This is a genomic window from Streptomyces sp. NPDC050535 (assembly GCF_044457665.1).
Lineage (GTDB): Bacteria > Actinomycetota > Actinomycetes > Streptomycetales > Streptomycetaceae > Streptomyces.
Genome location: NZ_JBITHE010000011.1, coordinates 56,456 through 171,288 on the forward strand (window position 1 = coordinate 56,456; position 114,833 = coordinate 171,288).

Annotated in this window: 97 protein-coding genes, 1 other RNA gene, 5 pseudogenes and 1 riboswitch (1 of these 104 cut by a window edge); of the genes and pseudogenes, 59 read left to right on the plus strand and 44 right to left on the minus strand. The window is 71.3% G+C overall.

Annotated features, from left to right (window positions below; translation table 11 throughout):
• The 5 genes from ACIBLC_RS24145 to ACIBLC_RS24165 form a co-directional block, all read left to right on the plus strand.
• Positions 1-371, plus strand: the 3' portion of a protein-coding gene (locus tag ACIBLC_RS24145) for a steroid 3-ketoacyl-CoA thiolase (protein WP_399213238.1). 799 nt of this gene lie to the left of the window's left edge; the window shows 371 of its 1,170 coding nt (coding positions 800-1,170); the start codon falls outside the window, past its left edge; the stop codon is at positions 369-371.
• A gap of 208 nt (positions 372-579) precedes the next feature.
• A complete protein-coding gene (locus ACIBLC_RS24150; protein WP_399213239.1) occupies positions 580-4,281 on the plus strand; it encodes a LamG-like jellyroll fold domain-containing protein in 3,702 nt (1,233 codons plus the stop codon).
• 85 nt (positions 4,282-4,366) lie between these two features.
• Positions 4,367-10,906 carry an RHS repeat domain-containing protein gene (locus tag ACIBLC_RS24155; RefSeq protein WP_399213240.1) on the plus strand — a complete coding sequence of 2,180 codons (6,540 nt, stop codon included), beginning with the start codon at positions 4,367-4,369 and terminating at the stop codon, positions 10,904-10,906.
• Between the two features lie 21 nt (positions 10,907-10,927).
• The gene (locus tag ACIBLC_RS24160) at positions 10,928-11,566 is read left to right on the plus strand and encodes a hypothetical protein (protein ID WP_399213241.1); all 639 of its coding nucleotides are present in this window, start codon (positions 10,928-10,930) and stop codon (positions 11,564-11,566) included.
• A gap of 16 nt (positions 11,567-11,582) precedes the next feature.
• The gene (locus ACIBLC_RS24165) at positions 11,583-12,083 is read left to right on the plus strand and encodes a hypothetical protein (RefSeq protein ID WP_399213242.1); all 501 of its coding nucleotides are present in this window, start codon (positions 11,583-11,585) and stop codon (positions 12,081-12,083) included.
• Positions 12,084-12,095: 12 nt separating this feature from the next.
• On the opposite strand, the gene ACIBLC_RS24170 is transcribed toward ACIBLC_RS24165, so the two are convergent.
• Positions 12,096-12,689 (minus strand): TetR/AcrR family transcriptional regulator, encoded by a 594-nt coding sequence (locus ACIBLC_RS24170; protein ID WP_399213243.1) that lies wholly within the window; start codon positions 12,687-12,689, stop codon positions 12,096-12,098.
• A 221-nt stretch (positions 12,690-12,910) separates the two neighbouring features.
• Here ACIBLC_RS24170 and ACIBLC_RS24175 point away from each other — a divergent pair, with 221 nt between their 5' ends.
• Complete coding sequence (locus tag ACIBLC_RS24175) at positions 12,911-13,786, plus strand: LLM class flavin-dependent oxidoreductase (RefSeq protein ID WP_399213244.1); 876 nt, start codon at positions 12,911-12,913, stop codon at positions 13,784-13,786.
• Positions 13,787-13,801: 15 nt separating this feature from the next.
• On the opposite strand, the gene ACIBLC_RS24180 is transcribed toward ACIBLC_RS24175, so the two are convergent.
• The 8 genes from ACIBLC_RS24180 to ACIBLC_RS24215 all read right to left on the minus strand — a co-directional run bounded on the left by ACIBLC_RS24180 (position 13,802) and on the right by ACIBLC_RS24215 (position 22,112).
• Positions 13,802-14,494 (minus strand): YoaK family protein, encoded by a 693-nt coding sequence (locus tag ACIBLC_RS24180; RefSeq protein ID WP_399213245.1) that lies wholly within the window; start codon positions 14,492-14,494, stop codon positions 13,802-13,804.
• Positions 14,495-14,749: 255 nt separating this feature from the next.
• The gene (locus ACIBLC_RS24185; RefSeq protein WP_399213246.1) at positions 14,750-15,298 is read right to left on the minus strand and encodes a YciI family protein; all 549 of its coding nucleotides are present in this window, start codon (positions 15,296-15,298) and stop codon (positions 14,750-14,752) included.
• Between the two features lie 142 nt (positions 15,299-15,440).
• Positions 15,441-15,854 carry a transglycosylase SLT domain-containing protein gene (locus ACIBLC_RS24190; protein ID WP_399213247.1) on the minus strand — a complete coding sequence of 138 codons (414 nt, stop codon included), beginning with the start codon at positions 15,852-15,854 and terminating at the stop codon, positions 15,441-15,443.
• Between the two features lie 377 nt (positions 15,855-16,231).
• The gene (locus ACIBLC_RS24195; RefSeq protein ID WP_399213248.1) at positions 16,232-17,059 is read right to left on the minus strand and encodes an ECF transporter S component; all 828 of its coding nucleotides are present in this window, start codon (positions 17,057-17,059) and stop codon (positions 16,232-16,234) included.
• The gene (locus ACIBLC_RS24200; protein WP_399213249.1) at positions 17,056-18,855 is read right to left on the minus strand and encodes an ABC transporter ATP-binding protein; all 1,800 of its coding nucleotides are present in this window, start codon (positions 18,853-18,855) and stop codon (positions 17,056-17,058) included. The genes ACIBLC_RS24195 and ACIBLC_RS24200 overlap by 4 nt, the downstream gene beginning before the upstream one ends.
• Complete coding sequence (locus ACIBLC_RS24205; protein WP_399213250.1) at positions 18,852-20,174, minus strand: energy-coupling factor transporter transmembrane component T; 1,323 nt, start codon at positions 20,172-20,174, stop codon at positions 18,852-18,854. Before ACIBLC_RS24205 ends, ACIBLC_RS24200 begins: the two co-directional genes overlap by 4 nt.
• 52 nt (positions 20,175-20,226) lie before the next feature.
• Complete coding sequence (locus ACIBLC_RS24210) at positions 20,227-20,883, minus strand: SCO2322 family protein (protein ID WP_399213251.1); 657 nt, start codon at positions 20,881-20,883, stop codon at positions 20,227-20,229.
• On the minus strand, positions 20,880-22,112 hold the full coding sequence (locus tag ACIBLC_RS24215; protein WP_399213425.1) for a prenyltransferase/squalene oxidase repeat-containing protein: 1,233 nt from the start codon (positions 22,110-22,112) through the stop codon (positions 20,880-20,882). Before ACIBLC_RS24215 ends, ACIBLC_RS24210 begins: the two co-directional genes overlap by 4 nt.
• Before the next feature lie 354 nt (positions 22,113-22,466).
• Positions 22,467-22,540: riboswitch (cobalamin riboswitch) on the minus strand.
• Positions 22,541-22,627: 87 nt separating this feature from the next.
• On the opposite strand from ACIBLC_RS24215, the gene ACIBLC_RS24220 reads away from it, so the two are divergent.
• Positions 22,628-23,302 carry an aminoglycoside phosphotransferase family protein gene (locus ACIBLC_RS24220; protein WP_399213252.1) on the plus strand — a complete coding sequence of 225 codons (675 nt, stop codon included), beginning with the start codon at positions 22,628-22,630 and terminating at the stop codon, positions 23,300-23,302.
• On the opposite strand, the gene ACIBLC_RS24225 is transcribed toward ACIBLC_RS24220, so the two are convergent.
• Complete coding sequence (locus tag ACIBLC_RS24225) at positions 23,283-24,344, minus strand: PP2C family protein-serine/threonine phosphatase (protein ID WP_399213253.1); 1,062 nt, start codon at positions 24,342-24,344, stop codon at positions 23,283-23,285. The genes ACIBLC_RS24220 and ACIBLC_RS24225 overlap by 20 nt on opposite strands.
• A 340-nt stretch (positions 24,345-24,684) precedes the next feature.
• Here ACIBLC_RS24225 and ACIBLC_RS24230 point away from each other — a divergent pair, with 340 nt between their 5' ends.
• Positions 24,685-27,405, plus strand: coding sequence for an NB-ARC domain-containing protein (locus ACIBLC_RS24230; protein ID WP_399213254.1), 2,721 nt, complete (start codon positions 24,685-24,687; stop codon positions 27,403-27,405).
• A 91-nt stretch (positions 27,406-27,496) separates the two neighbouring features.
• On the opposite strand, the gene ACIBLC_RS24235 is transcribed toward ACIBLC_RS24230, so the two are convergent.
• The gene (locus ACIBLC_RS24235) at positions 27,497-28,522 is read right to left on the minus strand and encodes an MBL fold metallo-hydrolase (RefSeq protein WP_399213255.1); all 1,026 of its coding nucleotides are present in this window, start codon (positions 28,520-28,522) and stop codon (positions 27,497-27,499) included.
• A 182-nt stretch (positions 28,523-28,704) separates the two neighbouring features.
• On the opposite strand from ACIBLC_RS24235, the gene ACIBLC_RS24240 reads away from it, so the two are divergent.
• Positions 28,705-30,162, plus strand: coding sequence for an aldehyde dehydrogenase (locus ACIBLC_RS24240; RefSeq protein WP_399213256.1), 1,458 nt, complete (start codon positions 28,705-28,707; stop codon positions 30,160-30,162).
• Positions 30,163-30,164: 2 nt separating this feature from the next.
• Positions 30,165-30,398 (plus strand): ferredoxin, encoded by a 234-nt coding sequence (locus tag ACIBLC_RS24245; RefSeq protein ID WP_399213257.1) that lies wholly within the window; start codon positions 30,165-30,167, stop codon positions 30,396-30,398.
• Between the two features lie 17 nt (positions 30,399-30,415).
• Here ACIBLC_RS24245 and ACIBLC_RS24250 read toward each other — a convergent pair whose 3' ends face one another.
• A complete protein-coding gene (locus ACIBLC_RS24250; RefSeq protein ID WP_399213258.1) occupies positions 30,416-31,108 on the minus strand; it encodes a TetR family transcriptional regulator in 693 nt (230 codons plus the stop codon).
• Positions 31,109-31,358: 250 nt separating this feature from the next.
• Here ACIBLC_RS24250 and ACIBLC_RS24255 point away from each other — a divergent pair, with 250 nt between their 5' ends.
• Genes ACIBLC_RS24255 through ACIBLC_RS24265 form a run of 3 tightly spaced genes read left to right on the plus strand, consistent with a single transcriptional unit; the run spans position 31,359 to position 34,728 of the window.
• Positions 31,359-32,867 (plus strand): glycosyltransferase family 4 protein, encoded by a 1,509-nt coding sequence (locus ACIBLC_RS24255; RefSeq protein WP_399213259.1) that lies wholly within the window; start codon positions 31,359-31,361, stop codon positions 32,865-32,867.
• Entirely contained in the window at positions 32,861-33,661 is an 801-nt protein-coding gene (locus ACIBLC_RS24260; protein WP_399213260.1) for a class I SAM-dependent methyltransferase, read from the plus strand. Before ACIBLC_RS24255 ends, ACIBLC_RS24260 begins: the two co-directional genes overlap by 7 nt.
• Positions 33,658-34,728, plus strand: coding sequence for a prenyltransferase/squalene oxidase repeat-containing protein (locus tag ACIBLC_RS24265; RefSeq protein ID WP_399213261.1), 1,071 nt, complete (start codon positions 33,658-33,660; stop codon positions 34,726-34,728). Before ACIBLC_RS24260 ends, ACIBLC_RS24265 begins: the two co-directional genes overlap by 4 nt.
• A gap of 46 nt (positions 34,729-34,774) precedes the next feature.
• On the opposite strand, the gene ACIBLC_RS24270 is transcribed toward ACIBLC_RS24265, so the two are convergent.
• Positions 34,775-35,068, minus strand: coding sequence for a hypothetical protein (locus ACIBLC_RS24270; RefSeq protein WP_399213262.1), 294 nt, complete (start codon positions 35,066-35,068; stop codon positions 34,775-34,777).
• Positions 35,069-35,207: 139 nt separating this feature from the next.
• On the opposite strand from ACIBLC_RS24270, the gene ACIBLC_RS24275 reads away from it, so the two are divergent.
• The 4 genes from ACIBLC_RS24275 to ACIBLC_RS24290 all read left to right on the plus strand — a co-directional run bounded on the left by ACIBLC_RS24275 (position 35,208) and on the right by ACIBLC_RS24290 (position 39,487).
• A complete protein-coding gene (locus ACIBLC_RS24275) occupies positions 35,208-35,765 on the plus strand; it encodes a hypothetical protein (RefSeq protein ID WP_399213263.1) in 558 nt (185 codons plus the stop codon).
• Positions 35,766-35,893: 128 nt separating this feature from the next.
• The gene (locus ACIBLC_RS24280) at positions 35,894-37,153 is read left to right on the plus strand and encodes a hypothetical protein (protein WP_399213264.1); all 1,260 of its coding nucleotides are present in this window, start codon (positions 35,894-35,896) and stop codon (positions 37,151-37,153) included.
• Positions 37,150-38,730 (plus strand): VWA domain-containing protein, encoded by a 1,581-nt coding sequence (locus ACIBLC_RS24285; RefSeq protein WP_399213265.1) that lies wholly within the window; start codon positions 37,150-37,152, stop codon positions 38,728-38,730. Before ACIBLC_RS24280 ends, ACIBLC_RS24285 begins: the two co-directional genes overlap by 4 nt.
• Entirely contained in the window at positions 38,717-39,487 is a 771-nt protein-coding gene (locus ACIBLC_RS24290; RefSeq protein ID WP_399213266.1) for a hypothetical protein, read from the plus strand. The genes ACIBLC_RS24285 and ACIBLC_RS24290 overlap by 14 nt, the downstream gene beginning before the upstream one ends.
• A 91-nt stretch (positions 39,488-39,578) precedes the next feature.
• Here the strand turns inward: ACIBLC_RS24290 and ACIBLC_RS24295 are convergent, their stop codons facing one another.
• The 8 genes from ACIBLC_RS24295 to ACIBLC_RS24330 all read right to left on the minus strand — a co-directional run bounded on the left by ACIBLC_RS24295 (position 39,579) and on the right by ACIBLC_RS24330 (position 47,428).
• Positions 39,579-40,589, minus strand: a complete 1,011-nt coding sequence (locus ACIBLC_RS24295; protein ID WP_399213267.1) for an LLM class F420-dependent oxidoreductase — start codon at positions 40,587-40,589, stop codon at positions 39,579-39,581.
• A gap of 116 nt (positions 40,590-40,705) precedes the next feature.
• Complete coding sequence (locus ACIBLC_RS24300) at positions 40,706-41,539, minus strand: hypothetical protein (RefSeq protein ID WP_399213268.1); 834 nt, start codon at positions 41,537-41,539, stop codon at positions 40,706-40,708.
• Positions 41,540-41,700: 161 nt separating this feature from the next.
• The gene (locus ACIBLC_RS24305) at positions 41,701-42,666 is read right to left on the minus strand and encodes an N-acetylmuramoyl-L-alanine amidase (protein ID WP_399213269.1); all 966 of its coding nucleotides are present in this window, start codon (positions 42,664-42,666) and stop codon (positions 41,701-41,703) included.
• 84 nt (positions 42,667-42,750) lie between these two features.
• The gene (locus ACIBLC_RS24310) at positions 42,751-43,389 is read right to left on the minus strand and encodes a LysE family translocator (protein WP_399213270.1); all 639 of its coding nucleotides are present in this window, start codon (positions 43,387-43,389) and stop codon (positions 42,751-42,753) included.
• 172 nt (positions 43,390-43,561) lie between these two features.
• Positions 43,562-44,212 (minus strand): class I SAM-dependent methyltransferase, encoded by a 651-nt coding sequence (locus ACIBLC_RS24315; protein WP_399213271.1) that lies wholly within the window; start codon positions 44,210-44,212, stop codon positions 43,562-43,564.
• A 94-nt stretch (positions 44,213-44,306) separates the two neighbouring features.
• Positions 44,307-46,046: an MFS transporter gene (locus ACIBLC_RS24320; RefSeq protein ID WP_399213272.1), complete on the minus strand. Its 1,740-nt coding sequence runs from the start codon at positions 46,044-46,046 to the stop codon at positions 44,307-44,309.
• 213 nt (positions 46,047-46,259) lie between these two features.
• A complete protein-coding gene (locus ACIBLC_RS24325) occupies positions 46,260-46,892 on the minus strand; it encodes a response regulator (RefSeq protein ID WP_399213426.1) in 633 nt (210 codons plus the stop codon).
• 5 nt (positions 46,893-46,897) lie between these two features.
• Positions 46,898-47,428, minus strand: a complete 531-nt coding sequence (locus tag ACIBLC_RS24330; protein ID WP_399213273.1) for a MarR family winged helix-turn-helix transcriptional regulator — start codon at positions 47,426-47,428, stop codon at positions 46,898-46,900.
• 242 nt (positions 47,429-47,670) lie between these two features.
• On the opposite strand from ACIBLC_RS24330, the gene ACIBLC_RS24335 reads away from it, so the two are divergent.
• A complete protein-coding gene (locus tag ACIBLC_RS24335) occupies positions 47,671-48,636 on the plus strand; it encodes a zinc-binding alcohol dehydrogenase family protein (RefSeq protein ID WP_399213274.1) in 966 nt (321 codons plus the stop codon).
• A gap of 124 nt (positions 48,637-48,760) precedes the next feature.
• Here ACIBLC_RS24335 and ACIBLC_RS24340 read toward each other — a convergent pair whose 3' ends face one another.
• Complete coding sequence (locus ACIBLC_RS24340) at positions 48,761-50,029, minus strand: sensor histidine kinase (protein ID WP_399213427.1); 1,269 nt, start codon at positions 50,027-50,029, stop codon at positions 48,761-48,763.
• 432 nt (positions 50,030-50,461) lie between these two features.
• Here ACIBLC_RS24340 and ACIBLC_RS24345 point away from each other — a divergent pair, with 432 nt between their 5' ends.
• The 3 genes from ACIBLC_RS24345 to ACIBLC_RS24355 all read left to right on the plus strand — a co-directional run bounded on the left by ACIBLC_RS24345 (position 50,462) and on the right by ACIBLC_RS24355 (position 53,452).
• Entirely contained in the window at positions 50,462-51,337 is an 876-nt protein-coding gene (locus ACIBLC_RS24345; protein WP_399213275.1) for a MaoC/PaaZ C-terminal domain-containing protein, read from the plus strand.
• 34 nt (positions 51,338-51,371) lie between these two features.
• A complete protein-coding gene (locus ACIBLC_RS24350) occupies positions 51,372-52,448 on the plus strand; it encodes a Zn-dependent alcohol dehydrogenase (RefSeq protein ID WP_399213276.1) in 1,077 nt (358 codons plus the stop codon).
• A 65-nt stretch (positions 52,449-52,513) separates the two neighbouring features.
• A complete protein-coding gene (locus tag ACIBLC_RS24355) occupies positions 52,514-53,452 on the plus strand; it encodes a 3-oxoacyl-ACP reductase (protein ID WP_399213277.1) in 939 nt (312 codons plus the stop codon).
• Positions 53,453-53,541: 89 nt separating this feature from the next.
• On the opposite strand, the gene ACIBLC_RS24360 is transcribed toward ACIBLC_RS24355, so the two are convergent.
• Together ACIBLC_RS24360 and ACIBLC_RS24365 are read right to left on the minus strand one after the other, a co-directional pair.
• Positions 53,542-53,691 carry a hypothetical protein gene (locus tag ACIBLC_RS24360; protein ID WP_399213278.1) on the minus strand — a complete coding sequence of 50 codons (150 nt, stop codon included), beginning with the start codon at positions 53,689-53,691 and terminating at the stop codon, positions 53,542-53,544.
• Between the two features lie 46 nt (positions 53,692-53,737).
• On the minus strand, positions 53,738-55,228 hold the full coding sequence (locus ACIBLC_RS24365) for a hypothetical protein (RefSeq protein WP_399213279.1): 1,491 nt from the start codon (positions 55,226-55,228) through the stop codon (positions 53,738-53,740).
• A gap of 243 nt (positions 55,229-55,471) precedes the next feature.
• Between ACIBLC_RS24365 and ACIBLC_RS24370 the strand changes: the two genes are divergently transcribed.
• From ACIBLC_RS24370 to ACIBLC_RS24380, 3 genes are read left to right on the plus strand one after another with little or no spacing between them, the layout of a single operon-like run.
• Positions 55,472-56,323 carry a Nif3-like dinuclear metal center hexameric protein gene (locus ACIBLC_RS24370; protein WP_399213280.1) on the plus strand — a complete coding sequence of 284 codons (852 nt, stop codon included), beginning with the start codon at positions 55,472-55,474 and terminating at the stop codon, positions 56,321-56,323.
• Positions 56,320-57,063, plus strand: coding sequence for a zinc ribbon domain-containing protein (locus ACIBLC_RS24375; RefSeq protein WP_399213428.1), 744 nt, complete (start codon positions 56,320-56,322; stop codon positions 57,061-57,063). Before ACIBLC_RS24370 ends, ACIBLC_RS24375 begins: the two co-directional genes overlap by 4 nt.
• A 12-nt stretch (positions 57,064-57,075) precedes the next feature.
• Positions 57,076-58,653: a histidine phosphatase family protein gene (locus ACIBLC_RS24380; protein WP_399213281.1), complete on the plus strand. Its 1,578-nt coding sequence runs from the start codon at positions 57,076-57,078 to the stop codon at positions 58,651-58,653.
• A gap of 12 nt (positions 58,654-58,665) precedes the next feature.
• Here the strand turns inward: ACIBLC_RS24380 and eda are convergent, their stop codons facing one another.
• Together eda and yaaA are read right to left on the minus strand one after the other, a co-directional pair.
• A complete protein-coding gene (eda, locus tag ACIBLC_RS24385; RefSeq protein WP_399213282.1) occupies positions 58,666-59,310 on the minus strand; it encodes a bifunctional 4-hydroxy-2-oxoglutarate aldolase/2-dehydro-3-deoxy-phosphogluconate aldolase in 645 nt (214 codons plus the stop codon).
• A gap of 75 nt (positions 59,311-59,385) precedes the next feature.
• Positions 59,386-60,186 carry a peroxide stress protein YaaA gene (gene yaaA, locus ACIBLC_RS24390; protein ID WP_399213283.1) on the minus strand — a complete coding sequence of 267 codons (801 nt, stop codon included), beginning with the start codon at positions 60,184-60,186 and terminating at the stop codon, positions 59,386-59,388.
• Positions 60,187-60,284: 98 nt separating this feature from the next.
• Between yaaA and ACIBLC_RS24395 the strand changes: the two genes are divergently transcribed.
• Positions 60,285-61,718, plus strand: a complete 1,434-nt coding sequence (locus ACIBLC_RS24395; protein ID WP_399213284.1) for an RNB domain-containing ribonuclease — start codon at positions 60,285-60,287, stop codon at positions 61,716-61,718.
• Here ACIBLC_RS24395 and ACIBLC_RS24400 read toward each other — a convergent pair.
• Both ACIBLC_RS24400 and ACIBLC_RS24405 read right to left on the minus strand, forming a co-directional pair.
• Entirely contained in the window at positions 61,669-62,301 is a 633-nt protein-coding gene (locus tag ACIBLC_RS24400; RefSeq protein WP_399213285.1) for a hypothetical protein, read from the minus strand. The genes ACIBLC_RS24395 and ACIBLC_RS24400 overlap by 50 nt on opposite strands.
• A complete protein-coding gene (locus ACIBLC_RS24405; RefSeq protein ID WP_399213286.1) occupies positions 62,298-63,062 on the minus strand; it encodes a MerR family transcriptional regulator in 765 nt (254 codons plus the stop codon). The genes ACIBLC_RS24400 and ACIBLC_RS24405 overlap by 4 nt, the downstream gene beginning before the upstream one ends.
• A gap of 131 nt (positions 63,063-63,193) precedes the next feature.
• Here ACIBLC_RS24405 and ACIBLC_RS24410 point away from each other — a divergent pair, with 131 nt between their 5' ends.
• From ACIBLC_RS24410 to ACIBLC_RS24430, 5 genes and pseudogenes are all read left to right on the plus strand, one after another.
• Positions 63,194-64,015 carry an AraC family transcriptional regulator gene (locus ACIBLC_RS24410; protein ID WP_399213287.1) on the plus strand — a complete coding sequence of 274 codons (822 nt, stop codon included), beginning with the start codon at positions 63,194-63,196 and terminating at the stop codon, positions 64,013-64,015.
• A gap of 127 nt (positions 64,016-64,142) precedes the next feature.
• A pseudogene (locus ACIBLC_RS24415) lies at positions 64,143-64,859 on the plus strand (DMT family transporter); the annotation flags it as partial.
• A 118-nt stretch (positions 64,860-64,977) separates the two neighbouring features.
• Positions 64,978-65,382, plus strand: an RNA gene (gene rnpB, locus ACIBLC_RS24420) — RNase P RNA component class A.
• A 593-nt stretch (positions 65,383-65,975) separates the two neighbouring features.
• The gene (locus ACIBLC_RS24425; protein WP_399213288.1) at positions 65,976-67,886 is read left to right on the plus strand and encodes a DNA/RNA helicase domain-containing protein; all 1,911 of its coding nucleotides are present in this window, start codon (positions 65,976-65,978) and stop codon (positions 67,884-67,886) included.
• Between the two features lie 288 nt (positions 67,887-68,174).
• Positions 68,175-70,178, plus strand: coding sequence for a DUF2075 domain-containing protein (locus ACIBLC_RS24430; protein WP_399213289.1), 2,004 nt, complete (start codon positions 68,175-68,177; stop codon positions 70,176-70,178).
• A gap of 52 nt (positions 70,179-70,230) precedes the next feature.
• Here ACIBLC_RS24430 and ACIBLC_RS24435 read toward each other — a convergent pair whose 3' ends face one another.
• Positions 70,231-70,452, minus strand: coding sequence for a DUF6408 family protein (locus ACIBLC_RS24435; protein WP_399213290.1), 222 nt, complete (start codon positions 70,450-70,452; stop codon positions 70,231-70,233).
• A gap of 230 nt (positions 70,453-70,682) precedes the next feature.
• Between ACIBLC_RS24435 and ACIBLC_RS24440 the strand changes: the two are divergent.
• Both ACIBLC_RS24440 and ACIBLC_RS24445 read left to right on the plus strand, forming a co-directional pair.
• A pseudogene (locus ACIBLC_RS24440) lies at positions 70,683-70,878 on the plus strand (hypothetical protein); the annotation flags it as partial.
• A pseudogene (locus tag ACIBLC_RS24445) lies at positions 70,867-71,097 on the plus strand (hypothetical protein); the annotation flags it as partial. The pseudogenes ACIBLC_RS24440 and ACIBLC_RS24445, both read left to right, overlap by 12 nt.
• Positions 71,098-71,577: 480 nt before the next feature.
• Here the strand turns inward: ACIBLC_RS24445 and ACIBLC_RS24450 are convergent.
• Positions 71,578-71,703 carry a hypothetical protein gene (locus ACIBLC_RS24450; protein WP_399213291.1) on the minus strand — a complete coding sequence of 42 codons (126 nt, stop codon included), beginning with the start codon at positions 71,701-71,703 and terminating at the stop codon, positions 71,578-71,580.
• Between the two features lie 689 nt (positions 71,704-72,392).
• Here ACIBLC_RS24450 and ACIBLC_RS24455 point away from each other — a divergent pair.
• From ACIBLC_RS24455 to ACIBLC_RS24515, 13 genes are all read left to right on the plus strand, one after another.
• Positions 72,393-73,088, plus strand: coding sequence for an NPCBM/NEW2 domain-containing protein (locus ACIBLC_RS24455; RefSeq protein ID WP_399213292.1), 696 nt, complete (start codon positions 72,393-72,395; stop codon positions 73,086-73,088).
• Positions 73,089-73,168: 80 nt separating this feature from the next.
• A complete protein-coding gene (locus ACIBLC_RS24460) occupies positions 73,169-73,732 on the plus strand; it encodes a hypothetical protein (RefSeq protein ID WP_399213429.1) in 564 nt (187 codons plus the stop codon).
• Between the two features lie 8 nt (positions 73,733-73,740).
• A complete protein-coding gene (locus ACIBLC_RS24465; protein WP_399213293.1) occupies positions 73,741-75,414 on the plus strand; it encodes a hypothetical protein in 1,674 nt (557 codons plus the stop codon).
• 174 nt (positions 75,415-75,588) lie between these two features.
• A complete protein-coding gene (locus ACIBLC_RS24470) occupies positions 75,589-75,771 on the plus strand; it encodes a hypothetical protein (protein ID WP_399213294.1) in 183 nt (60 codons plus the stop codon).
• A gap of 80 nt (positions 75,772-75,851) precedes the next feature.
• Positions 75,852-76,484, plus strand: a complete 633-nt coding sequence (locus ACIBLC_RS24475; protein WP_399213295.1) for a GPP34 family phosphoprotein — start codon at positions 75,852-75,854, stop codon at positions 76,482-76,484.
• 393 nt (positions 76,485-76,877) lie between these two features.
• A complete protein-coding gene (locus ACIBLC_RS24480; RefSeq protein ID WP_399213296.1) occupies positions 76,878-78,887 on the plus strand; it encodes a hypothetical protein in 2,010 nt (669 codons plus the stop codon).
• 129 nt (positions 78,888-79,016) lie between these two features.
• Positions 79,017-80,687, plus strand: coding sequence for a GT4 family glycosyltransferase PelF (gene pelF, locus ACIBLC_RS24485; RefSeq protein WP_399213297.1), 1,671 nt, complete (start codon positions 79,017-79,019; stop codon positions 80,685-80,687).
• A complete protein-coding gene (locus tag ACIBLC_RS24490; RefSeq protein WP_399213298.1) occupies positions 80,684-82,231 on the plus strand; it encodes a hypothetical protein in 1,548 nt (515 codons plus the stop codon). The genes pelF and ACIBLC_RS24490 overlap by 4 nt, the downstream gene beginning before the upstream one ends.
• Before the next feature lie 49 nt (positions 82,232-82,280).
• Positions 82,281-83,306, plus strand: coding sequence for an SDR family NAD(P)-dependent oxidoreductase (locus ACIBLC_RS24495; RefSeq protein ID WP_399213299.1), 1,026 nt, complete (start codon positions 82,281-82,283; stop codon positions 83,304-83,306).
• Positions 83,307-83,428: 122 nt separating this feature from the next.
• Positions 83,429-84,142 carry an NDP-sugar synthase gene (locus ACIBLC_RS24500; protein ID WP_399213300.1) on the plus strand — a complete coding sequence of 238 codons (714 nt, stop codon included), beginning with the start codon at positions 83,429-83,431 and terminating at the stop codon, positions 84,140-84,142.
• 9 nt (positions 84,143-84,151) lie between these two features.
• Positions 84,152-85,066, plus strand: a complete 915-nt coding sequence (locus ACIBLC_RS24505; RefSeq protein ID WP_399213301.1) for an NAD-dependent epimerase/dehydratase family protein — start codon at positions 84,152-84,154, stop codon at positions 85,064-85,066.
• The gene (locus ACIBLC_RS24510) at positions 85,063-85,758 is read left to right on the plus strand and encodes a spherulation-specific family 4 protein (protein ID WP_399213302.1); all 696 of its coding nucleotides are present in this window, start codon (positions 85,063-85,065) and stop codon (positions 85,756-85,758) included. The genes ACIBLC_RS24505 and ACIBLC_RS24510 overlap by 4 nt, the downstream gene beginning before the upstream one ends.
• Positions 85,759-85,799: 41 nt before the next feature.
• Positions 85,800-86,552, plus strand: a complete 753-nt coding sequence (locus ACIBLC_RS24515; protein ID WP_399213303.1) for an endo alpha-1,4 polygalactosaminidase — start codon at positions 85,800-85,802, stop codon at positions 86,550-86,552.
• Positions 86,553-86,590: 38 nt separating this feature from the next.
• Here the strand turns inward: ACIBLC_RS24515 and ACIBLC_RS24520 are convergent, their stop codons facing one another.
• Together ACIBLC_RS24520 and ACIBLC_RS24525 are read right to left on the minus strand one after the other, a co-directional pair.
• Positions 86,591-86,944 (minus strand): MazG-like family protein, encoded by a 354-nt coding sequence (locus tag ACIBLC_RS24520; RefSeq protein ID WP_399213304.1) that lies wholly within the window; start codon positions 86,942-86,944, stop codon positions 86,591-86,593.
• A gap of 38 nt (positions 86,945-86,982) precedes the next feature.
• Positions 86,983-87,529, minus strand: a pseudogene (locus ACIBLC_RS24525) (DoxX family protein).
• 161 nt (positions 87,530-87,690) lie between these two features.
• Here ACIBLC_RS24525 and ACIBLC_RS24530 point away from each other — a divergent pair.
• On the plus strand, positions 87,691-88,017 hold the full coding sequence (locus tag ACIBLC_RS24530) for a nuclear transport factor 2 family protein (RefSeq protein ID WP_399213305.1): 327 nt from the start codon (positions 87,691-87,693) through the stop codon (positions 88,015-88,017).
• A 67-nt stretch (positions 88,018-88,084) separates the two neighbouring features.
• Positions 88,085-89,089, plus strand: a complete 1,005-nt coding sequence (locus ACIBLC_RS24535; protein WP_399213306.1) for an aldo/keto reductase — start codon at positions 88,085-88,087, stop codon at positions 89,087-89,089.
• A gap of 25 nt (positions 89,090-89,114) precedes the next feature.
• Here ACIBLC_RS24535 and ACIBLC_RS24540 read toward each other — a convergent pair whose 3' ends face one another.
• Both ACIBLC_RS24540 and ACIBLC_RS24545 read right to left on the minus strand, forming a co-directional pair.
• Positions 89,115-89,840, minus strand: coding sequence for an ABC transporter ATP-binding protein (locus ACIBLC_RS24540; RefSeq protein ID WP_399213307.1), 726 nt, complete (start codon positions 89,838-89,840; stop codon positions 89,115-89,117).
• A 128-nt stretch (positions 89,841-89,968) separates the two neighbouring features.
• Positions 89,969-91,435, minus strand: coding sequence for an ABC transporter permease (locus ACIBLC_RS24545; RefSeq protein WP_399213308.1), 1,467 nt, complete (start codon positions 91,433-91,435; stop codon positions 89,969-89,971).
• Between the two features lie 398 nt (positions 91,436-91,833).
• On the opposite strand from ACIBLC_RS24545, the gene ACIBLC_RS24550 reads away from it, so the two are divergent.
• Complete coding sequence (locus ACIBLC_RS24550; protein ID WP_399213309.1) at positions 91,834-92,973, plus strand: D-alanyl-D-alanine carboxypeptidase family protein; 1,140 nt, start codon at positions 91,834-91,836, stop codon at positions 92,971-92,973.
• Positions 92,974-93,264: 291 nt separating this feature from the next.
• Here the strand turns inward: ACIBLC_RS24550 and ACIBLC_RS24555 are convergent, their stop codons facing one another.
• Entirely contained in the window at positions 93,265-94,023 is a 759-nt protein-coding gene (locus ACIBLC_RS24555; protein ID WP_399213310.1) for an SDR family oxidoreductase, read from the minus strand.
• A 146-nt stretch (positions 94,024-94,169) separates the two neighbouring features.
• Here ACIBLC_RS24555 and ACIBLC_RS24560 point away from each other — a divergent pair, with 146 nt between their 5' ends.
• Entirely contained in the window at positions 94,170-95,816 is a 1,647-nt protein-coding gene (locus tag ACIBLC_RS24560) for an alkaline phosphatase D family protein (RefSeq protein WP_399213311.1), read from the plus strand.
• A 37-nt stretch (positions 95,817-95,853) separates the two neighbouring features.
• Here ACIBLC_RS24560 and ACIBLC_RS24565 read toward each other — a convergent pair whose 3' ends face one another.
• Positions 95,854-96,855 carry a Gfo/Idh/MocA family protein gene (locus ACIBLC_RS24565; RefSeq protein WP_399213312.1) on the minus strand — a complete coding sequence of 334 codons (1,002 nt, stop codon included), beginning with the start codon at positions 96,853-96,855 and terminating at the stop codon, positions 95,854-95,856.
• A 269-nt stretch (positions 96,856-97,124) separates the two neighbouring features.
• Here ACIBLC_RS24565 and ACIBLC_RS24570 point away from each other — a divergent pair, with 269 nt between their 5' ends.
• From ACIBLC_RS24570 to ACIBLC_RS24590, 5 genes are all read left to right on the plus strand, one after another.
• A complete protein-coding gene (locus ACIBLC_RS24570) occupies positions 97,125-98,444 on the plus strand; it encodes a multidrug effflux MFS transporter (protein ID WP_399213430.1) in 1,320 nt (439 codons plus the stop codon).
• Positions 98,369-99,571, plus strand: a complete 1,203-nt coding sequence (locus ACIBLC_RS24575) for a serine hydrolase domain-containing protein (protein ID WP_399213313.1) — start codon at positions 98,369-98,371, stop codon at positions 99,569-99,571. Before ACIBLC_RS24570 ends, ACIBLC_RS24575 begins: the two co-directional genes overlap by 76 nt.
• Positions 99,572-99,752: 181 nt before the next feature.
• Positions 99,753-100,739: a small ribosomal subunit Rsm22 family protein gene (locus ACIBLC_RS24580; protein ID WP_399213314.1), complete on the plus strand. Its 987-nt coding sequence runs from the start codon at positions 99,753-99,755 to the stop codon at positions 100,737-100,739.
• 67 nt (positions 100,740-100,806) lie between these two features.
• Positions 100,807-101,463, plus strand: coding sequence for a TetR/AcrR family transcriptional regulator (locus ACIBLC_RS24585; RefSeq protein WP_399213315.1), 657 nt, complete (start codon positions 100,807-100,809; stop codon positions 101,461-101,463).
• 195 nt (positions 101,464-101,658) lie between these two features.
• Positions 101,659-102,396, plus strand: a complete 738-nt coding sequence (locus tag ACIBLC_RS24590) for a bifunctional DNA primase/polymerase (RefSeq protein WP_399213316.1) — start codon at positions 101,659-101,661, stop codon at positions 102,394-102,396.
• Between the two features lie 42 nt (positions 102,397-102,438).
• On the opposite strand, the gene ACIBLC_RS24595 is transcribed toward ACIBLC_RS24590, so the two are convergent.
• From ACIBLC_RS24595 to ACIBLC_RS24615, 5 genes are all read right to left on the minus strand, one after another.
• The gene (locus ACIBLC_RS24595; RefSeq protein WP_399213317.1) at positions 102,439-103,470 is read right to left on the minus strand and encodes a hypothetical protein; all 1,032 of its coding nucleotides are present in this window, start codon (positions 103,468-103,470) and stop codon (positions 102,439-102,441) included.
• A complete protein-coding gene (gene efeU / locus ACIBLC_RS24600; protein WP_399213318.1) occupies positions 103,418-104,308 on the minus strand; it encodes an iron uptake transporter permease EfeU in 891 nt (296 codons plus the stop codon). Before efeU ends, ACIBLC_RS24595 begins: the two co-directional genes overlap by 53 nt.
• A gap of 2 nt (positions 104,309-104,310) precedes the next feature.
• On the minus strand, positions 104,311-105,561 hold the full coding sequence (gene efeB, locus ACIBLC_RS24605; RefSeq protein ID WP_399213319.1) for an iron uptake transporter deferrochelatase/peroxidase subunit: 1,251 nt from the start codon (positions 105,559-105,561) through the stop codon (positions 104,311-104,313).
• Positions 105,562-105,573: 12 nt separating this feature from the next.
• Positions 105,574-106,725, minus strand: a complete 1,152-nt coding sequence (gene efeO / locus ACIBLC_RS24610; RefSeq protein ID WP_399213320.1) for an iron uptake system protein EfeO — start codon at positions 106,723-106,725, stop codon at positions 105,574-105,576.
• 209 nt (positions 106,726-106,934) lie between these two features.
• Complete coding sequence (locus ACIBLC_RS24615; RefSeq protein ID WP_399213321.1) at positions 106,935-107,966, minus strand: hemin ABC transporter substrate-binding protein; 1,032 nt, start codon at positions 107,964-107,966, stop codon at positions 106,935-106,937.
• A 123-nt stretch (positions 107,967-108,089) separates the two neighbouring features.
• Here ACIBLC_RS24615 and ACIBLC_RS24620 point away from each other — a divergent pair, with 123 nt between their 5' ends.
• From ACIBLC_RS24620 to ACIBLC_RS24635, 4 genes and pseudogenes are all read left to right on the plus strand, one after another.
• Positions 108,090-109,535: an HtaA domain-containing protein gene (locus ACIBLC_RS24620; protein ID WP_399213322.1), complete on the plus strand. Its 1,446-nt coding sequence runs from the start codon at positions 108,090-108,092 to the stop codon at positions 109,533-109,535.
• Between the two features lie 55 nt (positions 109,536-109,590).
• Positions 109,591-111,093 carry an HtaA domain-containing protein gene (locus ACIBLC_RS24625; RefSeq protein WP_399213323.1) on the plus strand — a complete coding sequence of 501 codons (1,503 nt, stop codon included), beginning with the start codon at positions 109,591-109,593 and terminating at the stop codon, positions 111,091-111,093.
• A 109-nt stretch (positions 111,094-111,202) separates the two neighbouring features.
• Positions 111,203-111,883 carry a PhzF family phenazine biosynthesis protein gene (locus tag ACIBLC_RS24630; RefSeq protein WP_399213324.1) on the plus strand — a complete coding sequence of 227 codons (681 nt, stop codon included), beginning with the start codon at positions 111,203-111,205 and terminating at the stop codon, positions 111,881-111,883.
• Positions 111,828-112,019 (plus strand): annotated as a pseudogene (locus ACIBLC_RS24635) (cobyrinic acid a,c-diamide synthase); the annotation flags it as partial. The gene ACIBLC_RS24630 and the pseudogene ACIBLC_RS24635, both read left to right, overlap by 56 nt.
• Here ACIBLC_RS24635 and ACIBLC_RS24640 read toward each other — a convergent pair.
• Together ACIBLC_RS24640 and map are read right to left on the minus strand one after the other, a co-directional pair.
• The gene (locus ACIBLC_RS24640; protein ID WP_399213325.1) at positions 112,003-112,662 is read right to left on the minus strand and encodes a heme oxygenase (biliverdin-producing); all 660 of its coding nucleotides are present in this window, start codon (positions 112,660-112,662) and stop codon (positions 112,003-112,005) included. The pseudogene ACIBLC_RS24635 and the gene ACIBLC_RS24640 sit on opposite strands and share 17 nt — an antisense overlap.
• A gap of 251 nt (positions 112,663-112,913) precedes the next feature.
• Positions 112,914-113,771 (minus strand): type I methionyl aminopeptidase, encoded by an 858-nt coding sequence (gene map / locus ACIBLC_RS24645; RefSeq protein WP_399213326.1) that lies wholly within the window; start codon positions 113,769-113,771, stop codon positions 112,914-112,916.
• A 58-nt stretch (positions 113,772-113,829) separates the two neighbouring features.
• On the opposite strand from map, the gene ACIBLC_RS24650 reads away from it, so the two are divergent.
• Positions 113,830-114,069, plus strand: coding sequence for a hypothetical protein (locus ACIBLC_RS24650; protein WP_399213327.1), 240 nt, complete (start codon positions 113,830-113,832; stop codon positions 114,067-114,069).
• A gap of 148 nt (positions 114,070-114,217) precedes the next feature.
• Here the strand turns inward: ACIBLC_RS24650 and ACIBLC_RS24655 are convergent, their stop codons facing one another.
• Entirely contained in the window at positions 114,218-114,820 is a 603-nt protein-coding gene (locus tag ACIBLC_RS24655) for a hypothetical protein (RefSeq protein ID WP_399213328.1), read from the minus strand.
• Positions 114,821-114,833 lie beyond the last annotated feature (13 nt).

A 114,833-nucleotide genomic window follows, 5' to 3' on the forward strand; every position in this document is an offset into this window, starting at 1 on the left:
GCCCCCGTGCGCGGATCGTCGCCCAGGCGCTGGTCGGCTCCGACCCGCACTTCCACCTCGACGGCCCCATCGACGCGACCCGCGCGGTCCTCGGCAAGGCCGGGATGTCCCTCAAGGACATCGACCTCGTCGAGATCAACGAGGCCTTCGCCTCAGTGGTGTTGAGCTGGGCCCAGGTCTTCGAACAGGACCTGGCGAAGGTCAACGTCAACGGCGGCGGTATCGCCCTCGGCCACCCGGTCGGAGCCACGGGTGCCCGCCTGATCACCACCGCCCTCCACGAACTGGAGCGCCGCGACAAGGAGTTCGCCCTCGTGACGATGTGCGCGGGCGGGGGACTGGCTACCGGGACGATCATTCAGCGGTTGTAGTCTTCCGGACAACTCCCTCGCCCTCTGAATTCACCTTTGATTAACCGGCTGTTCGGTTTAGAACAGCCGGTCGGTGCATGATCCACGGATTGCGCATTTAGATCTTGACGGTGGACGGACAGGCTGCGTACAACGGTGACCTCAATGTGAAGGCCGTGTGGCTACGGGGGCTGTTGTGCTGTCAGATGCGACGTATCGTCATGTCGGCGTGCGAAGAGGCAAGTTGCGCGGTCTCGCGGCTCTCGTCACCTCGATGGCCGTGCTGGTCGGGATTCCGGCAGCCGGTGTCACGGCGATCGCCGAGGCGGCACAGGCCAGTCCGCTCTCCGGCGACACCCGGCAAAGCCTCTCCGAGGGTGCAAAGGCTGCCGCGAAGGCGGCCGAAACCGGCGAGCGCGTGGAGATCACGGGAGAACGCACCGAATACACGACGACGTACGCGAATCCGGACGGCGTCACCTTCTCGCTGAGCCAGTCGGCCGTGCCGGTGCGTGTGCAGCGTGCGGACGGATCGTGGGTGACGCCGGACGCGACGCTGGAGCGTCGCGTGGACGGCACGGTCGGCCCGCGGGCGGCGGTGACGGACGTGTCCTTCTCCGGCGGGGGAGAGGGCGAGGATCTCGTCGCTGTCGCGGACGGCCACAGGTCGCTGACGGTCGGCTGGCCGGGCGCGCTGCCCGAACCGACCCTGGAGGGTGCCTCGGCGGTGTACGCCGACGTACTTCCGGGTGTGGATCTGCGGCTGACCGCGACCGTCGAGGGCTACCGCGAGGTGCTCGTCGTCAAGACACCCGAGGCGGCGGCGCACGAGGATCTGACGCGGCTGGACTTCCCGGTGGAGACCGAGGGCCTGACCCTGCGGGACGGGACCGGCGGCGGTCTGGACGCCGTGGACGAGAACGGCAACGCGGTGTTCCGTACGCCGGCCGCGCGGCAGTGGGATTCCGCGGGGGACTCCGCTGCCGGCTCGGCGGCGGCCGGGGTGTCGACGATGTCACTGGCGGCGGCCGACGGGGAGCCGGTCCAGGACGGTGACGGCGAGTCCGCCCCGGACCCGACGGCGGGGCCCGGTGACGGTGACGCCTCCGCGGTGCTGCCGGTGACGGCGGACGCCGACTCGATCACGGTGGTGCCCGACGCGGGGCTGCTGACCGGCGAGGACACCGTCTACCCGCTCTACATCGACCCGGACGTGTCGTGGAGCGAGTCGGAGCGGACGCTGCTCTCGTCGGACGGCGACACCTTCTACAACTTCTCCGGCGGTGACGACGGCGAGGGCATCGGCTACTGCGGGACGTACGTCAGCGGCGGCTACGGCTATTACTGCGGGTCGGGTTACAAGCAGCGGATGTACTTCGAGTTCGCGCCGACCGCGCTGCGCGGCAAGCGGGTGCTGGACGCCACGTTCCGGGTGACCGAGCGCTGGTCGATGTCGTGCGAGCACACCACAGTGCAGCTCGTCCGGACGCCGAACATCTCCTCGGCGACGCGGTGGCCGGGACCGACCAGCGGCTGGGACGTCATGGGCGACCGTACGGTGTCGGCGGGCCGCGGGACGGCGTGCGACCCGGACCAGCCGGACGCGCCGATCGAGTTCAACGACGACCCGGCGCAGAGCTACGAGAACCTGACCAGCACGGTGAAGGCCTTCGCGGCCGGCAGCTTCTCGCGGCTCACCCTGATGCTGAAGGCCTACAACGAGTCGGACCCCAACGGCTGGAAGCGGTTCGACGACGACGCGGTGCTGGACGTGACCTACGTGGGCGTGCCGGCTCCGCCGACCAGTCCGGGCGTACTGTCCGGCGAGGTCTCCTCGTGCGAGACGGACGCGAACGATCCGGATGTGCTCTCGGATCCGACGCCCACGCTCACCGCGGTGGCGCAGACCCTGGCCGGCGGTGAGAGCGGCGCGAACCTGCGCACCCACTTCTATGTGCAGAAGAAGAACGGCACCGCGTGGGACCTGGTGACCGAGCCGGTGCGGCCGGTCAGCCCCGGTTATGTGAACGACAACCAGAAGGTGTCGGTCAGTTCGCCCATCACGCTGGCGGACGGTGGAACGTACCGGATGGCGGTGTTCTCCCGCTCCTACTACAACGGCGGTGCCGGCTATCTGGAATCCCACAGCACGGTGACGACCAAGGGCTGGTGCTATTTCAAGGTCGACACGACCGCACCCAAGGCGCCGGCAGTCACCCTCGTGGGGCCGTACACGGTGTGCACGGCGAACGACTGCGCCGCGGCGGGCGGTCCGGGAGTGAAGGGCAAGTTCACGTTCGCGCCGGCTGCCGGTGACACGAACACGGTGGTCGGCTACCGCTACAAGCTGTCCTCGTCCACCTCCTGGTCGGCCACGATCACCGGGACGCCGGTCACCAGGGAGATCCCACCGGAACTGGCCGGTACGCAGGTCCTCCAGGTGCGGGCACTGGACAACGTGGGCAGCGGACGCTGGGGCGCCATCACCAGCGTGCGGTTCAACGTCCAGGAGGGCCAAGGGGCCACCGGACGCTGGCACTTCGACGACAGCATCACCGGCGTCACCGCGGCGGACTCCGCCACGGCCGACGGAACCCGTCACCCCGCCACCCTCTACACCACCGGCTCCGGCTGGTCCAACCTGGCCCGTCGCGGCGACGGCGACCGCTCGCTGTGGCTGAACGACACATCCGACACCACCCGGCAGACCGGCTACGCAGCGACCTCCGGCGCGGTCGTCAACACCCAGTCCTCGTACACCGTCTCCGCCTGGGCCTACCTCACCGAGAGCAGCGTCTACCGGACCGTCCTGTCGCAGACCGGCAGCGACAGCTCGGGCTTCTCCCTCTACTACTCGGCGGGCGTCAAGCGCTGGGTGTTCCGCTACAGCTGGACCGACAGCGCCGGAACCCGCCGCTTCGTCGCCCAGAACGCCGCGGTGGAAGGCGTACCGCTGAAGACCTGGACCCAGCTCGCGGGTGTCTACGACTCCGAGGCCAAGACCATCCAACTGTTCGTCAACGGCCGGCCCCAGGGCAGCCCGGTGGCCGTGCCCGCGGGCGGCGAGAAGCAGACCCCGGACGGGGCACTTCAGTTCGGCCGGGCCAGCTATGTGGCGGGCACGTACGAACAGTACTGGCGGGGCCGCGTGGACGAGGTCGCAGTCTTCCAACAGGCGCTGGGGCCCGCCGAGATCGCCACCGAGGCCAAGCTGCTCGACAGCGCCGGGACCGCCACGGCCACCGAACTCGTCACCGCCTGGAACCCGGAGGGCGCGAGCGGCACCGCACTGGCCGACACCGTCTCCGGCTACGGGCGCTCGTTGACGCTGTCCGGGGGCGCGTCGCTGGACGGTGAGGCGATCGTCCTGGACGGCACGGACGACGCGGCCACGGTCGCCGGCCCGGTCGTCGACGACTCCGGCTCCTTCACCGTCACCACCGAGGTCGAACTCGACCAGGCGGCGCTGAACGCGAAAGGCACCGGTTATATCGGCCAGGTGCTGGGCCAGCGCACCGCGGACGGCTCGGCCTGGGGCCTCTGGTACGAGCAGACCGGCACCGAGACCCGGTTCGACGACGACGACAACCCCTACGAAGTCCCCGTCGGCTTCTGGCGGTTCGGCCGCCTCGCGGCCGACGGCACCTTCACCGCCGCGGACTCCGACGAGGCGGCGGTGGTCGGCAGCCGAGTGAGGCTGACCGGCGTGTACGACGCGCAGGCCGGCACAGTCGCTCTCTATCTGGACTCGACGCAGAACGACACGGACACCCCGTACACCGCCGTGATCGGCTCCGGAGACCTCGCGGCCGGTAAGGCGTATGTGGGCGGTGCCTGGGGCCACTACCTGCCCGGACGGATCTCGGACCTCCGTATCTGGGTCGGCGCGGCGGCGGACGGCACCCAGGTGGACACGATGACCGGCGGCTGACGGCGCACGCGCACCCACTGCTTCTCCTCTCTTTCCATTCCGTGGTCGCCGGTGTCCTCGCGGCCGTTTCTGACGGGGGTTTGTCGTGAACACCGGTACGAGAGTGGCTCGTTGGCTGCACGGCAGACGCGCGGGTGTCGTGGTGGTGCTGGCGCTCGCGCTGACCACGGGCGCGTTGCCGACCGCGCAGGCGGTGACAGCGGAGGCACCCGGCGGGCTGGGCCGGCCGGAGGTGCCGGAGCAGCGGGACAGCGATGTCCGCGCGGTCACCGAACTGGGCGCGCGGCAGGCCCGTGCCGACGTCGCCGCGTCGAAGAAGGAGAACAACGCCCAGGCCGACCGGGCCGCGGCCGAGCAGGACGCGGTCTGGCCGGCGTCCGGCCGGGCCACGGTCGCCATCCCCGGCACCCGGTCGGGCCGTGCGAACGCCGACGCGGGCGGCCTGCCCGTCACCGTCGCCCGGGGTCGGGTGGGGAACGTGGCCACCGGCGAAACGACGATCCGGGTACTGGACCGGAAGACGACAACAGCCGCCGGAATCAAGGGCGTTCTGCTCACCGCGACGGCCCAGCGGCCGGGCCGGGCCCGCCTGGCGCTGGACTACTCGGCGTTCGCCTCCGCGTACGGCGGCGGCTGGTCCGGCCGACTCGGTCTCGTGGCCCTGCCGGCCTGCGCCCTGACCACACCGGACAAGGCCGCCTGCCGAACCGGGACGCCCCTGGCCTCCGACAACGACATCGCCGGGCAGTCACTCTCGGCCGACGTCGCCCTCTCCACCGCCTCCTCGGCCACCGTCCTGGCCCTGGCAGCCACCTCCGAAGCGGCCGCGTCCGGCTCCGGCGACTACTCGGCGAGCCCGCTGACCTCGTCCTCCACCTGGGAGGCGGGCGGTTCGTCCGGCTCCTTCGGCTGGTCGTACCCGCTGGACACCCCGTCCGCGGCGGTCGGCCCCCAGCCCGACCTGTCACTGTCGTACGACTCCGGCGGCATCGACGGCCGCACCGCCTCCACCAACAACCAGTCCACCCAGGTCGGCGAGGGCTTCGACCTGTCGTCCGCGTCCTACGTCGAGCGTTCCTACGGCTCCTGTGACGAGGACGGCCAGGACGGCAAGTCCGACCAGTGCTGGAAGTACGACAACGCCTCCCTGGTCCTCAACGGCAAGTCCACCGAACTGGTCAAGGACGACACCACCGGGGTGTGGCGGCTGAAGGCCGACGACGCCTCCACCGTCACCCACTCCACCGGCGCCGACAACGGCGACGGCGACGGCGAGTACTGGACCGTCGTCACCGGCGACGGCACCAAGTACGTATTCGGCCTGAACAAGCTGCCCGGCGCCGGCACCGAGCGCACCGAGTCGGTGTGGACGGTCCCTGTCTACGGCGACGACTCCGGCGAACCCGGCTACGACCAGGGCACCGCCTTCGCCGGCCGCTCAACCACCCAGGCCTGGCGATGGAACCTCGACTACGCCGAGGACCTCAACGGCAACGCCATGTCGTACTGGTACACGCCGGAGACCAACTACTACGGCAAGAACGGCGGAACCACCGCCACCACCGAGTACGACCGTGGCGGCCATCTCGACAAGATCCTCTACGGTCAGCGCGCGGACACCCTGTTCACCGGGGTCACCTCCGACAAGGTCACCTTCACCTACGCCGAGCGCTGCACCGCCGCCGACTGCTCGGAGCTGACGGACGCCACCTCCGAGAACTGGCCCGACGTCCCCGCCGACTCGATCTGCAAGAAGGACGCGGACTGCGACGCGCGGGGTCCGTTCTTCTTCACCCGCAAGCGGCTCACCCAGGTCGACACCTTCGCCTGGTCGGCGGCCTCGAGCGCCTTCACCGCGGTCGACTCGTGGGCGTTCACCCAGGAGTACCTGGACGGCGGTGACATCGGGGACACCAGTGACCAGACGCTGACGCTGAAGAGCATCCGGCACACCGGCAGGAACGGCACCGACATCGCGCTGCCCCCGGTGACGTTCACCTACCAGATGCGCAAGAACCGCGTCGACGCCACCGACGACATCCTGCCGCTGCGCCGTCCCCGGATCGAGAGCGTCACCTCCGAGACGGGCGCGATCACCCGCGTCACCTTCTCCGAGCCGGAATGCGTGCGCGGCTCGAACATGCCGAGCGCCGCCGACGCGAACACCAAATCTTGCTACCCGCAGTTCTGGAACATCAACGGTGCCGAGAACGCCTCGATCGACTGGTTCCACAAGTACCGGGTCCTCGCGGTCAGCACCTCCGACCCCACCGGCGGCAACGACGCCGTGGAGAGCGCCTACTCCTACTCCGCTCCCGCCTGGCACTACAACGACAACCCCTTCACCCCCGCCGCCGAGCGCACCTGGTCCAGCTGGCGCGGCTACGGCAAGGTGACGGCCACCAAGGGCGTGGGCGGCAACCAGACCAAGACCGTCTCGGTCTACCTCCAGGGCATGAACGGCGACCGGCTGCTCAAGGCGGACGGCACCCTGGACCCGGACGCCCGCCGCTCGGCCACCGTCGCCGGAGTGGACGTCGGCGGCCTCGACGTCGCCGACCAGACCGACAGCGACACCTATGCCGGTGTCCTGCGCGAGAAGATCACCTACGACGCCTCGACCCCGGTGAGCGTCACGGTCAGTGATCCCTGGTCGAAGAAGACCGCTACGCAGCACAAGTCGTACGCGGACACCGAGGCGTACTTCGTCCGCGTCGGCAAGTCGTACACCCACACCTACCTGACCGCGTCGTCGAGCTGGCGCTCCCGCACCAGCACCACGACCTACGACGACCAGGGCATGGCCGCCACCGTCGACGACGCGGGCGACACCGCCAAGTCAGGTGACGAGACCTGCTCCCGCACCTGGTACGCCCGCAACGCGAGTCTCGGACTGACGGCCCTGGTCTCCCGTACCAGAGTCGTCGCCCGGGCCTGCTCGGTGGTCGAGACGTCGCTGTCCCTGCCGGCGAACTCCGCCACCCGGGGAGACGTGCTCTCCGACACTGCGACGGTCTACGACAACGCCTCGACCACGGCGTGGAGCGCCACCCAGACGCCGACCCTGGGCCTCGCCACCTGGAAGGGCCGAGCCTCGGCCTACCCGGCCGCGGCGACCGGCGGCGAACGCCACCCCAGTTCCTGGCAGACGCTCACCAAGACGACCTACGACACGGCGACGACCAGACTCGGCCGCCCACTGTCCGTCACCGACTCCGCGAACAACACCACCAGCACGGCCTACACCCCGGCCGACGCGGGCCCGCTGACCCGAGTCGTCACCACCAACCCCAAGACCCAGAAGAGGTACACCTACCTGGACCCGGCGCGCGCCTCCACGACCCAGGCCTACGACGTCAACACCAGGCTGACGGAGACGGCGTACGACGCGCTGGGCCGGGTCACCGCGGTCTGGCTGCCCAACCGCTCCCACTCGGGCAGCCAGGCGGCGAACTACACGTACGCGTACTCGGTCACCGACAACGCCCCCTCCTGGACGTCCACGTCGACCCTCAAGGCCGACGGCAACACCTACAACACCACCTACAGCGTCTACGACGCGCTGTTGCGTCCCCTGCAGACCCAGTCACCGACCCCGCTCGGCGGCCGGCTGCTGACCGACACCCGCTACGACAGCCGAGGCCTGGCCTACGAGACGTACGCCCAGATCTTCGACCAGGACAAGACACCGAACGGCACCTACACCCGTGCCGAGTACGGGGAGGCCGCCCAGCAGACCGCGACCGTCTACGACGGAGCGGAACGGGCCACCAGCAGCACGCTCTACATCTACGGCGTCAAGCGCTGGACCACGACGACCAGTTACACCGGCGACTCCATCGCCACCTCCGCCCTGGCCGGCGGCTCGGCGACCCGTGTGATCACCGACGCGCTGGGGCGCACCACCGAGCGGCGCGAGTACGCCGGCACGTCCCCGGCGGACACCGGCTACGGCGCCGGCACCGGAGCCACCTACACGTCGACGTCGTTCACCCACTCGGCGGACGGCAAGGAGTCCACGGTCACCGGGCCCGACCGCTCCGTCTGGTCCTACGGCTACGACCTCTACGGCCGCAAGGTCACCTCGACCGATCCGGACAAGGGGAAGACCACCACCGGCTACACCGCCCTCGACGAGGTCTCCTGGATCAAGGACGCGGCCGGACGCGTCATCATCTCCGCGTACGACACACTCGGCCGGGTCTCCGGCACCTGGAGCGCCCCGTCCACGGCCGACCTGACGTCCACCACCGAGGAGCAGGTCGCCGCCAACCAGCTCACCGCCTACACCTACGACACCCTGGCCAAGGGGCAACTCGACACCGCCGTCCGCTACGCGGGCGGCAGCGGCAGCACCGGCACGGCGTACACCAAGAAGGTCACCGCCTACGACAGCCTGTACCGCGCCACCGGGTCCCAGCTCCAACTGCCCGCGAGCGACGCACTGGTGACCTCCGGCGCTCTTCCGTCCGACAAACTGGACTTCTCGTCGGCCTACAACATCGACGGCACCCGGGACTACACCAAGGAACCCGCCGCCGGCGGTCTCGCCGCTGAGCAGATCGAAACCGACTACAACGCCGTCGGGCTGCCCACCGCCGTGTCCGGCACCAGCGGATACCTGCTGGCCGCCGGCTATTCGGCGCTCGGCCAGACCGAACAGCTCACCCTGGGCACGTCACTGGCCACCGGCACCAAGAAGGCGTACGTCACCAACGGCTACGAGGAGGGCACCGGACTCCTCAAGCAGTCCGTGGTCACCGACCAGACCCACGGCTACGAGCTCCAGGAACTCAACTACTCCTACGACGACGCCGGCAACGTCACCGCCATCAGCGACCCCACCACCCTCGGCGGCACCTCGGCGGCGGACAACCAGTGCTTCGCCTACGACGGCTACCGGCGCCTCACCGACGCGTGGACCCCGAAGACCGCCGACTGCTCGGCCACCGGCCGCACCACCGCGAACCTCGGCGGGGCGAGCCCCTACTGGACCTCGTACACGTACCAGGACTCCGGTATGAGGGCCACCGAGACCACCCACGCCACCGCGGGAGACACCAAGAAGACGTACTGCTACGGCGCCACCCAGGTCCACACCCTGACCGCCGTCACCACGGCGGCCTCCTGCACCGGCGTCACCGCGGCGTACGCCTACGACGCCACAGGCAACACCACCACCCGCCCCGACGGCACCGCGTCCCAGTCGCTGGTGTGGAACGAGGAAGGCGACCTCGGCAAACTGGTCGAGGGCAGCAGCACCACCGGCTACGTCTACGACACCGACGGCAACCTCCTCATCAAGCGCAACGCCGCCGGGGAGACCGTTCTCTACCTCGGCGCCACCGAGGTCCACCTCGACACCGCGACCGCGACCGCGAAGTACTGGGCCCAGCGCTACTACACCGCGGGCGACGCCACCATCGCGCTGCGCAGCAACAAGTCCGGCGCCAACACCCTGACCTGGCTCGCCGCCGACCGGCACGGCACCTCCGCGCTGGCGGTCGAGGCGACCACGCAGGCCGTCACCAAGCGCTACACCACACCGTTCGGCGCCGCGCGTTCGGGCGGCACCGGCACCTGGGCCGACGACAAGGGCTTCCTGGGCAAGACCAAGGACGCGAGCACGGGCCTGACCCACGTCGGCGCCCGTGAGTACGACGCTGCCATCGGCCGCTTCGTCAGCGTCGACCCTGTCCTCAGCACCAACCAGAACCAGTCCCTCAACGGGTACACCTACGCCAACAGCAACCCGGTCACCCAGTCCGACCCCACCGGCCTCGAGTCCTGCTACCCCCACTACTGCTCGGGCAGCAACGGCACGTACGGCACGTACAAGCCGGAGAACGATCCGGAGTCCGACAGCTACGACGGGTCGAGTCACGACGGCGACGGCATTGGCAGCACGCCGCCGGTACCGGCGGCGGTCGGCGGCAACAGGACCACGCGGCACAACCAGGCGCGGGACGCCGCTATCGTGATCATCAAGATGCAGGTCAAGAAGCTGGGCATCAAGAACTTCACGATCGACACGAAGATGCAGGTCAAGGGCGCGAGCAAGAAGTGCATGAAGAATCCCGCGGGGCCGTGCAATCCCGGGCTGCCGGACATTGTCGGCTACGACCCCAACCACGACGTGTACTACGTCTGGGAGGTGAAGTCGGCGGGGGTGGCAGGGAAGGCCGTTCCGGAAGCGAACTGGTACGTGGGCAAGATGCGCGCGAACGGTGACAAGGCGGTACTGGGATGGACCATCGGAGGCCCCTACCCTGTTGCCGTCAACGGTGACAAGGTCATCGGCCCGGAACCGGGCGCCATCATCTACGGCAAGCCGAACGACAAGAAGTTCAAGCGCGTTCTGAGTTCCAGCCCGACGGCAGTGGTCCAGCAGCAGACCCAGCAGCAGCCCACACCGCAGCCCACACCGGGTCCGGGTCCCGGGCCCTATCCCGGGACCGTCGACCAGCCGGGTCTGGGCATCGTCCCGCAGTCGACGGACGGGGTGAACCAGTGGCCGCTGCTGGTGCCGGTCGTGTTGGTCGGGCTGCCCTTCATCGCTCCCGAGGCGGTGGGCGGGGCGATCACCGTGGGGGTCGCCGCTACGCTCTTCGAACTGGCGGCGTGAGCAGGAAGGCGGACAGCGGACATGAACCCACTGGACACCCTCGTCCGGGAGCACGTGGTTCCCGTGATGAAGGCAGCCGGTTTCGCCAAGAAGGGGCGGACCTTTCGGCTGGCCGCCCCGAACGGCGATCACCTGTTCATGCAGGTCTGGCCGGAGGCCGTCGATCCGGAGAAGTTCGTCTTCGACGTGTTCTTCTCGGTCGTGCCGCTGCCGCAATGGGCGTTCCTGAACCGGGAGTACGACACTCCGCCGACACCCGACAGCAGCGGTGCGCTCGCGAAGTACGAGGTCATTCCGCCGCCGGAGGCCGCTCACGAGCCGGACTCGGAGATGCCCTTCAGGTCCCGGTGGGCCTTCGCCGAGCCGGACACGCGTGACGCGTGCGGGCGTGAACTGGCCCGCGTTCTCAGGGAGGTTGCCCTCCCGCGGGTGGTGCCCCTGCTGGACCGCGGGACTCTGCTGGCGGAGACGCGTATCAACCCGAACGCCGGTCTCCTGCGGCTCAAGAGCGCGATCGTCAGCGAGATCATGCTGCGTATCGACGACGACCCGGTCGTGGATGTGGCGACTCTGCTGGACAAGGCCGAGACGGACGAGGTCTTCCCGCCAATCGTCGCCTGGGCGCGCGAGCGGCTCGCCCGGCGTGCGGCCGGCGCGTAGGAGGGGACGAGGAGGCATGGGTTTCTGGGGTTCGTTCGTCGTGTGCCGGAGTGGGACCCCGCTCGACGAGCTGTCGGCCGTCGTCGAGCGTCACGACGGTATCGAGGAGCACTGGCGGCGGGCCGACGGCTGGCAGGTCGGCCAGTACCCGGGCCCCGAGCTCGCGGACGACGCTCCCGCACTGCTCGCCGAACTGGTCGAGGAGACGGGGGCGCCGGCCCTGACCGGCTTCGTGCTGGACAGCGACGCGGTCCATGTGGAGGGCTATTCGGTGGTCGGCGGGCACTGGAACGCCTGTCTTGTACGGGAGGCGACCGAGGCCTACTGCGAGGACGACGACGAGGACTTCGACGCCGAGTTCCCGTCGGCGGAGGCTGCTGCGCGCGCGGCGGCCGACTGGGCGAGGACGGCGGGTCGTACGCCTGATCTGCCGGGACTCGTCGAGGTCTTCGCCCAGGAGGACGCGGACTTCGCGGAGGGGTTGTTCTTCCGGCTGCTCGACAAGCTGGGAGTGTGACGGCCGGGCCCGTCAGCCAAGGGGTCCGCGTAGACCGGCGACGAGGATTCCGACCAGTCGGCGGGCGTCGTAGGCCGGGTCGGTCTCCGCGCCGATGCAGAGGTTGCCGACGCCGCGCATGAGTTCGTAGGCCTCGATGCCCGGCTGGATCTCGCCGGACTCCGTGGCGGCGTCCAGTAGTTGGGCGCAGACCGGGACGAGGCGGTCCAGGAAGTAGCTGTGCAGGGTTTCGAAGCCGGTGTTGTCGGACTGGAGCACCGCGGCCAAGCCGTGTTTGGTGACCAGGAAGTCGACGAAGAGGTCGATCCACCGAGCGAGGGCGGCGTGCGGGGTCGCGGTGGTCGCCAGCAGGGCGGGGCCCGCCTCGGCGCAGGCTTCGACCTGGTGCCGGTAGACGGCGATGATCAGGTCCGCCCGGGTCGGGAAGTGGCGGTAGATCGTGCCGAGGCCGACACCCGCCCGCGCCGCGATGTCGCGCACCGGCGCCTCCACGCCTGACGCGACGAAGGCGGCGGCGGCCGCGTCGAGCAGGGTCTCCTTGTTGCGCCGGGCGTCCGCCCGCTTGGACCGGTCGACCTGCCCCGCGCCCTCGTCACTGGCGTTCACCGCGCCGCTCCCTTCGCCGCCCCGGCTGTGTCCGCACCCGGGGCTTGCCAAACGGAACCGTGTTCCGTATCTTCCGGAACAGGGTTCCGTTTGCCCATGATGTCAGAGCGGGACCCCGACAGGGGCACAGCCCCCGTGGCTCCCGAGCCCTCGGATTTCCGCCTGAACCCCGGCCGCGCGCCCCAGCCGGCGCCCCCGGAGTCGAAAGGACCAGCATTTCCATGCCGCACACACCCCGGCCCAGTTTCGGGATCATGACCGCTCCCATGCAGGTCGGCTACCACGACATCCTGCGCGTCTGGCGCAAGGCCGACGGGATCCCGGAGATCGAGCACGCCTGGCTCTTCGATCACCTGATGCCGATCGGCGGCGACCCGGACGGGCCCGCCTACGAGGGCTGGACGCTGCTCTCGGCCCTCGCCGCCCAGACCCGGCGACTACGGCTCGGCCTGCTGGTGACCAGCAACCGGTTCCGGCCGCCCGCGCTGCTGGCCAAGATGGCCACGACCGTCGACATCGTCTCCGAAGGGCGGCTCGACTTCGGCATCGGCGTCGGCTCGCGCCCCCATCCTCCGCAGGCCCGGCGCGAGTACGCGGCACACGGCCTGCCCTTCCTGGACACCGCGCAGGCCGTGGAGAGCCTCGCCGAGGCCTGCACGGTGATCCGGCGGCTGTGGACCGAGGAGAAGCCGTTCGACTTCGACGGCACCCACCACCGGCTCACCGGGGCCTTCGGCAGCCCGAAGCCCGTCCAGCGTCCCCACCCGCCGATCCTCATCGGCGGGCGTGCCGCCGCGACGCTGCGCGTGGTCGCCGAGCACGCCGACCTGTGGAACATCCCCGGCGGCGACATCGACGACGTCATCAGCCGCAGCGCCCTGCTGGACCGCTACTGCGCCGAGATCGGCCGCGACCCCGCCGCGATCACCCGCTCGATCCACCTGTCGGTCTCCTACGACCGGCCCGACACCACCCGGAGGGCGATCGGCGAGGCGGTCGACGCGGGCTTCCGGCACATCGTCCTCGGGCTGTCGGCGCCGTACCCGGCCGAGGTCGCACGGTGGGTCGCGGACGAGCTCATCGGTACGGCGGCCTGACGCGGCGCCCTCCTCTTACTCCCGCCCCGAGGCCGTCACCGCCAGCACCCCCGTCACCGCCGCCGCGATCAGCAGAGGGATGCCCAGTCCGTGGTGGAGGACCAGCCAGGCGCCGAGCAGCGCGCCAGCGAGCATCGCGACGACCGCGGCTGAGCGGCGGAAGGAGCGGACGCCCTCGCCGCCGGCCAGGCGGGAGTCGGAGGCGATGCCGGTCAGGGTCATCGTCAGGACGGTGGTCGTCAGGTCGGCGACGCCCAGCTTGCGTACGGTCGCGTTGCGCAGGCCCATCGCGACGGCGGTGAGGACGATGACCGCGTACGTCGTGCCGGTCGCGTCCGGGGCCGCGAAGGCCACCGCCGACGCCGCGCCCACCAGCACCGCCTCGGCGGCGAGCGTCAACCGGGTCCAGGTCCGGCGCGAACCGCCGCCGAGCCGTCCCGCCACGCGCCCGCCGATCACCGCCCCCGCCAGGAAGCAGCCCAGCGACGCCGCCGTGTGCGACACCGAGAAGCCCGGCGCCCCGGCGGCGGCGAAGCCGAGCACGACCACGTTGCCGGTCATGTTGGCCGTGAAGACGTGGTGGAGCCCGAGGTAGCTCACCGCGTCGATGAGCCCGCTGACCACCGTCAGCGCGAGCAGTACGGGGACCAGCGGCAGGCCGCGGGCCTCGGGGTCAGGGGGCTCAGGCGTCTGCGGCTCGGTCTTCACCGGTCCAGTGGACCGCAGATCGCCCGGCAAGGCGATCTCCGGCGGCCTAGGGCCTGTCTGACAATTCCCGTCCGCCCCGCGACGCCATGCACGCACTCTCGCCGCACCGGGCGCAGACCCAAGTACATCCAGTACGAGGGTCCACGCCCGGCACTCCCCCAGCCTCCGGCCGGGGGGACCCCCAGAGCACGCACCTGACGCCGCGAGGCCGCCCTCCGGGCGACGACGGGAATTGTCAGACAGGCCCTAGGGGCGTCACCGTCGGCCGCCGAACTGCCAGTTGTGCACCTCGACGGCGGCGTAACGGTCGGAGGTCAGGAGGCCGCGTGCCGTGTCCGGGTCCCGCGCCCGGACCAGCGCGGCCGTGCCCAGCCAGCCGGTGCCGTCGTCGGACAGCAGGGGCCCGTAGGCGATCAGGCCGTCCTGGTCCGGCGGCGGGGTGAGGTCGGCGGGCTCACCGGCGCCGAGGCCGATCACCAGATACCGGTTGCCGCCGGTCCGGCCGCCGGGGAAGTCCCACATGGTGCGGCTCAGCGTGTTGGACCAGCGACGCACGAGCACGTCCCGGTAGACGCCGGCCTGGTAGTTCGGCTCGTCGAAGGCGAACGCGCGTGCGGCGGCGGGGCCGGGCAGGTCGACGATGTGCACACTGCCGGTGGCGGTGTCACCGTCGTCGGTGAGCGTCGGGCCGCGGGCGATCAGCTCCTTGGCGTATCGGTCCATGTAGGACCAGTGCTCTTGCAGCAGCTCGTCGCGCAGCGACCCGGAACCGGGCCGGTCGCGGTGGTAGCAGAGGAACTCCATGCCCGAAGGGTCTCCTCAGCGAGGCGGCCGGGTCGAGCGGGTTTCCGCGGTGGAGGGGGAACGCCGAAGCGGCGGGCCCGGTATCCGGGACCGCCGCTTTCGGGGGTGCGCGTCAGTACGCGGTGGTGCGTGCCGGGCCGGCTCAGTACCAGCCGTTGGCCTGCCAGAAGTTCCAGGCGCCGACCGGGCTGCCGTAGCGGTCGTTCATGTAGTCGAGGCCCCACTCGATCTGGGTCTTGGCGCTGGTCTTCCAGTCGGAGCCCGCGGAGGACATCTTCGAGCCGGGCAGGGCCTGGACCAGGCCGTAGGCGCCGGAGGAGGAGTTGGTGGCGTCGACGTCCCAGCCGCTCTCGTGCTCGACGATCTTGCTGAACGCGTTGTACTGCGCGGCGCTCGGGATCATCTTGTGCGCGATCGTCTTGGCGGAGGAGGCCGAGGAGGTCGCAGCCTGGGCCGGAGCGGCGGTCAGCACCATGCCGGTCGTGGCGGCGGCCAGGGCGGCGGCGGTGAGGGCCTTCTTCGGAGAAGCGATGCGACGGATGACGGAGACGGACACGGAGAACCTTTTTCTTCGGGGACAAGGAGTCGGCGTACACATGCCGGAACCACGCGGAACGCGGCGGGGAATGTGTCGGCGCCGAGGCCCGGCTGGGCTCGTCGGCGCCTGGCGACTGCTCCAGAGAAACAGGCTGGAAGGGCGTCCGCAATGACCCCTTTTACTAGTGGTGGTCGCATGCGAGGAGAAATGGCCCTATGTGATCTGGATCTCAAACCGCAGGTCAGGGGGTGTTACGACGCGTCCATGTCACCTCTTGCGGCTACGACCGCGCTTCGTATGTGACCAAGGTCCTGTGGGACGGCTCACCCCGCGGGTGACGGACGGCGTACGCGTGTGCACGGGGCGCGGCCGGGCGGTGTGACGGGCGCCGCAGATCACTTCGGTTCGAACGTGACCGGCGTCTCGAAAGCGGCCCGCCGGGTGGCCCGGCGCAGCGCCTTGAGGAGGGTCGCGCCGAGCGTGAGGGTCAGGACGACGGTGACGACCGCCCGGCCCAGGTCCCAGCCGAGCGAGGTGGCCAGGCAGTACGCGACGAAACGGGCCAGGTTGGCGGGGAGGGCGGCCTCCGGGTCGAAGGCGACGTTCGAGGCCTGGGCGTCCATGAAGGGCCAGCCGGCGAGGTTCATGACAGTGCCGTACGCGAAGGCCGCGAGGAATCCGTACACCGCGAGGAGCGCCAGTTCACCGCGCCCGCGCAGCCGGTCCGGCCCCGGCAGCAGCCCGGCGCCCATCGTGAACCAGCCCATGGCCAGCATCTGGAACGGCATCCAGGGCCCCACCCCGCCCGTGAGCAGCGCGGAGGCGAACATCGTCACGGACCCGAGCACGAACCCGAACCCCGGCCCGAGCACCCGCCCGCTCAGCACCATCAGGAAGAACATCGGCTCGATCCCGGCCGTCCCGGCCCCGACCGGCCGCAGCGCGGCGCCGGTCGCGGCCAGCACGCCGAGCATCGCCACCGCCTTAGGGCCGAGCCCGGACTCCGAGATCGTCGCGGCGACGACTCCGACCAGCAGGACGAGGAGGCCGGCGAAGAGCCAGGGGGCGTCCTGCGCGTGCGCGCCTGCCTGCGAGGCGGGGTCGGCGAGGAGCGGCCAGCCGAAGGCGGCCACGCCGATGGCGCTGGTGAGGAGGAGGGCGAGGGAGGAGCGGGGGCCGAGGCGGATGGCCCTGGCCTGGCGCTGCACCTGGTGGGTGCTCACGAGAGGGCCTCCCTGACCTGGGCGACGGTCAGCCACGGCTGCGGGGCCAGCACCTTCGTGACCTGCGGGGCGAACGACGGGGAGGCGACGACCACCTCGGCGGTGGGGCCGTCGGCGACGACCTCGCCGTCCGCGAGGATCACCACCCGGTGGGCGAGCTCCGCCGCGAGTTCCACGTCGTGGGTGGCCAGCACGATGGTGTGGCCCTCGGCGGCCAGCGCGCGCAGCAGGGTGACCAGGCGGGCCTTCGCCGCGTAGTCGAGGCCGCGGGTCGGCTCGTCGAGGAGCAGCAGCGGGGGGCCGGCCGTCAGGACGACGGCCAGCGCGAGCGCCAGCCGCTGGCCCTCCGACAGGTCGCGCGGGTGGGTGTCGTCACCGATACCCGGCAGCAGTTCCGACACCAGCGCCCGGCAGGTGCCGGGCTCGGCGCCCGCGTCGGCGTCGGCCGCCGCGCACTCGGCGGCCACCGTGTCCGCGTACAGCAGATCCCGTGGTTCCTGCGGTACGAGGCCCACCAGGCGTACGAGGTCACGCGGGGCGGTGCGATGCGGGACCGCCCCGCCGACCCGCACGGACCCGGCCGCCGGTTCGACCAGCCCGACCAGCGCGGCGAGCAGCGTGGACTTCCCGGCGCCGTTCCGTCCCATCAGGGCGATCGTCTCCCCGGGGGCGGCGCTGAGGTCGACCCGGCGCAGTGCCTCGACGGGGCCGCGGCGGACGGCGAGGGACTCGACCGCGGCGGTTTGCCGGGGCGTCGGTGCTTCGGCTTCGGGGGTGCGCCTGCGCAGGAGCCGGGTGAGGTGGGAGGCGGGGCGCGGCCGTGGCGGGCGGGGTGCGGTGGGGGCTTTCACCGCCTTGCCGGGGCCGGGGCCGGGGCCGGGGCCGGTGTCTGTTCCGCCTGTGGCGGTAGCGGTGCCTGTGCCTGTGGCGGTACTCGTGTCTATGGCGGTCTGCGTGCCTGGGGAAGGGGCCGGGGTCGTCTCGGCCAGCCGCTCCCGCAACGCGCCGGCCCGGCGGCGGGCGTCGCGCACCGTCAGGGGCAGCGGGGACCAGCCGGCCAGCCTGCCGAGGCCGACGACCGGGGGAAACACCGGGGAGACCGCCATCACCTCGGCCGGCGGGCCGAGCAGCGGGGCGGCTCCCGGGGACCGGAGGAGGACGACCTGGTCGGCGTACTGGATGACGCGTTCGAGGCGGTGCTCGGCGAGCAGGACCGTGGTACCGAGGTCGTGGACGAGGCGCTGGAGGACGGCGAGGACCTCCTCCGCGGCGGCGGGGTCGAGGGCCGACGTGGGCTCGTCGAGGACCAGCACCTTCGGGTGCGGGGTCAGCACCGAGCCGATGGCGACCCGCTGCCGCTGGCCGCCGGAGAGCGTCGCGATCGGGCGGTCGCGGAGATCGGCGAGGCCGAGGAGGTCGAGGGTCTCCTCCACACGGCGCCGCATCACGTCCGGAGCCAGGCCCAACGACTCCATGCCGTAGGCGAGTTCGTCCTCGACGGTGTCCGTCACGAAGTGCGACAGCGGGTCCTGGCCCACCGTGCCCACCACGTCCGCGAGTTCACGCGGCTTGTGCGTACGGGTGTCGCGGCCCGCCACCGTGACCCGGCCGCGCAGGGTGCCTCCCGTGAAGTGCGGGACGAGACCGCAGACGGCGTTCAGGATCGTCGACTTACCGACCCCGGACGGGCCGACCAGCAGCACGAGTTCACCCTCCGGAACCTCGAAGTCCACGCCCTGGACGGCGGGTTCGGCCGCACCGTCGTACGTCACGGAGACATCCTCGAAGCGGATCATGAGGGCTGCTCCCTGGGGGTCGGGGTGGCGGACGGGGCGGGATCCGGGGCGGAGGCCCGGGCGGCAGCCGGGGCGACGAAGGCGGGCAGCAGGCCCAGCAGGATCGCCGCCGCGGGCCAGATCGGGAGGACGGGGGCCACCAGCGGTACGACACCCGGGCGCAGCGCCGACGGGTCCCGCGAGGCGGAGACGACCATCAGGGCGGCGACGGCGACACCGGAACCCGCGACCAGCCAGGCGCGTACGCCCCAGGCGTCCGGCCGGTACCGCGTCCGCAGCGAACGGCGGCCGCCCAGCCACAGACCGCCCAGCGCCGCGCCCAGCCCGGCCAGCAGCACGGGCAGACCGTACGTGCCGCCCTCGGCGGTGAGCAGTCCGTACGTTCCCGCGCAGACGCCGAGCAGGCCGCCCAGCGTCAGGGCGGCCGTGGTGCGGCGGACCGCGGGAGCCACCTCGGCCGTCCGGCCGTACCCGCGCGCGTCCATCGCCGCCGCCAGCGCGACAGAACGCTCCAACGCGCCCTCCAGGACCGGGAGTCCGACGTGCAGCAGGCCGCGCAGGCCCCGGTCGGAGCGGCCCCGCAGGCGGCGGGCGGCGCGCAGCCGCTGGGCGTCCGCGATCAGGTTCGGCGCGAACGTCAGCGCGACGACGACCGCCACGCCCACCTCGTACAGGGCGCCCGGCAGCGACTTCAGCAGCCGCGCCGGGTTGGCGAGCGCGTTCGCCGCGCCCACGCAGATGAGGAGCGTGGCCAGTTTCAGGCCGTCGTACAACGCGAAGACCAGGCCCTCGGCGGTGACCCGGCCGCCGATGCGGATGCCCTGCGCCCAGTGGGGGAGGGGGAGTTCGGGCAGGGTGACGACGAGATGGCTGCCGGGGACGGGGGAGCCGAGGACGACCGCGAACGCGAGGCGGATGCCGAGGACGGCCATACCGAGCTTGAGGAAGGCGCCGTACGAGCGGGCCCAGGGGGCGTCACTCCTGCGGGCCGCCACGACGTATCCGGCGACACCGATCAGGAGGGCGAGGAGCAGCGGGTTCGTGGTCCGGGAGGCGGCTGTGCCGAGCCCGAGGGCCCAGATCCACCACGCGCCCGGGTGCAGGGCGTTGGAGCGGGTCGCCTGCGGCGTGGGGTTACGGCGCCAGGGGCGGCCCTTGGTCCGGTCGGCACCCGGCGTGGGGTTACGGCGCCTCGGGTGGTCCTTGCTCCGGTCCGCACCCTGCGTGGGGTTACCGCGCCAGGGGTCGCCCTTGCTCCGGTCGGCACCCGGCGTCGGTGGCTGTGCCCACCCGTCCCGCCCTGCGGGACGATTGCCCACAGGGGGAGTTGTGCCTTCGGCGTCGCCCGTTCCCACTGTCGCCATCTCGGTGTCAGCCCCTGCGGCGGCGGGCCTGCCAGAGCGCCGCGACGCCCAGCACGGCGACGGCCGCGGCCCCGGCGAGCAGGCCCACGGACGGGCCGTGGCCTGACGAGTCGGCCTGGGGACGGGCGGACGCCGTTCCGTTTTCGCGGGAGTCGGTGGAGACCGGGTCGCCGCAGCCCGCCCTCGGGTAGGACGCGATGGCGCAGAGGAGCGCGTTGGTGTCGTAGCGCAGGGGTTTCGCGACCGAGGCCAGGGCTTCGGCGGAGGTCGCGTCGACGGGGACGCGGGCGCAGGCCGTGCGCGGGGACGGCGGGGTCTCGCCGGACGGCGCGTCCGCGGGCGTACCGAAGTCGATGACGAGCGCCACCCGCTTCTTGCCCTGCTGGGCGGGGGACTTGGCGCAGATGGCGGCGAAGTCGGTGGCGCCGCGGGGCTTCGTCGCGTGCTGGGAGTCCTCGCTCACCGCGAAGCGGAAACCCTGGACGGCGCCGTCGGAGGGCCGCGCGGTCGACGGGCCCTGCGTGGCGTACGTCCAGTCGCCGCCGGTCAGGTCCCAGAACGACCAGTAGCGGTAGCCGACGGCCTGGGCCTGCCCCGCGGAACCGAGTCCCAGGACGAGCACGAGCAGGGCCAGGAGCGGGGAAGCCGTACCGCTTCGGCTCACAGCCGCTGCCTCTTGTTGCGGCCGCTGATCAGGAAGCCGATGCCGACACCGGCGACGAGGCCCACGCCGACGATCCACCAGACGCCGAGACCGTCGTCGCTGTCGCTCCTGTCGGCGGTGGCGGACGCCGTCCGGGGTGCCGGGCCCGTCGCGCCGAGCTGCCTGACGAGGTCCTGGCCGCCGAAGTCGCGCGGGTCGACGCCGCTCGCGTCCGCGGCGAGGATCAGCTGCGCGTACGCGGCCGGTCCGCTCTGCGCGGCCCACTTCGCGGTGTGACCCTCCAGCCAGCGCACCGTTCCGGCCGCGTCGTCGCCGCGGCCGGCGGTGGCGAGCGCCACGACCGCGTCCGCGGTGTTGCCGTAGTCGGGCTGGTCCTCGGCTCCGGCCAGGGCCGACTTGAGGTACTTGTCCTTGGCGAGGGCCGTGACGAGGTACGCGGCGCCGTTCCGGGCGGCGCGCCCGGGATCGGCGGCTGCGTCGGTGGCGTCGGAGCCGCCGGAGGATTCGCAAGAGGCGGCGGCGCCGGTGGACTTCGTGTCGGCGCCGGCGAAGCCCTTGCCGAGGGCGCCGGTGACGGCCGCGGCGGTCGCGTCCGCGTTCGCCGCGAGCTTCCCCTTCTTGTCCGGCTGATAGGCGAAGGCGCCGCCGCCGTCCGCGTCGCAGGGGATCGACAGCGCGGCCAGGGCGTCGTACGGAGAGCCGCCGCCCTTGGCGGTGACGTCCGCGGGCTTCTCGCCCGCCGCGGCCAGCGCCCCGATCACCACGGAGGTGGAGTTCGCGTCGCTGGCCCCGCCCGCGACGTACCCCCAGCCGCCGTCCTTGTTCTGCGCGGACTTCAGCCACGCGAGGGCCTTGCCGGTCTCGGTGTCGTGCCCGCCGAGGGCCGCGAGGGCCTGCACGGCGGCGGCCGTGCTGTTCGTGTCGACCAGCGTCTCGGTGTCGCACTCCGCGGTGGCGTCCGCGCGGTACGGGGCGAAGGCGCCGTCCGCGCACTGCTGCCCGGCGAGCCAGTCGACGGCCTTGTCCGCGGGCCGCACGCCCACGGTGCGCTGGGCGAGCAACGCGAGCGACTGACGCCAGACGCCGTCGTAGGCGGGGTCGGCGGTGCCGTACAGACCCGAGGGGAGCGCGGGGGAGGCGGAGGGGGAGGGCGACACGTCGTCGGCCACGGCGGCCGGTGCGACGGCCGTGGCGGCCAGGGCGGCGGGTGCGAGGGCCGTACCGGCCAGGGCGGTGGCGGCGAGTACGGCGACCGCGACCGATCCCGACCTCACGGCTGACCGTGTTGCCGACCTTGAGGTCGACTTCGCTGCCGACCCCGCTGCCGACCCCGCTGCCGACCCCGCTGCCGACCCCGCTGCCGACCGCGAGGTCGACTTCGCTGTCGGCCTCGCGGTCGACAGCGAGACGCGAACCGCTGCGTGTACCGCTGCGCTGCGGCGAACAACCATGACTCTCCCCTGCGGGGGAGCCGGGCAGCACCGGGCACGCTGGAGCATCCGGGGCGGCTCCGGCCCCGTATGCCTCGACGGTGCCGGCCACCGGCGGACCGCCGGTGGCGCGAGCCGGTCACGTCCCGGACCGGGTGATCCGGCTCGCCGCTGCTGGAGCGGCTCACGGTTGCGGGTCAGCGCCGGATTCGCACCGGCTTCCCCCTGTACGGGCGTGATGACGACTGGTTCACTCTACCGGCCCCTTGACCAGCGGCTGAGGGCCGCCTGTGCGCCCCGGGTAGGTTCGGGCCATGAGGTCAACGGGGAAACTGCTCGGCTCGGGGCGCTCGGCGGACGTCTACGAGATAGACGAGGCGTGGGTACTGCGCCGGGACCGCGCGGGCTGGGGCGACGCGACCGCCGAGGCCGCGGTCATGGAACACGTACGAGGCCACGGTTTTCCGGCGCCGGGTGTGCGGCTGGCCACCCGCACCGACCTGGTGATGGAGCGGCTGTCGGGGCCGACCATGCTGGAGGCGTTCGGTACGGGGCGGCTCGGTCACCAGGAGTGCGGTCTCACCCTCGCCCGCCTGCTGCGCGCCCTGCACGCCGTGCCCGCCCGGATCTCCGCCGACCCCGCCGTCCGGGTCCTGCACCTGGACCTCCACCCCGACAACGTGATGCTCACCCCCGACGGCCCCAGGGTCATCGACTGGGCCAACACCGAGGAGGGCCCGCCCGGCCTCGACTGGGGCATGTCCGCCGTGATCCTCGCCCAGGTCGCCGTCAGCGACGCCCCTTACGCCAAGGCGGCCCACGACACCTTGACCGCGATGCTCACCGACGGCACACCGGGTATCACCGACGCCGGTCTCACGGAGGCGAGAGAGCGACGGGAGGCCAACCCGACGATGAGCGAGACGGAGATCCGGCTCCTGGGCGAGGCGGAGGAACTGGTCCGCGGGATCAGCGCACCCGGGCTGTGACCGTTGTCGCCGCGGGCTGGCAGAGGACGAGGGCCAGGTCGTCGGTGAGACGGGTACCGGTGTGGGCGGTCAGGCGGGTGTAGAGGGTGTGGAGGGCCTCTTCGGGGAGGGGTTCGCGCAGGGCCAGGGCGGCTTCGCCGAGGAGGGGGAAGGAGTTGCCCTCCGGGTCGCGGGCCTCGGTCAGACCGTCGGTGTAGAGGAGGAGACGGTCGCCGGGCTGGAGGCGTACCCGGTACTGGCGCGGGTCCGGGCGCAGCCCCAACGGCGGTGTGGGGACGAGGGGTTCGAGGAACTCGATGCGGTGGCCGGAGCGCAGCGGCGGCGGGTGGCCGCAGTTGACGAGCCGCACCTCACCGGGTGCGAACTCGGCGAACACCGCGGTGACGAAGTCCTCGGGGCCCAGCTCCGGCGTGAGGCGCGCGTCGAGGGCGCAGGTCAGGGCGATCAACGTGGGCGCGGTGTAGGCGAGTTCACGGAAGGCGGCGATCGTGTCCGAGGTCAGCCGGACGGCGTCGAGGCCGTGACCGCGTACGTCACCGACGAGGACGCGCAGTCCGTACGGGGTCACCGCGACGTCGTACAGATCGCCGCCGACGGTCGACTCACGGGCGGCGCAGTGGTACCGGGTGCACACCTGAGTGCCGTCCAGGGTGCGGGAGATGGGGCGCAGGATCGCCTCCTGGGTGACCCGGGCCACCTCACGGGCCCGGACGAGTGTCAGGGACAGGTGCTCGCGCTGCCGTGCCACGTACACGGTGAGGGCGCACCCGAGCAGCAGTCCGCTCCAGCGCACGTCGAACTCGAGACTCGGTACCGCGCCGTCACCGATACCCATCGCCAGGCCCAGCGCCGCCGACAGGCAGCAGACGATCACGGTGTGCCGTACGCCGAACCTGGCGCAGGCCAGCAGCGGGCCGATCAGCAGCAGGGTGATGAGCGGCGGCACCCGGGAGACGAACAGATCCGGCAGGGCGATCAGCAGACAGGCGACCAGTGGGACGGGCACCAGCCAGCGGTCCCGCAGCTCCGTAGCGAGCGGCATCCGCGGCGGTCGCCACGCGCGTTTCCCGATGCCCGGCGGGGGCGGCGGCCATGGTGCCGGCCTCTCTGCGCTCCCGGGCCGGCTCCCGGTGTCCGCGCCGCCTCCCTCACTGGCGGCCATCCGCTCCCCAGCTCCCCCTCGTCCGTCACTCACCCACCCGACCATCACCGAATATCGACCTCCGCGCTCCTGCCATTGGGGAGTTGATCGCATCTTGTCGAAAGGCGCCCGGAAGTGACGGAGCTCTGTCGTCTTTCTGTCCGAGTTGTCGGACATCGGCAAGGGGTGGGTGTGACCGGGCCAGACTGGTCGGTGTGTCCGACGAGACGAACATCGGTGCGTGCGACGAGACGAGCACGGGGTGAGCGCGGGCCCGGCGCGGGACGAGTCCGGTCATCCCGATGGTGCCGCTCGTGCCGGCCTTCCCGCTCGTGCCGGCAATCTGATCCCGGAGACGCGCGGTTTTGTCGGGCGTACCGAGGAACTTGCCTGGCTGGAGCGGGAGTTGAACCCCGGCGCGGGTGTCGGACGGCTGGTGAGCCTCGTCGGAGCCGGCGGGGTCGGCAAGACGCGGCTCGCCTCCCGGGCCGCGGCCCGGGTCCGGGACGCCTACCCGGACGGCGTGTGGCTGGTGGAGCTCTCCGCGCTGCACACCGCGGGCCTGGTGGGCCTGGCCGTCGTGGAGGCGCTGCGGCTCGCGGACCAGTCGACCGGCCCGATCGTCGAGGTGGTCGCCGAATGGGCCAAGGGCAAGCGGCTGTTGCTGATCCTCGACTCCTGCGAGCACGTCCTCGCGGACTGTGTGGCACTCGCCGAGACCCTGCTGCCGGACCTGCCGGGGCTGCGTGTCCTCGCCACCAGCCGGGAGCAGCTCGGCCTGCCGGGCGAACGTGTCCTGCACGTGGATCCGCTGCCGGTCGCCGACGACGCGGTGGTGCTGTTCGCCGAGCGCGCGGCCGCCACGGGCTTCACGCTCGACGACACCAACCGCCCCGCCGTGGAGGCGGTCTGCCGCCACCTCGACGGCATCCCGCTCGCCATCGAACTCGCCGCCGTCCGCCTCTCGGAACTCTCCCTCACCGAACTCCACGGCCGCCTCGGCGCCCACCTGACGTCCCGCCTCGACGTGCTGGGCCCGGGAGACGAAGGCGGCGACGGCCGCGAGGGCGCGGGCGCGCGACCTGGCGGGGGATCGGCCCGCGGACCTGACGGGGAAACGTCCAGCCAATCCGGTGGGGGACCGCACCGCCCTCCCGGCGCGGGAGCGCCTGACCCATCCGGTGGAGGAACGTCCCGCCGGCCCGGCGAGAGAAAGCCTCGCCCTCCCGTTGACGGGGCGGACCGCCGACCCGGCGGGGAAGTGCCCGGCGAATCCGGTGTGGGAGTACCCGGCCCTCCCCGTGAGGGGCCACATCACCAACCCGGTGAGGGACCGCCCCGCCGACCCGGCGGGGAAACGCCACGTCCTCCCCGTGAGGGGTCGTACCGCCGATCTGGCGGGGAAGTGCCCCGCGGATCTGACGAGGGAGTACCCCGCCCTCCCGGTGAGGGACCGCCCCGCCCACCTGACGAGGGGCCGGACCGCCGACCCGGCGGGGACCCGGACCGCCGACCCGGCGGGGACCCGGACCGCCGACCCGGCAGGGACCCGGACCGCCGAGTTGGCGGGGACCCGGACCGCCGAGTTGGCGGGGAGCCGGACCGGCCTTCCGGCGGGGAGCCGCGCCGGGAGAGGCCGCTACGTCATCACACGCTCCGTACGGCCATTGGGTGGAGCCATGAGCTGTGCGCGCCGTTGGAGCGGCTGTTGTGGGCCCGGCTCTCCGTGTTCGCCGACGGCTTCTGCGTGGGGGCGGCCGAGGAGGTCTGCGCGGGCGGGCCGCTGCCCGCCGGGCGGGTCGCCGCGCTGCTCGCCAGGCTGGTCGAGCAGTCCATCGTGCGACGCCACCGCACGGATCCGTCCCGCTACCAGTTCCTCGACACCGTCCGGGAGTTCGGCGCCGACTGGCTGCGGGCGCTCGGCGAGGAGCGCGCCGTGCGGCTGCGCCATCGTGACTACTACCGGCGCCTGGCCCGCGAGGGCTGCGCCGAGTGGAACACCGGGCGCCAGGCGGCCTGGTGCGAACGCGTCCTCACCGAACACGCCAACCTGCGCGCCGCGACGGACTGCGCGCTCACCGACCCCGGCAGCCGCCCCGCCCTCGAAATGGCGGCCGACATCGGCTTCCTCTGGCGCCACTGCGGCTATCTGCGCGACGCCCAGCACTGCCTGGACCTCGCGCTCGCCGCCGACCCGTCCCCCGGACCCGACCGCACCCGCGCACTGTGGGCGCGCGGCGCGGTCGCACTGCTCCAGGGCGACCTGGACGTCGCGGCCGGCTGGGCGGTGCGCTGCGCGGACGCGGCCCGGGACCAGGGCGACGCGGTGGCGATGGTCGCCGCCGCCTATGTGACGGGCGCTCAACTCGCCCTCAGCGGAAGCCTGTCGGAAGCGATCGACGTGCTGTCCGCGGCTCCCCGACTGCCCATCGGGGAGGACGCGTTCGGTGCCGCCCAGCTCCAGGTCCGCGTCGGCCTTTCCTTCGCGCACATGATGGACGGCGACCACGACCGCGCCCGCTCCGTGGCCCACGAGGCTCGCGAGGCCAGCGTGGCGTGCGGCGAGTCCTGGGCGGGCGCCTTCGCCGACGCCGTCATCGCGCAAGCGGACCTGGCGACCGGCGACACCCGCGCGGCGGTCCGCAACGCCCGCACGGCGGTGGCCGGGCACGGCCTGATGCACAACACCGTCGGCGCCGCCCTCGCCCTCGACGTCCTCGCCGCCGCCGTCGTCGCGGAGGGCGACGGCCCCCGCGCCGCGCGCCTCCTGGGCATCGCCGCCCACGTCTGGGAACTCACCGGCCGCGCCCAGATGGACTCCCCCGACCTCATCGCCACCCGCCACGCCCACGAACTCCGCGTCCACGAGAAGATCGGCGAGACGGCGTACAGGAAGGCGTACGAGGAGGGACGCGGCATGCGGTACGAGGAGGGCCTCGACTACGCGGTGCGCGTCCACTGACGAGGCGACACGCGGTGCGCGTCCACTGACGAGGTGACACGCGGTGCGCGGTCACCGATGAGGTGACGACAGCCGGGCCCCGCCTCCGTGGCTACACCGCCACGTACGTCACCGGATCGCTCCCCGTCACGGCCTCCGCCCGGCCCAGCTTCACCAGCCGGCGGACATGGGCCTCCGCCTCCGAGAGGGCGATGGTCCGGGACCCGTACGGGATCTGGTCCCAGGGCCGGTTCCACTCCATGCGCTCGGCGAGCTGCCAGGACGTGAGCGGAACCGACAGAAGCGTGTGGAGATCGGCGAGGCGGTCCTCGTGGTGGGCGAGCAACTCCCCTACGCGGGAAGGTGCGTCGGCGAACGCGTGCTGGTGGGCCGGGAGGACCTCGGCCGGGGCGAGGCGTCCGACCCGCTCCAGGGAGTCGAGGTAGTCGCCGAGCGGGTCGGTGACCGTGGCGTCGTCCGGATCCTCGTACAGGCCGATGTGCGGGGTGATCTCCGGGAGCAGATGATCGCCGGAGAACAAGCGCCCGTTGCCCGGGAGTTGGGCGGGGTGGGTCTCCTCCAGGTGGAGGCAGACATGGCCGGGGGTGTGGCCGGGGGTCCAGATCGCTCGCAGGCGGCGACCGGGCAGGTCCAGGAGTTCGCCGGGGACGATCTCCCGGTCGGGGAGCGCGGGGGAGAAGCCGGGCAGGTCGCCGCGCCGGGCCCCGCGCAGGGGTGCCAGATGGTCCTCGGGCGCGCCGGCGGCCGTCAGCTTCGCCGTCATGTACGCGTACCACCGCTCGGGCCGGTGCTCCCGGGTCCGCCGCACGATCGAGGCGTCCGCCGCGTGCATCGCGAGCCACGCCCCGGACGCATCCCGCACCTTGCCCGACAGGCCGTGGTGGTCGGGGTGGTGGTGGGTGATGACGACGCCGTGCACCTCGACGGCGGAGGTGCCGCAGGCGGTGAGCCCTTCGGTGAGGGTGTCCCAGGAGGCGGGGTCGTCCCAGCCGGTGTCGATCAGGACGGCGCCGCGGTCGGTGTCGACGACGTAGACGAGCGTGTGACCAAGGGGGTTGTCCGGGATGGGGACCCTGATGGACCGGACGCCGCCGCCGTGATCGGTCACCTGCGTCATGGGCTTCCACCAATCGCCGCGTCCCGGATACCGGCCAACTATAACTAGAACCAGTTCCAATGGGAGCCCAAGTCGACTGTCCTTCCGAAGAGTCCGACCCGTGGACTCCCTTCACCGGAACTGGTATCAGTTCTAGTCATCTGATGCATCGTCAGAGAAACTCCCTGGGGAGGCAGTCGGCCATGACCGAGCTCGTGGAACACGGACAGCTGTTCATAGGCGGGGAGTTGACGGACCCCCTGGGCAAGGACGTCATCGAGGTGATCTCGCCGCACACGGAAGAGGTCATCGGGCGAGTGCCGCACGCCTCGACGGCGGACGTCGACCGGGCCGTCGCCGCCGCGCGGCAGGCCTTCGACGAGGGGCCCTGGCCGCGGATGAGCCTCGACGAGCGGATCGAGGTGGTGACCCGGATCAAGGACGGGATCGCCGTACGGCACGAGGAGATCGCCCGCGTCATCTCCTCCGAGAACGGCTCCCCGTACTCCTGGAGCGTCCTCGCGCAGGCCCTCGGCGCGATGATGGTGTGGGACGCGGCGATCACCGTCGCCCGCGGCTTCACGTACGAGGAGACACGCGACGGAGTCCTCGGGAAGATCCTCGTCCGGCGGGAGCCGGTGGGTGTCGTGGCGGCCGTGGTCCCGTGGAACGTGCCGCAGTTCGTGGCCGCCGCCAAGCTCGCGCCCGCGCTGCTGACCGGCTGCACCGTCGTACTGAAGCCGTCGCCCGAAACACCCCTGGACGCCTACCTATTGGGGGAGATCGCGAAGGAGGCCGGACTGCCGGAGGGCGTGCTGTCGATCCTCCCGGCGGACCGCGAGGTGAGCGAGTACCTCGTCGGGCACCCCGGGATCGACAAGGTGTCCTTCACCGGTTCCGTCGAGGCGGGCCGGCGCGTGATGGAGGTCGCCTCGCGCAACCTCACCCGCGTGACACTGGAGTTGGGCGGAAAGTCGGCGGCGGTGGTCCTGCCGGACGCGGACATCGCGACGTCCGTCCCCGGGATCGTCTCGGCGGCCTGGATGAACAACGGCCAGGCGTGCGTCGCCCAGACCCGCATCCTGGTGCCGCGCTCGCGCTACGACGAGTTCGCGGACGCCTTCGCGGCGGCGGCGAGCGCGCTGGTCGTCGGGGACCCGCTGGACCCGGCGACCCAGGTGGGCCCGCTGGTCGCGAAACGGCAGCAGCGGCGCAACCTCGACTACATCCGCATCGGCCAGGAGGAGGGCGCCAAGATCCTCACCGGCGGCGGCCGTCCGCCCGGCCTGGACCACGGCTGGTATGTCGAGCCGACTCTCTTCGGCGACGTCGACAACTCCATGCGGATCGCCCGTGAGGAGATCTTCGGCCCGGTGATCTGCCTGCTCCCCTACGGCGACGAGGCCGAGGCGCTGAAGATCGCCAACGACTCCGACTACGGGCTGAGCGGCAGCGTCTGGACGGCGGACGTCGCACACGGCATCGACGTCGCCCGCCGGGTCCGTACCGGCACGTACAACGTGAACACCTTCAGCCTCGACATGCTCGGCCCCTTCGGCGGCTACAAGAACTCAGGCCTGGGGCGGGAGTTCGGGCCCGAGGGCTTCGGCGAGTTCCTGGAGCACAAGATGATCCACCTGCCGGCCGGCTGGGAGGCGTAGGGATGGGCGACCGCTGGCAGGTCGAGGTCGACCGCTCCGTCTGCATCGGCTCTGCCCAGTGCGTCCACCTCGCACCGGGCGCGTTCCGCCTCGACAGTGGCATGCAGTCCCACCCTTCGGAACCGGAGCCCGACGCCAACGAGAAGATCCTCGGGGCGGCGGAGGGGTGCCCGGTGGAGGCGATCATGATCACCCTGCTGGGGAGCGGGGAGCCGGTGTTCCCGCCCGAGGAGTAGCCGGTCCCCTGTGGGAGTCAGTGCCGGTCGCCCGGGTCCGTCAGGTCGATCAGGCGGCAGACCGTCTCGATGTCGATCTTGACCTGGGCGATGGAGGCCCGGCCGGAGAGCCAGGTGATGAGGGCCGAGTGCCAGGTGTGTTCGATGACGCGGACGGCGGAGAGCTGGGCCGGGGTGGGGTCGTCGAGGCCCATCGCGTCGAGGATGATCACCGTGGTCATCCGGGAGACCTGGTCGACCTCAGGGCTGACGCTGCGGTCCGCGAAGGTGAGCGCGCGGACCATGGCGTCGGCCAGGTGCGGTTCACGCTGGAGGGCGCGGAAGGCCCGCATCAGGGTCTCCGCGACGCGGTCGGCCGCCGTGTCGCCGGACGGGGGCTTCTTGCGCAGGGTGCCGTGCATGTGTTCCAACTGGTCCTGCATGGTGGCGACCAGGAGATGGACCTTCGAGGGGAAGTAGCGGTAGAGGGTGCCGAGGGCGACCTGCGAGGACTCCGCGACCTCGCGCATCTGCACCGCGTCGAAACCGCCCCGGCTGGCCAGCTGCGCGCTCGCGTGCAGGATCCTGCGGCGGCGCGCCTCCTGCCGCTCGGTGAGCGGGGGAGAGGCGGTGAGCGCGGGGGGCGGCGGGGTGACGCGCGGGGAGTGCGGCGCGGCGGGCCCCGAGTCCGGTCGCGCGTTGTTCGTGTCCGCCTTGGCTTCCGCAGGCATGGTTCCCGTTCCGTGACATTCCGTGACATCGGCGAGAGGGGCGACGAGTCGGCACGGCAGGGCTCTGGACCGCCGTGCGGACCGGGCGACCCTGCCACCTGGTCGTGGCGTGAATCACCTGATCCACCGCTCACACTGGCGCTACCTGCCGGTAGATTCAATGCTCCTTGAACGATCAAGTCTGAAACTTGTTCTAGATTAGCGTCCCGGCGTAATCTCGCGGGAAAGTGCAGGGAGAAGGGGGCCGGGAGTGACCGCTGAGGCCATGGAGGCGGGCCCCGCGGAGGGCGCGGCCGCCGACGGCGAACGACCGTTGCGCATCGCGCTCCTCACGTACAAGGGGAACCCGTTCTGCGGCGGCCAGGGCGTCTACGTGCGGCATCTCTCGCGTGAGCTCGCCAGGCTCGGACACCAGGTCGAGGTCATCGGCTCCCAGCCGTACCCGGTGCTGGACGAAGGCCTTCCCGCCCTGAGCCTCACCGAGCTGCCCAGCCTCGACCTGTACCGCCAGCCGGACCCCTTCCGCACCCCGGGGCCCGGCGAGTACCGCGACTGGGTCGACGCGCTGGAGGTCGGCACGATGTGGACCGGCGGCTTTCCCGAGCCGCTGACCTTCTCGCTGCGTGCCCGGCGCCATCTGCTGGCCCGGCGCGGTGAGTTCGACGTCATCCACGACAACCAGACGCTCGGGTACGGGCTGTTGGGGGACGTCGGTGCCCCGCTGGTCACCACCATCCACCACCCCATCACCGTCGACCGGCAGTTGGAGCTGGACGCCGCCGCGGGCTGGAAGCGGCGCATGTCGGTCCGCCGGTGGTACGCCTTCACCCGCATGCAGAAGCGGGTCGCGCGCCGCCTGCCGTCCGTGCTCACCGTCTCCGGCACGTCGCGCCAGGAGATCGTCGAGCACCTCCGCGTCCGCGACGACCGCATCCACGTCGTCCACATCGGCGCCGACACCGATCTTTTCTCGCCCGATCCGGCGGTGCCCCAGATCCCTGGGCGGATCGTCACCACGTCGAGCGCGGACGTGCCGCTCAAGGGGCTCGTCTTCCTCGTCGAGGCGCTCGCGAAGTTGCGTACCGAGCACCCCGGCGCGCACCTCGTCGTCGTCGGCAAGCGCGCCGAGGACGGGCCCGTCGCCCAGGCCATCGAGCGGTACGGCCTCGAAGGCGCCGTCCAGTTCGTCAAGGGGATCTCCGACGCCGAACTCGTCGACCTCGTACGGTCGGCCGAGGTCGCCTGCGTGCCCTCCCTGTACGAGGGGTTCTCCCTGCCTGCCGCCGAGGCGATGGCGACGGGGACGCCGCTCGTGGCCACCACCGGCGGGGCGATCCCGGAGGTCGCGGGCCCCGACGGGGAGACCTGCCTCGCCGTACCCCCCGGCGACTCGGGGGCGCTGGCCACCGCGCTGAGCCGGGTCCTGGGCAGCCCCGAACTCCGAGCCCGACTCGGCTCCGCCGGACGCGCGCGCGTACTGGACCGCTTCACCTGGGCCCGCGCCGCCGAGGGCACGGTCACCCACTACCGCGAGGCGATGGCCCGCTCCGCGAGCACGCCCCCCAGCCGCTCCGCGGCAGGCACTCACCGCTCCGCGCCCCAGCCACCAGACCGCTCCGCGGCGGGTGGCCCGGCGCCGGACGCCCCCGCGACAGGCACCCCCGCAACCCCCGCCTCCACGGCACCCCCCGCAACCCCCGCCTCCACGGCACCCCCCGCACCCCCCACCCCCGATCGCGAAAGCAGGGCCACGTGCTGACCGTTGACTTCTCCCGGTTCCCGCTCGCCCCGGGCGACCGCGTACTGGACCTCGGATGCGGTGCCGGGCGGCACGCGTTCGAGTGCTACCGGCGCGGCGCCCAGGTGGTCGCGCTGGACCAGAACGGCGAGGAGATCCGCGAGGTCGCCAAGTGGTTCGCGGCGATGAAGGAGGCGGGCGAGGCTCCCGCCGGGGCCACCGCGACGGCCATGGAGGGCGACGCCCTGGCCCTCCCCTTCCCCGACGAGTCCTTCGACGTCGTGATCATCTCCGAGGTCATGGAGCACATCCCGGACGACAAGGGCGTACTCGCCGAGATGGTCCGGGTACTCAGGCCGGGCGGCCGCATCGCGATCACCGTCCCGCGCTACGGGCCCGAGAAGGTCTGCTGGTCGCTGTCCGACGCGTACCACGAGGTCGAGGGCGGCCACATCCGCATCTACAAGGCGGACGAACTCCTCAGGAAGATCAGGGAGGCCGGGCTCAGGCCGTACGGCAGCCATCACGCGCACGCCCTCCACAGCCCCTACTGGTGGCTGAAGTGCGCGTTCGGCGTCGACAACGACAAGGCGCTGCCCGTGCGGGCGTACCACAAGCTCCTGGTCTGGGACATCATGAAGAAACCGCTCGCCACCCGGGTCGCGGAGAACGCGCTGAACCCGCTCATCGGCAAGAGCTTCGTGGCCTACGCGACCAAGCCGCACCTGCCCGTCGACTCCGCGGAGTCCGCCGAGTCCACTGGTTCCGTCGACTCCGCGGAGTCCGATGAGTCCGCCGAGGTGGCCGGCCGGTGACGACTCCCCGGACAGAACACCTCGTCCTGCCCGGGGTCCTCACCGCGGAGGAGGCTGCCGTCACGGTGCGCGGCATCCTCGCGGTGCAGCGCCCGGACGGCGCGATCCCGTGGTTCCGCGGGCACCACCTGGACGCGTGGGACCACACCGAGGCGGCCATGGCGCTGGACGCGGCGGGCGAGCACGAGGCCGCGGAGCGCGCCTACGAGTGGCTGGCACGCCATCAGAACCAGGACGGGTCCTGGTACGCGGCGTACGCCGACGGGAACTTCGAGGACGTCACCGACCGCGGCCTGGAGACCAACTTCTGCGCCTACGTCGCGGTGGGCGCCTGGCACCACTACCTCGCGACCGGCGACGACGCGTTCCTGGACCGGATGTGGCCGACCGTCTACGCGGCGATCGAGTTCGTGCTCCGGCTCCAGCAGCCCGGCGGGCAGATCGGCTGGAAGCGCGAGGCCGACGGGCGAGCCGTCAACGACGCGCTGCTGACCGGGAGTTCGTCAATCCATCACGCCCTACGCTGCGCACTCGCCATCGCCGAGCAGCGTGAGGAGCCGCAGCCCGACTGGGAGTTGGCGGTGGGCGCGCTGCGGCACGCCATCCGCCGGCACCCCGAGCGGTTCCTCGACAAGGACCGTTACTCGATGGACTGGTACTACCCGGTGCTCGGCGGCGCGTTGACCGGCGCCGAGGCCAAGTCGCGTATCGAGGAAGGCTGGGACCGCTTCGTGGTGCCCGGGGTGGGCGTCCGCTGTGTGGTCCCCAATCCGTGGGTGACCGGCGGTGAGTCGGCCGAACTCGCCCTGGCACTCTGGGCCGTGGGCGAATCCGACCGCGCGTTGGAGATTCTCCAGTCGATCCAGCACCTGCGCGATCCGAAGACCGGCCTGTACTGGACCGGATACGTCTACGAGGACCAGGCTCTCTGGCCCGAGGAACTCACCAGTTGGACAGCCGGTTCGCTGCTGCTGGCCGTCGCCGCGCTCGGCGGTGACGAGCCTACGTGCGCCGTCTTCAGCGGCGAACGCCTCCCGGCAGGCCTGGACCCCGACTGCTGCCGGTAGCAGAACAGTTGGGGTCCAGGTGGTGCGGGTACTCAGTGCCTGTGCGTCAGTGCCGGTGCATACGGTTGGCGATGGCGTGGCCTATGAAGAGGTACACGACGGCTGCCAGGCCATAGCCCGCGACGACGCGTGCCCACTCCTCGTCGAAGGTGAACAGGTCGCGGGACCAGCCCGCCAGCCAGGCGGCCACGTTGTGGATGAACTGCACCAGGTCGTTGGCGCGGTTCGCGTCCAGTAGGTACATCAGGATCCAGAGACCGAGGATGAACGCCATCGCATCCGCGATGATCGCGATGACCCTCCCCGCCTGGTTTGAACCGTTGCGATTTCGAGGAGACATGACCCCCGTGTTGCCCGAGAACCGTGCATGAAACCCCAACGGATTACCTTGAGTGGCGCAACTGTGCGAACCGGGTGAGGCTGCTGGTAGAGCCGTGTTCTCCCGGGACCGGGAGGACCGTTCCCTTCCGGAGGATCCCGTGCCCGTACCGATACGGCGCCTGATCGTGGCGCTCACCCTCTGCTGCGCCCTGCTCGCCGGTGCCACCGCCTGTGGCGGTGAGACCAGAACCGAGGACACCGCCGCGGTGGTCGCGGCCGCCACGCCGACCCCCACCAGCTCCGCCGAGAAGCAGAAGTTCGCCAAGACCCGTTTCGTGGCCAACGCGGGGCTCGCGGCCGGCGCGACCTACCAGTGGATCGTGAAGCCCTGGAAGGCCGGCAAGTTCAAGAAGGGCGCCGAGGGGCGCAGGTTCGCCCTCGTCAAGGCGGGTCTGGCCGGTGCGTTCACGTACAACCGGCTCAAGGCCGCGAACAAGAACGCCCAGGGCGACCCGGCGCTCGCGAAGGCCGTCGCCCCGCTCACGGCGGGCATCGACGCACTCAAGGACCTGCCGTCCAAGCTCCGCAAGGGCGACTCGACAGACTCGGTCGTCGGCTCCTTCGACGACATCATCAACAACGTGAAGGACGCCGGGAAGAGCGCGGGCGCCGAGGTGACGGACAAGGTGCCGTCCGCCTCCCAACTCACCGGCTGAGCAACCTCTGTGACGGTGTATCAGTAGTCAGCCGTTCGCTCCCGGTTCGACTGGAGTTGGGTCTCCGGTGGCCGGGAGTTCGGCATGGTCCCTGATGATCCTGGCCTCGGGAGAGGCAGGAGAAGCCGGTGACCGACGCCAGACCGCTGACCATCGAGGAACCGCGTCTGGCCACCCGGCGGAGGGTCCGGCGCCGCTTACCGCGCCATGTGGCCGTCACCATGCCCCTCGCCCTGGCCGGCCTCCTCTCACTGCTCGTCTCCGGCAACGCCCTGCGGCCGTTCGAGCACATCACCACCATCGAGGCCAAGATGGCCTCCAAGTCCGACTTCTTCCGGGACCCCGAAGTGCGGCGGCTGCTGCTCAAGCACGGTATCCGCGTCGACATCCACCGGCTCGGCTCACGCGGCATCGCCACCCAGTCCCTGAAGAACATGGACGCCGTCTTCCCCTCCGGGCAGCCCGCGGCGCGACTGATCCTGGACCAGCTGAACCGCTCGGTGGATTCGGCCCGCCCCTTCGTCACACCGCTGGTGCTCGGCACCTTCCGGGACTACGCCGAGACCCTGCGGAAACGGGGAGTGGCGAGCCCGCAGCGGGCCGGGAGCGCCGAGACCCTCTACTACGACCTCGACATGGCCAAGTTCCTCGCGCTGATCGAGGCCGGCGAGACCTGGAACGGCATCGGCTTCGGCGACACGAGCGAGCGGAGCAACAACGGCCGTGTCCTCGTGCGCACTTCGAGTGTCTGCGAGTCGAACGCCGCGGGCACCTACCTGAGCATTCTCGCCTTCGTGAAGAACCACAACCGGGCGCCGGGCACGGAAGACCCCAGGAACAGCGCCGCGGGCCAGGATCTCGACGCCACCTCCGAGGAGGCGGTTCTCGAACTCGCCGGGCAGGTCAAGCCGCTGATCAACCTCCAGGGCATGGCCTCCGACGAACAGGCGGAGAGCTACTTCTCCGCCCTCGGCGAGAGCATCGCGCCCGTCACCGTGATCTACGAGCACCAGTACCTCGCCCACCAGGTCGACCACGTGCGCAAGCACCAGAAGCAGGACACCGGGCGTGTCCTGCTCTACCCCACCCCCTACGCCCTCACCGAACCGCAGCTCATCTCCCTCACCGACAAGGGCGACAAGCTCTCCGAGCTGATCGAGACCGACCCCGAACTGCGTCGGCGGGCCATCGAGTTGGGCTTCCGCGTACGGTTCTCCGGCGAGGACGGGACGAGCGACCAGCTGAACGCGTTCCTGAACGAGCACGAGATACAGGTCCCGGCGGCGAACCCCGACCAGACCAAGGTCGACGCACCGGACCTGAACGTCCTGGAGGAGATCATCAACTACGTGGGCAACTGCCCGCCGCCCGAGACGGAATCCCCGTGAGGCCGCGCCTGCGAGTCCTGGCCCTCTGCGTGACCCTCCTCGCCGCCACCCTCAACGCCTGCTCCTCGGGCCGGGACGACATCACCCTGCGCGTCCTGGCCGGCCCCGAACTCGCCGACATCCAGCCGATGTTGGACCGGCTCAAGGACGACACCGGTATCGGGCTGGACATCGACTACACCGCCACGGCCGACCTCCCCGGGCAGCCGCCCGCCGCCGGGCAGACCTCCTCGTACGACCTGGCCTGGCTCGCCTCGGACCGCTCCTTCCTGCTGCGGCTCCAGGAAGCCGGACAGCGGGCGGCCCGCCCCGAGTCGACCCCGATCATGCGCTCTCCGGTGGTCGTGGGCCTCACCCCCGACGTCGCGGACCGGCTGCGCTCCCGGGTGCCGGGCGGCCGGCTCTCCTGGGCGGACCTCGCGGACGCCGCCGCCGACGGCACCCTGCGGTTCGGGATGGCCCACCCGGGGCGCAGCGACACCGGGCGCGCGGCGCTCGTGGGGGTCGCCACGGCCGCCGCCGGAACCGGCAGCGCGCTACGCGAACAGGACGTTTCCTGCGACCGGTTGCGCGGCTTCCGCTCGGGCCAGACCCTCACCGGCGCCAGCTCAAGGGAGCTCATCGACACCTACGTACGCGACCGGAGCGGGGCCGACGCGCTGATCGCCCACGAGTCGGAGCTGCTGTCGCTGAACGCGTCCGGGAAGCTCGGCGAGCCCCTGGAGATCATCTATCCCGAGGACGGCATGGTGCTGTCCGACTTCCCGCTGCTGCTGCTCGATCCCGGGCAGCGGTCCGCCTACCGCACGGTGGTGGACTGGCTGCTGCGCGACGACATCCAGCGCGAGCTGATGGAGCGGACCTGGCGGCGCCCGGTGAACGAGGACGTCACACCGTCCGCGCCGCTGCGTGCCGCTGTCGGCAACGCGCTGTCGTTCCCCGACCAACTGTCCATCGTCGAGCGGCTGATCGCCGACTACGGGGATCCCGCGCGGCCCATCGCCGATCAGGTGGTGTTCCTGCTGGACTTCTCGGGCTCGATGCGCGGCAGACGGATGGACGAGCTGCGTGCCGCGTTCGCGGGGCTCAGCGGCGCCGACAAGACGTCCACCGGGAAGTTCGCCCGTTTCTACCGGGGGGAACGGCTCACGGTCGTCCGGTTCGGCGGGGACGTCCTGGCGGAACGCACGGTGACCGTGCGCGACGACGATGATCTGACCGCGCTCAACTCCTTCGTCTCCCAGGGCAGGTTCGACGACTCCACCGCCGTCTGGTCGGCGCTCGACCGTGGCTACCGGACAGCCGCCGACGCCGTCGAGGAGGCCCCGGACCGGCCCGTCGCGATCGTGCTGATGACGGACGGCGAGAGCAACTCGGGCCTCGGATACCAGGAGTTCCTGCGCCGCCACGGAGAACTCGGCACCGCTGTGGACGCGGTGCCCACTTTCCCCGTCCAATTCGGAGAGGCCGACCCGGCGGCGCTCGAGCGGGCGGCGTCCGCGACCGGCGGCCGCATGGTCGACGCAGGCGCCTCTTCGCTCTCCGACGCGTTCAAGGAGATCCGTGGGTGTCATTGACAGCCAGTGGTGGGGCCTGTGGTGGCCGTGGATGGCCGTCTGGCTGCTGACGGCCGGGTGTCTCGCCGTCCTGGTCCGCCATGTCCTCGTCCGCTTCGGCCTGCTGCGCCGCAGACGCCGGCCCGGGCGCACCTTCCACGGCATGTGCTTCTACCTGCACAACCAGCGGGTCATGGACATCTACCTGACCGGGGGCTTCTCCGCGGCCCTCGAACAGGAGGTCGCCGACCGGACCAACGTCAGCAGGGGCTTCGGGCTGCTCACCAAGTTCGGGTTCGGGGGAGGGGAGGTCCACGGCGGCGTCGCGAGGGAGCGGACCACCACGTATCTGGAGCAGAAGGAGCCGATCACGGTGATCGGCCTGCTGCTGGACACGATGCGCAAGGAGGACGTGGTCGTGGACGCCGACCTCACCACCGGCCTCCTCGTCCCCAACCGGACGCTCGGCGACCGCCTGCGCGACAGCGCCGACGACCGGGTGCCGCTGACCGCCGTCATGTCGGAGTTCGTCTCGGTCACCGGGAGCTTCACCGCCCGCACCTCCACCGGCGGCGACGTCGTCCTGCGCGCCCGCTACGGCACCGGAGAGCCGTCGGCCCATGTGAGGATCACCTGCGCCGCGGCGGGTGTGCGCGAGGAGTTCCAGGACGAGGACTACTACAGCGGGGAGTTCCAGGCCCGCTGCCTGGGCAAGGTGCGCACCTGGAACCGCGAGGCGGGGGAGCTGACCGTGGACGCGGTGGCCATCTTCCGCTGAGTGGAACGGGGTTGCCCTCGGTCAGGAGCCGCCCCCCCGGCCAGAGGTGCCCTTCGGCCAGGAGTTGAGCTCGGCCAGAGGTTTCCCTCGGTCAGGAGTTGAGCTCGGCCAGGACGCGGAGGGTGTGCGGGTCGGGCGAGAGCACGAGCAGATCGGTCACCGGACCCTTCCGCCACAACTCCAGACGCTCGGCGATGCGTTCACGCGGCCCGACGAGGGAGATCTCGTCGGCGAAGGCGTCCGGCACGGCGAGTACCGCCTCCTCGCGTCGCCCGGCGAGGAACAACTCCTGGACACGCCGGGCCTCCTCCTCGAAGCCCATCCGTGCCATCAGGTCGGCGTGGAAGTTGCGCGCGGCGTGGCCCATTCCGCCGATGTAGAAGCCGAGCATGGCCTTGACGGGCAGCAGGCCTTCGGCAAGGTCGTCGCAGACGTGGGCGCGGGCCATGGGAGCGACGAGGAACCCCTCGCGCAGGTCGCCCAGCGACGCCTCGTACGCCTGGGGGCGGGTCGGCGACCAGTACAGCGGCAGCCAGCCGTCCGCGATCCGGGTCGTCTGGGCGATGTTCTTCGGGCCCTCGGCGCCGAGCAGGACGGGCAGTTCGGCGCGCAGCGGATGCGTGATGGACTTGAGGGCCTTGCCGAGTCCGGTGCCGTCGGCGCCCCGGTAGGGGTGGGAGTGGAAGCGCCCGTCCAGTTCGACGGGGGCCTCGCGCCTGAGAACCTGGCGTACGACCTCGACGTACTCCCGGGTCGCGGTCAGCGGCGACTTGGGGAAGGGGCGCCCGTACCAGCCCTCGACGACCTGCGGGCCGGAGAGACCGAGGCCGAGCATCATGCGGCCGCCGGAGAGGTGGTCGAGCGTGAGCGCGTGCATCGCGGTGGTGGTGGGGGAGCGGGCGGCCATCTGCGCGATGGCCGTGCCGAGCCGGATGCGGGACGTCTGCGCGGCGATCCAGGTCAGCGGGGTGAAGGCGTCGCTGCCCCAGGACTCGGCGGTCCACACGGAGTGATAGCCGAGGCGCTCCGCCTCCTGCGCGAGCGGTACATGGTCGGCGGAGGGGCCGCGTCCCCAGTAGCCGAGTGCGAGACCGAGCCGCATGTCGCCTCCAGGAACCGAGTTCTGACGGTTCGTCAACTACCAACCGGGTGAGCCTACGACAGCGGCCCCCCGCCCGGAAGGGCGAGGGGCCGTGCTGGATGAACGGGACGCGGACGTCAGCCGCGCTGGATGCCGCTGGTGTCCTGAAGGACGCCACGACGGCCGTCCTGGGTCTGCGCCACCAGGCTCGGGCCGCGCTGCTCGACGGCCAGGTACCAGGTGCCGGGCGCCAGTTCGGCGATCGGCGTCGGCGAACCGTCCTCCGAGTACAGCGGACGCGGCACCGGCACCGCGAACCAGAACGGGGAGAAGTCCCCGGCCGGCTGCTGCACCTGCGGGGTCGGCGCCTGCTGCGGCTGGCTGGGCTGGCCGGCGAACGGCTGGCCCTGGCCCGTCTGCGGCTGACCGCCGTAGGGCTGGCCCGGCTGGCCGGGCTGCTGGGCGCCCGGGTAGCCGTATCCACCCTGGGGCTGACCGCCGTAGGGCTGGGGGGCGGCGGGCTTGGGGGCGGGGAGGAGGGCGGCGGTCAGGGCAGGGACGAGCGGGGTGGCGATCGCGGCGCCGGCCAGGACCAGAGCGGCGAGCAGGCCGAGGATCAGACCCATGCCCGTGTCGATGTCCGCGGAGCCGAGGCTGTCGCTGAACGCGCCCAGCGGATCGAAGATCGTCCAGAGCGCGGTCCACGCGGCGAAGATCGTCAGGGCCACCCCGAGCTGACCGAGGTCGAGCCCGATGATCTTGCGCGGCTGTGGGAGCGCGCGCGCGACAACGATCAGAGCCGCACCGATGATGCCCCCGACGTACACGCTCATCAGGAGACCCAGGTTGTCCCAGGCATTGGGGACGTCGTCGCCGGAGGTGTCGTAGGTGCCGAGGAACGACGCGATCAGGAGCAACACCGCTGCTCCGATCACCACGCCGTCGCCTCGAGTGAGAGAGCGGATATTCACTTCAGTCGGTCCTTCGTAGGTCGTCTCGTCGTCGGTGGGGCGTCGCTGTTCACCATGTCCTCGTAAGGCCCTGGTGTGAAGCGCGGGGGTGGCCCCTCATCGTAGGGACGACACTATCGCCCGCCCCGCCGGGGTGTCCGCCCGGTTCAGCGCACTGATCGTCACTCGCGCAGGAAACTCACGATTCCCTCAGAGATCCCACGTGCCGCCTTCTGCCGCCAGGCGTCGCTGGTCAGCAGGGCGGCGTCCTTGCTGTCGCGCATGTTGCCGCACTCGATGAACACCTTGGGAACCGTTGACAGATTGAGACCGCCGAGATCCGTGCGGACGTCGAGGCCGGTGCCGTCGCCGATGTAGTTGGAGGGTGCGGTGCGGGTCTCGCGGGCGAAACTGCCCGCGACGCGTTCACCGAGTTCACGGGACGGGGCGACGATCGGGCGGGTGTCGGCGGCGCCCTCGTGGACCGGCCCGGGAAGGATCACGTGGAAACCGCGGTTGCCGGCGCCGGAGCCGTCCGCGTGGATCGAGATCGCCGCGTCGGCGTGCGCCTTGTTGCCGATCTCTGCCCGCTCGTCGACGCAGGGACCCCAGGAACGGTCGTCGTTCTGGGTGAACTTCACGGTGGCGCCCTGCTGTTGCAGGATCGTGCGCAGCCGCCGCGACACGTCGAGCGTGAACTGCGCCTCCGTGTAGCCCGAGTTGGTCGCCGTACCCGTTGTGTCGCATTCCTTCGAGTTCGTGCCGATGTCCACCTTGCGGTTGATCTCGGCCGTGTGCCGGAAGTTGCCGGGGTTGTGCCCCGGGTCGATGACGACGATCTTGCCCTTGAGGGGGGTGGCGGCGGGCGCGGACGACGTGGCGTTCGAGGGGCTCGGCTGCTTGCCGTCGTCCGTGGCCGGCGCGGTCGGGGATCCGGCGGGGGACTCGGTGGCGGCTCCGCCCGCGGAGGAGGCCGCCCCCGGCGTCTGCCGCGCCGCGGCGCCGCCGTCGGACTCGTCGTCCAACGCCAGCCAGAGCAGCCATCCGGCCAGCGCACCCGGCACCAGCGCGGCGACCGCCACGGTAAGCAGCCGCCGTCGGGAGCGGCGCGGGCGGGGAGGATCGAAGTCAGGACCTACGTACGACACGGATGCCACCCTACGGGTCGGCGCACCGGGCGTTCCGCGGGGTGCCCGGCACTCGAGGGGACCCGAACTCCGTCCGGGCAGGTCCTAGTCCTTGCGGCCCGTCGCGGCGACCGTCACGCCGAGGCCGATCATCGTGAGCCCGCCGACTCCGCCGACCATCGCGAGCCGCCGCGGCGAACCGGCGAACCAGCTCCGGGTGGTGGCCGCGACCAGCCCCCACACGCTGTCGCACACCACCGCGATCACGTTGAAGACCAGACCGAGCAGCAGCATCTGAGCCGTGACGTGGCCCTGGCTCCGGTCGACGAACTGAGGCAGTACGGCGGCGAAGAACACGATGGTCTTGGGGTTGGCCACGCCGACCGCGAACCCCTCCCAGAGTGTCCGCAGCCCGCCGTGCGCCGGACCCTCACCGGTGAACGCGGCGTGCAGTGAACGGCGTTGGCGCACCGCCCGCACACCGAGGTACACCAGGTAGGCGGCGCCCACCAGCTTCAGCGCCGTGAAGACGAGCACCGAGCGCTCCACCACGGCCCCGACCCCGAAAGCCACCGCGACGACGAGGACGTACGCCCCGAGCGTGTTCCCCGCGACCGTCGTCAGCGCGGCGCGGCGGCCCTGCGCCAGCGCGCGCCCGATCACGAACAGCACGCTGGGGCCGGGTATCACGATCAGCAGGAGCGACATGGCCGCGAAGGCCGCCAGTCGGTCGGCAGGCACCATGCCGTCATGTGAACACGACGACCACGCCCGCCTCCAGCCCTTTTCCACACGGACGGACTCGGGCCCGAGGCCCGTCGACCTTGTGCGGGCGGGCCCGCGCGTCAGATCCCGGGTTCTGTGCGGGCGGGCCCGGGCCTGAGTCCCGCCGACCCTGTACGGGCGAACCCGCGCCTCAGATCCCCGCCCCCGTGCGCCGCAGCACCCGCAGCGAGTCCGTCGCCGAGACCTCCGTGAACGCGCCGGACTCCAGGGCCCGGAGGTAGACGCGGTAGGGAGCCTGGCCGGTGAACTCGTCGACCGGGTCCGGGAACACGTCGTGGATCAGCAGGAGGCCGCCCTCGGCGACATGCGGTGCCCAGCCCTCGTAGTCGCCGGACGCGTGCTCGTCGGTGTGACCGCCGTCGACGAAGACCAGGCCGAGGGGCGAGTTCCAGAACGCGGCGATCTGCGGCGAGCGGCCGACGACCGCGACCACGTGGTCCTCCAGGCCCGCCTTGTGGAGCGTGCGGCGGAAGGTCGGCAGGGTGTCCATCAGGCCGAGCTCCGGGTCCACCGTCTGCGGGTCGTGGTACTCCCAGCCCGGCTGCTGCTCCTCGCTGCCCCGGTGGTGGTCGACGGTGATCGCCGTGACCCCGGCAGCCCGCGCCGCGTCGGCGAGCAGCAGGGCGGAGCGCCCGCAGTACGTGCCCACCTCGAGAAGCGGCAGCCCCAGCCGGCCCGCCTCGACCGCCGCCTCGTACAGCGCGAGCCCCTCGCCCGTGGGCATGAACCCCTTGGCCGCCTCGAAGGCTGCGAGGATCTCGGGCTCGGGTGCCGCGGGCATGGGGGTCCTCCGGTTCGTACGTGTCTGTGGGCGCCCCATGGTGCACCAACACCCCCGTCGCGGGGGCGTCGGGGGTGCGGGGTGGACGGGCAGGTCAGGCGCGGACGGGTTCGCCGGGCAGGGCCAGGTCCAGGTCGACCGGACGGTCGTCCCCGGCGTGCGTCGCCGAGGAGGCGAGCGGGCCGTGTCCGGTGGCCTTGGCGGCCAGGACGTACGCGCCCTCGGTCGGCACGGCGAGCGCGTAGCTGCCGTCCTCCGCGGAGAGCGTCGCGCCCGCCTGACGGCCGCGCCGGTCGATGAGGGTGACCTTGGCGCGGGCGACGGGGTCGCCGCCGGCGTCCAGGACCCGGCCGCGGAAGCCGCCGAGGATCTCCTGCGCCCGCTCCAGCGCGGCGTCCTCCTCGCTGCTGGCGCGCAGTCGCGGCGCGGTCGCCGGGCGTCCGCGCGGCAGGAAGAGGGCCATCAGCAGGCCGACGGCCACCGCGCCCGTGGCGATCAGGAAGGAGACCCGGAAGCCGTGCATGGTGGGGACGGCGACCCCGCCGACGTTGTTCGCCGTGTTGGCCAGCACCATGCCGATGACGGCACTGGACACCGACGTACCGATCGAACGCATCAGGGTGTTGAGGCCGTTGGCCGCGCCGGTCTCCGAGGCGGGGACCGCGCCGACGATCAGTGCGGGGAGCGAGGAGTACGCGAGGCCGATACCGGCGCCCAGGACGACCGCGATGATGATGGTCTGCCAGGCGGCGCTCATCAGGCCGAGGCCCGCGCCGTAGCCGATCGCGATGATCAGCATGCCGAGGATCAGGGTGACCTTGGGGCCGTACTTGGCGGAGATCCTGGCGTACACCGGCGCCGTGAACATCATCGTCAGGCCGAGCGGGGCCACGCACAGGCCCGCGACGACCATCGACTGGCCAAGACCGTAGCCGGTGGACCTGGGCAGCTGGAGGAGCTGCGGCAGGACGAGGGAGACGGCGTAGAAGGCGACGCCGACCATGATCGAGGCGAGGTTGGTGAACAGCACCGCGCGACGGGCCGTGGTGCGCAGGTCCACCAGCGGGGCCTTCACGCGCAGCTCCATCACGCCCCACAGGAGCAGGACGACAGCCGCGGCACCGAACAGGCCGAGGGTGGTGACCGAGGTCCAGCCCCAGTCGCTGCCCTTGGTGATCGGCAGCAGGAAGAGGATGAGGCCCGCCGAGAGCCCGATCGCGCCGAGGACGTCGAAGGTGCCCTTCGCGCGCATCGGGGACTCCGGTACGGCGACGAGGGTGAGGACGATCGAGACGACGCCGAGACCGGCGGCGAGGAAGAAGAGGGCGTGCCAGTCGGCGTGCTGCGCGACCAGGGCCGCGACCGGCAGCGCGAGACCGCCGCCGACACCGATCGAGGAGCTCATCAGGGCCATCGCCGAGCCGAGCTTCTCGCGGGGCAGCATGTCGCGCATCAGGCCGATGCCCAGCGGTATCGCGCCCATCGCGAAGCCCTGGAGCGAACGGCCGACGATCATCACGAGGAGCTGGCTGGTGAAACCGGCGATCAGCGAGCCCACGACCATCACGGACAGGCTCAGGAGCAGCATCCGCCGCTTGCCGTACAGGTCACCGAGCCGGCCCATGATCGGCGTGGCCACGGCGCCCGCGAGCAGGGTCGAGGTCATCACCCAGGTGGCGTTGCTGGGCGCGGTGCCGAGCAGCTCCGGCAGGTCCTTGATGACCGGCACCAGCAGGGTCTGCATCACCGCGACAACGATGCCCGCGAAGGCGAGCACCGGCACGATCGCGCCGCTCGGCCTCCGCGTGGGCTGTTCGGTCGTCGTGTGCGTCATTACGTGAGGCCTCCAGGCCGAAGAGAGAAGGAGTGCTCGCAGGCGAGCGGGGTCGTCCGTGCGGGGCATCCGTGCGGGATACGTGCGGGATACGTGCAAGGTGAACCCGGTGTGCCCGGGCAACTATTCCGATGCTTCGGCCCACTAACGAATTCTTGACCCAGCCATGGGGATCTGACCAGCCGTCAAGCGTGCGGGAAAGTCGCCCGGCGGCTACAGCCACCCCTGCTGCCGCGCCTCCCGCATGGCCTCCATGCGGTTGCGGGTGTTCGTCTTGCCGATGGCGGAGGAGAGGTAGTTGCGGACGGTCGACTCGGAGAGGTGCAGCCTGCCCGCGATGTCGGAGACGGTGGCGCCGTCCACCGAGGCGTTCAGTACGTCGCACTCGCGGGCGGTGAGCGGATTGGGCCCGGCGCTCAGCGCGACCGCGGCGAGCGCCGGATCGATGACCTTCTCGCCGGTCAGCACCCGGCGAATCGCCTCGGCGAGCTCCTCCACGGGCCCGTCCTTGACGAGGAACCCGGCGGCCCCCGCCTCCATCGCCCGCCGCAGATACCCGGGCCGCCCGAAGGTCGTGAGGATCAGCACCCGGCAGTCGGGCGCCTGGTCCCGCAGTTCGGCCGCCGCGTCCAGCCCGCTCATCCCCGGCAGCTCGATGTCCAGCAGCGCCACATCCGGCCGGTGGATCAGCGCCGCGTCCACGATCGCGTCCCCCGCCGACACCTGCGCCACCACCTGGATGTCCGCCTCCATCCCCAGCAGCAGGGCGAGCGCGCCCCGCATCATCCCCTGGTCCTCGGCGAGCAGCACGCGAATGGACCTGGCGGGCCGGTGGTCCCGGGGCATCTCGTTCACGGGGTCAGCGTATGGCCCGGGCGCCGCAGGAGCTTCGTGGCCAGGGCGCGGACCTGGGTGTGTTCTGCGGGGGTCAGGGGCTCGGTCAGGGCGGTGATCCGCCGCTCCACCTCGGTGGCGCACTCCGCGGTGAGCCGGTGGCCCGGCTCGGTGAGGCCGACCAGGACGGCGCGGCCGTCTTCGGGTGAGGGCAGTCGCTGGACCAGGCCGCGTTTCTCCGCCCGGGTGACCAGGCCGGTCATGGAGGACTTGTCCAGGCCCAGATGGCGGGCCAGCTCCAGCATGCCGGGCCGGCGGTCGCGCAGGATGCCGAGCAGGCGGACCTGGATCAGGGAGAGGTCGTGTTCGGCGGCGACGCGGGTCAGGACGCCCTGGACCAGGAACGACAGCTGGACGAGGGCGTCCATGGTGTCCAGCGGTTCATCGGATCTGACGCCGACGACGAAATCGGCCGTCCGGGCCGGGGTCGGGCCCTGGCCGTCCGGTGCCGGGTCGGCCGGGTCCTTCGTGGGGGAACTCGGGGTCATCGTGGAGCCTCCGCTTGACTTGGTACGTGGCACAAACTACCTTCGGATTAGTACGTGGCACAAACTATATCGCGTACGAGGTGATCGGTGAGCGGTGCGTGATGCGAGCCGGTACGGGGTGCCCACCCGAAGCGGCACGGTGCTCGCTCGAAGCAGCCGGTACGTGGGCTCACCCGAAACCGGCCGGTACGTGTTCTCTCCCGAACCCGACACGGGTGTTCGCTCGATCCAGGAGGCCAACCATGCACGCAGCCGTCGTTCGTTCCTTCGACGCCCCGCCCCGTTTCGACACCGTCGACACGCCCCGGCCCGCCGGGGAACACCAGATCCTGGTGGATGTCCTGGCCGCCGGTCTCCACCCCCGGGTGCGTTCCGACGCCAACGGCACGCACTACACCGCCGACGGCGTGCTGCCGATGGTTCCCGGCATCGACGGGGTCGGCCGTACCGCGCGGGGCGAGCTGCTCTACTTCGTCGCCCCGGACACCGGACCGGGCACCATGGCCGAGCAGGCCGTCGTCGACCGCCGCCGGGCCATCACCCTGCCGGCCGGCACCGACCCGGTCGCGGTGGCCGCCGCGATGAACCCCGGTATGTCCTCCTGGGTCGCCCTCCGCCGCCGCGTCACGCTCACGCCGGGCGCCCGCGTGCTGGTCCTGGGCGCGACCGGCAACGCCGGACAGCTCGCCGTCCGGATCGCCAAGCACCTCGGCGCCGCCCATGTCGTGGGCGCCGGCCGCGACGCCGAGCGCCTGGAACTGCTGCCGGGCCTCGGCGCGGACGAGACCGTCTCCCTGCTGGGCGACCCCGACAAGGTCGCCGACCAACTCGGCCGGAGCGCGGGCGACGCGGACGTGGTCATCGACTACCTGTGGGGCCCGGCCGCCGAACACGCCATGCCGGCACTGCTGTTGGCCCGCCCCGACCGCGCCAAGCCGCTGGCCTGGATCCAGATCGGCGCGGTGGCCGGCGCGGAGATCACCCTGCCCTCCGCCTTGCTGCGCGCGGCGAACCTCCAGATCATGGGGAGTGGCCAGGGGTCGGTCACCACCGCCGGGATCGTTGCCGAACTGCCCGCCCTCGCCGCGGAGATCGCCGCCGGAACCCTGGCGGTCGATTCCCTCGCGCTGCCTCTTTCCCGGGTTGAGGAGGCGTGGGGTACGCGTACGTCGGCTGGGCAGCGGATCGTGCTGACGCCGGGCGGCTGAGAGTTCGCGGTCCGGGACTGGGCGTTCGCGGTCCGGGACCGGGCGTTCACGGTCCGACTCCGAGCGGGCGCGGCCCGAGACCGAGCCTTCACGGCCCGGCGCAGAGAGGTGCGGTCCGGGCCCGCTACCGCTGCTCGATCCGCTCGATCCGCTCGATCCGCTCGGCCGGTTGAGGCCGCTTGCCTCGGCCGCCCCGCCTGCCTCGCCGGACTTGCTCGCCCCGCTCGGGTGCCGCCGACGGCCATGGCTCTCCGCGGTCCCCCGGATCCTGGCGGTTTTCCGGATCCCTGCGGCCCAGCGGATCCACCGGTTCCACCGGAAGCTCGGCCGACACCGTGAATCCGCCGCGTGTGCCCGGCCCCGCCTCCAGCGAGCCTCCCGCTCCCGCGAGGCGTTCCGCGAGGCCCTTGAGCCCGGTGCCGGTGCCGGGCTCCTCAGCGGCGGTGATGCCGGTGCCGGGCTCAAGGGTGGTGGTGAGGCCGGTGCCGTCGTCGGTGACGGTCAGGCGGACGCGTTGGGAGGTGCCGTCGACGGTGATGTCGCAATGGGCGGCGCCACTGTGCCGTACGACGTTGGTGACGGCCTCGCGGACCACCCAGCCGAGCAGGACCTCGGTCTGGGGCGCGAGAGGTGTGCCCGACCGGTGGACGGCCGGTTCGACGCCGGCCGCGGACAGCGCCGAGCGGGCGCCGTCCAGTTCCGTGGCGAGGCTGCCCTCGCGATAGCCGGTGACCGCCTCGCGGATCTCCGTGAGGGCCTGGCGCCCCACCGACTCGATGTCCGTGACCTGGACGAGGGCCGCGGTCAGGTCACGGTGGGCCAGTCGGCGGGCCGCCTCCGACTTCACCACGATCACCGAAAGGGTGTGGCCGAGCAGGTCGTGCAGGTCACGGGAGAAACGCAGGCGCTCCTTCTCCACCGCACGGTGTGCCAACTCCTCGCGGGCCGCGCGCAGTTCGCGTACGGCATCGGAGAGGGAGAGGATCGCGGCGGTCACCGCGGTGGACAGGAAGGTGCCGTAGGCGATGTTGACCGCGTCCCAGCCCTCGTGGAACCAGCCGATGGCCCCCGCGAGCACGCTCAGACCGAACGCGATCCGGCCGAGCGGCTTGCCCCTGACCACCGAGCCCACGGCCAGGCCCAGCAGCGGGAAGAACCACAGCCAGGTGCCGCCGTACCCGACGGCGAGACCGAAGGTCAGCAGCGCCATCAGGACGAGCGCCGCACGGGTGGAACGGGCCTCCCGCGTCTCCTTCCCGAAGGCGCGGAACACGACGTAGATGTAGAGGGAGTTGAAGGCGAACAGGCCCAGACCGCCGATCAGGGGGTTCGGTGTCCTGCCCTGGACGAGGTTGGAGAACGAGCCCATGCCCATCAGCAGCCAGGGCAGCATCGCGAAGCCGGTGGGCGGCGGGCCCAGGTCGTCGGGCCGCGACTGCGCGGACTCCCCGTGTGTCGTGATGCGGCAGTTCCGCTTCTTCTTCCCGGCCATCGCGTCTCCCCGTCGTCGAATGCGATGACGACGACGCTACGGACCAGGGGCGCCGACCGGCAGAGGGGTTTGTAAGGACTTGGCCGGGACAAATGTCACGGCCCGTCGCTCGTCCGTCGATCCCGCCCTGATCTGACATGGTGTCAGGAGTCTTCACAACTACCCTGCGCTGGGCTATACAAGGGGTCGCCGGACTGGAACGCGTTCTAGAACGGGCGGGTTCCGCGGCCCAGTGTCGACCTCGGTGCGGCCGCCGGTGCGGACGGCCGTACCGAGGTTTTCCACAGGCGATCACAGGCGATCACAGGCGATTACGAGCGATTCAGGAGCCCCATGCCCATCGACGCCGCCAAGGCCGTTGCCGCCGAGCCCCGGACCGGAGAGATCGCCTGGGGTCACAAGGACGTCCAGCTCTACCACCTCGGTGTCGGAGCGGGTGCCAGTCCCGACCGGCGGAACCCCGCCACCGACCCGGACGAGCTGCGCTACACCCTGGAATCCAGGCTGCACGTCCTGCCGAGCTTCGCGACCGTCGCGGGCGCCGGCCGCCCGGCGGTGACCGGCGGCCTCTCCATGCAGGGCATCGAGGTCGACCTCGCCCGCGTGCTGCACGGCGGCCAGAACCTGACGCTGCACCGCCCGATCCCGGTCGAGGGCAGGGCGACGACCACCTCGCGGATCGCCGCCGTGTACGACAAGGGCAAGGCCGCGATCCTCGTCATGCGCACCGAAGTCGCGGACACCGAGGGCCCGTTGTGGACGAACGACGCCCAGATCTTCGTACGGGGCGAAGGCGGCTTCGGCGGCGACCGAGGCCCCTCCGCCCGCCCCGAAGCACCGACCGGCGCACCGGACAAGGCCGTCGACCGTCCCGTCCGCGAGGACCAGGCCCTGCTCTACCGGCTCTCCGGCGACTGGAACCCGCTGCACGCCGACCCCGAGTTCGCCAAGCTCGCCGGGTTCGACCGGCCGATCCTGCACGGGCTGTGCACGTACGGCATCACCCTCAAGGCGGCCGTCGACACACTGCTCGGCGGGGACGTGACCCGCGTCCGCTCGTACATCACCCGCTTCGCCGGTGTCGTCTACCCGGGCGAGACCCTGCGCATCCGGATGTGGCGCCGCCCCGGCGAGATCCAGCTCGCCGTCACCGCGGCGGAGCGGGACCACGCGCCGGTCCTCACCGACACGATCGTTGAGCACGTCTGACTGTCGTACGTACCTTCCCGAGGGGAGCCGCACCATGCGCGCAGCCGTACAGCACGAGATAGGCCAGGAGAAGCTGGAAGTCCTCGACGACATCGAGGCGGTGGGCTTCGGTCCCGGCAGGGTGAGGATCCGGGTACGGGCCACCGGGCTGTGCCACTCGGACCTCTCGGCGATGAGCGGCGTACTGCCGCAGCCGGCGCCGTTCGTGCCCGGGCACGAGGGCGCCGGTGAGGTCGTCGAGGTCGGCGAGGGCGTCACCAACGTCAAACCCGGCGACCGGGTCGTCGTCTGCTGGCTGCCGGCCTGCGGAGTCTGTCCCGCCTGCAAGCGCGGCCAGACCGAACTGTGCCTGGCCGGATTCATGAACGCGGGCACCCCCAACTTCCGGCGCCCCGGCGGTGATGTCTTCGGCTTCGCGGGCACCGGCACCTTCGCCGAGGAGGTCGTGGTCGACGCCGGATGCGCCGTACCGATCCCCGACGACGTGCCCTTCGACATCGCCGCCCTCATCGGCTGCGGGGTCACCACCGGCCTCGGCGCCGCCCTCAACACCGCCGATCTGGAAGCCGGTTCGTCGGTCGCCGTGATCGGCTGCGGCGGCGTCGGCATCTCCGCGATCCAGGGCGCGCGGCTCAAGGGCGCCGCCGAGATCGTCGCCGTCGACCCGGTCGCCTCCCGTCGCGAGGCGGCGCTGCGGTTCGGCGCCACCCAGGCCGTCTCCCCGGACGAACTCCCCGACGCCAAGCAGCGGATCACCGCGGGAGAGGGCTTCGACTACGTCTTCGAGGTCGTCGGCCGCTCCACCACCGCCCGCGCCGCCTACGAGAACACCCGGCGCGGCGGCACCCTCGTCATCGTCGGCGCGGGCGCCATGGACGACTTCCTCCAGCTCAACATGTTCGAGCTGTTCTTCGACGAGAAGCGGATCCTGCCCTCGATGTACGGCGGCGGAGACGTCCTGCGTTCCTATGAGCGGACGGTCGCCCTGTGGCGCGCGGGCCGCATCGACCTGGAGGGCCTGATCACCCACCGGGTGCCGCTCAGCGAGATCAACGAGGCGCTGGACCAGATGCGGACCGGCACGTCACTGCGCACGTGCATCGAGATCTGACGCCCCCACAACCTCTATCTCTACGACTACGACCTCTACCACCTCCAAGACCTCCAAGGACTCTGATGTCACTGCCACTTGAAGGGCTGTCCGCGGTCGTCACGGGTGCCGGTCGCGGACTGGGCCGGGCCGAGGCGCTGGAACTCGGCCGGCTGGGCGCGGCCGTCGTCGTCAACGACTACGGCCGTCCCGGGCGGGACGGTTCCGGCGAGGCGTCGGCCACTCCCGCCGAGGAGGTCGCCGCCGAGATCCGCAAGGCGGGCGGCAGGGCCGTCGCCCACACCGGTGACGTCGCCGACCACGAACAGGCCCGCGCGCTGGTCGAGTTGGCGGTCACCGAGTTCGGGAAGCTGGACATCCTGGTCAACAACGCGGGGATCCTCCGCGACCGGATGGTCTTCTCGATGTCGGAGGACGAGTGGGACTCGGTCATCAGGGTGCACCTGAAGGGCCACTTCAACACCACCCACTTCGCGTCCGTCCACTGGCGGGCGCGGTCCAAGGCGGCGGGTGCCGCTGTGTACGGGCGGATCGTGAACACCTCCTCGGAGGCGTTCCTCGCCGGTTCCGCCGGACAGCCCAACTACGCCGCCGCGAAAGGCGGAATCGTGGGGCTGACCACCTCCACGGCGCTGGCTCTCGCGAAGTACGGCGTGACCGCGAACGCGATCTGCCCGCGGGCCAGGACCCGGATGACACAGGATGTGTTCGCCGGTTTCGCCGAGCCCGCGGACGGACTCGATCCGCTCGCTCCGGAGCACGTCGCCCCGCTCGTCGGCTACTTGGTCTCACCCGCCGCCGCGCGCGTCAACGGGCAGCTCCTCGTGGTGCACGGCGGCATGGTCGCGATCGTCGAGCGCCCGCGGGTGGCGGCCAAGTTCGACAGCGAACAGGACACCTTCACGTACGACGAACTCGACGCGCTGCTCACTCCGCACTACGCCGACCGGCCGACGGGGGAGACGTTCGCGGCGGCGGAGGTACTTGGTCTCAAACGCGGATAAGCGCGGACAGGCACGGACAGGCACGGATGACGGAACGGCCCCGCCCGCTGTGACAGCGGACGGGGCCGTGGTGTCGCTTCGGCCTGTCGTCAGGCCGGATCGCCCTGCTCGGCCGGCTTGCGGTGACGGCCCTGTGGGGTCACCTCCGCCTGTCGGCCGGAGACCGGTCCGCGGTGCTTGCCGTGGCCTTCGGCCTTGGTGTCCGTGGCCGGGTATTCCATGGTGCTGGTGTCGCTCATCCGGTGTTCACCCCGTAAACAAGATCCTTCTTTGTGCCGGGGAATCCTATCCGGCGGTCAGTGCCGGGGTGTCGGCGGGTGTGCCTTTCCCGCCCTCTTCCGCCTCGCCGCCGCCCGTCCCGTTCTCGGCGGCCGTCGCGACCGGGTCGTCGCTGCCGGGAGCAACACCCGCCTCCTCAACTACCTTTCGGAGAGCGGCTGTTGGCGGATCAGCCGGAGGTGCGGCCGGGCGGGGCGGAAGCGTCGCCGCACAAAGAGAGATCTCCTCGGCGCGGTGGGAAGCCGCCTCGGCGCGGGGAGGGACCGTCTCCCCGTGCGGAGGAACGGTCTTCCCGTGCGGAGGAACCGTCTCCCCGTGCGGAGGAGTCCCTCCCGCACGCGAGGGTGACGCCCCCGGTCGTGTGGGCGGCGGCGTCCGCCCCGTCAGAGGCGCCTGCTGCAGAGGGACCGGGCGGGCCGCGGGCCGGGTCGGGGGAGCCTGCGTGGCCACGGCGGGCGGCTCCGCCGCCGGTGCCTTCACCTTCGTCACCCCGTACGCCGCCGCCCCCGTGGCGTACGGAAGTTGCAGCACCCCCTCCCTGCTCCAAAGCCCGGTCCCCGTCAACCACCCGTCGGGCGCCGGGAGATGGTGGACCTGCCGTTCGGTGGGGCGCCACAGGCCGACCCAGGTGCCGGTCGGACCGTCGACGCGCAGGGCGACCGCGCAGCTCTCCGGCATCAGCACCTGGCCGGGCTGGATCGCGAACGGCGTCACCGCGCAGTCGGCCGGCTGGAGGCTCTCCGGGAAACGGATCGGCAGGGTGCTGCCGAGGACGCCCCAGCCGAGCCGGTGGTGGCCCGGGGACGGGGCGTCGGAGCGGACGAGGATCAGCCCGCTGTCCGGGTCCGCGAGGAGCAGCCGGTCATCGCTGGTCTCGGCGATCTGGAGCAGGGGCGACACCTCGCCGCCGCGCTCCAGATCGACCACGACCGTCTTGGTGCGGCCGTCCTGGAGGCGGTCAAGGGCCAGCAGGCGCCCGGTGCCGTCCAGCCACACCCCGCCCGAGCAGCGGCCGGGCACCTCGGCCAGATGCTCGGGCCCGAAGGCGCCGCCCGCCACCAGCCACACCGCCGTGGACCCCCGTCCCACGGCGATGGCGTACGCGTGCTGCCCGTCCGGCGCGGGCGGCAGCAGCCGCAGCCGGGTCCCCGCGTCCGGACACTCGACCGCGCCGAGCGGCAGCTCCCCGGTGCCGGGCCCGGTCGGGTAGAGCAGCGAGAACGCGTGCCGCCCGTCCGTCTCGCGGTGGATCAGCACCCGCCCGTCGGTCAGCGGCAGCACCTCGGTGCCCGGCTCCTCCGGCTGATGGGAGGGCAGCGGTACGGCGTACGGCTCGGGGCCGTCCAGGGTCCAGCGCTCCGGATACCAGGACTCGCCGTCGAGGGCGAGGCGTGCCGCGTACGTTCCGTCTGCGGTGATCACGCAGGCGGGGCGGGCGGCCCGCTCGTCCTCGTTCTCCGCCGCCTCGTTCCCGGGTTCGGTGGCACAGGCCGTCATCGTTCGGTCACCTCCGGCCACGAAGCTAGTTTTCGTACGCACAGACGGGGGACCGGCGGGCGGACGCTTCACACATAAGGGTGGCTATGCCGAGATTCGCCTGAGGAAACGGGGGCGGGTGTGCTGAACGGGGCCGTCGGCGGGTGAAGGGGAGCGGGGTGACCGTGCCGCCTTCGCCGCCGGGGCCCGGACGAGTGTCCTGCGGCCGGTGGGGGACCGACGTAAGCCAGGTAGCCTTTCCCCGTGCCCCGTCTGTCTGAAGTCATCGCCGCTCTCGACGCCCTCTGGCCCCCCGAGCGGGCCGAGGGATGGGACGCGGTCGGCACGGTCTGCGGCGACCCCGACCAGGAGGTCACGCGGGTCCTGTTCGCCGTCGACCCCGTCCAGGACGTCGTCGACGAGGCGCTGAAGCTGGGCGCCGGCCTGCTCGTCACCCACCACCCGCTCTATCTGCGCGGTACGACGACTGTCGCGGCCGACACGTTCAAGGGCCGCGTCGTGCACACCCTGATCAAGAACGACATCGCGCTGCACGTCGCCCACACGAACGCCGACCGCGCCGATCCGGGCGTCTCCGACGCCCTCGCGGGCGCGCTCGACCTGCGGATCCTGCGCCCCCTGGTGCCGGACCCGACCGACCCGGACGGCCGCCGGGGCCTGGGCCGCGTCTGCGAGCTGGACCACCCGCTGACCGTCCGCGAGTTCGCCGCGCGCGCCGCCGAGCGGCTGCCGGCCACCGCGCAGGGCATCCGCGTCGCGGGCGACCCCGAGGCGCTGGTGCGGACCGTGGCGGTCAGCGGCGGCTCGGGCGACAGCCTCTTCGACGACGTACGCGCCGCCGGTGTGGACGCCTTCCTCACCGCGGACCTGCGCCACCACCCGGTGAGCGAGGCCCGCGCACACAGTCCTCTCGCGCTGCTCGACGCGGCGCACTGGGCCACCGAGTGGCCCTGGTGCGAGCTGGCCGCCGCCCAGCTCGACGAGATCTCCGACCGGAACGGATGGGGACTTCGCGTCCACGTCTCCAAGACGGTCACCGACCCCTGGACCGCCCACGCGGCCTCGACTACCGATACATCAGGAGCCCCCAACTGAACGCCGCGCCCGCCGACCAGATCCGACTCCTCGACGTCCAGTCCCTCGACGCCCGCCTTCAGCAGCTCGCGCACAAGCGCGGGTCGCTGCCCGAGTACGCCGAGATCGAGTCGCTGACCAAGGACCTCACGCAGTTGCGCGACCTGCTCGTCGCCTCGCAGACCGAGGAGAGCGACTGCGCCCGCGAGCAGACCAAGGCGGAGCAGGACGTGGACCAGGTGCGCCAGCGCGCCGTCCGCGACCAGAAGCGCCTCGACTCCGGCGCCGTGTCCTCGCCCAAGGACCTGGAGAACCTCCAGCGCGAGATCATCTCCCTCGCCAAGCGGCAGGGCGACCTGGAGGACGTCGTCCTCGAGGTCATGGAGCGACGCGAGTCCGCGGAGCAGCGGGCCGCCGAGCTGACCGAGCGGGTCTCCTCCGTCCAGGCGAAGATCGACGACGCGACCGCCCGCCGGGACGCCTCCCACGAGTCGCTCGACGCCGAGGCGGCCACGGCGACCAAGGAGCGTGAGGTCATCGCGGCCTCCGTCCCCGCCGACCTCCTCAAGCTCTACGACAAGCTGCGCCAGCAGCAGGGCGGCGTCGGCGCGGCCCGCCTCTACCAGCGCCGCTGCGAGGGCTGCCGCCTGGAGCTCAACATCACCGAGGTCAACGAGGTGAAGGCCGCCTCTCCCGACACCGTGCTCCGCTGCGAGAACTGCCGCCGCATCCTGGTGCGCACGTCCGAGTCCGGCCTGTAAGGAGCTTGTGGGGTGCGGGAGTTCATCGTCGAGGCCGACGGCGGTTCCCGGGGTAACCCGGGCCCCGCGGGCTACGGCTCCGTGGTCATCGACGCGGCCACCGGGGAGACACTGGCGGAGGCCGCCGAGTACATCGGCGTGGCCACCAACAACGTCGCCGAGTACCGCGGCCTGATCGCCGGCCTCACGGCTGCCCGCGCCCTGGATCCCTCCGCCCCGGTCCGCGTCCGCATGGACTCCAAGCTCGTCGTCGAGCAGATGTCGGGCCGCTGGAAGATCAAACACCCCGACATGAAGCCCCTCGCGGCGCAGGCGGCGCGAATCCTCCCACCCTCACAAGTGACGTACGAGTGGATCCCGCGCGAGCAGAACAAGCACGCGGACCGGCTCGCCAACGAGGCGATGGACGCGGGGAAGCGCGGCGAACAGTGGTCGCCGTCGGCTTCTGGGGCGGAGCTGGACGCGCGGACGGCGCGGTCGGCCGCACCTGAGCCGTCGGGCCCGCCGGGGGACGCGACCGCGGGCGCGGCGAGGGCGCGGGCGGCGCTGGCGGCGGCGCGGGGAGGGACGGCCCCCTCTGACGCGCCGGTTTCTGGGGCGCCCCGTCAGGAGCGCGGGGAACCGCACGACCAGCCCCCACCGGCCGGCAGCCGGACGACTGCCGACGGCGAAGCCGCGAAGGCGGCGGTGCGAGGAGAGAGGGCGGCCTCGGAGGCGCCGGGTTTTCAGGGGCGCGGGGAACTGCGCGATCAACCCCCACCGGCCGGCAGCCGGACGACTGCCGAAGGAGGCTCCCCCTCACCCAGCGGCGAAGCCGCGAGGGCCGCTGACGCGCAGGCGGACCACGCACGGGCGGACCACGCACGGGCCGATGACGTGCGCGCCGCGCGGGCCGATGACATGCGCGCCGCGCGCAACCTGGCCACCGGTACCCCGACCGTCGGCTGGGGCGCACCCCCCGACCTCGGCCCCCCGGCCACGTTCGTCCTCCTGCGCCACGGCGAAACCCCTCTGACCCCCCAGAAGCGCTTCTCCGGCAGCGGCGGCACCGACCCGGCCCTGTCGGAGACGGGCCGCGACCAGGCCGAGCGAGCCGCCACGGCACTCGCGGCCCGCGGCACGATCCAGGCGATCGTCGCGTCCCCCCTCACCCGCACCCGCCAGACCGCCGCGGCCGTAGCCGCCCGCCTCGGACTGGAGGTGGTCGTCGAGGAGGGCCTCCGCGAGACGGACTTCGGGGCCTGGGAGGGCATGACGTTCGGCGAGGTCCGGGAGCGTTACCCCGACGACATGAAGGCCTGGCTCGCGTCGCCGGACGCCCAACCGACCGGCGGCGGCGAGAGCTTCGCGGCCACCGCCAACCGGATCTCCGCCACCCGCGACAAGCTCACCGCCGCCTACGCGGGCCGCACGGTCCTGCTCGTCACCCATGTCACCCCGATCAAGACCCTCGTACGCCTCGCGATCGGCGCCCCGCCGGAGTCCCTGTTCCGGATGGAGCTGTCCGCGGCCTCCCTCTCCGCGGTGGCCTACTACGCGGACGGCAACGCGAGCCTGCGCGTGTTCAACGACACGTCGCACCTGCGCTGAGGAGGCTGTCGGCTAAGGCCGCAGCGCCGCCGCCTCCCGCGCCAAGGACTCGATCCGCGCCCAGTCCCGGGCCGCGACCGCGTCCTCGGGAAGCATCCAACTGCCCCCCACGCAGCCGACGTTGGGCAGGGCGAGGTACTCCGGCGCGGAGTCGGCACCGATGCCGCCCGTCGGGCAGAACCGGGCCTGCGGCAACGGACCCGCCAGCGACCTGAGATACGCCGTACCGCCCGCCGCCTGCGCCGGGAAGAACTTCATCTCGCGCACCCCCCGCTCCAGCAACGCCACGACCTCCGACGTCGTGGACACCCCCGGCAGGAACGGCACCCCGGACCCCTCCATGGCGGCGAGCAGTACGTCCGTCCAGCCCGGGCTGACCAGAAAGCGCGCCCCCGCGTCCACGCACCGGGCGACCTGGGCCGGCGAGAGTACGGTCCCCGCCCCGACCACCGCGTCCGGCACCTCCGCCGCGATCGCCCGGATCGCGTCCAGCGCCGCCGGTGTCCGCAGCGTCACCTCGATCGCCGGCAGCCCGCCCGCGACCAGCGCCCGCGCGAGCGGTACGGCGTCGGCGGCGTCCGTGAGCACGACGACGGGGACGACCGGCGCGAGGTCCAGCACCGAGGCATGCGGAGATGAGGGCAGCGGCGAAGTCATGCCGCTCATCCTGCCCGCGGTGTGCAGCATGCGCAAAGGGCGTTGCGCATGCTGCAACGTAACCGAGTCGGTGGGTCAGTGGATCTCCGTCACCACCACGTCCAGCGCCCAAGGCCTGCCCGCCTTCGCGGGGGCCTGCGCCTCCACCGCGTACCCGAGATCCCGCAACGCCTCCACCAGCTCGGCAGGACCCTTCGGAGCCGCCCCCGCCAGGAGCAGGCTGCGCACGATCTTCCCCTTGGTGGCCTTGTTGAAGTGGCTGACGACGGACCGCTTCTCGACCCCGTTCACCAGCTGTGAGTGCAGCACCCGCACGGTCGCCGTCCGCCCGGCGACCTCGCCCGTCGGCTTCCAGGCGGCCGCGTACGCGGAGGACAGCAGATCGAGGACCAGCCCGCTGCCCGCCGCCTCGGGCAGCGCGGCGGCCATCGGTGTACGCCAGTACGCGCCCAGCGCCCCCAGCGCGGGCAGCCTCACACCCATCGAGCAGCGGTACGAGGGGATCCGGTCGGTCATCCGGACCGCGCCCCACAGACCCGAGAAGGCGAGCAGCGAGCGGCCCGCGCGGCGCTTGGCCGCGGGATCCAGCGAGGCGAGGTCCAGGGCGTCGTAGAGGACCCCCGTGTAGATCTCCCCGGCCGGGCGCGCGCCCGCCGTCCGCAGCTCCGTGTTCTTGGCGATCTCGCCGCGCAGTCCCTCGCTGAGCCCGAGCACCTCGCGGGCCTTCTCCTCGTCGCCCAGACACAGCTCGACCAGCTCGTCGAGGACCGCCTGACGCGCCTCGGTGAGCCCGGGCAGTGACAGCGACTCCAGCTTCAGCGCGGTTCCCCGGCCGGAGGGCGCCTTGCCCTCGGAAGGCGGCAGCAGCACGAGCACGGTGGTATCTCCCTACGGTGGATCCGGCCGAGCCAGCCTAAGGGGTACGTGTAGGCGCCCGGAGTGCCAGGCGGCGCGGCGCGGCCTACGCTCGACCCATGCCTCGCCGCCGTATCCGTGTCACCGGCGCAGCCGAGGCCCCCTTGCGGGCCGCCCTGCGCGCACTGCGAACCGAGCTCGACGTGCCCGGGAGCTTCCCGCCCGAGGCGATCGAGGAAGCCGCGCGGGCACCCCGCCTCCCCTCCCGCGACGCCACCGACATCCCCCTCTTCACCATCGACCCGCCGACGTCCACGGACCTCGACCAGGCGATGCACCTCGCGCGCCGCGACGGGGGCGGCTACCGGGTCCGGTACGCGATCGCCGACGTCGCCGCCTTCGTCGCACCCGGCGGCGCCCTGGACGCCGAGGCCCACCGCCGGGTGACGACCCTGTACTTCCCCGACGAGAAGGTCCCGCTGCACCCGGTCCAGCTCTCCGAGGGCGCCGCCAGCCTGCTCCCGGACCAGACCTGCCCGGCCGTGCTGTGGACGATCGACCTCGACGCCGACGGCCGTACGGAGACGACCGACGTACGCCGGGCCCTCGTACGCAGCCGCGCCAAGCTCGACTACGCGCACGTACAGCGGCGGATCGACGACGGGACGGCCGAGGAGCCGCTCGCCCTGCTCAAGGACATCGGGCTGCTGCGCGAGGCGCTGGAAGCGGAACGCGGCGGCATCTCGCTGAACGTGCCCGAGCAGGAGATCGTCGAGAAGGGCGGGACGTACGAACTCGGCTACCGCGCCCCGCTCCCCGCCGACGGCTGGAACGCGCAGATCTCGCTGCTCACCGGTATGGCCGCTGCCGATCTCATGCTCGCCCACGGCACCGGCGTCCTGCGCACCCTCCCCGCCGCACCCGACGGCGCCGTCGGCCGGCTCCGCCGTACCGCCAAGGCCCTGCGCATCGACTGGCCGCACCACGTCCCGTACGCCCGCCTCATCCGCACCCTCGACCCGCACCAGCCGCGCCACGCGGCCTTCCTCCAGGAGTGCACGACGCTGCTGCGCGGCGCGGGCTACACCGTCTTCCGGGACGGCGTGCTCCCCGAGATCACCTCGCACGCCGCCGTCGCCGCGCCCTACGCCCACTGCACGGCCCCGCTGCGTCGCCTCGCCGACCGCTACGCCGCCGAGATCTGCCTCGCGGCCGTCGCCGAACAGGCGCCCCCCGACTGGGTGTTGGCCGCCCTCGCCGAACTCCCCAAGGAGATGGCCGACGGCACCCGGCGCGCGGGCACCGTCGAGCGGGAGTGCGTCGACATCGTCGAGGCCGCACTGCTCAAGGACCGGGTCGGCGAGCTCTTCGACGGCTGCGTGGTGGACGTACAGGATCGTGAACCCACGGTCGGGACCGTGCAGTTGGAGTCTCCGGCGGTGTTCGCCCGGCTGGTGGGCGGGCCCGCGCCGCTGCCGCTGGGGGAGCGGCTGCGGGTACGGCTCACGCAGGCTGATCCGGGAGCGGCGAAGGTACGGTTCGCGCCCGCGTGAGGCTCCGGACCAGTTCGGTCGGGTCGTCCGCGTGCAGACGTACGCGATGGACCGTGCGCTCCCGGCCCAGGAAGGTGAAGTGCCTTACCGGGGAAGCGAGTTCGAGGGTCACCTCGGTCTGCGCGCCGACCGGGAGGTTCAGTTCGCCCTCCGCCGGCTCGTGGGTGGTGCGCAGTTCGCGGCGCACGGAGGCGATGTCCTCGAGCGGAATCCGCAGGTCGACATGGGCGCCGTTGCGGACCCGCAGGGAGGTGGGGTCGAGCACGTGCGGCCGGGTGACGCAGGCCGCGTACAGGCCGATCAGGAAGACCACCGTGTAGACGTCGAGGACCAGGACGATCCGGTGAGCGAGGGGCCAGTCGCGCAGCAGCACGGACATACCGACGGTCTCGACCACACAGACGAACGCGAGCCCGAACATCATCGCCGCCTGCCCGCGCGCATAGCCGAACCCGCGCCCCGCACCGACCCCGTGCGGCCGCCGGGCCGCCCACCGCCAGAGGCTCGCGAGCAGCCGCGTCTCGTGGGCGACCAGTCGCCGCAACAGTCGCAGCAGTCGCAACAGTCCGTACGTGACTCTCATGGCTTATTCCCGTCCATCCGCTGACGCTCCGCGACCATCCGCATCGTGCGGCGGATCGCCTCCGCCTGGGCCGGCGCGAAGTCGGCGTAGAAGGCACGCAGGAAACTGCTGTCGTCGTCCACCTCGCCCCCGGGCAGCAGGGCGTCCGGCAGACAGTCGGCGATGGCCCGCGCGGCGTCCTCCACGCGCGGGTCGGCCGGATCCGCGTCCGTGAGCGCGTCGAGCAGGGCGTACACCTGGTGCGCCCGCTCCACCGCGCCCGGTGCCTCGAACGCCCCGCGCAGCGCGGCCAGCAGCCGTCGCCGCTCCTCCGGGGGCGCCGCCGTCTCGATGAGCGCCAGCATCTCGCGGTCCTTCGCCGCCATGGGTGACTCGGGTCCGCCCGCCATCTCACCGAACAGCGCGGCCAGTTCGGGCGACAGCGGCCCCTCGGCGGACACCCCGTGGCGCATCAGCGCACCCAGCCGCTCCCGCCGCTCCCGGATCGCCTCCTCCTGCCGAGCCAGATCCTCGTCCAGCTCCGCCAGCACCTCGGCGAGCTCACGCCCCGCGTCGTCCGCGAGCACGTCCCGCACCTCGGCGAGCCCGAGCCCCAGCTCCGTCAACCGCCGGATCCGGGCGAGGACCACGGCGTGCCGCAGCCCGTATTCGCGGTACCCGTTGGGGCGCCGCTCGGGCTCGGGCAGCAGCCCGAGGTGGTGATAGTGCCGCACAGCCCGCGTCGTGACACCGACAGCCGAGGCGAGTTCTCCGATCCGCATGCCCCCAGTAGAAACATTGACGCTGCGGCAGGGTCAAGCGACGCGGTGAGGTGTGTGCCCCGCGGTATGGAAGAGCCCCGCTCAGGTGTTGCGTCTCTGTTGACGGGGTGCGGCTGGGGGAGGGGTGTCGGGTGGGTGGTCGGGAGCAGGCTGTCTGGACCAGGGCGAGTCTCGGGCGGGGCGGGACGTCCCTCGATCTGCTGACCGCGCGGTTCGACCGGCATCGGTACGCCCCGCACGCGCACGCGGAGTTCACCGTCGGGGTGTGCGTCGCGGGTGCCGAGGTCATCGACTACCGGGGCGGCCGGATCCGTCCCGTACCGGGATCGATCGTCGTCCTCGCGCCCGGCGAGGCGCACACCGGAGGCCCCGCCGCCTGCGAGGGCTACGCGTACCGCGCGATGTACCCGGACGCCTCCCTCCTCACCGAGGGCACCCTGACCCCGCCGCACTTCCGCGAGCCGCTCCTCGACGACCCCGAACTGGCCGCGGCCCTGCGCACCGCGCACACCGAACTCAGCGTCTGCCCCGACCTGTTGGAGGCCGAGTCCCGCCTCCCCTGGCTGCTCACCGCACTCGCCCGACGCCACTCCACGGCCCGCCCGGTGAGCGACACGATCCCGGGAGCGGGCCACCTCGCGCTCGCCGTACGCGACCGCCTCGCCGACGAGCTGCGCTGCCCGCCCTCACTGGCGGAGCTCGCCGCCGACCTCGGACTCTCCCGCTACCAACTCCTGCGCGCCTTCCGTACGACGATGGGGATGCCGCCGTACGCCTGGCTCGCCCAGCACCGGGTGGACCGGGCCCGCGCCCTCCTCGAAACCGGCCGGCGCCCCGCGGAGGTGGCGGGCCTGGTGGGCTTCGCGGACCAGGCGCATCTGACGCGCTGGTTCCGGCGGGTACTGGGGGTCACTCCGGCGGCGTACCGCACGAGCGTGTTCCCGGCGGCGTAGCCCCGCGACCGGAACCGCAACAGCGTTCAAGACACCGCTCGCCGGCCCGGCCGAGACTGCCCGCATGACTGCACGCGGCTGGTTTCTCTTCTCCCTGATGGGAGTCCTCTGGGGCATCCCCTACTTGATGATCAAAGTGGCGGTGAACGGCGTCTCCCCGTCGATGGTCGTCTTCACGCGCTGTGCGATCGGGGCGGCCCTGCTGCTTCCCTTCGCCGTACGGCAAGGGGGACTGGTCCGCGTCGTACGGGCACACTGGCGCCCGATGCTGGCCTTCGCCTTCATCGAGATCATCGGCCCTTGGTGGACCCTGACGGACGCGGAGCGCCACCTGTCCAGCTCCACGGCCGGCCTGCTGATCGCGGGCGTACCGATCTTCGGTGTCGTCCTCGCCCGCTTCTTCGGCGACACCGAACGCCTCGGGACCCGGCGGATCACCGGCCTCGGCCTCGGCCTGGCCGGTGTCGCGGTCCTGACCGTCCCGCACCTCACCGGCGGCGGCACCCGCTCGCTCGCGGAGATGCTGGTCACGGTCGTCGGCTACGCGACGGCGCCCCTGATCGTCGCGCACCACCTGAAGCCGGTCCCGACGCTCCAGCTGATAGCCCCGTGCCTGCTGCTCGCGGCCCTGGTGTACGCCCCTGCGGCGGCGCTGACCTGGCCGTCTCAGGTCCCTTCTTCGTCGGTCCTGGTCTCCCTCGCGGGTCTGGGCGTCATCTGCACGGCCCTCGCCTTCGTCGCCTTCCTCGAACTGATCCGGGAGGCCGGCGCGACCCGGGCGATGGTCTTCACCTACGTCAATCCGGCCGTGGCGGTGGCGGCGGGCGTCACGTTCCTGGACGAGTCCCTGACCGCGGCGGTCGCCGCGTCCTTCGCCCTGATCCTGGCGGGCTCCTTCCTGGCCACGGCGTCCTCCGGACCGAGGGCGGCCCGGCGCCCGGTACCATGGTCGACACGGCAGACGAGCCGGGCGGACGGCCGCGTGAAGTCCCCTTCGGGGGTGCTTCCCGAGGAACGTCCGGGCTCCACAGGGCAAGGTGGTGGCTAACGGCCACCCGGGGTGACCCGCGGGACAGTGCCACAGAAAACAGACCGCCGAGGGCTCCGGCCCCCGGTAAGGGTGAAACGGTGGTGTAAGAGACCACCAGCGCCTGAGGTGACTCAGGCGGCTAGGTAAACCCCACCTGGAGCAAGGTCAAAAGGAGACACCCCGGTGTCTCTGCGCGGACGTTCGAGGGCTGCCCGCCCGAGTCCGCGGGTAGACCGCACGAGGCCGGCGGCAACGCCGGCCCTAGATGGATGGCCGTCTCCCCGGCCACCGCGAGGTGACCGGGCGACAGAACCCGGCGTACAGCCCGACTCGTCTGCCACAAGAGGCTCTTGATCAGCGAAAGTGCTGGTCAGGGGTCATTTTTTGTGGGTCCAGGGCTTTGGTCGGACCCCGGTCCGTACCGGTTCAAACCGAACCTCACGTCTACGAACGTAGCCATCAAGGTAGCCACCCACGCGGTCGCTATGGGCACTCGTGCTGATCACTGGCCTGCGGTGATTCTCCGCGCGATACAGCCCGGCTTGCCCAAGCACAGGACACCCTTCAGCAGCGGAAGGGTGGTGAAGGGTGTCAGGGGTCGGGTGAAGCCTCGGAAGCGTTATACGGCCATGAGGGCCACTGCCGACTTCGGCTGCCATCCTCGGTGGGCGCGCGTAGGTGTCCCATTTTTCGACGAGGCGGGCTGCCATGAGACCGCTTGGACGGTCACTCAGTGTCCGGACGTCGGCGGGGGGAGACGCACGGCGCCCGCTGCCGCCACTGGTGACCAGCGGTACGACAGTGAGTACCGCCAGGTACCCTCGGAGTCATCATCAACGCGGCCCGACGGGCTTCCGCTCCACTCCGGTGGAGTCTCGAAGGACATGCCCCCACCCGCACGAGTCTATTCGTGCTGCCTGGGGGAAGTCCTTGCTGTTCCGAGCGTCCGCGAAAACGGTCGCCGTCATGGCACTCGACGGTTCGCTGTTCCTGCACCTCACCGAACAGTTCGTCCACATGCACGGCTATCGGCCCGGAACCTCGGAGACGCGTTCCTGGGAGCGCAGCATCCCGCTTCTGACCGCCGTGCTCAACGATGCCGGCCTGGGCGACATCGAGGTCATGCTGGAGTACGCGCTACCGCTGAACAGCAAGCGCGCCGACGTGGTCCTCGCGGGCGTGCACCCGGTCACGCAAGAGCCGTCCTACGTCGTGGTGGAGCTGAAGCAGTGGAGCCAGGCGGCTCCGCACGAGGACGACCCCACCCTGTGCCATGTCGACGCCTACGCGCACCCCGTGCTCAACCCGATCGAGCAGGTGCGGCGATACCGCGACTACTTGGTCAACTTCAATGGCGCGGTGGCCGATCACAGCGACCGTATCCAGGGAGTCGCCTTCCTGCACAACGCCACCGAATTCGGAGTGGCGGGGTTGCGGGAGATCGAGCGCGACGAGCAGGGACTGCTCTTCACGGGGGAGCGTCGCGGTGCGTTCCTGGACCACCTCCGTTCGAAGCTGAGCGACAAGCACCCCGGTGCCCGCGCGGCGGACGAACTGCTTGCAGGCGCCACCGTGCCGTCGAAACAGTTGATGTCAGTGGCAGCTCAGGAGGTGCGGGAGCGACAGCAGTTCGTCCTTCTCGACGAGCAGCAGGTCGCCTACCGCATGGTGCTCAACGCGGTAGAGAGGGCGAAGCGCGCGGACCACAAGGAAGTCGTCGTCGTCACCGGCGGCCCCGGTACCGGGAAGAGCGTGATCGCGCTCCAACTGCTGGGCGAGCTCTATCGGAGGGGCGTGGCGGCGGTCCACGCGACCGGCTCGCAGTCGTTCACCAAGACGATGCGCAAGGTGGCCGGTTCCCGGAAGCGGGAGGTCCAGGATCTCTTCAAGTACTTCAACAGCTTCATGGCCGCGGAGAAGAACAGCCTGGGTGCTGTGATCTGTGACGAGGCGCACCGCATCCGGGAGACCTCCGCCAACCGCTACACACGCGCGGCACTGCGGACCAGCAAGGCACAGATCGACGAACTCATCGACGTCGCCCACGTTCCGGTCTTCTTCCTCGACGAGCACCAAGTGGTGCGTCCTGGCGAGATGGGCACCGTGGAAGACATCCGTGAGGCCGCGGCAAGACGGGGCATCGACTGCCATGTCGTCCCCCTGGACAGCCAGTTCCGCTGCGGAGGGAGCGACGCCTACCTGCGCTGGGTGGTCCGGCTCCTCGGCCTCGTGCCCGGTGGGCCGGTCGTGTGGGAGCCCGACGGCCGTATGCAGTTGCGGGTCGCCGGCAGCCCCGAAGAACTGGAGGCGTTCCTCGACGCCCGCCGCGCCGAGAAATACGGTGCCCGGATGTCCGCGGGCTACTGCTGGCGATGGTCCCCCGAGCCCAAACCCGGCGATCCGCTGCCTCCCGACGTCGTCATCGGAGGCTGGGCCCGGCCTTGGAATCTGCGCGGGGACCGGTCGGTTTCCGGCGCGCCCCCGTCGGCACTATGGGCCACCGACCCTGCAGGCTTCGGGCAGATCGGCTGCGTCTACACCGCCCAGGGGTTCGAGTACGACTGGTCCGGCGTCATCATCGGTCCGGACCTGATCTGGCGGGGTGACCATTGGGTCACCGACCGCACCGCCTCTAAGGACCCGGTCTTCAAGAAATCCACGTCGGACACCGACGTGGACCGTCTCATCCGGAACACGTACAAGGTGCTGTTGACGCGCGGCATGGTCGGCACGATCGTGTACTCGACCGACCCGGAGACCCGGGCGAAGCTACGGCAACTGGTGTCCGGCCAGCCGACGCCAGTGCCTGCCGCGGTCGAGGAGCCCGTTCTGCGGCAGTGAGCGCGCGATATCCGGCCATGATGTCCGTGCTTCCAGCCGACCGACGTGTCATATGCGTCGGGAGGAGATTCGCGTCCCTAAGATCCCAGGCGTCATTGCGGCCCGACGGGCTTCCCTCTGTGGACATGCCCCCATCCGCACGAGTTACTCGTGCCCTGGGGGATCCACCTCGTGTCCATGCTCCTCCTGAAACTGGCAGCTCGGGATCTGCTGAACCTGAATTCGAGACGCCGTATGGTGCCCCACCTCGCCGCGAGGTGGAAGCACTTTCTCAACACCGACGCTTCGTTGACCGAACGCTCCGCCTGGGCAGAGAGCCTGGTACATCTCGCCGAGGATCTGGTCGCAGCCGACCGCGGGAATGTCGAAATGATCGTCGAGTGTGCGGCCACGCTCGATGAGGCCGACCGCTCCGGGGCCCCGCGGCTCATCGACGTCGTCCTCGTGGGTCATCACCCCGAAGAGAACGGGCTGTCCCTCCAACTGGTCGAGCTGAAGCGCTGGTCGACGGTGACCCGGGTCGAGCGAGCCACCGCGGAGCTGGTGCATGTCCCCGGCATGGGAGAGAAGAAGCACCCCGCGCTCCAACTGCGCGAATACTACGAGGCGTTCACGGGCGTCAGAGGGCCGCTGCACGGCCTGGACTTCGAGTGCGGCGGCTTCGCCTATCTGCACAACGCCACCGACGCGGCGGTGCTCCCTCTGGTCGGCGTGGATGCACCGACCGGTTCCTATGCCCGTGTCTACACGAGCGACCGTCGCGCCCAACTGATATCGGACCTGCGGAACAGCTTCGCCGCCGACGGTGCCGACTCGGCGGCCGAGATCCTGTTGCAGAACATGGGCCTGCGTAACACCCCGCTGCTCGACGCCATGATCCGCTCCAACGGCGAGGACACGGTCTTCACCCTGCGCGGTCGTCAGAAGAAGGTCGCGGACCAGATCCTCGAAACGGCCGACAAGGTGCTTCCCGATCCGCTGCGCCCCGCGCTCCTCCCCGACGAGCGACGGGTGGTTTTCCTCATCACGGGCGGTGCCGGCACGGGCAAGAGTGCCATCGGCCTCCAGCTCAAGGCCGAACTGGAGGCGGAGGGGCGCACGGTCAAGTACGCGAGCGGCAGCAGGGCGTTCAACGGCGCCCTACAGGAGCATGTCGGTTACGGCGACCGGGAGTTCAAGGAGACCTTCACCTATTTCAGCAACTTCGTCACCCCACCCGACCCGCCTCTGGACGTGCTGATCTGCGACGAGGCCCACCGCTTGCGCGACCGCTCCACCAACCGCTTCTGGAAGCCTGAGGACTGGGGCACCAAGCCCCAGGTGGACGAACTCCTCGACGCCTCCCGGCTGACGGTGTTCTTCCTCGACGAGGGTCAGTCCGTTCGCCCGCAGGAGGTCGGCACCGCTGCTCTCGTGGAGGACGCCGCAAAGCGCTACGACGCCGTCCTGCTCCGTAGTTCCCTGCGGGAACAGTTCCGGTGTGGCGGCAGCGACGCCTACATTCGCTGGGTGCGCGGTGCGCTGGGGGTGTCCGACGCGAAGCCGGAGCCGTGGACTCCTGACGGACTGATGCATGTCGAGATCGTGGACAGCCCGGAGGAACTCGAGCAGATCATCCGTTCCGAGGCGGGGGCGGGAGCGTCCGCACGCATGGTCGCCGGTTACTGCTGGCCCTGGACGAAACCCCTCGGCAAGGAGAAGCGGCTCGAGCCCGACGTCCGGATCGGTGACTGGCACCGGCCGTGGAACGCGGACAGCGAGTCCTTCTGCGAGAACAAGACCGTCCCGCCTTCCAAGATCTGGTCCGTGCACGAGAACGGCCTTGGCCAGATCGGTTGCGTGTACACCGCGCAGGGCCTGGAATGGGACTGGTGCGGCGTGATCATGGGCGAGGACATGGTGCGCCGGGGCGATCGCTGGGTGTTCCGTCGGGGCAAGGAGAGGACGGACAAGGAGGCGGGTGTCAAACGGGTGGCCGTTCCCGGGTCGTTCGATCCCAAGGTGAAGCCGAAGAGTGTTCACGACGACGAGTTCGCCCGGCTCGTCCGGCACGCGTATCACGTGCTGATGACCCGGGCGAGCCGGGCGACCGTGCTCTACTCCACGGACGAGGAGACCCGGAAGTACTTGAAGGAGCTCATCGGCGACGTCCACATCCACGGTCTGCGGCCCACCTGGGAGAACCTGCCGGAACAGGCGCGCCAGCCGCACCTGCCCCGTCCCGGCCGAGGACGCTGCCGCAGGAAGCGTCAGACGAAGGACACTCCGCCCGGAGAGATGCGTCTTTTCTGAAACGGTGTACCGGTGAGTGGAGTGGCGGGCTCCCGGGCCCGCCACCTGCCGGTCAGAAGACCAGGCGCGCTGCCACGACAAGAACTGTCACCAAGAGATTGGTGACGACTCCCACCGCGACGTCGACCAGAATCTGACGAATCCGGTCACGACGTGCACGCGTGTACTCAACGGGGTTCATCGGTTTCCACTCCTGAGCGTGAGCTGGGAATGGCAGGGATCGCCCTACCGGGCATCCGCAGTCACACCGCGTGAGACACGAGGTGGAGACCATTCATCGCTCATTGCCGAGGACCGGCTCCTGGAACACCGCAGACATACCCTCCGGGAAGGTGCGCAGCGGGTAACCACATTAGTGCACAAGCCAGTTGACGCGGATCAATTTTGGACGCCGCGGTGTCTCCGCCCGGGCGCCGGACGCGATGGCGTCGGACCGGACGTCGTCGATCCCGATGGCTCCGCGCACCGCAAGTCACCAGATTCGGAAAATGAGGTGGACCAGACATGCGGGAAGGCCGGTGGGCCACGGTCATTGAGTCCGAGTCCGAGTCCGAGTTCGATCGCGAACGCCGTGGCCTGGACGCGATCCGCGAGCGGCTCCCGGACTCCGACCCCTGGCGCGCCTGGTCGAACTCCACGTTCACCGCGAACACCGGCCACGTCCGCGGGGTCGACCTGCTGGTCGTCGCGCGGGGAGGAGCGGCGGGTGCGCTGCTCGCGCTCGACGGCATGAGCGCGGCCATAGCGAACGAACTCGGCGAGGAACTGCGCCGCCCCTGGGTGGAGTTAGACCCGCTGCCCGAGGGCGCCCCCGCACCGGCGCGCCATGGCCGCCGTTCTGCCCACGCTGACGGCTGTGGCCCGGACCTCGCTGTTTGCGGGCACCCTGATGAAGGGCACCCAGGCCGACGAGAAGCAGTTCCTGAGAAACACGATCCGCAGTGCTGCGTGGTCGCCAGCTGGACAAAATGCGAACCGGGCCGGTCGAGGCTGCCGCCTTGATGCCGACGAGGTCCGTGATCGCGTGCACCAGCAGGCTGACCTCTATTCTTGGGAACCGCTCGAAATGCCGGTCGGACATGAAGAAGACGCTTGCGGTTTCGGCTCCGAGGGTGCGGCCGCGCTCCAGGACGTGGTGTCGGTCGCCGTGCCCTGGCGATATGCCTTTGCGATCGGCGTGCCGTGCGCGTTGGTCCAAACGGTGCTGTGCACCACCGAGATCTTCCAGAACGCTGTGCCCGGCATCCGGCCGCGGTCGGCCCGGACGGGTATGGCCTCCACAAGAACCCCGCAGGCCCGCACAGGCTCTGTGGAAGCCCTTGACCGGAGTGAGGCTCGGCAGCCTCGAACAACGGTGCGGGCGAGGTCAAGAGGGGAAACCCCGCCCGCACCGGAGCGGCTAGCCGCGGTGGAACAACACTTCCGCGATCACTGCCCACAGAGCGCGCACGCTCAGACCAATGGCAATCCGCTTGGCGAGTTCCGCCCTCAGCTCCGCTCGTTTGGTCGACGCCTCGTCGGCCATGTCGCACCTCATTTCCTTTTCAGGGCGCCGCCGGTCAGCTCGTCTGGCTGGACGTACGGCGTTCCCCCGGGCGGCCCCCACTGGACTGCCCCCGGGGTTCCCCCCTTGGCGAGGTGTGACAACTTCCAATGTAGCGCGCCTTGTTGCGCTTTTGGCCCTATTTCTGGACAGCCCGACGCCCCGGGACGGTCAGGTGTTGCTCCAGCGTTGGTTGTCCCGGCCGTCGCCCTCCCGGAGCACCGCAATGGCTCCCCAATCCGTCGAGGGGAGGCGAACACGCCTCAGGGAGAAGCGAGTTGGCGGACCTGTGCGGTGGAGCGAGTCGGACGGGCCGGTGGCCCTGGGTAGGGGGAGGGGCGTGAACCTGGGGCGCGCGTCAGCAGTGAGCGCCCCGTGAGTGCCTCGAGCTTCCGCACTCTCCACAGGAACTTCGCACTCCGGTGTCATCGCCCTACGGAGTCCCTACTGTGTGGTCGCGGCCGTGAGGCGCAGGTACTGACGAGCGAATGGCGTTGTCCCGGGGGAACGAGGGGTCTGGGCACGCCGGAGCTGCCGCTGCGCCGTCTCCGCACGGCCCCGTTCAACACCGCCGACTCCCTGTCGCACGCCCAACTGGCCGTCCGACGCAGGCGTGATGGAGACGCGTGTCCCGGCCCTGGCCGGCAATACCGATTACACGAGGGGCGGGAATGGATCTCACCAAGCAGGAGCGCCGGGGGCGACGCCGATGGGGTGTCATTCCGCGATGGTTCGAACTGTTCGCCATCTGCGCGGCGACCATCGCGGCGGGATTCTTCGGCGGAAGGGAGACCGTTGTCAGGGCCGACGACCCGGAGCCGACCGTGACCGTCACGGCGACGGCGACAGCTACGGTCATCGCGACACCCGAGCCGAGCCAGAGCCCGAGCACGGAGAACAAGCCGGGACCCGAGGACAGTTCGCAGGATCCCGGTGTGACGGATCCTCCCGAGCCCGGATCCGTTGTCTACCTCGCCGATGGCGAGGCGATCAACAGCGACGGGGACGTGAGCGTTCAGCCGGTGACCATCCGCGGGGAGCACTACGAGAAGAGCATCCGTCTCGGGTGCAACAGCGCCGGTGAGAGCGCGGTCTACAGCACCAGTGGATACACGCGGCTGGAGGCCAAGGTGGGCATTCTGGCCGACTCGCCCAACGCGATCGGTTCGGTGGGATCGATCCAGGTCGTCAACGCGGCGGGAAATCCGATCGGTGAGGAGGTGTCCATCCGGTCCAGCAGGGCCGAGGACCTGTCGGTCGACATCTCCGGGCAGGACCAGATCAGGATCACTTGCGTGATGACCAAGTCGGGTGACGAGTCCGCTTACTACTTCTACAGCGGCCTGGGCAATGCCGCGCTGTCCTGACTTCCCGTTTCCCGTGTCGCGTACTGCCGCATCCTCAGAGTGAGAAGTACCGACTCTGCGAATGAGGTGCCGTGCCGGACATCGAGAACGAGAGCGTCACCGCCAGCCAGATACTGCTGCTCGAGTACACGCAGGTGAAGGACGAACAGAAGGCGCGCATCGGCTTCCGGGACAACCTGCTCTACGCCACGTTGGCGGCCATGGCCGCGGTGATCGCCGCGACCTTACAAGGGCCGGCGCGCGTCGAACTCCTGCTGCTCCTGCCTCCGGTGTGTCTCGTACTCGGCTGGACCTATCTGGTCAACGACGAGAAGATCTCCGCGATCGGCCGCTATGTGAGCACCGAACTGACCCCCCGGCTCGCGGTCGTGACGCCGCTCGGGCGGGAGACGTTCGGCTGGGAAGCGGCACACCGCAGTGACCGTCGACGGCGGTCCCGCAAGTGGCTTCAGCTCTTCGTCGACCTACTGACGTTCTGCGGTGCGTCGCTGGCCGCACTCACGGTCTTCTGGGCGACGGGCCGGATCTCCGCGGTGCTGCTGACCGTCTCGCTCGTCGAGTGCGCGGCGATCGTGGTACTGGCCGTCCAGATATCGGCGTACGCGGACCTGAGTTCCGGCGCGCAGTCGTGCCGGACGGAATGAGAGAACCCATGTACCCCATGGCAGATGTCATCGTCTTCACCGCGCTGGGCAAGGAATACAACGCGGTGCGGGAGCACTTGGAGGGACCGCTCGCCGAGTACGACGTCCGTGGCGCCCTGTTCGAGTTCGGCACCTTCGGTGGCAGGCACGCCAAGTGGACGGTCGCGTGCCATGAGACCGGACCGGGGAACACCGCCGCGGCCGCGCTGACCGAACGAGCGGTCACGGCCTTCCGGCCACGGCACATCTTCTTCGTCGGGATTGCCGGCGGTCTCAAGGACACCGCGCTGGGAGACGTGGTCGCCGCGCGGCACATCTACGACTACGAGAGTGGAAAGGACCTGGAGGACGGCTTCCACCCGCGCATGACCACTCATCTGTCTACCTTCGACCTGGTCCAGCGGGCTCAGGCGACCGCCCGGGACGAGGCATGGCGTCATCGCATCAAGGCGCCGGTGACCGACACCGTCCCGCAGGCGCATGTGAAGCCACTGGCGGCCGGTTCGAAGGTGGTGGCGGACAAGCGTTCGGCCACGGCCCTGCTGCTGGAGCGGTATTGCGGTGATGCCGTGGCCGTGGAGATGGAAGGACACGGATTTCTGCAGAGTGCCTACATCAACGCGGGGACCAGCGCTCTCGTGGTGCGAGGGATCTCCGACCGGCTCTCCGACAAAGGCGAGGACAACGACCGTGTCTGGCAGCCGGCGGCCTCCCGTCACGCGGCCGCCTTCACCTTCGAGTTGCTGCACAACCTCACCGTTTCCCCGTCCTCCCGAGCGGGGTTGGGCGACCGTGTTCGGGAGATGCGCAGGACGCGCCGGACCACCGGGCAGTCGACGATCGGCTTCGGCCCCGACCACACGGCCGTCGTCGTCGCCGGAGACGGATCGGTCGAGCGATGGGACCTGAACTCGGGCGAGGCGCTTCCCGGAGTCCCCGGCGGAGCTGAACTCCGCCTGGGGCACCAGGCCATCGTGTCCCCGACCCGGCACAGTGTCGCGGTCGCCCGGCCGAGGAGTCTGGACCTCGTGCACTTCGCGGGCAGGACCGGCGAGCACCGCCTCCACTCCGTCCCGCTGCGCGGTGACGAGTTCCTGGTCACCAGCGGGGGAGAGGTTCTCGCCACCCACGACAAGCGCCGAGTGGCCGTACGCAGCTTCGACGACGGCCGGATCCTCCGGGAGGTGCCGTGCCCGGCCGGACTCGCGGCGACTTCCGTCAGCGCGAACGGATCGGTGGTGGCCATGGCCACGACCAACCGTGTTCATGTCCACCGTGAGAACGCGCCGCCGGTCGAGAACCGGATCCGCAACTGGCTGGAGATCGCCAGACCGGGCTGCTGGCTCGCTGTCTCGCCGTCGGGCAGGTACGTCGCGTGTGCGAGCTTCCAGGAGCTGATCGTCTGGCGGACGGCCACCAATGCCGTCGTCCTGCGGCGAGAGTTCAGCAGGCAGGAGCGCTTCGACGGGTTCGGGGCCAAGGGCATGCGTCTGGTGTGCGCCGACGAGGGCCGTGTGCTGTGGCTGCGGCGCGGCCGCCTGTCGGAGGTGACCGCCAGTCCGGAGATCCGTCAGCTGGAACAGGCGGGCCGCTACGACGACTTCGCCGTTCACCCGGACGGGGATCTGCTGGCTGCCGCGGGCGGCACGGATCTGGTGCGGGTGTGGCAGCTGAGCGGCTGACGTCGTACCGACCGAGCCGAACCCTCGCCCACTTCCGCCAGTCCGAGAGGAACCTCTGTGAATCCGAGAGGAACCGCCCCTCCGCGAGTCCGAGAGGAACCGCCCCTCCGCAAGTCCGAGAGGAACCGCCCCTCCGCAAGTCCGAGAAGAACGTCCCGTCCGCGAAGCCTGACGATGACCGCGGGCACCGGCCCGGTCGGTCAGAGCGATGGTGTCGACGATCCGGGCGGCCTCGCCGACGAGCAGGCCGCCCGCTACGACCAGGCGATCCGACCGCCCACGGCCGCCCCTGCGACCCCTGCCTCGCAGGTCACCCCCGCCCCTGCTCGCGAAGGCGTAGATCGCAGGGGCGCGTAGGATGTTCTGGCGTACAGACCGACTCGTCTGCCTGTCCCGTTCTCGTGTCCCGTACCCGCCCCACCGATGCGGAGCCGCACATGACCACAGCTCAGGATCTGATGATCGTCGCCGTGGACCTGGCTCCCGGCCGTTCGGTGGAGGCCGGTGATCTCTCGCTCGCCCTCGCGGGGGCCGAGCTGCTCGACCTCGTCGAGGCCGGGGCGATCACCCTCGACGGTGATCGCGTCGTGCCGAACCCGCAGGAGCCGATCGGCGACCGCCTGTTCGGCGACCGCCTGCTGGACGAGGCGTCGGCGGCGCTCACCCGGCAGTCACCGTACGAGTCGGTCGAGGACTGGCTGTGGCGCAGGGGGCGCGGCCTGTCCGCCGGTTATCTGAAGGCGTGGGAGGCGGAGGGGCCGGAGGACAAGAAGCGTCATCGCTGGCTTCCCTCGCGGACCCAGCAGCCCGCGCCGGCCGCCGACTCGCCCACGCGGCTGCGCGCGGAGGAGCGCTGGGTGTCCGACGAGCCGGTCCTGCTCGCGCTCGCGACAGCCGCCGGGGTGCGCGAACGGACGGCCGACGACCCCCTGGACGCGGCCGGCGCGGCCGACGACTCGACCGTGACCGTGCTCGCCGCCGTCAACGACGCGGTGATGGAGCTGGAGGCCGTCCGGCAGCGCCGAGCCATCGAGAACGCGGCCTTCGACAACGTCTGGCGAGGCCTGTAAGGGCCGATTGACTGGGGTGTGAGCGGGTTTCAGGCCAAGTGTGAAACCCGCGATTCCGGCCCCTCGGCGCCGACCGGGCTGGAAACAGGCCGTCAGGGGAGGTCAGGGGCCGTTTCGGGGGCGGTTTCCTGGGAGTTCGCTGGGGATCACATGTGCACGGAGTGAACATTTACGTACACAAGGTAAACGCCCGTGGGGTGGCTGAGAAACTTTTTCGAATTACCCACGAAACCTCCGCATCTCATCGCAGGATGTGTCCGGCAAGGGCAGAGGTCGCTCGCGGCCACGGACTTCCCAACACCTCGGTGTAGGTGTGCAGGAACGTTTTTTGCTGTCCTGGTTCGGTTTTTCGTATGCGGCAATCTCATGCCGTAGCCCATGGGGGGGCACATCATGAAGGGTTTCTCGCGAAGAGCCGCGGTCTGCGCGGCGTCGCTGATGCTCACGTTCCTGGCGCCTGTCGCCGGAGCGAGAGCCGACGAGCTGGAACCGAGAGTCGACCTCCGAGTGCTGGTGGTCGACGACGGGGGTGCGGCCACGGAGGCCATCGCGGCGGAGCTCGACGGAGCGGGGACGCCGTACACCGAGGTCGACCTGAACGACACCGGCAGACCGCTGATCGACGCGGCCTTCCTGAGCGACACCGTCGACGGGCGGCCGAGGGCGAAGTTCCAGGCTGTGGTGCTGCCCAACGACAACCCGTTCGGGGCGGGTTCGGCGGAGCTGGCCGCGCTGACGGCGTACGAGCAGACCTACAAGATCCGCCAGGTCGACGCCTACACGTACGCGCAGCCGGCCGTCGGGCTCAACTGGGCGCAGAATCCCGGGTACATCGGGTCGCTGGACGGTACGACGGCGCAGGTGACCGCCGCCGGACTGGCAGGGCCCTTCGGGTATCTCGACGGCGCGGTGCCTTTCGAGGACAACGCCGATGACGTGTCGGAGAGTTACGGGTTCCTGGCGGTGCCGCTGGCCCAGCAGGCGGCGGGGGCCGAGTTCACGACGTACGTGGAGGCGCCCATTCCCGGTACGGCGGTGAACGGATCGCTCATCGGGGAGTACGCGCACGACGGCCGCCAGGAACTGGTGGTGACGTTCGTCTACAACCAGGCCCAGCAGCAGTACCGGCTGCTCGCCCGCGGCATCGTGGAGTGGATGACCCAGGGCGTCCATCTCGGCGCCGACCACAACTACTTCGCGGTGCACGTGGACGACGTCTTCGGCGCCGACGACCGGTGGGACACCGAGCTGAACTGCACGCCCGGTGACGTGGACTGCCCCGACGGGGAGGGCGTCTCGGACCCGATCCGGATGACGGTCGCGGATGCGCAGTACGCGAAGCAGTGGTCGCAGCAGCACGGTCTGACGCTCGACTTCCTGTTCAACGGCGGCGGCAGCGAGACCTACAAGGAAGAGAACAACGGGGACGACGCGCTGACCGACCAACTCGTCGCCGACAAGGACGCGTTCCGGTGGGTGAACCACACCTACGACCACCCGTTCCTGGGCTGCGTGCAGAACGTGACCGTGGTGCCGTGGGTGTGCTCCAAGGACTGGTTCGGCAACGTGCAGTGGGTCAGCCGCGCGGAGATCACCGCCTCGATCGCGGACAACCGGACCTGGGGCGCGGCCAAGGGCCTCGCCCTCGACAACACCGAGCTCGTCACGGGTGAGCACTCGGGCATGCGGGTGCTCCCGCAGCAGCCCGACGACAACCCGAACCTGGCGCCCGCGCTCGCCGCGACCGGGGTGACCGCGCTCGGCAGCGACAACTCCCGTGACCCGCAGCAGCGTCAGGTCGGCGCCGCGCTGACCGTGCCCCGCTTCCCGATGAACATCTTCTACAACGCGGGCAAGGAAGCCGAGCAGGTCGACGAGTACAACTGGATCTACACCAGCGCGGCCGACGGCGGCAGCGGCATCTGCGACAACTCGACGACGACCACCTGCCTGGACGAGCCGCTGGACACCGAGACCGGCTACACCTCGTACCTCGTACCGACCGAGAGCCGGATCGCGCTCGGGCACGCGCTGTCGAACAACCCGCGCCCGCACTACATCCACCAGTCGAACCTCGCCGAGGAGCGGATCGGCTACCCGGTGCTGGAGAAGGTCCTGAGCGACTACGCGGACCTCTTCGCCGCCAACACCCCTCTGGTCAACCAGGGGTTGAGGCAAACCAGCGACGAGCTGAAGCGCCGGGCCGTCTGGGACGCGGCCGTCGACGGCGGTCAGGTCACCGCCTACCGGATCGGGAACACCGTCACCATCAGCGCGCCCGGCGGGGTTCAGGCCCCGGCGACCCTGCCGGCCACGGCGGACGGCTTCGGCGGCCCGTACGCGGGAGCGAGGTCGGGATGGGTCGGCAGCGGCTCCCTGGAGACCGGGCCGGCGGCGGAGTAGCCGCCCGCCTCCGCGACACCGGCCGCACGGCCGGACCGCGCGTCGACCGCGGTCCGGCAGTACGGCCCGACCGCGCCACTGACCACGGCCGCGGCCCGAACTGATCGTTCCTTGGGGGGAATGAGACGCATGTCCACGCGAGAGATCCTGCACGCCGTGCCGCCTTCGGGCACGGACGACCGAGCGGTGGTGACACTGCTCACTGAAGGAACGTATCCGCACCAGCACGGCGGGGTGAGTGTGTGGTGCGACCAGTTGGTACGGGGGATGCCCGACGTCCGCTTCCGGGTGGTCGCGATCACCGGGACGGGGCAGGAGCCGTTCGCCTGGGAACTGCCCCCGAACGTCGGAGAGTTGGTCACCGCCCCGCTCTGGGGAGCGGTTCCGGACGGACGCGCGCCCCGGGGGCGGCGGCTGCGCCGCTTCCTCGGCACCTACGAGCGGTTCCTGCTCTCGCTCCTCGAGCCCGGCTCACCGACCGCCGGGACGGACTTCGCGGACGGCCTGTACGCCCTCGGCGCCCGGGCCCGCAAGCGCGAGCTGTCGGCGGCCATGCGGACCGAGGAGGCGCTGCGCACCCTGACCGCGGTGTGGAACCGGCCGCACATAGCCGTGGCCGCGGCCCGGCCCACCCTGCACGACGCGCTGACCGCCACCGAGCTCCTTGAGCACGCGCTCCGGCCGCTGGCGGTCGTACCGCCCGAGGGCGGAGTCGCACACGCCGTCAGCGGGGGACTGGCGGCTCTGCCCGGGCTGACGGCCCACCACCTGCACGGGACGCCGCTGCTGCTCACCGAGCACGGCGTCTACCTCCGCGAGCGCTACCTCGGCTACCGCACCGGCGGCTACCGCTGGCCGGTGAAGTCGCTGCTCCTCGGCTTCTTCAGGCTGCTCGCCCAGGAGACCTACGCCCGGGCCGAACTCGTCACCCCCGGCAACCGCTACAACCGGCGCTGGGAGGAGCACGGCGGCACGGCGCCCGACCGCATCCGTACCGTCTACAACGGTGTGGACCCCGGCGCCTTCCCGCCCGCCGGACCGGAACCCGAAGTGCCCACCCTCACCTGGGCGGGACGGGTCGACCCGATCAAGGACCTGGAGACGCTGATCCGCGCCTTCGCCCTCGTCCGCGAGGAGTTGCCGCGGGCGCGGCTTCGGATGTTCGGCGGTACCCCGCGCGGCGGAGAGGCCTACCGGGAGCGCTGTCAGGCTCTCGCCGAGGAGTTGGGGGCCGGTGACGCGGTGGTCTTCGAGGGGCGGGTGGAGGACATCCGCGACGCGTACGCGGCGGGCAACGTGGTGATGCTGTCCAGCATCAGCGAGGGTTTTCCCTTCACCCTCATCGAGGCCATGTCGTGCGGGCGGGCCACCGTCTCCACCGACGTGGGCGGGGTCCACGAGGCGGTCGGCGACACCGGTCTCGTCGTACCGCCGCGCGAGCCGCGGGAGATGGCGCGGGCGGCACTGGAACTGCTGCGCGACCCGGCGCGGCGCGCCCAGATGGGCGAGGCCGCGCGACTGAGAGTGATCGAGCAGTTCACCCTCCGGCAGACCATCGACACCTTCCGCGGGATCTACGGCGAACTCGCCTCGGGGTCCGCCACCGGACGCGAGCGCCCCACCGCGGGGACCGCCGCCGAGCGCGAGCGGAGCGGCGCGGGCCACGGCGCCCCGCCTGACCTGGGCGCCGCGGGCCATGCCGTCCCGCGCGACCTGAGTGTCGCCGCCCTCGCCGTCCCGCGTGAGCGGTACGAGGAGGCCCGGGTGGGCGGCGTACGGCAGGCGGGTGAGGCCGGGTGAGCGGGCCGTTGCGGCTGCTGCCGGGAGACGGCGGGACCGATCTGGAGCTGGCCGGGCGACGGCGGTTCCCGGCGGGCTGGCCGGGCAACACGACCACGGGCGGTCAGGGCGGTCAGGGCGGTCAGGGCGGTCCGGGCGGCCGAGGCGGTCAGGGCGGTCGGGAGGGTCGGGGCGGCCACGGTGGCCGTGGTGCTCGGGCCCGAAAGGCCGTGCAGACAGGGCCCGTTGACGGCGACAGCCTGCCCGTGCTCGGTCCGCGGCCGATGCGCCGCCGACGGCCGTCCTGGGCCGAGGACCCGTTCGACGAACTCGCCGAACGGCTGGCGGACGTGTGCGGCGCGGCCGTCCACCCCGACGAGATCGCCGCCGTACTGGAGTCGGACGGGCTGACGCAGGAACAGATCACCGGCCGCTACGGACGGCGGGACCTCTTCGAGGTCGCCGAGGAGCTGTACGAACGGGTACCGCGCCGCTTCCCCGACCCGGAACCGCCGCCCGACCCCTGGCGGACCAGCCCCTGGCGGTGCGTGCTGCGCGGGGCGGTCTTCGGACTCCCCGGACTGGCCTACCTGTTGGGCGCCGGGCTGCTCGCGGACGGCACGGGCGCGCTCGCCGGTCTTGCCGCCTCGGCGCTGGCCGCCTGGGCGTGGAACCAGGGCCTCGCCCACCGCTCCTACGTGCGGCTCGCGGCGGGCGGCCGGCGCGCCGCCGCGCGCACCCTGCGTGCCGGGGCACCGGTCGGAGCGCTGGGCGCCGTGGCGGCGGCGCTGCTGCTGTCCGGACTGGGCACCATGACCGCGTTCGCCGCCGGGCAGGCGGTCTATCTCGCCGCGGGCACCGTGCTGTTGGTGCTGGGCCGTGAACGGGACCTGCTGCTCGCGCTCACCCCGACGGTCGCCGGAGCGGCCTCCCTGCTTCTCTGGGACCCCGGCCAACTGACCGTCACCGTGCTGCTGTTGGCCACCGTCGCCGGCGCGGTGCTGCTGGCGACCCGCGAGATAAGAAGGTCGCTGCGAACGCAGGGCGCGGCGGTCGCAGGCAACGGCACGCCGGTCGCCGCCTCCGTCCCCTACGGGCTGTTCGGGCTTGCGGCGGGATCGCTGACGCTGATGGCGGCCTCGGCCGACGGGCCCGCCGTCGTCGTGCTCACCCTGAGCATGGGCGTGGCCGAGTGGCTGCTCTACCGCTACCGGAGCCTGGGCCTCGCCGCGCTGCGGCACAGCACCACTCCCAGGGGCTTCCAACTCCGGGCCGGGCGGGCCCTGTTGCTGTGCCTCGCCGGATACCTGGCGGTGCTGGCCGCACCCACCCTGATCCGCGGGGTGTCCCCGGGACCGCTGCTGGCACTGGGAGCCGTCCTGTGGACCGCCCTGCTGCTCCAGGCCTTCGGCACGGCCTGGCCGCCCGCCGCCGTGTGCCTGGCCGCTGCCGCGGGCGCGGCCCTCGGCCCGGCCGCGGTCCGTCCGGTCGTCTGCGGCTGCGCCGCCGTCGCGCTGGTGCTCATCTCGTACGCCCTGCTGGGCCGGGCCACGGCTCATCGCTGACACCGCACCCGTCAACCGCACCACCCCTGACAACAGAGGAGACAGACCCGTGACCGAATCCGGACCTGTGACCGGCCCCGTGGCCGGACCCGTAGCCGTCACCGGAGCGGAGGGGTTCATCGGCTCGCACCTGGTGGAGGCACTCGTCGCCCGCGGGCACCGGGTACGCGCGATGGCCCAGTACAACTCCTTCTCGTCGTACGGCTGGCTGGAGACCCTGCCGCGGGACGTGATGGACAGTGTGGAGGTCGTCCTCGGCGACGTACGCGACCCCGGTTCGGTGGACCGGTTGTTGGCCGGCACGGAGGCCGTCTACCACCTGGCGGCGCTGATCGCGATCCCGTACTCCTACCAGGCCCCGCACAGCTACGTGGACACCAACGTCACGGGCACTCTCAACGTCCTGGAGACGGTCCGCAGGCTCGACATCCCGAGGCTGGTGCACACCTCCACCAGTGAGACGTACGGCACGGCCCAGACGGTGCCGATCACCGAGGACCACCCCATCAACACGCAGTCCCCGTACGCCGCTTCGAAGGCGGGCGGGGACCGGCTGGCCGACAGCTACCACGCGAGTTTCGGCACCCAGGTGGTCACCCTGCGGCCGTTCAACACCTTCGGGCCGCGCCAGTCCATGCGCGCGGTGATCCCGACCGTCATCGGACAGGTCGCGGCCGGGGAACGGACCATCACCCTCGGCGACCTGCGGCCCACCCGCGACTTCACCTTCGCCAAGGACACCGCCCGGGCGTTCCTCGCGGTGGGCACCGCGCCCGCCGACGCCGTCGTCGGCCGGACCTTCAACGCCGGTACCGGCGGCGAGATCTCGGTCGGCGACCTGGTCACCCTGATCGGCAAGCTCATGGCCGCCGACCTGGAGGTCCGCGAGGACGCGCAGCGCATCCGGCCGGCCGGATCGGAGGTGATGCGGCTGGTCTGCGACGCGTCACGGCTGCGCGCCGCCACCGGCTGGGCGCCCGCCCACAGCCTCGAAGAGGGTCTTGAGGCGACCATCGACTTCTTCCGCGACCCGGCGAACCTCGCCCGCTACAAGACGAACGTCTACAACATCTGACTGCTCCACGGCTCCACGGACTGCTCCACGGCTCCACGGCCCGCCGGGGAACCGCCTGAACCCAGGAACCCGGCGACACCGAATCTGGCGACACCTGACGACAGTCGGAAGGAAACCCCACGATGCATGCAGTCATCCTGGCCGGAGGCAAAGGCGTACGGTTGCGGCCCTACACGACCGCGCTGCCCAAGCCGCTCGTCCCCATCGGCGACCAGCACGCGATCCTGGAGATCGTGATGCGGCAGCTCGCCGGTGCCGGCTTCACCACCTGCACCATCGCCATCGGGCACCTCGGCCACATCATCCGGGCCTACGTCGGCAACGGCTCCCAGTGGGGCCTGCGCGTCGGCTACACCACCGAGGACAGCCCACTGGGCACCATGGGCCCGCTGCTGACCATGCTCGACCGGCTGCCCGAGCACTTCCTCGTCATGAACGGCGACATCCTCACCGACCTCGACTTCGGCGCCGTACTGCGCAGTCACGAGGCGTCCGACGCGCCGCTGACCATCGCCACCTACGCGCGTAAGGTCTCCATCGACTTCGGCGTGCTCACCACCGAGGGCGGCAAGGTCGTCGGCTTCGCCGAGAAGCCGAGCATGGACTACCGGGTCTCCATGGGCGTCTACGGACTCACCCGCTCCACCCTCAACGGCTACACCCCCGGTCTGCCGCTCGGCTTCGACGAACTGGTCCTGGACCTGCTCAAGTCCGAAACCCCGCCCGCCGCCTACGAGTTCGACGGGTACTGGCTGGACATCGGCCGCCCCGACGACTACGACCGGGCCAACGCGGAGTTCACCACCCGTCGCCCCGCCCTGCTCAAGGGAGCGTGACCGGGCATCATGCGCATCCTCGTCCTGGGCTCCACCGGATTCCTGGGCGGCCACGTCGCCGGGCAGCTGCGCACCCTCACGGGTGTGCGGGTGCTCGGCGGCGGCCGCTCGGTGGACCCCGGCCTGCCCGTGAACCTTCCCGTCGACCTCGCCGCCATCTCCGTCGCCGGGCTCGCACGGTCCCTGCGGGCCCTCGCTCCGGACGCCGTCGTCAACTGCGCGGGCGCCGTCTCGGGCGACCCCGTACGCATGGCCGAGACCAACGCGCGCGGACCCGCCGTACTCTGCGAGGCCCTGCGTGAGGCGGCCCCCGCCGTCCGTCTCGTCCACTTCGGATCGGCCGCCGAGTACGGACCGACGCCCGCCGGACAGACGCTCACCGAGAACTCGCCGGTCAGCCCGCAGGGCAGCTACGGGGCGACCAAGCTGGCCGGGTCGTACGCGGTGACGGAGGCCGGCCGGACCGGCCTGGACAGCGTCGTCCTGCGGGTGTTCAACCCGGTCGGCCCCGGCGCGCCCGCCACCAGCCTGTCCGGACGGCTGGCCGACGAACTGCGGCGCGCGCTGCCCGACGGCACGGTCCGCGTCGGTGACCTCTCGGCGTACCGCGACTTCGTCGACGTACGGGACGTGGCGCGGGCCGCCGTGCTCGCGGCGACCAGCCCCGGCGCCCTGCCACCCGTCCTCAACATCGGCAGCGGCACGGCCACCCGTGCCCGGGAACTCGCGCAGGAAATGGCGCGGGCCGCCGGATTCCGTGGCCCGATCGAGGAGCGCGGCGCCGGATCGCAGCGGTCCTCGGCCGTCTCCTGGCAGCGGGCCGGCATCACCGCCGCCGCGGACGCCCTCGACTGGCGGCCCGAACTCACCCTGGCCGACTCGCTGTCCGCCCTGTGGGCCGAACACACCAGGGTCCCGGCGTGAGCGACCCGGCGACGGACGACGGCCGCGGCCGGCTGCTCGTCCCGCTCTACGTCCACCCCGCCGTGGACCCGGCCGCCTGGCGCGCCCTGATCCGCGCCGGTCCACAGCTGTACGGAGTGGTCCTCAACATCGCCGACGGCCCCGGCACCACTCCCGACCCGGCCTTCGTCACGGCCGCCGCCCAACTGCGCGAGGCGGACGTGCGGGTGCTCGGATACGTGGACACGGCGTACGGCGACCGGTCGGTCCGCTCGGTCATCGGCGACCTGCGCCGCTACCGCCGCTGGTACGACACCGACGGCGCCTTCCTGGACCGGACGGCCTCCGGCACCGAGGAGGTGCGCCACTACCGCCGGCTGACGCGGGCGGCCCGCCTCTGCGGGGCCGGCACCGTCGTCCTCAACCCGGGCGTCCATCCGGCCCCGGGCTACGCGGAGTTCGCCGACCTGCTGGTCACCTTCGAGGGCACCTGGAAGACGTACCGGCACGCCGACTTCACCGTGCCGGCCTGGACCGGCGTCCATCCGCCCGACCGGTTCTGCCACCTGGTGTACGGCGTCCCGGACGAACTTTGCGGGCTCGCGGCGCGCACCGCCCGGATGCGCGGAGCCGCCGTGCACTGCGCCGTCCCCGGCAGCGGCGCGAACCCGTGGAGCGGCCTGCCGCCGACCGTGGAGAGGGAAGCGTCTTGAGGCATCCCTCACGGCCCGGATCAGCAACCACCGTCATCCTCATGCTGCTTGTGCTGCTGCTCGCGGGCTGTTCCGCCGACACCCCGCCCAAGCAGGGTCGTTGGCAGCCGCGTCCGGGCACCGCCTGGCAGTGGCAGCTCAGCGGCCGGATCGACACCTCCGTGGAGGTCCCGGTGTACGACATCGACGGCTTCGAGAACAGTGCCGCTGTCGTCGAGCGGCTGCACGCCGACGGACGCAAGGTGATCTGCTACATCAACGCCGGTGCCTGGGAGGACTTCCGCCCCGACCACAAGGACTTCCCGGCAGCCCTGCTCGGCAGGGGCAACGGCTGGGACGGCGAACGGTGGCTCGACATCCGCGAACTCGACGTGCTGCGGCCCCTCATGGCCGAGCGCATGGACATGTGCCGAGAGAAGGGCTTCGACGCCGTCGAGCCCGACCTCCTCGACGGCTACACCAACAGGACCGGCTTTCCCCTCACAGCGGCACACCAGTTGGCGTACAACCGCATGATCGCGGGCCTGGCACACGACCGGGGACTGGCCGTGGGACTGAAGAACGACCTGGAGCAGATCCCGCAGCTCGTCGGCGACTTCGACTTCGCGGTCAACGAACAGTGCGCCGAATTCAGCGAATGCGCGTCGCTGACACCGTTCGTCGAGGCACGCAAGGCGGTCTTCCACGTGGAGTACGACGTGTCCACGGGGAGGTTCTGTCCCACCGCCGAGCGGCTGGGCCTCGACTCGATGCGGAAGCGGCTCGCGCTGGACGCGTGGCGCCGGGCCTGCTGAGCGCGGGGCCGGCCACCGGAGCGCGGTGGCCGGCCCTTTCAGGGCGTCCGCGTCGAGGCGAGCGAGCGTTCCGTGACGTCGGCCAGATGGGCGGTGAAGGTCTCGCGGGCGTCCGGGGTCAGGGTGCGCAGGGCGACCAGGGCCGTGATGACGACGTCGCAGAGTTCGGACCGTACGTCGTCCCAGGTGTGGCTCGTGCCCTTGCGGGGGTTCTGGCCCGTCACGCCGATCACCGCCTGGGCGACCTCGCCGACCTCCTCGGACAGCTTCAGCATGCGCGTGAGCAGCAACTCCCTTTCTGTGAGTGCCTGGTGGGAGTCCAGCCAGGCGTAGAGGCGGTCGATCGAGTCCCAGACGAGGTCGTTCTCGTCCTCAGCAGCGCGGTCAGCCATGCGGTCAGCCTCCCATCCCGGAGGCCGCGGCCGGGCCCCTACTCGTCGAACAGCGTCTCCTGCCGGCCCTCCGCGGCCTTCCGCACCCGCTGGTTCCGCGCGCCCACGACCACCGCGGTGACCGCCGCCGTCACGCCCAGCGCCGCCGGCACCATCCAGCCGCGGTTCACCGCGTGCCCCAGCGCGTGGTCGAGGGAGAGCCGGCCGGGTCCCGTCACGGCGAGGCCCGCGGCCGTCAGGCCCAGGCTCGCGGCGTACTCGTAGCCGCCGACCTGTGCGAAGAACCCGTTCGGCGCGTGCACCGCCGCGGCGCCCGCCATCGCACCGGCCGCCGCCGCACCGGCCGCGGGTGTCGCCAGGCCCAACGCCAGCAGCGCGCCGCCGCCCGCCTCCGCGAGGCCCGCCGCGGTCGCGCTCGCCTTGCCCGGCGCGTAGCCCATGGCCTCCATGGCGGCCCCCGGTGCCCTCGATCCCGCCCCCGCCGAACCAGCCGAGGAGTTTCTGCGACCCGTGTGCGGCCAGCACCCCGCCGATGCCCACGCGGAGCAGCAGCAATCCCAGATCACGTCGGTCGAAGCAACTCACGATGGCTCCCGGAACAGGCTGGACGGACAAGATGAACGGAGCGGGTGGAGGGGATGGAGGGGACGGACGGATTTCCACCGTCGCATCGATCACGACCGTTCGACGTATTCGCGCGGCCGTTCGGGTGGCGGCCCCCAGGGAGCGGTGTGAGTCTGACTGGCATGACGATTCAGGTAGCCAAACTGAGCGACCCGGCCGTCCGGGCGTTCGTCACCGCTGTGAACGCGCACGACCGCGACGCCTTCCAGGCCCTCCTCGCCCCGGGCGCCACCATGTCCGACGACGGGTCCGACCGGGACCTCGCCGACTGGACCGACCGGGAGATCTTCTCCTCCCACGGCCACATGGACGTGGACAACGAGTCCAGGGGCGGCCTGGCCCTCATCGCCCGCTACAGCAACGACACCTGGGGCGAGATGAGGACGAGGTGGAGCTTCACCGTCGACGACGGCGGCAGGATCTCCCGCTTCGAGACCGGCCAGGCGTAGCCGCCAACACCGCTTCCCCGCGCGGGTCTTGCCTTCGCGTGCACTCCAACTCCTAGCGTTCGCGGGCATGGAGAACACCGAGTACACGAACGGGACCAGGACATTGGGCCGCAGCGGCATCGAGGTGAGCGCGCTCGGCTTCGGCTGCTGGGCCATCGGCGGCGAGTGGGGGACCCCTGACGGGCAGCCGCTCGGCTGGGGCAAGGTCGACGACGAGGAGTCCGTACGGGCCGTTCGCCGCGCCCTCGACCTGGGCGTGACGTTCTTCGACACCGCCGACGCGTACGGCACCGGGCACAGTGAGCGTGTCCTCGCGCGCGCTCTCGGCAAGCGCCGCGCCGACGTGGTCGTCGCCACCAAGTGGGGCAACGTCATCGACGAGGAGCGCCGCGTCGTGCTCGGGAGCGACGACTCCCCGGCGTACGCCCGCCGCGCGCTGACCGCCTCACTGCGGCGCCTGGACACCGATTACGTCGACCTGTACCAGCTGCACATCTCTGACGCCGACCCGCACCGTGCCGCCGAACTCCGCGACACCTGCGAGGAGTTCGTCAGCGAGGGGCTCATCCGCGCCTACGCCTGGAGCACCGACGACCCGGAGCGGGCTGCCGTCTTCGCGGCGGGCGAGCACTGTGCGGCCGTACAGCACCGCCTGAACATCCTCCAGGACGCCCCCGAACTACTGGCGCTCTGTGAGGAGTCGGACCTCGCGAGCGTCAACCGCAGCCCGCTCGCCATGGGGCTGCTGACCGGGAAGCACGCGGCGGGGCGCGCCCTGGAAGCGGGGGACATCCGCAACGCGCCGCCCGCCTGGCTGCCGGGCTTCAACGAGAGCGGCGGCGCGGACCGGGCCTGGCTCGCCAGGGTCGACGCACTCCGGGACATCCTCACCAGCAACGGCCGTACGCTCGCGCAGGGCGCCCTCGCCTGGCTCTGGGCGCGCAGCCCGCGTACCGTCCCGATCCCCGGTTTCCGCTCGGTCGCCCAGGCCGAGGAGAACGCCGGTGCGATCGCCCAAGGGCCGCTCACCGCCGGGCAGTTGACCGAGGTCGACCGCGTTCTCGGACGGTGAGCGGCCCCGGGGACCGCCGTAGGGCCTACTGGACGAACTGCTGAGAGGCGGGAGCCGGTGCGCGTCGCGCACCGCCGCCCTGCTCCTTCAGCGAGATCTGGCCGTTCTTGATGGTCGCGAGGCGCGGCGCGCGGCGGGCGATGGACGAGTCGTGGGTGACCATGATGAAGGTCAGCCCGTACTCGTGCCACAGCCCGTCCAGCAGGCCCATGATGTCGTCGCGGGTGCCCTCGTCGAGGTTGCCGGTCGGCTCGTCGGCGAGCAGTACCTTCGGCTTCTTGACCAGGGCGCGCGCGATGGCGACACGCTGCTGCTGCCCGCCGGACAGCTCGGACGGCGCGTGCGTCAGCCGGTCGCCGAGGGCTACGGACGCCAGTGCCTCGGCGGCCCGCTCGCGCCGCTCCCTGGGCTTCACGCCGAGCGGTACGAGCGCCGTCTCGACGTTCTCCTGGGCGGTCAGCGTCGGGATGAGGTTGAACGACTGGAAGATGATGCCGATCTTCTCGGCGCGCAGCCGGGTCAGCTTCGCCTCGCTGATGGAGGCGAGGTCCACGCCGTCCAGCTCGACGCTGCCGGAGGACGGGCGGTCAAGACCGCCGATCATCTGGAGCAGGGTGGACTTGCCGCCGCCCGTGGGGCCCTGGATGACGAGCTGGTCGCCGTCCTCGATGGTGAGGTCGATGCCGCGCAGCGCCTCCACCGTGTCCTTGCCCCGCGTGTAGCGCTTGGTGACGCCAGTGAGCTTGTACATGAGTTCTCCGAAGATGAAGCAGGCAGGTGAAGAAGGAAGAGGGGGCGGGGCGCCGCGACCCGGGGGGAACGGACGCGGCGCCCCAGCTCAAGGGGGCCCGACCCGAAGGCCGGTCGCCCGAAGGCGTGTTACTGCACGCTGCGCAGCGCGTCCGCCGGGCGCATCCGGGAGGCGCGCCAGCCGCCCATCGCACCGGCGATCAGACCGCCCGCGATGGCCAGGCCCGCCGCGAGCGCGATGGTGGTCAGCGAGACGGGCGCGGAGAGCGCGATGTCCATGGTGCTGGCCGTCGCCTGCTGGCCGGGACCGCCACCGCCGCCCATACGACCGCCGCCACCGCCCGAGCCGGCCGTGGAGCCGAGCTCCGCGGTCAGGGTCGGGCTGATCGCCGTCACCGTGTACGCCGCGGCGAGACCGATGCCGATGCCGAGCGCGCCGCCGAGCAGACCGTTCACGATGGACTCGCCGACGACCTGCCGGGTGACCTTGCGCGACGGCCAGCCGAGCGCCTTGAGGGTGCCGAACTCACGCACCCGGCGGGAGACCGCGGAGGACGTGAGCAGCGCCGCCACCAGGAACGCGGCGATGAGCACCGCGATGGACAGCCACTTGCCCACGCTGGTCGCGAGGTTGGAGGCCGTGGACAGCGAGCCCGAGACGGTGTCGGCGAGGTCGGCGGAGGTGGTGACCGTCGTACCCGAGATGTTCTTCTGGATGGTCGCCTTGACCGTGTCGATCTGCTTCGAGTCGGTCGCCGTGACGTAGATCGTGGTGACCTCGCCGGCCGAGTCGCCCAGCGTCTGCGCCTGCTTCAGCGGCAGGTAGACATCGGTGGTCGACTCGCTGCTGTCCGGGGTCGCGATGCCGATGATGTCGTACTTGGTGTCCGAGATCGTGATCGTCTTGGCGGTCGTGAGCTTGTTCTCCTTGGCGTACGACGCGCTGACCACCGCGACCTTGGAGTTGGTCTGGGAGGTCGTGAACGTCTTGCCGCTGGTGATCTTCGACGTGGCGAGCGGGCCGAGATCCTGGTCGGTGACGTCGACACCCGCGACCGAGTACGAGTTCACGTCGAAGTTGGCGCCGCCGCCCTGTACGCGGGGCTGGCCGGTGGACTGGCCGCCGCCGGGGGCGCCCTGCTGAGAGCCGGACCCCGAGCCGGAGGTCGAGGACTCCGCCGTGCCCTGGGTGAAGGAGCCGTCGACCTTGGTGACGTTCAGGCTCAGTGCGCCGACCGCGTTCGCCACGCCCGCCTGCTTGGCGACGGTGCTGACGAGCGAGGCCTTGAGGGCCTGGCCGCCCGACGTCATCACGCGGTCCGAGCTCTGGGTGTCGCCGCTGTCCGAGCCCGCGTCGAACTCGAAGTTCGGTCTGCCCGACTCGCCGTCCGTGGGTGCGGCCTGTGCCTTGGTGACCGTCATGTCGGTGCCGAGCCCGTACAACGACGTCAGGACCTTGTCCTGGGCCTGCTGCATGCCGGCCGACACCGAGTTGACGGTGATGACCAGCGCGATACCGAGCGCCAGACCCAGGGCGATGACCAGGGCCGCCTTCTTGCGCCGGCTCAGCTCACGCTTGAGATAGATGCCAAACATCCCGTTCCTCAAAGGTTCTTGGCGCCCGCTGTGGGCGCGGCCACAAGCTATGGACGTAGCTTTGAGTGGGGCTGAGTAAGGGATGTGTAGGAGCTGAGAAAAAATGGCCCGCCATAAATGTTCCATCAGACAGCTGATTCCTAAGGTCCCTAGGGCCTACTGCCAGGTAGCGGCTGTTGAGTGGTCTCTTGGTGAAGAACAGCGGGCCCGCCCGGTGCGCATCTCCCGGTGGGACGGTGGATGGGCGTACGGGGCGGGCCCGCGCTTTTCCGTATGACGCGCGGGTGTTGTCGGCCGCTTGTGATTCCGGGGCTTTTTTGTTTTCCCTCTGGAAGCTCTGGGGAATTCTTTTTCGCCCTGCTGTCCGGTGTCACAGAATGTCTTTGTACGGTCCCGGGATGCGCGATTCCTCCCGGCTCTCCCGTCGTGCCGCTCTCGGCCTCGCCACGGCCGCCGTCCTGCCGGCCGTGGCCACCCCCGCTTCCGCCGCGACCACCGTCGGTGGTGAGCGGCTGGCCCGCGCCGGGATCCAGGTGAGCGGTGCCTCGGGTCTGCCCAGGAGACTCACCGCGGGCGCCTGGCTCGTCGCGGACCACGACAGCGGTGAGGTGCTCGCCTCGTACAACGCGCACCGGCGCCTCGCGCCGGCGTCCACCCTGAAGATGCTGTTCGCGGACACGGTCCTGGAGAGGTTCGGGCGGACCGAGAAGCACACGGTGACCGCCGCCGACCTGGCGGGGATACCCGCCGGCTCCAGCCTCGTCGGCATCCGGGCCGGAATCACGTACACCGTCGAGGAGTTGTGGCTCGGCGTCTTCCTGCGCTCCGGCAACGACGCGGTGCACGTGCTCAGCCACATGAACGGCGGTGTCGCGAAGACGGTCGCGCAGATGCAGGCCAGGGCCGAGGAGCTGCGGGCCCTGGACACCACGGTGGTCAGCCCCGACGGCTTCGACCACGAGGGCCAGCTCTCGTCGGCGTACGACCTGACGCTCTTCGCCCGGCACGGCCTCGCCGACGCCGACTTCCGCGCCTACTGCGCGACCAGGACCGCCGACTTCCCGGCCGGCGGCGGGAAGTCCTTCCAGATCCAGAACACCGACCGGCTGCTGACCGGCGCGGACGGCGTGGCGGCGTACGACGGCCTGATCGGCGTCAAGAACGGTTACACGAGCAACGCCGGAAACACCTTCACCGGTGCGGCCACCCGCGACGGGCGGACCCTCCTGGTCACCGTGCTGCACCCGCGGAGCGGTGGCGGTGGCGTCTACGAGGAGACGGCCGCGCTGCTCGACTGGGGGTTCGGGGCGGGTGCGAAGGCCGAGTCCGTGGGCACGCTGGCCGAGCCGCTCGGCGCGGGCGTCGCGAGCGCCACGCCCACCCGGCAGGGGGCGGCCGGCGCTGCCGCCTCGAGTGCCGCGGGCCGGTCGTCGTGGGGGATGGCGGGCGGGGCCGGGGGAGCCGTGGTGCTCGTCGCGGGGGCGCTCGCCCTGCGCAACCGCGGGCGCGCGTCCAGGGGCGGCGGGCACCGGCGCTGACCCCCGGCAGCCGGGCGGACAGCGCTGCAGCCGCCCGCGGCCCGGTGCACACCCCGCGGTCCCGCGCGAGGTCCGCCCCCATCCGGGCCGCGGAACGGCTGCTTCTCCCCCCTCGGTGTGGACCGTGGTGTGCACCGTGGTCGTACCGAAGTCTTGTCCTCCAAGTGTGAAGCTCTGGTGGAGGAGATGTTGAGCATATGCCCGCCACCGGGCTTTATGGTCCGGAGGTTCAGCTTCCGTTTGTGCAGGTTGACGAGTTGACGAGGCGGGTGCGAGCCCCGCGCGGCCGGTTCAGCCGCGCCCCACGTACGGCATCGCCGTCGCCAGCACCGTCGCGAACTGCACGTTCGCCTCCAGCGGCAGCTCGGCCATGTGCCGCACGGTGCGCGCCACATCGGCCACGTCCATCACCGGCTCGACGGCCGTCTCCCCGTTCGCCTGGAGGATTCCGCTTCGCATGCGTTCGGTCATGTCGGTCGCCGCGTTGCCGATGTCGATCTGACCGCAGGCGATCCGGTACGGACGCCCGTCCAGCGACAGCGACTTGGTCAGGCCGGTCAGCGCGTGCTTGGTCGCCGTGTACGCCACCGACCGCGGGCGCGGTGTGTGCGCGGAGACCGAACCGTTGTTGATGATCCGGCCGCCCTGCGGGTCCTGCTCCTTCATCCGCCGGTAGGCCGCCTGCGCGCACAGGAACGCGCCGTTGAGGTTGGTGTCGACGACGTGCTTCCAGGCCTCGTACGGCAGTTCCTCGAACGGGACACCGCCGGGGCCGAACGTACCGGCGTTGTTGAAGAGCAGGTCGAGCCGCCCGAAGCGGTCGTGTACGGCGGCGAAGAGGGCGGCGACGTCGTCGGGGCGTGAGACATCGGCCCGTACGGCGATGGAGGGGCCCTCGGGGGCGAGGGCGGCCGTCTCCTCAAGGGTCTCGGGCCGGCGTCCGGTGAGCGCCACCGACCAGCCGGTGCGCAGCAGTTCCACGGCCACGGCGCGGCCGATGCCGGAACCGGCTCCGGTGACCACCGCGATCTTCGTTTGCATGGCATTCATGGCCCGCAGGCTACTGGGGGCTCCGAACGGGTGACGGTAACGCGGAACTCACACGTCACCGTCACCCGGATGTTGTGTACGTGCCAATCTGGCGTTGACCCCGGCCACTCCAATGACGGGCACCACCACTGTCAGGGGAGGGCCAGATGACACCCGCAGGCCACGAGCATCCGTCTCAGCACGCCCCCGAACTCCGCGCGGTCGCCCGCCACATCGGGCGCCGCCGCTTCCTCACCCGGACCGCGGCGGCCGCCGCGATCGCCTTCGCCGCCAACCTGCCGACCGCGGGCGTGGCCGGTGCCGCCGAACTCGACGCCTCGAAGATCACCGGGGATCCCTTCACGACCGGGGTCGCCTCGGGCGACCCGCTGCCGGACTCCGTCCTCCTGTGGACGCGGCTCGCGCCCGCCCCGTACCAGCCGGACGGCGGCCTGCCCGCCGAACGCGTCACCGTGCACTGGGAGTTGGCCCACGACGACCGCTTCCGCCGGATCGTCAGACGCGGCACGGCCACCGCACACCCCGAGTTCGGCCACACCGTGCATGTGGAGGTCGACCACCTCGCCGCCGGCCGGGTCTTCTACTACCGCTTCCGCACCGGCGGCTGGATCAGCGAGACGGGGCGCACCCGCACCGCGCCCGCCGCGCACGCCCAGGTCTCCGCCCTCACGTTCGCCGCCGTCTCCTGCCAGTCGTACACGGACGGCTACTTCACCGCGTACGGCCATCTCGCCGAGGACGACGTCGACGTGGTCTTCCACCTCGGCGACTACCTGTACGAGTACGCGGTCAACTCCGCCGGCGGTTACCGCAACTACACCGACCGGGTCATCCCCGACCTCTACAACCACGAGACCCTGACCCTGGAGGACTACCGCCTGCGGTACGCCCTCTACAAGTCGGACCCGGACCTGCGCGCCGCGCACGCCGCGCACCCCTTCCTCGTCACCTGGGACGACCACGAGACCGAGAACAACTACGCCGACGACATCCCCGAGAACGACGTGCCGCCGGAGGAGTTCCTGCTGCGCCGCGCCTCCGCCTACCGCGCGTACTGGGAGAACCAGCCGCTGCGCCGCCCGCAGCGGCCGGCCGGGCCCGACATGCAGCTCTACCGGCGGCGGCAGTGGGGCAGGCTCGCCCAGTTCGACATCCTCGACACACGCCAGTACCGCTCCAACCAGGCCTACGGTGACGGGTCGGACCTCCCCGGCCCCGAGATCGACGACCCGACGCGCACGATGACCGGCGAGACCCAGGAGCGATGGCTGCTCGACGGCTGGCGCCGCTCGCGGGCGCTCTGGAACGTCGTCCCGCAGCAAGTCAACTTCTCCCAGAGGAAGTTGGACATCGCTCCGGTCGCCAGACTGTCGATGGACTCCTGGGACGGCTACCGCGCCTCACGCCGGCGCGTCCTCGACGGGGCGAAGGCGGCCGGGGTCGAGAACCTGATGGTGCTCACCGGCGACGTGCACGTGGCGTACGCCTACGACATCAAGGACGACTTCGACGACCAGGCGTCGGCCACCCTCGGCACGGAGATCGTCGCCACCTCGATCTCCAGCGGCCGGGACGGGGCCGACAAGCCCGCCACCTGGGACACGTACACCGGGGCCAACCCGCACATGAAGTTCTACAACGGGCGGCGCGGCTATGTGACCGTCGAGCTGGGCCGGGAGGCGGCCCGGGCGGACTTCAGGACGGTGACCGCCGTGACGACGCCGGGGGCGCCGGTCACGACGGCGGCGTCCTTCGTGACGGAGGTGGGGGAGCAGGGCCTCAAGCCCGCCTGATCCCCGGCAGGTTCGCTTCCGTGGGGCAGTGGGCGCGTCAGTTCGCGTCCGCGGGGTAGCGGACGCCGACGCGGTCCCGGATCGCGTCGAGCGTCCGCATCACGGCGAGGGTGCCCTCCAGGGGGACGAGCGGCGACTCGGTCTCGCCGGCCCGCAGCGCGCGCATGACCTCGGCGGCCTCGTGCCTGAGGCTGTTGCGGGGGCCGTGCGCCGGGTCGGCCGTGAACTCCTCGGGGTCCCGGCCCTCGCGGTGCACGACGAAGCGGTCCGCGAAGAAGAAACCGTCCGGGATGTCGATGCGGCCCGCGGAGCCGGTGATCGAGGCGGCGGTGGGAGTGCCGCCGGTGATGGAGCAGTGCACCGAAGCGAGAGCGCCGCTCTCGAAGGAGAGCACTGCTCCCGTCTGGAGATCAATGCCCTCGTCGGAGAGCACCGCTCTCGCGACGACGTCCGAGGGCTCCCCGAGCAGCAACTGCGCGAACGACACCGGATAGACGCCGAGATCGAGAAGCGCGCCGCCGCCCTGCGCCGGGTCGCGCAGCCGGTGCGCGGGCGAGATGGGCGCGGAGATCCCGAAGTCGGCCTGCACGGTGCGCACCTCACCGATCACACCGTCGTCGACGAGTGCCTTGAGCCGCCGGATCAGCGGATTGCAGTACGTCCACATCGCCTCCATCAGGAAGCGGTCGTGCCGCCGGGCGAGCGCGACGAGCTCCAGCGCCTCCCGCGAGTTCAGCGTGAACGCCTTCTCGCACAGCACATGGCGCCCCGCCTCCAGGCACATCCCGGCCGCCGCCCGGTGCGCCGAGTGCGGAGTGGCGACGTACACCACGTCCACGTCCGCGTCCTCGGCGAGGGACGCCCAGTCCCCGTACGCCTTCGGAATCCCGAACCGTTCCGCGAACGCCTTCGCCGAGGCGTCCGTCCGTGAGGCCACGGCCACCACCTCGGCGTCCGGCATGTCCACGAGATCAGCCGTGAACGCCGCGGCGATCCCGCCCGTCGCCAGAATCCCCCACCGCACGCGATCCACTGACATCTCCGGCCCCTCGCTCTGTGACCTCTGCGGTCTCCGTGACCCCTGTGGTCCCTGTGACCCCTGTGGTCTCCGTGACCACAGGGGTCTCCGTGACCTCTGTGGCCTCTATGGCCCCGAACACTGTGTTCGAACTGAGAGCATAGGTGGCGGATCACTCGGAGAGGGAGGGGCACATGTCCGAGCGCGGCCGTGCCACGCGGGAACGGCAGAGCCGGGAAGCCCGGGGAGGCCAGTCGATGCGTGTACCGGACACGACGGTCGCCGAGCCGATGGTCGCCGAGCCGACGGCCGTCGCCGCCTCACCCGGCCTGCGGGACACCGTCGCCCCGCGCCGCACCGGACTCCTCGTCACCCTGGTCCTCGGCGGGCTCACGGCCACACCCCCGCTGGCGATGGACATGTACCTCCCCTCGCTGCCCGCGGTCACCGAGTCCCTCGACGCTCCCGCCGCGACCGTGCAGCTCACCCTCACCACCTGCCTCGCGGGCATGGCGCTCGGGCAGCTGGTCGTCGGCCCGATGAGCGACAGGTGGGGCCGGCGCAGGCCGCTCCTCGTGGGCCTGGCCATCTACATCCTGGCCACCGCGCTGTGCGCCGTCGCCCCGAACATCGGGCTCCTCGTCGCCTTCCGCCTCGTCCAGGGCCTGGCGGGCGCGGCCGGAATCGTCATCGCGCGGGCGGTCGTCCGCGATCTCCACGACGGCATGGAGATGGCCCGCTTCTTCTCCACCCTCATGCTGATCTCCGGCGTCGCGCCCATCGTCGCGCCGCTCATCGGCGGGCAGATCCTGCGCGTCACCGACTGGCGGGGCGTGTTCGTGGTCCTCACGGTGGTCGGCATCGCGCTTACGGCGGTGGTCTGGTTCCGGCTGCCCGAGACCCTCGCACCCGCCGAACGGCACAGCGGCGGCGTGGGCGAGGCACTGCGTACGATGCGCGCACTGCTGGCCGACCGGGTCTTCACGGGGTACATGCTCACCGGCGGATTCACCTTCGCCGCGCTGTTCGCGTACATCGCCGCCTCGCCCTTCGTGATCCAGGAGATCTACGGAGCCTCCCCGCAGACCTTCAGCCTGCTCTTCGGCGTCAACTCGATCGGCCTGGTGATCGTCGGGCAGGTCAACGGCAGGATCCTGGTCGGCCGGGTCGGCCTCGACCGGGTTCTCGCCGTCGGCCTCGCGGTCGTCACCCTCGCCGCGACCGCGCTGCTGCTGATGTCAACGGGCGTTTTCGGCGAGGCCGGGCTCGTTCCGGTCGCCGCCGCGCTGTTCGTGCTGATGTCCGCGATGGGCGTGGCCCTGCCCAACACCCAGGCGCTGGCGCTGATGCGGGTCAGGCACGCCGCGGGTTCCGCTTCCGCGCTTCTCGGCACCACCTCCTTCCTCGTCGGGGCGATCGCCTCACCCCTCGTCGGCGTCGCCGGCGAGGACACCGCCGTCCCGATGGCCGTCGTCCAACTGGCGGCGGTACTGGTGGCCGCGGCCTGCTTCGTGGGACTGTGCCGTCCCTGGGAATGGGGGTCCTCCCGCTCGATCGCGGCCGAGAGCGGGGGAGTACGCACCTCGGACGGAAAGGCGGCGGACCGCTGAGCGCACCGAGACTGCGCATCGACTCACCGGAACGGGCCGGCCTCGACCCCGGAGAACTCGGACATCTCGTACGGGAGGTCCGCGCCCTCACCGGCGGAACGGATCCCTGGGCGGCCGGCGTCGTACTGGTCGCCGGTCGCGGCCCGGTCATCGCCGTCGAGGAGGCGGCGGGGTGGGCGGTCCGCTATGCCTCCTACGACGAGGAGTCGGAGACAGGGATCGAACTGCCGCCCGGGACACGGGTGCCCACGACCGTCCACACGCCCTTCGACCTGGCGTCCCTCACCAAACTGTTCACCGCGGTCGCCGCAGTGCAGCAACTGGAGCGCGGCACGCTCGGTATCGACGCGCGCGTCGGCGCCTACCTGCCGGACTTCCGCGCGGCCGTCGAACACGGCGTGACCGTACGGCAGTTACTCACCCACACCTCCGGGCTGCGCCCCGAACTCCCGCTGTACGACAGCCCGGACGACCGGGCGCGGCTCGCCATGCTCCGCGCGGAGGCACCCGTGTCGGAGCCGGGGGAGTACGTCTACTCGGACGTGAACCTGCTCCTCCTCCAGCACGTCCTGGAGCGCATCACCGGGCGCACGCTGGACGTCCTCGTGCGTGACGGGATCACCCGCCCGCTCGGGATGACGGCCACCTGCTTCGGACCCTGCCCGGGCGCGGCGGCCACCGAGGACCAGCGGTGGCCGTGGGCCAAGGCCGACCGGGGCATGCTGCGGGGTGTGGTCCACGACGAGAACGCGTGGGCGCTGGGGGGTGTGGCGGGCCACGCCGGGCTCTTCTCCACGGCCCGCGACCTCGCCGTCTTCTGCCGCACGATCCTCGCCGGCGGCTCCTACGGGCCCGCCCGCATCCTCGGCCCCGACTTCGTCGAACTCATGCTGACCCCGCCGGGCCTGGGCTTCGCCCTCGACCAGCCCTGGTTCATGGGCGCTCTCGCGGGGCGCGGCGCCGCGGGTCATACGGGCTTCACGGGCACGTCACTGGTACTTGACCCGGCGACGGACACCTTCCTGGTGCTGCTGGCGAACACGGTCCATCCCCGGCGCCGCCCCGCCGACAGCGCGCCGCGGGCGGCGGCCGCGACCCGGGTGGCCCGGGCGGTGCGGGGGGCCTGACTTCCAGCCCGTCCGGCGTTTGAGGACGAGGCCGTTCAGGCCGAAGCGGGGGCTCTGGGGGCGGCAGCCCCCGGGAGCGGGACGGGCAGGGGCGGAGGGGGCGAAAACGCCGCCCGTCCCAGCCCTGACGCCGGGTACGAAAGGGATCGGACCCCCGTCCGGCCAACCGTAGAATCACGGCGTGAACGCAGCCCCCGCCGAAACCCTCCGCTCCGCCCTCGCCGGCCTCCTCGACGGCCTCCCCCCGAAGGCGGCCACGCGGGCGGTCGAGCGGCTGATCGCGAACTACCGGGGGCACACCCCGACGCACACCCCGATCCTCCGCGACCGCTCGGACGTGGTCGCGTACGCCGCGTACCGGATGCCCGCGACGTTCGAGGCGGTACGCGCGGCCCTCGACGCGTTCGCGGACGCGGCGCCCGAGTGGTCCCCGGCGAGCCACGTGGACATCGGCGGCGGCACCGGCGCGGCGACCTGGGCGGTCAACGCGACCTGGGAGGGCGCGCGCCCCGTCACGGTGCTCGACTGGGCGGAACCGGCCCTCGTGCTGGGCCGGGAGATCGCCGCGGCGAACCCGGAGCTGAAGTCCGCCGAGTGGCACCGCTCTCGTATCGGAGCGGCGCTCACCGTCGAGAGCACTGATCTCGTCACCGTCTCCTACGTCCTGGGCGAGCTCACCGGCGCCGACCGCGCCTCCGTCGTCGACGCCGCCGCGTCCGCCGCCCAGGCCGTCGTGATCATCGAGCCGGGCACCCCCGACGGCTACGCCCGTGTCATCGAGGCCCGGGACCGCCTGATCGGCGCCGGGTTCCGTATCGCCGCGCCCTGTCCGCACAGCGCGGGCTGCCCGATCGTCCCCGGCGAGGACTGGTGCCACTTCTCGGCCCGGGTGAGCCGTTCCTCCCTGCACCGCCAGGTCAAGGGCGGCTCCCTGCCGTACGAGGACGAGAAGTTCAGCTATGTCGCCGCGACCCGTTTCCCGTCGGACCCGGCGCCGTCCCGCGTCGTCCGCAAGCCGCAGATCCGCAAGGGCCAGGTGCTGCTCGACCTGTGCGAGACCGAGCCGTCCCTCCGGCGGGAGACGGTGACCAAGCGGCACGGGCTCCTGTACCGGGCGGCCCGCGACGCGGACTGGGGCGACGCGTGGCCGCCGCCCCAGGGGGACTAGCTCCGTTCCTCCGCCGGGCACCCTTCCGGCGAGACGCATCGTCTTGTCAGCCTGGTAAATTCGCGCCATGGTCCCAGAGCCCACCACCTCGCCCACCCCGCCCGCCCCGCCCTCGGGCAAGCCCGCCCCCGACTCCACCCGCCGCAGCGAGAAGTCCCGCCGCGCGATCTACGACGCCGCCCTCGCCCTCGTCGGCGAGGTCGGGTACCCGAAGACCACCATCGAGGGCATCGCCGCCCGTGCCGGCGTCGGCAAGCAGACGATCTACCGCTGGTGGTCCTCGAAGGCGGAGGTACTGCTCGACGCCTTCATGGACCTCGGGGAGCAGGCCGCACGCGATACCGGGCAGGAGCCGTACGAGATCCCGGACACCGGAGATCTGGCGGCCGACCTCAAGCTCGTCCTGCGGGCCACCGTCGACGAACTCCTCGACCCGAAGTTCGAGATCCCCTCGCGCGCGCTGGCCGCCGAGGGCGTCGTCAACGAACAGGTGGGCGTCGAGTTCGTGACAAGGCTCCTCGAACCCTCGCTCCAGCTCTATGTGAAGCGGCTGCGTTCCGCCCAGGAGGAAGGCCAGGTGCGCCAAGACATCGACCCCCGTATCGCCCTGGAGCTCTTCGTCTCGCCGCTCGCCCAGCGCTGGCTCCAGCGCACCGGCCCGATCGGTCACGCCTACACGGACACCCTCGTCGACTACGCCCTCCACGGCATCGCCCCGCGCTGACCGGCCGACGCTGACCGGCCGACGGCCACGCGCCGCGTCAGCGAGATAAATCACAGCAAAACATGGGAAGGCGCCTGATTTACGCCGTCGGCGCATCGCCCCCACCCACCCCGGATGTCAGCTCTGGCCACCCGGGGCGCAGGATGGTGGGACCATGAGGCAAGACGTGGTTCCTACCGCCAGGCGAGGGGATATATGAGCGCGGAGTTCGGCAGCCGTTCCGGTGCGCAGGGCAGGATCTCCCAGTGGCTGCGCGGACGCCGTCCCAAGGAGACCGCCGACGACGACGGCGGTCGTGAGGCCCTGCTGCTCGCCGCTGCCGCCGCCGGACTGCCGCTCGCGCAGGCCGCGTACCCCTCCGGTTACCGGTGCTCCTGTGACCGCGTCGGCTGTCCCACCCCCGCGCGCCACCCCGTCTCCTTCGCCTGGCAGACCCAGTCGACGACCGACCGCGCCCAGATCGAGCGGTGGGCCCGGCACCAGCCGCAGGCCAACTTCATCACCGCGACCGGCATGGTGCACGACGTGCTCGACGTGCCCCTGGAAGCGGGGCGCGAGGCGCTGGAGCGACTGCTGGCCTCCGGGATCGACGTCGGGCCCGTCGCCCGGTCCGGCACCGACCGCATGCTCTTCTTCACGGCCACCCGCGGTACGCCCGAGGTCGAGGACGAGTGGTGGCCCTGCGAGCTGGACTGCCACCCCGAGACGATGGACGAGCACCCGGGGCTGCGCTGGCACTGCCGCGGTTCGTACGTCCTGGTGCCGCCGGCCCAGCTCCCCGGTGACCTGTCGGTCGACTGGGTGCGGGGCCCCGAGCATCCGCTGCCGGACCCGCTCACCATCCTCGAGATGCTGACCGACGCCTGCGCCCGCTACGTCGGCGACGGCTCGGACCACTCGGACCAGCTCGCCGCCTGGCCCCACCGGGGCTGAAGGGGCCGAAGGGGCTGAAATCCCGAACGGGGGCCGGGCGGCCTACTCGCCCTTGGCCCCCGTCAGGCCCTGCACCCGGCTCAGGAACTCCACCCGCTGGTCCCCCGAGCCCTTCGCCGGGTCCAGCACCGCTTCGTTGGAGACGAACTCCAGCGTGAGGGACTGCTTCACCTCGCCGGTCATCAACGCCTTGATGTTCTCGTCGCTGACAGTGATGTTGACGCCCCGCGCCGCGGTCTGCTTCTCGAAGTGGCGCGTGGCGAAGAAGACCAGCGCGCCGCCGTCCTTGGTGCGCAGCCCGACCGGCGCGTAGTCGCCGGAGTTCAGCGGCTCGTCCACGTACTGCCGGGCCAGACCCGGCCTGCTCGCGTTCTTCTCGCGCAGCGCCCGCCACGCGGAGGTGTGCGCGCCCGGCGCGAAGGTGTCGCCGCCACTCGCCAGGTAGGTCGTGTACGCCCGGCCCAGTTCGGCCGGCGCGATCGCGAGGGCCGCGTCGTCCGCCGTGACCGGCTGCGCCCAGCCGTCCGCGTCCTTCTCGAACTCCGGTACGTCGGCGCCGGCGAGCACGGTCAGGTACGAGGCCTCCCACACGTCGCTCGCGCTGCCCCGGGTGAACACGATCAGCCAACGGCTGCCGTCCGAGCCCCTGTCGGCCCGGGTGTCGGCGAGGAACCAGCGGGGCCAGCCCGCCTTCTCGGGGATGGTGAACTTCGCGTCGGTCAGCACCAGCGGGGAGTGCGCGGGGTTGCCCGCCGGGTTGTTCTCGTGCCCGGCCTCCAGCTTCGCGCCGTCGATGTCGGCGAGCGGGCCGGTGACCTGTCCGGCGTCCAGCGAGCGGTCGTACGCCTTGTCCGCCGCGTTGTAGGCGGTGGTGAACTCCTTGAGCGCGCCGGCGGCCTCCGGCTCGGTCGCCGCCGGCACGATCTCCCGCTCCCCGTGCACCACCACGCAACCGCTCGCCGTCAAGGACAGAACGGTCACCGTGCCCGTCGCCAGGGCGAATCGGCCGAGACCGCGAAGTCTACGAAGCCTCCGACCGGTGCGATCCCCGCGAACCCTGCGATCCCTGCTCATCAGGCGTCTTCACCCTCCCCTTCCCGGAGGCGAACCCTACCGGGGCAAGGAAAAACGCGAGCGTCGGGACCAGATACAGCGCCCACACCGTGACCTGGAGGACGGTCGGATCGGGCTGGAAGTTGAAGACGCCCTTGAGCAGGGTGCCGTACCAACTGTCCGGCGGGATGGCGCCGCTGACGTCGAACGCCCTGTTCGTCAGGCCCGGCAGGAAGTCGGCCTCCTGGAGATCGTGGAAGCCGTACGCCAGCACACCCGCGGCGACGACGACCAGCATGCCGCCGGTCCAGGTGAAGAACTTGGCCAGGTTGATCCGCAGCGCGCCCCGGTAGAAGAGCCAGCCGAGGACGACCGCGGTGGCCAGGCCGAGCAGCGCGCCGAGGAGCGGCTCGAAGGTGCCGTCCTCGGAACCGGCCGCGTGCACCGACGTCCACACGAACAGCGAGGTCTCCAGGCCCTCCCGGCCGACCGCCAGGAACGCCGTGACCACCAGGGCGCCCGTGCCCATCAGCAGCGCCGAGTCCAGCCTGCCGTGCAGTTCGGACCTCAGATGCCGCGCGGTGCGCCGCATCCAGAAGACCATCCAGGTCACCAGGCCCACGGCCACGATCGACAGCGAACCGCCGAGCGCCTCCTGTGCCTTGAACGTCATCTCCTGGGAGCCGTACTCCAGGCCGAAGCCGAAGCCGAGCGAGATCAGCACCGCGGCGGCGATGCCGGTCCAGATCGGCCGCAGGGCCTCGCGGTGCCCGGTCTTCACCAGGTAGGCGATGAGGATGCAGACGACCAGGCTGGCCTCGAGGCCTTCACGCAGGCCGATCAGATAGTTCGCGAACACGGCTACGCCTCCTTGGAGAACAGCGCCCGGCCCCACCAGTCGTCCTTGTCCCGGACGCCCGGTGGGATCGCGAAGACCGCCGAACCCACGTGCTGGATGTACTCGTTGAGCGGGTCGGCGGCCAGGCTGCGCTGCACCGGGACGAAGCCGGTGCGCACATCGCGCTGGTACGCGAGGAAGAACAGGCCCGCGTCCAGGCGGCCGAGGCCGTCCGTGCCGTCGGTGAAGGAGTAGCCGCGGCGCAAGAGCGTCGCCCCGTCGTTGGAGTCGGGGTGCGCGAGCCGTACGTGCGCGTCGGGCTTCATCGCCTTCAGGAACGGCTCGTCGCGCTCCTTCGCCCTGCCGACCGGGGCGCCCTCGCCCTTGTCGCGGCCGAAGATGTCCTCCTGCTCCTGGAGCGGAGTCCGGTCCCAGGTCTCGATGTTCATCCGGATCCGCCGGGCGACGAGGTAGGAACCCCCGGCCATCCAGGCCGTGCCGTCCTTCCCGTCCGCCCACACGAACTTCTTCAGCCGGTCGGTCTCCGTCCCCGCGATGTTGCGGGTGCCGTCCTTGAAGCCCATGAGGTTACGAGGGGTCTGCGCGTCCGGGGTCGTCGAGGAGGTCTTGCCGAAGCCCAGCTGGGACCAGCGCATGACGACCTTGCCGAAGCCGATCCGGGCGAGGTTGCGGATCGCGTGTACCGCGACCTGCGGGTCGTCCGCGCAGGCCTGGACGCACAGATCGCCGCCGCTGCGGTTCCCGTCCAGGTTGTCGCCCGCGAACTTCGGCAGGTCGACGAGGGCCTCCGGCCGCTGTTCCGCCAGGCCGAACTTGTCGAACAGGGAAGGCCCGAAGCCGATCGTCAGCGTCAGCCGCGAGGGATCGAGGCCCAGCGCCTCGCCGGTGTCGTCCGGCGGTGCCTCCGCGAGGCCGCCGTACGCCCCCTCGCCGACCGCCTGCCCGGCGGTGACCCGCCGAGCCGCCTCGGTCCAGTCCTTCAGGAGCTGGACGAACTCGGCGCGGTCGTCCGTCTTCACGTCGAACGCGGCGAAGTGCAGCCGGTCCTGGACCGGTGTCGCGATGCCCGCCTGGTTCGCTCCGTGGAAGGCGATCGCGCCGCCGGACCCGGAGCCCGCCGGATCGACGTCGCCGCCGGTACGGGTCATCGCCACCGCGCCACCGGCAGCGGCGGCACCGAGCGCGAGCCCGGCGCCGCCCCAGCCGATCAGCGAACGCCGGGAGGGAGTGGAACCGCTGGAGGTGTCCGTCATGGTGGCCCCCGCCTACTTCACGACGGCGGCGGCGAGCTTGGAGAGCGGCTCGGCGAGCGCGTTGACCGCGTCCGAGAGCTCCTTGCGGTCGGCGTCGCCGACCTTGTCGTACGAGGTGAAGTCGTAGGAGGTCTTGTCCGCGCGGTAGTTGTCGAGCAGCGTGTCCAACGCGGCGAACTGCTTGTCCAGTTCCTTCGTCAGCGCCGCGTCGTTCTCGGCGGCGACCGGCTTGAGAAGCGTGTACGACTTCTCCGCGCCCTCGACGTTGGCCTTGAAGTCGACCAGGTCGGTGTGCGAGTAACGCTCCTCCTCGCCGGTGACCTTGCCGGTGGCGACCTCGTCGAGGAGTTCCTTGGCGCCGTTGCCCATGGAGGTCGGGGTGATCTCGGCCTTGCCGACACGCTTCTGCCAGTCGGTCAGGTCAGTCACCAACTGGTCGGCGAGCTCGGAGTCCCGGTCGGTGAGCTTCTTGTCCTTCCAGAGCGAGCGCTCCAGACGGTGCCAGCCGGTCCAGTCCGTCTCCAGGTCCTGGCCCTCCTCCAGACCGTCCTCACGGAGGTCGACCTTCGGGTCGATGTCACCGAAGGACTCGGCGACCGGCTCGGTGCGCTCCCAGCCGATGCGCGAGGGGGCGTAAGCCTTCTTCGCGGCCTCCAGGTCGCCGGCCTTCACGGCGTCGGTGAAGACCTTGACCTTGGGCAGCGTCTCGTCGGCCTGCGCCTGCGCGTACGCGCGGTAGGCGGCGACGGCCTCGTCGAGCCGCGGGTCGCGCTTGGCGACCGTGCCGCCGGTGGCCTTGACGTCCTGGCGGATGCCGTCGCCCTTCATGCCCGGCTTGCAGGCGATCGTGTAGTCGCCGGCCTTCACTTCGGCGGTGACCTTCTGCTTGGTGCCCGGGCCGATGTTCTCGCGTTCGGTGACGATCCGGTCGTCCGGGAAGAGGAGGTAGACCTCGGTCACCTTGGAGCCCTTGTTCTCGATGGCGATCTCGACGTGCCCGGAGGGGAACTCCTTCTTGGACACCTCGCACGAGGAGTCGGTGGCGGTCACCTCGATGACGCCGTCACCGCTCTTGGCGTCGCTCTTCTCGGTGCAGCCGGTGACGGCTGTCAGGGCGGCCGCGGCGGCGACAGCGGTGGCGACGGAGAGACGGACGGGGCGCATCGGGGCTCCAGGCGAGGGCTCAGCGGGTCATGGAGAAACCACAGATCGGGGTAAGGCGGACCTAACTTAACTGAGGCTTACCGGAGTGCTACCCGCACGTCCAGTGATTCAGCTCTCATGAACGGTGCGGGAACACGGCCAGATCTCGGTGGCTCAATCCGCTCCCCACGAATGGGCAAAGAACGGGTCAAGAACCCCTTCACGCGCCCCTATTCGGCATCCCCGTACAACTGCTCGACGATCGACTTCAGCACCTCGTCCGTGCGCGGCCCGTAGTTGAGGAGCACGCCGTCCTCGATCGAGACGACCCGGCGTGCCATCCCGGCCGGGGTCTGCGCGACGCCGGGAATCCCGACCAGGCCGTCGATCCCGCCGACCGACTCGAGTCCCTTGCTCATCACGAGGATCGCGTCGGGGGCCGCCTTGGCGAGTGCCTCGGCGGTGATGGTCGTGAAGTCCTTCGTCAGGCCCGACTCGGCGCCCGCGTCGATCGCTCCGGCCGCTTGGAGAAGCGAGGTGGCTCCCGAGCCCTTGCCGCCGATGAGGTAGACGGAGGCGGAGCCGCGGACGTAGAGGAAGGCGACGCGCGGATGCTCCTCGCGGGCCGCGATCGCCGCGCGTACGGCGGCGATCCGGTCCTGTGACCGCTTGGTGAGCCGCTTCCCGTCGGCCGGTACGCCGAGGGCGTCGGCCACCGCCCGGATGCGCGGGCCCACGTCGTCGAGGCCCTGCGCCGGGTCGACGACCAGGACCGGGATGCCCGCGTCGCGGATCTGCTCCATGGCCTCGTCGGGCCCGGTGGTCGTCTCGGCGAGGACGAGATCCGGCCTGAGGGAGAGCACGCTCTCGGCGGAGACGTCGTGGTTGCGGGTGACGACCGGCAGCTTCGCCGCCTGGGTGAAGGTGGCGGTGATGTCACGGGCGACGACCCGGTCGCCGAGCCCGAGCGTGAAGACGATCTCGCTGAGGCTGCCGGAGAGTGGGACGATCCGGTCGGCGGAGCCGATCGTCACCCGCTTGCCGTCGGACGAGCCGACGGTGACGGGGAGTTGGGGCTTCGCCGGGTTCGTGAGGGGTTCGACCCGGTCGGCTGTGGCCGAGGCCGAGGCGAGAGCCTTCCTCGCGGACTTCGGGCTCTCGGCGGAGCCCCCGCATCCGGTCGCGGCCGTCAGGAGCGCGAGCGCGGACAGCAGGGCGCCCGCCATTCGTGTGCGCCGCCGGTGTGCTGACCCGTCACTCATCCTCGTCCATCCGTCCTCTCGGCCCTCTTCCGGCATCTGCGGAGATAGCTTAGGTTAGCCTTACCTTCCTACCTTTCCAGCCGGTCAGTGGCCGGATCCTGACTTCATACCCGGAGGACACCCATGTCCGTGCGCCTGAGGGCCCTGATCGGCGCGGTCTGTGCGGTCGTGCTGGGAGCTCTGCCGGGAGCACTGCTCACCGCCACCGCGGCGCACGCCGCCGGCCGGGGCGTCCAGGGCGGCCGGCTCGACTGGGGCATCAAGTCCTCCTTCCAGAGCTATGTCACCGGGCCGATCGCCAAGGGGAGTTACTCCCTCACCGGCGGGGCGGCCACGGTCGGCGCGAGCCAGTTCCGCTTCCACTCGGCGACGGGCACCTACGACGGCGACACCGGTGCCTTCTCCGCCTCCTTCTCCGGCGGGGTCCACTTCGTCGGACACAAGGACGCCGGCGGCGGCTACCAGCTCGACCTGACGATCAGCCGCCCCACCGTCCGCGTCTCCGGCGGCAGCGGCACCCTCTACGTCGACATCACCAGCAAGGCGAAGGGCACCGGGGCGGTCACGACGTCCTCGCAGGTGCCCTTCGCCTCCCTCTCCCTGGGCGGGATCGACATGTCGGGCGGCGGCACCGCCGTCCAGCTCAACAACCTTCCCGCCACGCTGACTTCACAGGGCGCGCGGTCCTTCGCCGGGTACTACACGGCTGGGACCGCGCTGGACCCGGTGAGCCTGTCCGCGGACGTGGCGGCCGCGGCCGGCACACCGAAGGCGTCGAGCACACCCACGCCCACGGCCACGAAGTCCGCCCGGAAGAAGGAGACTTCGGGCGCCATCGCGAACGGCGCCGTCGACTGGGGCGTACGCCGCACCTTCCGGGAGTACGTCACCGGCGACATCGCGCGGGGCAAGTGGACCCTGTCGTCGGGAGCCCAGGACGGCGGCGCGCTCTTCCGCTTCCCCCGCGGTGAGGGGACGTACGGGAAGAGCGACCGCTCGCTGGAGGCGCGGTTCGAGGGCGCGGTGCGCTTCACCGGTGAACAGGGCCTCGACCTGAGGCTGAGCGGCCTCCGGGTGACCGTCAAGGACGCCAAGGGCACGCTGTACGCCGATGTGGCCGGCGCTGACTTCAACGGCAGGAAGGTCGCGCTCGCCACCTTCACCGCGAAGGACTTCACCCCGCGCGAGGACCTCGTGGAGCTGACCGAGGCGCCGACGAAGCTCACCGCACAGGGCGCGAAGGCCTTCGGCGGGATGTACCGGGCGGGCACCGCGATGGACCCCCTCTCGCTCGCCGTCGCCCTCACCGACGACGCGGCGCTGCCCGCCCTGCCCGACCTGGGCAGCTCGGCCGGCGGGAGCGCCTCCCCCTCGGCCGCCGGAACACCGGCCGGGACCGACACGACCGAGACCGACACCTCCGAGGCCGCCGCCGACACCTCCGACGGCGCACCGGTCCTTCCCATCGGCCTGCTGGCCGGCTTCCTGCTGGTGGCGGGCGCGGCCTTCGCGTTCGTCCTCCGCGGGCGCCGGGCCCGAGCGGCCGCGGCGGTCCCCGACGAGGACTGAACCCCCTTATACCGTCCGCCGTTTCGCGGACCACCCGACAAGGAGAACCACCTTCATGTCCGTCAGAGCACGCCGTCCCCTCGCCCTCGCCGCAGCCGTCGCGACGGCCGCCGCACTGGGTGCCACCGCGCTCGCCACCATCGGCGCCTCCACCGCGGCGGCGGCCGAAACCCCGCTCACCGGCTACGAGTTGACGTGGGGCATCAAGGAGTCGTACCGCTCGTACGTGACCGGCGCCTACGCGCAGGGCACCTTCACGACGGCGGACGGCGCCACCCAGGCCGCGAGCAACGGCGCGTTCACCTTCGTGGACGGCACCGGCACCTACGACACCACCGCGCACACGCTCGGCCTCGGCTTCAAGGGCAGCCTGAACGTCGTCTCCAAGGCGCACGGCTTCGACATCACCCTCACCGACGTGAAGTTCGACAGCGCCAGCACCGAGATCACCGCCGACGTGACGAAGACGACCACGCCGGCGACGGGCTCGACGCCGGTCACCACGAAGTCGGACGACGTGCCGCTCGCCACGGTCACCGTCACGCGTGACATGAAGGACATGGCGACCAAGCTCACGGCCGAGGCGGCGGACGTCCTCGGCAGCGCGAGCTACAAGGACGCGGTCGGCGACCCGGTGACGCTGGTGCAGAAGACCGTGTCCCAGTCGCCGACGCCGACCGTGACGCCGACCCCCACGCCGACGCGGACCACGACTCCGTCGCCGACCGCCACGCGGACCACGACGCCTTCGCCCACGCAGACGAGCGCCTCGCCCTCCGAGAGCGCCGCCACCAAGGGCGACATCGTCGACGGCGCCCTCGGCTGGGGCGTGAAGCAGTCCTTCCGTACGTACGTCGTGGACGGCGTCGCCAAGGGGAAGATCACCGCGTCGGGCGGCGCGACCCAGGCCACCGGCAACGGCGTCTTCACCTTCGTGGACGGCACCGGCACCTACGACACGGACGCCGGCACCCTCTCCGCCGCCTTCGAGGGCTCGGTGAACTTCAAGGGCCACGAGGAGAACGGCGAGTACGGCCTCGACCTCACCCTCAGCGACCTCAAGGCGGAACTCGACGGCGGCTCGGGCGAGTTGACCGCCGATGTCGAGAGCCTCGGCGAGAAGTCCGACGACGTCGTCCTCGCGAAGCTCAAGGCCGCCTCGGCCGAACTGACCGTTGACGACGACGTCATCGCCGTCGACGACGTCACGGCCACCCTGACGGACGCGGGCGCCGAGGCGTTCGGCGGCTTCTACACGGCCGGCGCCGAGCTCGACCCGGTGGACCTGTCGGTGGCGCTGAGCGAGGACGCCCAACTCCCGTCCGACGACGAGTCGGAGACCGCCGGCACCGGTGGCACGTCGGGCACGTCCGGGACCACGGGCGGCACCGGCACCACCGGCTCCACGACGGGAGGCACGACCGGGGGCACGGGCGGTTCGCTCGCCTCGACCGGCTCGGACGTGCCGGCGGGCGCGCTCGGTGCCGCGGCGGCCGTGACCGTCGCGGCGGGCGCGGGTGTGGTCGTCGCGGTGCGCAGGAGGCGGCTGGCTTCGTAGTCCGCGTCCGCGTCCGCGGACGGACTGTCGGTCCGCCCCTGTCCGTCCGGCCACCGCTCCGCGGCGGTCTCGTGGACCGGGGCGGGCCGGTTGGTGTTTGAATGCCGGAGTGACTGAATACGACGTGCTGCGGGTCTTCTGCGGTCCCGGCGGGCGACACGGCAACGAGCTCGGGGTCGTCCGCGAGGGCTCCGTCATGCCGGACACCGAGGAGCGGCAGCTGTTCGCCGGGAAACTCGGTTTCAGCGAGACCGTGTTCGTGGACGACCCCGAGCGCGGGGTCATCGACATCTACACGCCCAGCGTCCGGCTGCCGTTCGCGGGATACCCCTGCGTCGGTGCGGCCTGGCTCCTCGACGTGCCCGAACTCGTCACGCCCGCCGGGGTGGTGGGCACCCGGCTCGACGGCGAGTTCAGCTGGATCGAGGCGCGGCCCGAGTGGACGGCGCCGCTGACGCTGCGGCAGTACGCCACGGCCGGGGAGGTCGAGTCGCTCGCCCTGCCGGCGGCCGGGGTGGGGGTACCTCCCACGCCTTTCGGGCAGTGGGAGAGGATCTTCGCCTGGGCGTGGGAGGACGAGGCGGCGGGGCGGGTCCGCGCCCGTGGGTTCTCCGGGCGCGGGGACGGGGTCGAGGAGGACGAGGCCACAGGGGCGGCGGCGCTTCAGCTGACGGCTCGGCTGGGGCGGGCGCTCAACATCGTCCAGGGGGCCGGGTCGCAGATACTCACGGCGCCGCAGCCGGGGGGCTGGGTCGAGGTGGGGGGCCGGGTGCGGTTGGTGCGGGGCTGAGGGTGTTCTTTCGCCCCCTCCGCCCCTTCCCGTCCCGTTCCTGGGGGCTGCTGCGCCCCCAGACCCCCCTGTCGCGCTTCGCGCTCGTCCTCAAGCGCCGGACGGGCTGAGAATCTCCGTCACGCCGTCAGCGGGAACTCTTCTCCCAGTGCCCGGAAGACCGCCGTGTTCAGGGCGAACGCCCGCTTGCACTCCGTTACGATCCGCTGCTTCTCCAGGTCGTCGGCGTTGATGCCGTCCAGGAGTTCGCGGTAGGCGCGCTTGAAGGCGGCGGGGTTGGTGATGTCCTCGAAGACGTAGAACCGCACGCCGTCGCCCTTGCGGTCGAAGCCCCAGGTCTGCTCGGCCTTGCCGCGGATGATCTGGCCGCCGGAGAGGTCGCCGAGGTAACGGGTGTAGTGGTGGGCGACGTAGCCGCCGGGCCAGGTCCGGGCGCACTCGGCGACGCGGTCGGCGTAGGCCCGGGTCGCGGGCAGCGCGGTGAGCGTCGTGCGCCAGTCCGGGCCCCGGAGGTGGGCGAGGTCGGCCTCCAGCGCGTCGCGGCGCGTCAACTCGGCCTGTATGAAGGGTCCGGCCACCGGGTCGGACGCCAGCCTCTCGGCGTCCGCCTCCAACGCCTCGTACACGAACCACAGTTGCTCGGTGTAGCGCGCGTACGCCTCGACTCCGAGCCTGCCGCCGAGCAGGTCGCTCATGAACGTCGAGGTCTCCGCCTCCGTGTGCTGCTCGTGCGAGGCGGTGCGGATGAGCGTCGAGAACGCCGAACCCGACGAGTTCATGGTGGAACCTCCGGTGGTGAAGGGAAAGGCGACTGCACGTCGGATTTTCTATGGTTAGGCTTACCTAAGTCAACAAGTTTCCGACGTACCGTCGGTAAATATGTTCCCGACGGGCTGTCGGTAAAAACGTACCGCGAATCCCCGGCCGGTCCGTACGAAACAGCCCACCCTGTGATCAGGGCGGGCTGTGTGGGCTCCGGAAGCCGGGGCAGAGGCTAGGACATGACCTGCGGGAGGGCCTGCGGGACGGTCTACGGGAGAGTGAGGATCTCGGCGCCGGTGTCGGTGACGACCAGTGTGTGTTCGAACTGCGCCGTCCGCTTCCGGTCCTTGGTCACGACCGTCCAGCCGTCGTCCCACATGTCGTACTCGTGCGTGCCGAGCGTGAGCATCGGCTCGATCGTGAACGTCATCCCGGGCTGGATGACGGTCTTCGCGTGGGGGCTGTCGTAGTGCGGAATGATCAGACCGGAGTGGAAGGAGGAGTTGATCCCGTGCCCGGTGAAGTCCCGGACCACCCCGTAGCCGAAGCGTTTCGCGTACGACTCGATGACGCGCCCGATGATGTTGATCTGGCGGCCCGGCCTGACCGCCTTGATCGCGCGGTCGAGCGACTCCCGGGTCCGCTCGACGAGCAGCCGGCTCTCCTCGTCGACGTCACCGACGAGGTAGGTGGCGTTGTTGTCGCCGTGCACCCCGCCGATGTACGCCGTCACGTCCAGGTTGATGATGTCGCCGTCACGCAGGACCGTGGAGTCCGGGATGCCGTGGCAGATGACCTCGTTGACGGAGGTGCACAGCGACTTGGGGAAGGCGCGGTAGCCGAGGGTCGAGGGGTAGGCCCCGTGGTCGCACATGTACGCGTGGGCGACCCGGTCCAGCTCGTCCGTCGTGACGCCCGGCGCGATCAGCTTCGCGGCCTCCGCCATCGCCCGCGCGGCGATCCGCCCGGCGGTCCGCATCGCCTCGATCGTCTCGGGCGTCTGCACCTCCGGGCCGGTGTACGGCGTGGGGGCGGGCTTGCCCACATACTCGGGGCGCCTGATGTTTCCCGGGACGGGACGGGTGGGAGAGAGCTCCCCTGGTACGAGCAGCGACTGGCCAGACATGCCAGCGAGTCTAACCAGCGGGCGTGGGGGACCATGTCCGTGGCGAAAGGAGCCGGTCATGGCCCTGTTCAAGAAGCGCACCGTCGGCAAACCCGGCGAATGGTACTACTGCCTGGAACACAAGAAGGTCGAGGAAGGCCCCGACTGCCCCGGCAAGGACCGCTTCGGTCCCTACGCCTCGCGGTCCGAGGCCGAACGCGCCATGGAAATGGCCCGTGAGCGGAACCTCGAATGGGAGACGGACCCCCGGTGGCACGACGCGTCGGGCAAGGGGCCGGGGGCCGGACAGGACGGCTGAGGCGTCGCCGAGGCGTCCCCGGGGGCGCCTGTAGGCCGCGAGGCGGGGCGGGGAATCGGCTCACCGTCCCCGCCTTGCCCGCGCCGCTCGCCCCGAGGCGGTCCCGGCCCGACCCGGGCCTAGTCGTCGGTCACCCCCGCCCCGCCCGTCACCACCGAGCCGAAGGCGGCGCTGTCAGTTGGTCCGCGAGGCGGGACAGGCGGTCGCGGAAGCGGCGTCGCCCTCGGGGTGAGGGCAGCGCGTTCTCGCCGGCCGCCGCGCTGACGAGGTGCTGCACGGTGTCGAGGTCGAGGTCGGGGCTGTCCGGCACGGTGAGTGCCTCGTGGGCCAGTGTCTCCAGTTCGCGGTCACCCGCGTCGAGCGCCAGCACAGTGGCCCCGGCCCGGCGGGCGTCGTGGACTCGCTCCAGGAGCGGCGCACCGGTCGCGCCCGGGGACACCACGAGCAGCGTCTCCCCCCGCCGCGCGGCCTCGACCCGCCCCAGCCCCACCGCCAGATGGGCCGGATCCGACGCACGCGCTCCGTGCCGCACCAAAGTCGGCGACAGCTCCGGCGTCCCCGACCAGGCCGCCTCGTCGACCAGATGGGCGGCGAGATGCCACGGCTCGTACTCCTCCGTGCCCACCAGCAGCAGCCCGCCCCCGTACGACATCACGGACCCCCGCAGCACCCTGGCGAACCGCCGCGTGGACCCCAACCACTCGGTCCCGGCGAGCACTTCGCGCAGCAACGCGACCCGTACGGCATCCATGGACAAGCATCCT

Bases quoted from the DNA above. Each gene is read 5' to 3' on its own strand.
- ACIBLC_RS24160 (WP_399213241.1), top strand. From the start codon at position 10,928: ATGAACCCACTGGACACCCTCGTCCGGGAGCACGTGGTTCCCGTGATG.
- ACIBLC_RS24165 (WP_399213242.1), top strand. From the start codon at position 11,583: ATGGGTTTCTGGGGTTCGTTCGTCGTGTGCCGGAGTGGGACCCCGCTC.
- ACIBLC_RS24175 (WP_399213244.1), top strand. From the start codon at position 12,911: ATGCCGCACACACCCCGGCCCAGTTTCGGGATCATGACCGCTCCCATG.
- ACIBLC_RS24185 (WP_399213246.1), bottom strand. From the start codon at position 15,298: ATGGAGTTCCTCTGCTACCACCGCGACCGGCCCGGTTCCGGGTCGCTG.
- ACIBLC_RS24200 (WP_399213249.1), bottom strand. From the start codon at position 18,855: ATGATCCGCTTCGAGGATGTCTCCGTGACGTACGACGGTGCGGCCGAA.
- ACIBLC_RS24220 (WP_399213252.1), top strand. From the start codon at position 22,628: ATGAGGTCAACGGGGAAACTGCTCGGCTCGGGGCGCTCGGCGGACGTC.
- ACIBLC_RS24225 (WP_399213253.1), bottom strand. From the start codon at position 24,344: ATGCCGCTCGCTACGGAGCTGCGGGACCGCTGGCTGGTGCCCGTCCCA.
- ACIBLC_RS24235 (WP_399213255.1), bottom strand. From the start codon at position 28,522: ATGACGCAGGTGACCGATCACGGCGGCGGCGTCCGGTCCATCAGGGTC.
- ACIBLC_RS24240 (WP_399213256.1), top strand. From the start codon at position 28,705: ATGACCGAGCTCGTGGAACACGGACAGCTGTTCATAGGCGGGGAGTTG.
- ACIBLC_RS24245 (WP_399213257.1), top strand. From the start codon at position 30,165: ATGGGCGACCGCTGGCAGGTCGAGGTCGACCGCTCCGTCTGCATCGGC.
- ACIBLC_RS24250 (WP_399213258.1), bottom strand. From the start codon at position 31,108: ATGCCTGCGGAAGCCAAGGCGGACACGAACAACGCGCGACCGGACTCG.
- ACIBLC_RS24270 (WP_399213262.1), bottom strand. From the start codon at position 35,068: ATGTCTCCTCGAAATCGCAACGGTTCAAACCAGGCGGGGAGGGTCATC.
- ACIBLC_RS24295 (WP_399213267.1), bottom strand. From the start codon at position 40,589: ATGCGGCTCGGTCTCGCACTCGGCTACTGGGGACGCGGCCCCTCCGCC.
- ACIBLC_RS24310 (WP_399213270.1), bottom strand. From the start codon at position 43,389: ATGGTGCCTGCCGACCGACTGGCGGCCTTCGCGGCCATGTCGCTCCTG.
- ACIBLC_RS24315 (WP_399213271.1), bottom strand. From the start codon at position 44,212: ATGCCCGCGGCACCCGAGCCCGAGATCCTCGCAGCCTTCGAGGCGGCC.
- ACIBLC_RS24320 (WP_399213272.1), bottom strand. From the start codon at position 46,046: ATGACGCACACGACGACCGAACAGCCCACGCGGAGGCCGAGCGGCGCG.
- ACIBLC_RS24325 (WP_399213426.1), bottom strand. From the start codon at position 46,892: ATGCCCCGGGACCACCGGCCCGCCAGGTCCATTCGCGTGCTGCTCGCC.
- ACIBLC_RS24330 (WP_399213273.1), bottom strand. From the start codon at position 47,428: ATGACCCCGAGTTCCCCCACGAAGGACCCGGCCGACCCGGCACCGGAC.
- ACIBLC_RS24335 (WP_399213274.1), top strand. From the start codon at position 47,671: ATGCACGCAGCCGTCGTTCGTTCCTTCGACGCCCCGCCCCGTTTCGAC.
- ACIBLC_RS24340 (WP_399213427.1), bottom strand. From the start codon at position 50,029: ATGCTGCCCTGGCTGCTGATGGGCATGGGCTCGTTCTCCAACCTCGTC.
- ACIBLC_RS24345 (WP_399213275.1), top strand. From the start codon at position 50,462: ATGCCCATCGACGCCGCCAAGGCCGTTGCCGCCGAGCCCCGGACCGGA.
- ACIBLC_RS24350 (WP_399213276.1), top strand. From the start codon at position 51,372: ATGCGCGCAGCCGTACAGCACGAGATAGGCCAGGAGAAGCTGGAAGTC.
- ACIBLC_RS24355 (WP_399213277.1), top strand. From the start codon at position 52,514: ATGTCACTGCCACTTGAAGGGCTGTCCGCGGTCGTCACGGGTGCCGGT.
- ACIBLC_RS24360 (WP_399213278.1), bottom strand. From the start codon at position 53,691: ATGAGCGACACCAGCACCATGGAATACCCGGCCACGGACACCAAGGCC.
- ACIBLC_RS24365 (WP_399213279.1), bottom strand. From the start codon at position 55,228: ATGACGGCCTGTGCCACCGAACCCGGGAACGAGGCGGCGGAGAACGAG.
- eda (WP_399213282.1), bottom strand. From the start codon at position 59,310: ATGACTTCGCCGCTGCCCTCATCTCCGCATGCCTCGGTGCTGGACCTC.
- ACIBLC_RS24395 (WP_399213284.1), top strand. From the start codon at position 60,285: ATGCCTCGCCGCCGTATCCGTGTCACCGGCGCAGCCGAGGCCCCCTTG.
- ACIBLC_RS24400 (WP_399213285.1), bottom strand. From the start codon at position 62,301: ATGAGAGTCACGTACGGACTGTTGCGACTGCTGCGACTGTTGCGGCGA.
- ACIBLC_RS24405 (WP_399213286.1), bottom strand. From the start codon at position 63,062: ATGCGGATCGGAGAACTCGCCTCGGCTGTCGGTGTCACGACGCGGGCT.
- ACIBLC_RS24435 (WP_399213290.1), bottom strand. From the start codon at position 70,452: ATGGTCTCCACCTCGTGTCTCACGCGGTGTGACTGCGGATGCCCGGTA.
- ACIBLC_RS24450 (WP_399213291.1), bottom strand. From the start codon at position 71,703: ATGGCCGACGAGGCGTCGACCAAACGAGCGGAGCTGAGGGCGGAACTC.
- ACIBLC_RS24455 (WP_399213292.1), top strand. From the start codon at position 72,393: ATGGATCTCACCAAGCAGGAGCGCCGGGGGCGACGCCGATGGGGTGTC.
- ACIBLC_RS24465 (WP_399213293.1), top strand. From the start codon at position 73,741: ATGTACCCCATGGCAGATGTCATCGTCTTCACCGCGCTGGGCAAGGAA.
- ACIBLC_RS24470 (WP_399213294.1), top strand. From the start codon at position 75,589: ATGACCGCGGGCACCGGCCCGGTCGGTCAGAGCGATGGTGTCGACGAT.
- ACIBLC_RS24475 (WP_399213295.1), top strand. From the start codon at position 75,852: ATGACCACAGCTCAGGATCTGATGATCGTCGCCGTGGACCTGGCTCCC.
- ACIBLC_RS24480 (WP_399213296.1), top strand. From the start codon at position 76,878: ATGAAGGGTTTCTCGCGAAGAGCCGCGGTCTGCGCGGCGTCGCTGATG.
- pelF (WP_399213297.1), top strand. From the start codon at position 79,017: ATGTCCACGCGAGAGATCCTGCACGCCGTGCCGCCTTCGGGCACGGAC.
- ACIBLC_RS24500 (WP_399213300.1), top strand. From the start codon at position 83,429: ATGCATGCAGTCATCCTGGCCGGAGGCAAAGGCGTACGGTTGCGGCCC.
- ACIBLC_RS24505 (WP_399213301.1), top strand. From the start codon at position 84,152: ATGCGCATCCTCGTCCTGGGCTCCACCGGATTCCTGGGCGGCCACGTC.
- ACIBLC_RS24515 (WP_399213303.1), top strand. From the start codon at position 85,800: ATGCTGCTTGTGCTGCTGCTCGCGGGCTGTTCCGCCGACACCCCGCCC.
- ACIBLC_RS24520 (WP_399213304.1), bottom strand. From the start codon at position 86,944: ATGGCTGACCGCGCTGCTGAGGACGAGAACGACCTCGTCTGGGACTCG.
- ACIBLC_RS24530 (WP_399213305.1), top strand. From the start codon at position 87,691: ATGACGATTCAGGTAGCCAAACTGAGCGACCCGGCCGTCCGGGCGTTC.
- ACIBLC_RS24535 (WP_399213306.1), top strand. From the start codon at position 88,085: ATGGAGAACACCGAGTACACGAACGGGACCAGGACATTGGGCCGCAGC.
- ACIBLC_RS24540 (WP_399213307.1), bottom strand. From the start codon at position 89,840: ATGTACAAGCTCACTGGCGTCACCAAGCGCTACACGCGGGGCAAGGAC.
- ACIBLC_RS24545 (WP_399213308.1), bottom strand. From the start codon at position 91,435: ATGTTTGGCATCTATCTCAAGCGTGAGCTGAGCCGGCGCAAGAAGGCG.
- ACIBLC_RS24550 (WP_399213309.1), top strand. From the start codon at position 91,834: ATGCGCGATTCCTCCCGGCTCTCCCGTCGTGCCGCTCTCGGCCTCGCC.
- ACIBLC_RS24555 (WP_399213310.1), bottom strand. From the start codon at position 94,023: ATGAATGCCATGCAAACGAAGATCGCGGTGGTCACCGGAGCCGGTTCC.
- ACIBLC_RS24560 (WP_399213311.1), top strand. From the start codon at position 94,170: ATGACACCCGCAGGCCACGAGCATCCGTCTCAGCACGCCCCCGAACTC.
- ACIBLC_RS24565 (WP_399213312.1), bottom strand. From the start codon at position 96,855: ATGTCAGTGGATCGCGTGCGGTGGGGGATTCTGGCGACGGGCGGGATC.
- ACIBLC_RS24570 (WP_399213430.1), top strand. From the start codon at position 97,125: ATGGTCGCCGAGCCGACGGCCGTCGCCGCCTCACCCGGCCTGCGGGAC.
- ACIBLC_RS24575 (WP_399213313.1), top strand. From the start codon at position 98,369: ATGGGGGTCCTCCCGCTCGATCGCGGCCGAGAGCGGGGGAGTACGCAC.
- ACIBLC_RS24585 (WP_399213315.1), top strand. From the start codon at position 100,807: ATGGTCCCAGAGCCCACCACCTCGCCCACCCCGCCCGCCCCGCCCTCG.
- ACIBLC_RS24590 (WP_399213316.1), top strand. From the start codon at position 101,659: ATGAGCGCGGAGTTCGGCAGCCGTTCCGGTGCGCAGGGCAGGATCTCC.
- ACIBLC_RS24595 (WP_399213317.1), bottom strand. From the start codon at position 103,470: ATGAGCAGGGATCGCAGGGTTCGCGGGGATCGCACCGGTCGGAGGCTT.
- efeB (WP_399213319.1), bottom strand. From the start codon at position 105,561: ATGACGGACACCTCCAGCGGTTCCACTCCCTCCCGGCGTTCGCTGATC.
- efeO (WP_399213320.1), bottom strand. From the start codon at position 106,725: ATGCGCCCCGTCCGTCTCTCCGTCGCCACCGCTGTCGCCGCCGCGGCC.
- ACIBLC_RS24615 (WP_399213321.1), bottom strand. From the start codon at position 107,966: ATGAGTGACGGGTCAGCACACCGGCGGCGCACACGAATGGCGGGCGCC.
- ACIBLC_RS24620 (WP_399213322.1), top strand. From the start codon at position 108,090: ATGTCCGTGCGCCTGAGGGCCCTGATCGGCGCGGTCTGTGCGGTCGTG.
- ACIBLC_RS24625 (WP_399213323.1), top strand. From the start codon at position 109,591: ATGTCCGTCAGAGCACGCCGTCCCCTCGCCCTCGCCGCAGCCGTCGCG.
- ACIBLC_RS24640 (WP_399213325.1), bottom strand. From the start codon at position 112,662: ATGAACTCGTCGGGTTCGGCGTTCTCGACGCTCATCCGCACCGCCTCG.
- map (WP_399213326.1), bottom strand. From the start codon at position 113,771: ATGTCTGGCCAGTCGCTGCTCGTACCAGGGGAGCTCTCTCCCACCCGT.
- ACIBLC_RS24650 (WP_399213327.1), top strand. From the start codon at position 113,830: ATGGCCCTGTTCAAGAAGCGCACCGTCGGCAAACCCGGCGAATGGTAC.
- ACIBLC_RS24655 (WP_399213328.1), bottom strand. From the start codon at position 114,820: ATGGATGCCGTACGGGTCGCGTTGCTGCGCGAAGTGCTCGCCGGGACC.